The organism is Enterobacter cloacae complex sp. CDL013 (assembly GCF_049238805.1).
Classification (GTDB): Bacteria; Pseudomonadota; Gammaproteobacteria; order Enterobacterales; family Enterobacteriaceae; genus Enterobacter; species Enterobacter hormaechei_C.
The window spans coordinates 225,937-315,436 of sequence record NZ_JBMKGT010000008.1 but is presented as its reverse complement, the minus strand read 5'-3'; the positions used below and the strand labels follow the sequence as shown (position 1 = coordinate 315,436).

Below are 89,500 nucleotides of genomic sequence, written 5' to 3'. Positions count from 1 at the left end.
GACCGGTAACAACGGTACCACGACCGGAGATGGAGAATACGTCTTCGATTGGCAGCAGGAATGGCTTGTCAATCGCACGCTCTGGTTCTGGGATGTAAGAATCCAGGAAGCCAGCCAGTTCGATGATTTTCGCTTCCCACTCTGCATCGCCTTCCAGCGCTTTCAGCGCGGAACCACGAACGATTGGAGTGTCGTCGCCTGGGAAATCGTACTGAGACAGCAGTTCACGAACTTCCATCTCTACCAGTTCCAGCAGCTCTTCGTCATCAACCATGTCGCACTTGTTCAGGAACACGATGATGTAAGGAACGCCTACCTGACGACCCAGCAGGATGTGCTCACGAGTCTGAGGCATAGGGCCATCAGTCGCAGCAACAACCAGGATCGCGCCGTCCATCTGCGCAGCACCGGTGATCATGTTTTTAACATAGTCGGCGTGGCCTGGGCAGTCTACGTGTGCGTAGTGGCGAGTCGGGGTGTCATACTCAACGTGAGAAGTGTTGATGGTGATACCACGAGCTTTTTCTTCTGGTGCGTTATCGATCTGGTCGAAAGCACGAGCAGCACCGCCGTAGGTTTTAGCCAGTACGGTAGTGATTGCAGCGGTCAGCGTTGTTTTACCATGGTCAACGTGGCCGATAGTACCGACGTTAACGTGCGGTTTTGTACGTTCAAACTTTTCTTTAGACATCGATTGTCCCTCTAAGACACGGATAAATCGGTGATATCACCACATCAACCAGGCGAAAATGCCTGAACTGTTGAATACATTTACATTGAAACAGAGAGAAAGGGAGGGAGAAGTGAAGTGGTGCTGATACCCAGAGTCGAACTGGGGACCTCACCCTTACCAAGGGTGCGCTCTACCAACTGAGCCATATCAGCACGTATTGGAGCGGGCAGCGGGAATCGAACCCGCATCATCAGCTTGGAAGGCTGAGGTAATAGCCATTATACGATGCCCGCATCCTGAAACTCGGCTACCCAGTTCTTTCTGTAACAAAAAAAGAGATTTCTCTCTTTTCTGTTCGAGCTGGTCAATTTTTCCAACCAGCTCCGGCGGCGTTGACGCTGCCAGAAAGTGGTGGTGGGGGAAGGATTCGAACCTTCGAAGTCTGTGACGGCAGATTTACAGTCTGCTCCCTTTGGCCGCTCGGGAACCCCACCGGACTTGATGGTGCCGACTACCGGAATCGAACTGGTGACCTACTGATTACAAGTCAGTTGCTCTACCTACTGAGCTAAGTCGGCATCAAGTAGCGCGCATTCTATGGAGACCTGCGCAGTCATGCAACTAAAAAATTGCATAAAACGTTCTTTCGCTCACATTTTATTCGAAACCAGGGCTAACCGCTGTAAATTCATCCGCTCACGGTTAAAAATTCAACATGAACGCCTGATTTCGGCACGCTATAGCCCCACGTGATACCTGCCCGGTTAAGCATCGCTTTCCCATATTTTTTCTTATTATTCCTCTCATCTGGTGTTAACCTCCTGCCCATTGTCCAAAATTAACTATGTGATGAGCCCGCACCCGCCGTTTCGTGATGGTTCACAGAAGCATGCTTATGAGCAAAAAAGAGCAAACGTTAATGACGCCCTATCTTCAGTTTAACCGTAGCCAGTGGGCAGCCCTGCGTGACTCCGTCCCTATGACACTGACGGAAGGTGAAATCGCACGGCTAAAAGGGATAAACGAAGATCTCTCCCTGGAAGAGGTGGCAGAAATCTATCTCCCCCTCTCTCGCTTGCTTAACTTCTATATCAGCTCCAATTTGCGTCGTCAGGCCGTCCTGGAACAGTTCCTCGGCACGAACGGTCAACGTATTCCTTATATCATCAGTATTGCGGGCAGCGTGGCAGTGGGTAAAAGTACCACCGCGCGCGTGCTTCAGGCGCTGCTGAGCCGCTGGCCGGAACACCGCAGCGTGGAGCTGATCACCACAGACGGCTTCCTGCATCCCAACGAGGTGTTGAAAGAACGCGGCCTGATGAAAAAGAAGGGCTTCCCGCTCTCTTATGATATGCACCGCCTGGTAAAGTTTGTTTCAGATCTAAAATCGGGCGTACCTCACGTTACCGCGCCGGTTTACTCGCATCTGATCTACGACCGCATCCCGGATGGCGACAAAACGGTTGTGCAGCCCGACATCCTGATTCTGGAAGGCTTAAACGTCCTGCAAAGCGGGATGGATTACCCTCACGATCCGCATCATGTGTTTGTCTCTGACTTTGTCGATTTCTCAATTTATGTCGATGCGCCGGAAGATTTGCTGCAACGCTGGTATATCAACCGCTTCCTGAAGTTCCGCGAAGGGGCGTTCACCGACCCGGATTCCTACTTCCACAACTACGCCCAGCTCTCTGAAGAAGAGGCTATCAGCGTGGCGACCGGGCTGTGGAATGAGATCAACTACGTCAACCTCAAAGAGAACATCCTGCCGACGCGCGAACGCGCAAGCCTGATCCTCACCAAGAGTGAGAAACACGCCGTCGACCAGATTCGTTTACGGAAGTAGACCTCAGACGTAAAAAAACCGGCTTATCGCCGGTTTTTTTATTTATGCATGCGGCTTTTCGCCGTTTTCATCCTGATCGACCGCGAAGCAGGCCACCAGCTGTCCACCATAATCCTTTAGCTGTGGCTGCAACTGCGTACACGGACCGAAGCGGCGACGGCAGCGGGCGTTAAACGCACATCCCGGCGGCGGGTTAAGCGGGCTTGGCAACTCACCGGTCAGCTTAATGCGCTCACGGCGGTCATCCGGGTTCAGCCGCGGCGTCGCAGACAGCAGTGCCTGGGTATACGGATGACGCGGGTTAGTAAAGATCTGATCTTTCGTCCCCTTCTCCACGCAGCGTCCCAGATACATCACCATCACCTCATCGGCAATGTGCTCGACCACGGACAGGTCATGGGAGATGAAGACATACGACAGTCCCAGATCCTGCTGTAAATCCATCATCAGGTTAAGCACCTGCGCGCGAACGGACACGTCAAGCGCTGAGACCGGCTCATCGGCAATCACCACATCCGGGTCAAGCATCAGCCCACGAGCGATGGCAATACGCTGACGCTGACCACCAGAGAACATATGCGGGTAGCGATCGTAATGCTCGGTTTTAAGCCCCACCTTCGCCATCATCGCCAGCGCTTTTTCACGACGCTGCTCTTTGCTCAGATTGCTGTTAATCAGCAGCGGTTCTTCCAGAATCTGCCCCACTTTTTTACGCGGGTTTAAAGAACCGTACGGGTTCTGGAACACAATCTGGATTTTCTGGCGACGCAGCTTCTGCGCCTGCGGATCGTGCTTGAGCAGATCCTGGCCCTGATAGTAAAGCTCGCCGCCGGTTGGCGTTTCAATCATCGTCAGCAGACGGCCCAGCGTGGATTTCCCACAGCCCGACTCCCCGACGACCGCCAGCGTTTTACCGCGTTCAAGGCTGAAGGAGACGCCGTCCAGCGCTTTTACCAGGCGCTCGGGGGCAAAAATCCCCTTCTTCACCGGGTAATGTTTTTTCAGGTCGATAGCCTGCAACAGCGGCCGTTGCGTGGTGGCCTGGTGCGTACTCATAGTGTTGGCCTCCCGGCATCATCGAGTGGGTAGTGGCATTTTGACTGCCGACCATCGGCCAGCAGATTCAGCTCTGGCTCCTCGGCGCGGCATTTATCTGTCGCATACGGGCAGCGCGGATTCAGCAGGCAGCCCTGCGGACGGTCATATTTACCCGGAACCACACCCGGCAGTGACGCCAGACGCGCTTTGTCCTGGGCAAACTCCGGCAGCGCACGCAGCAACGCCTGCGTATACGGATGACGCGGCGCGCGGAAGATATCGTGCGAACTTCCGGTCTCCACCACCTGACCCGCGTACATCACGATGATTTTGTGCGCCGCTTCCGCCACCAGCGCCAGATCGTGCGTAATCAGCACCAGCGCCATGTTCTCTTTCTGCTGCAGCTCCAGCAGCAGCTCGATGATCTGTGCCTGGATGGTCACGTCAAGCGCCGTCGTCGGTTCATCCGCAATCAGCAGCTTTGGCCGACAGGCAATCGCCATGGCGATCATCACGCGCTGGCTCATCCCGCCTGAAAGCTGGTGCGGGTAAACGTCCAGACGCGATGCTGGGTCAGGTATCCCCACCTGGTTCAGCAGATCGATAGCACGCTGGCGACGGGTTTTCTTATTCCCACCCTGATGCACCTTAATCGCTTCCATAATCTGGAAACCCACGGTGTAGCATGGGTTCAGGCTGGTCATGGGGTCCTGGAAGATCATCGCCACTTCCGCGCCCACCAGCTGGCGGCGCTGTTTTTCGGAAATACGCTTCAGATCCTGACCGTTGAACTCCAGATTTTCCGCCATCACGCGGCCGGGGTAGTCAATCAGCCCCATAATCGCCAGCGAACTCACTGACTTACCGGAGCCCGACTCTCCTACAATCCCGACCACTTCGCCCTGATTAACGCTGTAGCTGATACGGTCCACGGCGCGAAACGGTGTGCCTTCGTCGCCAAAGTGCACGGATAATTTATTTACATTTAATAACGCCATCTCGTGCCTCTTACTGCTTCAGTTTGGGATCAAGTGCATCACGCAGACCATCACCCATCAGGTTAAATGCCAGCACCGTCAGCAGAATCGCCAGACCCGGGAAGGTGACGACCCACCAGGCGCTTTGCGCGAACTGCAACACGTCGGAGAGCATGGTGCCCCACTCCGGTGTTGGCGGCTGCGCACCCATGCCAAGGAAGCCAAGAGCGGCCATATCAAGAATGGCGTTAGAGAAACCGAGCGACGCCTGAACAATCAGCGGCGCAAGGCAGTTTGGGAAGATATTGATAAACATCTGACGCATCGCACCGGCACCCGCCACGCGAGAGGCGGTAACGTAGTCGCGGTTCACTTCCACCAGCACCGCCGCACGGGTCAGACGCACATAGTGCGGTAGCGCAACAAACGTCAGCGCAAGCGCGGCGTTACCAATCGACGGACCGAAGATCGCCACCAGCACCAGCGCCAGCAGCAGGCTTGGCAATGCCAGCATAATGTCGACGACGCGCATGATGATGTTATCAACAATGCCGCCGAAGTAGCCTGCCACCAGGCCGAGTACGATCCCCATGATCAGCGACAGTACGACAACGAGGCAGCCAACCAGCAGCGACAGGCGTGCGCCGTACATCAGGCGCGAAAGCACATCGCGACCCACGTCGTCGGTGCCCAGCAGGTGCGCCAGGCTTCCGCCGTCCTGCCATGCAGGAGGTGCCAGCAGCGCATCGCGGAACTGATCAGCCGGGTTATACGGCGCAAGGACGTTCGCAAACACCGCAATCAGGATCATGATGGAAACATACACCAGCCCGACGACCGCGCCTTTGTTGCGCTTGAAGTAGTGCCAGAATTCCTGCATCGGCGTCATTGGCACCGGTGCGGTGACCACTTTATTTTGAGTAACTTGTGACATGATGGCCCCTTACTTCTTATGACGAATACGCGGGTTCACCACGCCGTACAGCAAATCGACCAGCAGGTTGACGAGAATAATCATCGTCGCGACCAGCAGTACACCGCCCTGCACAACCGGATAGTCACGGCGTTGCAGCGCATCAATCAGCCAGCGTCCAAGACCCGGCCAGGAGAAGATGGTTTCGGTCAGGATCGCCCCCGCCAGCAGCGTACCGACCTGCAAACCGATAACGGTTACCACCGGCAGCATAGCGTTTCGCAGGGCATGAATGATGATGACGCGCATACGGGTCAGGCCTTTAGCGCGGGCAGTACGAATATAATCCTCGCCCAACACTTCCAGCATGGAGGAACGGGTCATACGCACGATCACCGCCAGAGGGATGGTGCCCAACACCATTGCAGGCAGGATCATGTGCGCAACCGCATCAATGAAGTTGCCCTCTTCGCCCCAGATCGCCGTATCAATCAGCATAAAGCCGGTTAACGGATTGGTGTCGTCAAGGAAAACCATATCGCTGACGCGTCCGGAGACCGGCGTCAGGTTCCACTGCACCGAGACCAGCATGATCAGCATCATGCCCCACCAGAAGATAGGCATGGAGTAGCCGGTCAGTGCCAGGCCAACAGCGGTGTGGTCAAAAATAGAGCCACGTTTAACGGCAGCCAGTACGCCAACGGGGATCCCTACCGCGGTCGCGAAGATCATGGCGCAGATACCGAGTTCCAGCGTCGCTTTAAAGCGAGGTACGAACTCGTCCCACACCGGAAGACGGCTTTTCAGTGAAATCCCTAAATCGCCGTGCAACACGCCCCAGATATAGTGGAGATACTGCTGCCACATCGGCTTATCGAGGCCGAGTTCAGCCAGCAGTTGCGCATGACGTTCAGGGGAGATACCACGCTCGCCCGCCATAATCATCACCGGATCACCCGGGATCATATGGACGAAGGCAAAAGTGAGAAGGGTGATACCGATAAACGTCGGGATAACCAGTCCCAGACGTCGGAGGATGAACTGCAACATAACCCGGATTCTCTCTGATGACGCACACTCAGTGGCGTGACGTCTGTATTGCTCACAAATGTAAATTCCCTCTCCCTGTGGGAGAGGGTTAGGGTGAGGGGGTGCATGCACGCCCCTCACCCCTGCCCTCTCCAGGAGGGAGAGGGAGAACACCCTACTTATTATTCAACAGACACGTTTTCGAAGTGGTGTTTGCCCAGTGGATCGACCACGTAGCCCTTCACTTCTTTACGCACTGGCTCGTACACGGTGGAGTGAGCAACAATCAGCGCCGGAGCCTGATCGTGCATGACAACCTGCGCTTGCTTATACAGTTCGATACGTTTGTTGTGATCGTCGGTCGCACGCGCCGGCTGGATCAGATCTTCAAACGGCTTGTAGCACCAGCGAGAATAGTTAGAACCGTCTTTCGCTGCCGCACAGCTGAACAGGGTCGCGAAGAAGTTGTCCGGATCCCCGTTGTCACCGGTCCAGCCCATCATGACCGCCTGGTGTTCACCCGCTTTGGCGCGCTTCAGGTACTCGCCCCACTCGTAGGTCACAATCTTGGCCTGTACGCCAATCTTCGCCCAGTCAGCCTGAACCATTTCCGCCATACGGCGTGCGTTCGGGTTGTAAGGACGCTGTACCGGCATCGCCCACAGCTCAACGGTAAAGCCTTTGTCCTGGCCCGCTTCTTTCAGCAGCGCTTTCGCTTTCTCAGGATCGTAGGTGTAGTCCTTAATGTCGTCGTTATAGCCCCACATGGTTGGTGGGATCAGGTTCTTGGCCGCAACGCCTGCGCCCTGGTAAACGGCTTTGATGATCGCTTCTTTGTTCACCGCGTAGGTCAGCGCCTGACGCACTTTCACGTCATCGAACGGTTTCTTCTCGGTGTTGAAGGAGAGATAACCCACGTTCAGGCCCGCCTGCTCCAGCAGGTTGATATTTTTGTCCTGCTTCATGCGCGCGATGTCAGCCGGGTTTGGATACGGCATCACCTGACATTCGTTTTTCTGCAATTTTGCGTAACGCACGGATGCGTCAGGCGTGATGGAGAAGACCAGACGGTCGATCTGCGGCTTGGTGCCCCAGTAGCCCGGGAAGGCTTTATACAGAATACGGGAATCTTTCTGGTACTGAAGCAGCTGGAACGGGCCGGTACCGATTGGGTTCAGGTCCACTTTTTCCGGAGTGCCGGCTTTCAGCATGTTGTCCGCATACTCTTTAGAGAGAATCGAGGCGAAGTCCATCGCCAGGTCAGCCAGGAATGGCGCTTCCGGACGCGTCAGCACAAACTGGACGGTTTTATCGTCCACTTTTTTCACTTCAGCGATCAGGTCTGGCAGACCCATCCCTTCGAAGTATTCATAGCTGCCGCCAGACACTTTATGGTACGGGTTCTGGGCATTTTTCTGACGGTCGAAGGAGAACACAACGTCGTCGGCGTTAAAGTCGCGCGTAGGTTTAAATTCTTTGCTGTCCTGCCACTTCACGCCCTGACGCAGGTGGAAGGTATAGGTTTTACCGTCTTCGCTGATATCCCACTTTTCAGCCAGGCCAGGAATCACTTCCGTGGTGCCGGTTTTAAATTCAACCAGACGGTTATAGATCGGTACAGAGCTTGCGTCGTAAGTCGTACCAGAGGTAAAGAGCTGTGGGTTAAAGCCTTCCGGAGAGCCTTCAGAACAGTAAACCAGGGTTTTTGCCTGTACGCTTGCTGCAACGGTCATGGCCACCAGGCTCAGACCAAGCTTCAGCATCCCTGACTTCTTCAAGGAAATACTCATTATTGTGCTCCAATGTGATGTTTTGCTTTGTTGTGTTACGCCGCCTGACCTTTATTTATTTTTTACCCGGTCCGGTCGGTGATGCCCGAAGGCGTTAAAAGGGATAGAGAATCCTTTCAGAAGAGCGTTTGAGTTGCAGCGCAGATCCTCCCTGAAATGCCCCTCGTGCCCTACAATCTGTCAACAGAATGTGAAAACGTCAATACAGGTGGCGGGGATTTACGTGGAGTGTGAGAAACCGCAAACAAAGATTAAAAAAACCCTGACCGTGAGTTTTCAGCAGAGAAATTTATGCTACTCGCCATGATGCAGCACAATTATCTTCATATTTCGCAACACTCAGTGATTAAGTTTTATTCAGAATGGGTAAATTTTCTTACAGGATGGTGATTATCTGAGCACTAAATACCGCGAACGTTAAAACGCACAGCGAAAAATGCTGAGGTTATCCATAAGCAACGCGAAAAAAGATCAAACTATATATAAAAAAATACAATGGATTATGTCACAAAACCGCAAGCAGGCAGGGGGAAGCAGGGCTAAGGGGTATTTTGAGGACTCGTGCGGGGTAACGCGTTAATGCAAAAAGGGCTAACCTTGCGGTTAGCCCTTTTTAGAATGTGGTCGGCGAGAGAGGATTCGAACCTCCGACCCACTGGTCCCAAACCAGTTGCGCTACCAAGCTGCGCTACTCGCCGAATGCGGAGCGCATCTTACTGCTGAGGTGCGCCCCCGTCAATCCCTTATTTTCAAAAAGCCATTCAACTGGCGATATTCTCGCCAGACCAGCTACTGCGCGGCTTTTGTGGTGTTATCAGGGAGTTTACACCAGTTGTTGTTTTCGTTAATCCCACCGTTCGGTGAGGTATAGCCGAGACAGCCCATAATGGTGTCGTACAGCTCAACGTGACGGCGCGGTACCTTGATCTCTGCCTGCTGTTTCAGATGGGCAAACATTTTGGCTTTGTCCGGATTTTCCAGGTACTTATCCGACATCCACATGATCATCGGCACGCGGAACTGCTCAGGCGGAGCCAGCTTACGCGGCGTACCGTGTAAATGCTCTTTCTCGTTGATGGACTCGCCGTGGTCGGCCGCGTAGATCACAATCGCTTTCTTATCGCGAAGCTGGTCGATCACCCGACTGAGGAAGGTATCCACATACAGAATCGAGTTATCATAGGCATTGATCAGCTCCTGCTTGCTACAGTTCTTGTTAATGCCGACGCACTCAGGCGTCCATTTGGCGAAATCGCGCGTGTAACGCTGATAGTAGCTGTAGTGTGACCCTTTGGTATGCAGAACAATAAGATGCTTACCCTGCGGATGGTTTTTCAGTGACTGTTCCATCTCAGAGAGCAGCAACATGTCATCAACGTTCTTTCCGCGGTTACGCGGCTCGGCGCCAATCTGCTCGCGGTAGGCGATGTTATCCGCCATGGTGTTGGTGTAGAACCACATCTCACTTTGCATGGCGAACAGATCGGAGCTAAATCCAAGCTGCTTCAGAACAGCAAACACGTTTTGCTCTTTGAGAGTGCGCTGAGGATTATCACTCGCACCGCCCTCACGAACAAACATACAGCGCAACGAGAGCTTCGTGGCGGTATCGCAGGAGTAGCCGCGGTAAGCTACAAGATTCTTTTCCTGCGCCAGTTTCGGGGTGGTATCGCGGTCATAACCGAGGATACCCATATGATCCCAGCGCGTCGTTTCGCCGATAACGAAGACCACGTAAGTATCATCCAGCCCGTCAGCCGGGGCCTGGTAGGTGAACTTTTTGGTTGGGTTAATCAGCGATTTCACATCGCTGGATTCGTCCGCCTGAGCCCAGGCATAAAGACCTAACGCCGACAGCCAGTTAGACGGCAGATACGAGTTAGCCACCACGCCGCCGTAGCTTGGCATATCCACGCCTGTCGCTTTTTCGATCCGCTTTTGCTGTTTTTCCATCAGGCGAATAGGCGCCCATACCAGCAGACCCGCCAGAAGAACGACGGCGACGTTGCGGATGCGCTGTCCCCGGGTACGCAGCTGGCGTAACAGGGTGTAGCGGCAGGTGTTACTCCAGATAAAGAAGAGCGGGATCAGGCAGGTCAGAATCGTCCACAGGATGAACCCTTGACCCACCACCTCTTTCGAGAGGTCGATGTCCGTGGTCATCACCGAGGCCACAATACCGTAGCCAATGACCACATTCATGAATGTCATGTAATAGCTTGCGGCGGCGGAGATAATCACCACCAGCGAGGCCAGAACCTGCCATGTACGTCTGCCAAAAAGCGAGAGCAGACGTAGCAGGAAGAAGGTCGCCAGAATTGAGCCAAACACTTCAATCGCGGCAAAAATTCCATTTCTTACAGTGAGGTGTTCGAAATAACCTTCCACTCGTCTGAACAGCACCGCGCCATTCAGAAACAAACCGATATAGACAGCCAGCATCAGACACAATCTTTGCTGGGTAAGAGACCTAATATATTTCATGCAAACAACCCTGGGGGAAGGGGTATAAAGACCCGCCGAATCTCAGTGAGAAAGCTGACAGAGTAAGTAGATGCGAGAGAAACCGTTATCAGAAACGTCTACAAGCGCGATAAGTAGACCACAGCAGGAAAGAAAAGTGGCAGCAGAGAATGTGAATCGATGAAGATTTTTACAAAATAGCAAGTCCGGAAGCGATTTAGAAATAAATAAAAGAGGCCCTGCGGCCCCTTTTTATCGAATCATGCATGCGCTTCTTTATATACCTCGCGCTGCGGCTGACGAATCGTGGTGGACAGCGCCAGCGAAATAATCAGCAAGGCAAATATCACGCAGAATGTCACGTAGAAGCCACCAAACAGCGAGGCAATCAGTGAACCGCAAATACTGCCGATACCGAAGCCGAGATAAATCACGCCGTAGTTTTTCGCCAGGTTGTTCAGGCCGAAGAACTCGCTCACCAGCGACGGGAAGACGGTAATAGTGCCGCCAAAGTTAAAGGCTACGCAGGCTATCGCCGCAAAGAATGTCGCCTCGTTCAGCGGAGCGAACAGCAGTGCTGCCATACCCACCAGGGAGATCACCTGCCCCAGCGTAATCACGCGGATCCGGGCGATTTTGTCAGACAAGATACCCAGTACCAGACGACCCGAGAGGTTAGCGATGGAGATGACCGTTACGGCGTTCGCCGCCGTCGCCGCGTCCAGTTTTACCATTCCCTGCGCGATATCTTTCGCCACACCGATGACATACAGACCGCTCATGCAGGCCGTCAGGAACATCACCGCCAGCATCCAGTACTGCGGCTTACGCATGGACTGAGCGAGGGTGAAATCGTTCTCCACCACGCCGTTAACGGTTTTCACTTCCTGCTGCGGCGCATCTTTCATCAGCGTGGCGCCGAAGAGGATCATTACCAGCACAATCACGCCCCAGATCATAAAGGTTTTCTCAAGCCCAACCGAGGCCAGCAGATGCGCATCGATGAATTTGAAGCCGAGGCTGCCCAGGCCATATGAACCAATGGCAAATGCGGAGATAAGCCCTTTACGCTCCGGGAACCACTTCACGCAGTTAGACAGCGTCAGCAGATAACCTGCGCCGTCCGCCAGCCCCACCAGCACCCCGGCGCTCAGCCACAGCATCATCAGGTTGTTAGAATATGCCGTCAGGAAGAATCCCAAGCCCAGCAAGATCCCGGATGCCATGGTTACACGCTTCACGCCGAAACGTTCCTGAAGTTTGCCCGCCACGGAAGAGGAAATTGCTAACCCAAGACTCAGCAAGCCGAAGGAGAATGCCACCTGGCTTATCGGCGCGCCGAGCTTATCGGACAGGGCGCTGTTAAACAGGCTCCAGGTATAGACCGATCCCAGTGCGAACTGGGTAACGATGGTGCCGAATAGCGTCAGCCAACGCGTGCGGTTATAAGTTGATGTGTTCATGGCAGTGTCCTGCAAGATAAATTATGGAAATTCGCTGAGGACAACGATAAACAAAACCTCTATAGCGTTGGGGAAAAACGGAATGAAATGCAGGAGAGAAGGAATGAAATGCCTGGGATCTGGAATGAATGACCTTGCCGGGGAATGAAGCGCTGTTCTGTTAGTGGGCACTATCGCTCCAGACCCCGTCATAATTGTATTAAATATGTTATCGTATCGTTTAAAAAAATAACAACCCTTAAAATTTGGCGCTCAATCCCAGCGTATATAAATATTCTTCTTCAGTTTGCTGGTTATAGCTGATCTTCGCCCAGGGGTGTAAATCACCATACTGCGTATCAACACGCCAACCCAATGAGTTCACGCTGGCATGCCAGAGGGGATCGGTAAGCGACTGCGTGGTGGTTGTATCCTCAAACGCATTCACCGTTACAGGGGGGGCGCCATCAGTGCGCCACGCCATGACGGGCCCGGTGGTGAAATGTCCCGCCACGGGAAAATTCCAGCCAACGCTCAGAACGGTTTCCGCATCCGAACCGGAGGGATCGTTCAGGGTAAACCCCGTAGCATTCTGCGTGCGGTTAATACGCTCCGCGAGAATATCTTCATAACGAGGTTGGTGATCGGCGTCCCATGTATAACGTTCCGTCGTATTACTTTGTGCATCTGAAACGATATATTCCTGTTGCCACGCAAAAGCGGTGTGACAAAAAAGCAGGCAGACTGAAACACCCACCAGGCCAGAAGCAGCATGGCGACCACTGATTTTTTTTATCATCATCAAAGCGACTCCAGAAAGAGCCGAGTTCGGCGATATATGTCATTGTTCGAAGAGGTATTAGGGCGTATAGCCCTGTATTAACTATTGTCTCTTTAGCAGACACGTCAAGCCGGGCAGATTGAAATTTTTGCGTTTACCGTATCAGGAAGGGAGATGACCTATGCAACGTTGCGGCTGGGTAAGCCAGGATCAGCTTTATATCGATTATCACGACAAGGAATGGGGCGTACCGGAAACCGACGGTAAAAAACTATTTGAAATGATTTGCCTTGAAGGCCAGCAGGCCGGGCTGTCGTGGATCACCGTTCTGAAAAAGCGTGAGAACTATCGCAAAGCCTTCCACCAGTTCGATCCGGCTGCGGTTGCCGCCATGACCGACGACGACGTACAAAAGCTGGTTCTGGATACCGGTATCATCCGCCATCGCGGTAAAATTCAGGCCATTATTGGTAACGCGCGTGCTTATCTGGCGATGGAGCAAAATGGCGAACCCTTTTCAGCATTTGTCTGGTCGTTTGTGGATAACGAGCCGAAGGTGACGCAGGCCGCCACGCTTGCAGAGATCCCAACGTCGACCCCCGCCTCAGATGCCCTGTCGAAAGCGCTGAAAAAACGCGGCTTTAAGTTTGTGGGCACCACCATCTGTTACTCCTTTATGCAGGCCTGCGGGCTGGTCAATGACCACATTACGGGCTGCTTCTGCCATCCGGAGGGCCACCATGATCCGCAAATGGCAAAGTGAGAACACCGCGCCGCTTTTGAGTCTGTGGCTGGAGAGCACCACCGAGGCGCATCCGTTTATCGACGCAAGTTACTGGCAAGCGAATGAAGCGGTAGTGCGGGATGAATACCTTCCCGCCGCCGAGACCTGGGTCTGGGAAGAAAACGGTACCCTGTGCGGTTTTATCAGCGTCATGCAGTTCCAGTTCGTGGGGGCGCTGTTTGTCGCCCCGGCGTTCATCGGAAAGGGGATTGGGCGTGCGCTGCTGAACCACGTTCAGCAGCACTACCCGTATTTAACCCTGGAGGTGTACCAGAAAAACGTGCGGGCGGTGAATTTCTATCATGCTCAGGGTTTTCGCATCGAAGACAGCGCCTGGCAGGATGATACCCAACACCCGACGTGGATCATGAGCTGGCAGGCGGATCAAACGCCGTAAGGGTAAGCGCCGGCCCCTCATATTTCTCCACCCATGCCAGCGCCGTATTCCCCGCGCAGCCATTCCCCAGCTTCGAGCTGGGGAGATCTTTGGTCAGCACGTTTACGGCGCCGTTCTTACAAATACCGCCCTCGTCCAGCGCCAGATCCGGCCATGCGCCCTGATGAATGCAGAAAACGCCAGGGCGGATCCCGTCACTCACCACGGCGCCTGCCAGCACCTGCCCGCGCGCGTTCCAGACCCGAACGAGATCGCCGTCGTTAATCCCCCGCGCCTTTGCATCGTCGCTATTCAGCGCGATCGGCTCACGACCCGCCACCGCATACTGCTCGCGCAGAGCCGAATAGTTGAGCTGGCTGTGCAGACGATGGGCAGGATGGGCAGACAGCAGCTGAAGCTGCCCCGGCTGCGCATTGCCATGCCATTCGTCCGGCTCCAGCCACGCCGGATGCGGCGGACAGTCCGCGTAGCCAAAGCTGGCGATGCGTTCGCTGTAGATCACAATCTTCCCGCTTTCGGTTTTTAACGGGTGATTCTCCGGATCGCGACGGAAGTCAGCAAAGCGCACAAACCGCGCGTTCTGCTCGCTTTCTGGCATTTCGAAGAGTTGATTCGCCTCCCAGAACTCAGCAAATGGCGGCAGGGACACGCCCTGCGCAGCCCCGCGCTGGCTGGCAATCTGGTAAAATGTTTCCAGCCATTGCAGATCCGTTTTGCCCTCGGTGAAACGCTCCCGCCCGCCCGCTTCCCACATTTCACTCAGGTCGGCAAAGACGTCGAAATCATCCCGCGCTTCATCCCGGGGAGCCACGACGCGCTTCATCGGCACCATATGCTGGTTGCTGTAATCCCCCGTCATGGTGAGATCGTTACGCTCGAACGAGGTCGTGGCAGGCAAAACGATATCGGCATGTTTCGCTGACGCAGTCCAGAAGCACTCCGAGATCACCACCAGCTCCGGTTTCTGCCAGGCGCGGATTAGGCGGTTGGTATCCTGGTGATGGGTGAAGTTGGCCCCACCCGCCCACCAGATAAACTTAATATCCGGGAAATGGCGATCCTGACCGTTGTGCTGATAAAACCCGCCGGGGTTCTCCAGGGCTTCAACAATGCGTGCCACCGGAATTTTTTCCACAGCGTCCACGCCACCCTGCACCGAGCCCTGCATGGACGCCAGCACCGCGGCTTTACGCGTAGGGTTGCCGCCGTTGGCAAAGTGATAGGAAAGACCAAAACCGCCGCCGGGTGTGCCAATCTGCCCAAGCATCGCGGCGAGCGTCACCAGCATCCAGTGCTTTTGCTCGCCAAACTGCTGGCGCTGCATCCCCCAGCCGGACATGAGCATCGTGACATGGCTATGGAATAATGCCGCCAGTTCGCGGATTTTAACGGCATTAACGCCGCAAATCGCCGCGGCCCACTCTGCGGTTTTGGCAATACCGTCGCTTTGTCCCGTCAGATAGTCGGCAAATTTATCGAACCCCGTGGTACAACGCGCCAGAAATTCCGTGTCGTGCCAGCCGTTCTCCACCAGGGTGTGGGCGATGCCCAGCATCATCGCCACGTCGGTGCCCATATGCGGCGCGATCCATTCCGCGCTGTTGCCGAAGAAATCCAGGGTTTCAGAGCGCATCGGATCGATACAGATGATGCGCTTGCCGCTTTTGCGCAGCGCATCGAAGTAGGAAACGCCCTGCTCGTCGGACGCATTCCAGGCAATTTTCAGGGTATTGAGCGGGTTGGCGCTCCACAGCACCACCACCTCTGTATGCTCCAGCACCAGCGGCCAGCTGGTCTGCTGTTGATAAACCTCATTCCCGCCCACGACATACGGCATGATCGCCTGCGCCGCGCCGGTCGAGTAATCACCCAGATGGCCGGTATATCCTCCGGCCAGGCTCATATAGCGTTGCAGCAGGGTTGCAGCCTTATGCAGCACGCCGTTTGAGCGCCAGCCATAGGAGCCGGCAAAAATGGACGACGGGCCATAGCTGTCGCGGATGCGTTTATGCTGCGTATGGATCAGCGCCAGCGCATCGTCCCAGCTCACGCGCACGAACTCATCCTGCCCGCGAATACCCTGCGGTTTATCCGGTGACGCCAGAAAGCCTTTACGCACCATCGGCCAGCGGACGCGGGTCTTGCTGTGTACCTGATCGCGAACGACGGTCTGTAAAGAGTTGAGATGGCGCGAAGGCAAAGCCCCGCGAGACGACAGCACAGTGTCGCCATCGGTTTCGACCAGCATCGGCCCCCAGTGGGCGGCGGTCAGAATGGTTTTTGTTGAGGTGCTCAAAGCGTGCGCTCCTGGTTGCGTGCAGGTGTTTCGGCCTTTCATTGAGGCAATTTATCGTTTGTGACAAATTTCAGAGTTATACACTGAATTTTCTCCGTATCCGGACGTCATAATCCACTGCCACGTCCGTCGTGGCAAAGAATAAAAAGGATTAAGGAAATAAGATGAAAAAACGCGTACTCGTTATTGCCGCTCTGGTGAGCGGCGCACTGGCTGTTTCAGGCTGCACAACCAACCCTTACACCGGTGAACGCGAAGCGGGCAAATCCGGCATTGGCGCGGGTATTGGTTCCCTGGTAGGCGCTGGCGTTGGCGTACTCTCCTCCTCCAAGAAAGATCGCGGCAAAGGTGCGCTGATTGGCGCAGCGGCAGGCGCAGCCCTGGGCGGCGGCGTGGGTTATTACATGGACGTGCAGGAAGCAAAACTGCGTGACAAAATGAAAGGTACGGGCGTAAGCGTGACGCGCAGCGGTGACAACATCATCCTGAACATGCCAAACAACGTGACCTTTGACAGCAGCAGCGCGACGCTGAAACCCGCAGGCGCGAACACCCTGACCGGCGTGGCCGCAGTGCTGAAAGAGTACAATAAAACTGCCGTGAACGTGATTGGTTACACCGACAGCACCGGCAGCCAGGATCTGAACATGCGTCTGTCGCAGCAGCGCGCCGATTCCGTGGCCAGCTCGCTGATCACCCAGGGCGTAGAAGCGAACCGCATCCGCACCAGCGGCATGGGTCCGGCTAACCCGATCGCCAGCAACAGCACGGCGGAAGGCAAAGCGCAGAACCGCCGCGTTGAAATTACGTTGAGTCCTGTGCAGTAGGTAAAAGCAAAACGGCAACCCCGTTGCCGTTTTAGTATTTGCGCCCTCTCCTGTAGGAGAGGGTTGGGGTGAGGGCATCAGACCGCCACCCGGCAAATTGCTTGATTCGCCAGATTTTCCCGCTAAGGTATTCTCACTAAATTCAGGGAAATCAGCGATGATCAAACCAACCCGGGCCACCATCAGCGACGTGGCGAAAGCCGCCAAAACCGGTAAAACCAGCATTTCACGCTACCTCAACGGCGAGAAACACCTGCTGTCCGATGCGCTGCTGGCGCGGATCGAACAAGCCATTGCCGATCTCGACTACCGTCCCAGCCTGATGGCGCGCGGCCTCAAGCGGGGTCGCACCCGCCTGATTGGGCTTATCATCGCCGATATCACTAACCCCTACTCCGTTAACGTACTCAGCGGCATCGAAGCGGCGTGCCGGGAAAAAGGCTTTACCCCGCTGGTCTGTAACACCAATAACGAAGTTGATCAGGAGTTGCATTACCTCGATCTGCTGCGCAGCTATCAGGTGGAAGGGATCGTGGTCAATGCCGTCGGGATGCGCGAAGAGGGGCTAAATCGTCTGCAACAATCGTCTCTCCCGATGGTGCTTATTGACCGCAAAATCCCGGAATTTGCCTGCGATGTGGTCGGGCTGGATAACACCCAGGCGGCCACCACTGCCACCGAGCACCTGATTGAACAGGGTTTCGAAGCCATTCTGTTCCTGAGCGAACCGCTTGGCATGGTTAACACCCGTCGGGACCGCCTGTCTGCATTTCGCGCCACGCTGGCGCGTTATCCCGGTGTGATCGCCGAAAATGCCGAAATCCCCCTCCATGAAGCCGGACAGCTGGATAATACCCTGCGCCAGTTCCATACCCGCCATCGGGGAATGCGTAAGGCGGTGATCTCCGCTAACGGGGCGCTGACGCTTCAGGTTGCCCGCTCGCTTAAACGCATTGGCCTGCACTGGGGCAGCGACATCGGCTTGCTCGGCTTTGATGAACTGGAGTGGGCTGAACTTGCTGGCGTAGGCATTACCACCCTCAAACAACCCACCTGGCAGATCGGCTATGCCGCGGTTGAACAAGTGGTTCGCCGCATTGAAGGCACCCGCGACGCCGTACGCGAGCAGGTTTTTTCTGGCGAGCTGATCGTTCGCGGCTCTACTGCCCGTTAATTTCCCCTTCGTGACAGCGATCATAAATTCAGCATCCCGATCTTTTCTTTGGAACCGGTTCCATCTAGCGTAATACTATCGATTACGCTCTGGAGTCAGGAAATGAGCAGGAAAATTATGGTGGTCACCGCCGCGTATGGTGCGGATCAGGTGCGACAGGCAGGCGGTCAACGGGCAATGCTTCCCGTTATTGCCGGCGCAGGGGCTGATGGCGTTGAAATCCGCCGAGAGCTCTTCAGCCACGACGAGTTAATGGCCCTGCCTGCGCTGGGCGAGTCCATTGAACTGCTGGGTTTACTGGCGTGCTACTCCGCCCCGGCCCCCCTGTTTATGCCCGATGGAACCCTCAACCCGGATCTTCCGCGCTACCTTAGCGAAGCCAGCGCACTGAACGCGCTGTGGCTTAAAGTTTCGCTGGGTCATTTCAGCGACAAACAACCGCTTGAAGCCCTGCGCGCACTGCTGGATGAAAGCGGCATGACGCTGGTGGTGGAAAACGACCAGACCGACTGCGGGCAGCTCGCGCCGATGCAGCGCTTCAAAGCCGCCTGCCGGGTAATGGCGCTGCCGGTCACACTGACGTTCGATATGGGCAACTGGCTGTGGGTTGGCGACTCCCCGGAAGAGGCTGCACGACAGCTGGCTCCCGCCGTGAGCTATATTCATGTGAAGGCCGCAGTCCCGCATAAGGCGCAGTTCCGCGCCGTCGCGCCGGATCAGACCGATTCTCGCTGGCGGGATCTGCTTAATCAACTGCCTGCCGACGCGCCGCGCGGTATCGAATTTCCGCTCGAAGGGACGGATCTCACCGCCGTCACCCGCCATTACGTCAACCTGCTGCGCGAGGAGTAAACCATGCACAAGACGCTGGACGTTATCACTATCGGCGAGGCCATGGCGATGTTTGTCGCCACCGAAACGGGCGAGCTGAGCGCAGTGGAGCACTTTATCAAACGCGTGGCAGGCGCCGAATTGAATGTCGCTACCGGCCTTGCGCGGCTGGGGCTGAATGTCGGCTGGGTGAGCCGCGTGGGCAATGACAGCTTTGGCCATTTCGTTCTCGACTCGCTGAAAAAAGAGGGCATTGATGCCGCAGGCGTCACGCTCGACGGACGCTTCCCGACGGGCTTTCAGCTGAAATCTAAAGTTGAAAATGGAACCGATCCCATCGTGGAGTATTTCCGCAAAGGCTCAGCGGCAAGCCATCTCTCCGTGGATGATTACCACGCCGCGTATTTCTCCTCCGCGCGCCACCTGCACCTGAGCGGCGTGGCGGCGGCGCTCTCGGCCAGCTCGTACGATTTACTCGATCACGCGGCTTCGGCAATGAAAGCGCAGGGCAAAACGATCTCCTTTGATCCGAACCTGCGCCCGGTACTGTGGAAAAGCGAAGCGGAGATGGCTGAGAAACTCAACCGACTGGCGTTTCAGGCGGACTGGGTTCTGCCGGGCATAAAAGAGGGAATGATCCTCACTGGCGAAAGCACGCCCGAAGGCATTGCTGATTTTTACCTCAACAGAGGGGTAAAAGCCGTGGTGCTGAAAACCGGTGCCGACGGCGCATGGTTTAAAACTGCCGACGGTGAGCAAGGCGCTGTCGCTGCGGTAAAAGTCGACAACGTGGTCGATACCGTGGGCGCGGGCGATGGGTTTGCCGTCGGGGTCATCAGCGCCCTGCTGGAGGGCAAACCGCTGTCGCAGGCCGTGGCGCGAGGCAACAAAATTGGTTCGCTGGCGATTCAGGTGCAGGGCGACAGCGAAGGATTACCAACACGAGCAGAGCTCGGCGTCTAAATTCCCTCTCCCCGTGGGAGAGGACCAGGGTGGGGCAGCAATCCGCACCAGATAATTAAGCCACCGTGTACCCTACAGACAACGGCGGCAACAACCTCAACAACAGAGGCAAGCCTATGAACAGTTCGACCAATGCAGTAAAACGCTGGTGGTACATCATGCCAATCGTGTTTATCACGTACAGCCTGGCGTACCTGGATCGTGCCAACTTCAGTTTCGCATCCGCCGCCGGGATCAACGAAGACCTCGGGATCACCAAAGGGGTCTCGTCCCTGCTGGGCGCCCTCTTCTTCCTGGGGTATTTCTTCTTCCAGATCCCCGGCGCGATTTACGCTGAACGCCGCAGCGTGCGAAAGCTCATTTTCATCTGCCTGATCTTATGGGGTGCCTGTGCGTCGCTTACTGGCGTGGTGAATAACATTCCTGCTCTGGCGGCTATTCGCTTTATTCTCGGCGTGGTTGAGGCGGCCGTCATGCCAGCAATGCTGATTTACATCAGCAACTGGTTCACAAAATCGGAGCGTTCACGTGCTAATACGTTCCTGATACTCGGTAACCCGGTCACCGTGCTGTGGATGTCGGTGGTTTCCGGCTATCTGATCCAGTCCTTCGGCTGGCGCGAGATGTTCATCATCGAAGGGGTTCCCGCGATTATCTGGGCCTTCTGCTGGTGGGTGTTGGTGAAAGATAAGCCAGCCCAGGCGAAATGGCTTTCTGAAGACGAAAAAGCCGCACTCCAGGCGCAGCTGGATAAAGAGCAGCAGGGGCTTAAAGCGGTGCGTAACTACGGCGAAGCCTTCCGCTCCCGGAACGTTATTCTGCTGTGTGCACAGTATTTTACCTGGAGTATTGGCGTGTACGGTTTTGTGCTGTGGCTGCCGTCGATTATCCGCAGCGGCGGTGAAAACCTTGGCATGGTGGAAGTGGGCTGGCTGTCATCGGTGCCTTACCTGGCTGCGACCATCGCGATGATTATCGTCTCCTGGGCATCGGACAAGCTGCAAAACCGTAAGCTGTTCGTCTGGCCACTGCTGCTGATCGCTGCTTTTGCCTTCATTGGCTCCTGGGCCGTAGGCGCGAACCACTTCTGGGTCTCGTACACTCTGCTGGTGATTGCGGGTGCGGCCATGTATGCCCCGTATGGTCCGTTCTTTGCCATCATCCCGGAAATGCTGCCGCGTAACGTCGCAGGGGGCGCGATGGCGTTGATCAACAGTATGGGTGCGCTGGGTTCGTTCTTTGGCTCGTGGTTTGTGGGCTATCTTAACGGTGCCACCGGCAGCCCGTCGGCCTCTTACATCTTTATGGGGGTGGCGCTTTTTGCCTCGGTATGGCTTACTCTGATTGTTAAGCCTGCTAATAATCAACAGCTACCCGTCGGCGCACGCCACGCCTGAATCCTTTTAAAATCAACGGAGATTAGCATGAAGCCGTCCGTCATTTTGTACAAAGCACTGCCTGAAGATCTGCAAAAACGCCTGGAGGAACACTTTACCGTTACCCGGATAAAGAACCTCAGCCCGGAAACCGTGGCACAGCACGCCGACGCGTTTGCCAGCGCCGAGGGCCTGCTGGGTTCGAGCGAAAAGGTGGATGCAGCGCTGCTGGAGAAAATGCCGAAGCTTCGTGCTACCTCAACCGTTTCGGTGGGATACGACAATTTCGACGTGGATGCGCTAAACGCGCGCAACATCCTGCTGATGCACACGCCCCATGCCCTGACGGAGACCGTCGCCGACACGCTGATGGCGCTGGTGCTTAGCACCGCCCGTCGTGTAGTGGAAGTGGCCGAGCGCGTGAAAGCGGGCGAATGGACCAAAAGCATTGGCCCGGACTGGTTCGGCGTGGACGTTCATGGCAAAACGCTGGGGATTGTTGGGATGGGCCGTATCGGTCTGGCGCTGGCACAGCGCGCGCATTTTGGCTTCAACATGCCCATTCTATATAACGCGCGCCGTCACCACAGTGAAGCTGAAGAACGTTTCAACGCCCTTTATTGCGAGCTTGATACGCTGTTGCGGGAAGCCGACTTTGTCTGCCTGATACTGCCGCTGACGGATGAAACGCGTCATCTCATCGGCAAAGCGGCGTTTGAAAAGATGAAGAAATCGGCCATTTTCATCAACGCGGGTCGTGGTCCGGTGGTCGATGAGAAGGCGCTGATTGAGGCACTGCAAAACGGTGAGATCCACGCCGCTGGTCTGGACGTGTTTGAACAAGAGCCGCTGCCGGTGGATTCTCCGCTACTGACCATGCCGAACGTCGTCGCCCTGCCTCACATCGGCTCTGCAACTCATGAAACACGCTACAACATGGCGGCGACCGCCGTGGATAACCTGATTGCCGCGCTCGGCGGTAAAGTGGATAAGAACTGCGTTAACCCGCAGATACAACAGTAGAAACGAAAAAACCCGCCAGAAGGCGGGTTTTTGAATTTAGTGCTACTGGGCTGGAAGCTTACAGGCTTACAACGTTACCAGCTGCTGGGCCTTTAGCGCCGCTTTCGATGGTGAAGGAAACTTTCTGACCTTCATCCAGAGATTTGTAACCATCGTTCTGGATAGCAGAGAAGTGTACGAACACGTCTTTAGAGCCATCGTCAGGAGTGATGAAGCCGAAACCTTTATCAGCGTTGAACCATTTTACCAGACCAGTCATTTTAGCAGACATAGAAATTACCTTATTAACAAATATATTGTGCCTTCCGGCTTGATGGATTGCGTTACAGATTTTTAAGCGATGAAGGAAGGGTCACTACGAAGGGTATCTATGGATAACAATCTGGACTGCTTTACTAAACTGCTTTAGGTCTGTGTAACAAACCGACGAACATAGTTATACCGATGTGGTAGATGAATGACAAGCGTTATTTTCATCAAGCATAAAAAAACCCCGCCGAAGCGGGGGTTTTTCTTATTCCGTAGCAGCGACTGCTGCGCTCCAGGCCTGGCTAAAGGCCTGATGCTGGGACGCGAGCGGCCCGATCAGCGCGTTATACTGGCTCGCCTGCTGGGAGGTCGGGAACTGGATACCGTTAGAGACAAAGCTCACCTGCGTACCTTGTTCACTAATAAAGTCACCCACCTGGACCAACTGCTGAGTAAAGACCTGCGCCGCCGGGATCAGCGGTTGCAAAGCGTTTGACGGCTTGGTCACGACTTTCTCATACACCTGGTCATAGACCGGTTTAAGATCCTCGCCCTGCTTCAACGCGGAACGCGACGCATCAGCCTGCATTTTGGCATTTTGCAGCTGCTGGCTCAGTACCCCAAGCGCGCCATTTGACTGGCGTAGCGGTTCGCGCTGGGTCATATAATCCTGTGGAACACGGATGGCATTCACGCTATCCACTACCGGGCGAATACCGGAATCCATCGCCTGGCTTACCTGCTGAGAATAGCCATACAGAATGGCGTAATCCGACACGAATGGACCAAACTGTTTTTTCTGATCCGCAGTCAGCGTTGGTAAACGCTCGCCGCTACGCATCACTGTATTCTGTAGAAAATCGATAAACGCTTTGCGCTGATCGCCTTCTTTATCGAAACACCCACTCAGGCTAACAACCATCAATAACGCCGCAATAGGCGCAAACCAGCGAGAGCAGGACTTTCCTGTCGCCATTTTATTACTCCTTTCACCCAAAAAGCGCACACCGGCACACGCGTGCCCAACGCTGACAAGGATAGTCCAGGTCAGCCTTGCAAGATAGAGTTTTCATGCAAAACGGGTATTCCCGTTTTTGTACTGACTATTTACAAAAAAATACCTGTGAATCCCTACATATGACTAATCAGGTAATTAGCATAACTATCCATATAGCTGAAACGTGTAAAGCGATCGTTATCGCACAATTAATCACAGCCGTGACGATCCTGTGTCTGGTTTAGGGACTATTCTTAACAGGCTCTCTGATGTTCATGATCCCGATGTGTGATTTATGAGGAGTTCTCAATGGAATTAAAAGATCCTGAGTTTGAGCTGCTGAGCAGCCTGGAACAGATTATTTTTAAAGATGTACCGCCGACGGTTACCCTGAATCAAAAGTCCAATCCTTTTAGTGAATTTGAGCGTTTACGCAAAGGATCGGGCCTGAAAACAGATGAATTCGCAAGAGCGATGGGTGTCAGCGTAGCAATGGTGCTGGAGTGGGAGTCAAAACGTGAAAAACCTACCCCAGCCGAGCTAAAGCTTATGCGCCTGATCCAGGCAAACCCTGACCTTCGCAAGCAGTTAGCCTGATAAAGTTTGTTTGCCCCCGCCCTTGCGGGGGCTTGTGTTTACAGGCTTTCACATCGCCATCCCGTCTCTTCCCACACCAGTTCATGCGTCAGCTTCAGCCCTGCCAGAAAAGCTTCATCGTGCGACACCACCAGCAGCGCGCCGGGGTAATCGGCTAAGGCCGCTTCAATGGCCTGAACAGAGGCCAGATCGAGGTGGTTGGTCGGCTCATCCAGAAGCAACAGCTGCGTTGCCGCTTCACGCCACAATACGCAGGCCAGCGCGGCCTTCAGGCGCTCGCCGCCACTCAGTTCGGCCAGTGGTAGTGTCACTTTCTCTGCGCCCAGCTGAAGCTGCGCTAAACGGGTACGCAGCGCCCCCTCTTCGAGCGGCGTATTGCCCAGGCTAAGGTGAGTCATCACCGACTGCGACAGATCCAGCCGGGAAAGATGCTGATCGAGATAAGCACACCTGACAGAGACCTTACAGATTCCCGTAACAGGGGCGGTTTCGCCCAACATCACTTTCAACAGCGTGGATTTTCCACAGCCGTTCGGCCCGCGTAGCGCCACGCGCATCGGGCCATCCATTCGCCAGTTTATCGGTGGGACAGGCACGTGCGGAAGCACCAGTTCTTCCAGCACCAGCACCTGTTTCCCTTCCGGGATTTCACTGCCCGGCAGGGTAAACATCACCGCATTATCCTCTTCAACCCGCTCGCGTGCCTGGTTGACCGCAGCGTTCAGAGCATGGTTTTGAACGCTATGCTGTTTTTTCCAGGAACCAATACGCTCTTTCGCCGCCCCTTTGTATTTGACCCGTTCAAACGAGGCGATGTTAAGGCTGTCGACCGTGCGAAGCGTTTTGGCTGAACGCCGCAGGCTGTCGTCATGCTCTTTATGCATACGGGCGCGGGTACGCTTGCGCTCGGTGGCAGCATGCTCCAGCGCGGCGCGGGCAGCCAGCTGTTCAGCATCACGCTGGGTTCGATAGTCAGCATAATTCCCACCGTAGCTGCGCAAGCCCAACGCGCTCAGTTCAAGGATTCGCGGTACCTGGGCCAGCAACTCACGGTCGTGAGAGGCCACCAGCACCCCGCCCTGATACCTGGAAAGCTGCTCGTAGAACCACTTGCGGCCTTGCCTGTCGAGGTGGTTGGTCGGTTCGTCCAGCAGCAGGTAGTCAGCATCCGCGGTGAATGCGCTGCACAGCAAGGCACGAATGCGCTCGCCGCCGCTCAACTCTGCCGCGCGTTTACTCGGGTCAAAAGGGGGAAGTTTTGCAGCGATAAAAGCCTGGCTCAGCCGTTCAGCCAGATCCCAGTAACCGTCGAGCGTGTCGAGATCGTCGGGTTCATAATGACCGCTGTCGATGCGCGTGCGCGCCGCAAAGATCGCGTCGTAACCAAGCAGTTCGGCAAGCGTGGTATCCGCAGAAATATTCTGCTGCTGCGCCATGTAGACGTGTGTACCAAAGCGCTCAATATGACCGCTGGCGGGTTCATCAACCCCTGCCAGCATACGCAGCAGCCGTGTTTTACCGCTGCCGTTGCGGCCAACCAGCGCGCACACTGACGCATCCAGAGAAAGATTCAGTGGACCAAAAAGGATATCGCCCGTCGCAAACTGACAGGTGACCTGATGCAAAATAAAAGAGGGGGACTGCGCAAAATGAGCCATAAGCACTCCTGAATGAAATCAAAACATCCCCTGCCGACGCGATGCGTTGAGCAAGGATCGAAATTCATCAGTCGTGTTTGTTCATTTTTGGGGGGCGCTCCTGAGGGCGAAATTTAACGGGAACAAGAATAACGGCAATGCGCCGCCCATTTCAAGGTTAAATTTTCACCAGGCTATTGCCCGAGCATAAAAAACCCGCCGAAGCGGGTCTCTCAATCAGATAAACGCAAACGCATCGCCAAACAGACGATCTTCCCGCGCGTCACGCTCGTTGCAGAACAGGTCGCGGGCAATTTTTGCCATTTCAAAGCGACCGGCAATGTAGATATCGTGCCCGGCCAGCGTCCCGTGATCCTGCAATACCGCAGTCAGCACCGTACCGCTGCGCCCGCGCCAGCCCTCTTCCGGCTGCTCGACAACCGGCTCAATCCGCAGGTTTGGATGATTTACGCTCAGCGCCTCCAGCTCAGACAGATCGTAAAGGTGCTTCTCTTCACGGCCGCCCCAGTAGATGGTGATATCGCGATTTGGATTACGCGCCAGCGCCGTCAGCAGAATAGAGCGGACATAGGAGAAGCCCGTGCCACCGGCAATCAGGATCAGCGGACGGTCTTCGTCTTCACGCAGCCAGGCCTCGCCATGAGGAATATCGACCACGATTTCACGCTCTTTCAGGATGCGGTCCATCACGGCCATCGCGTACAGGTTAAGCTCAGACGCACCAATATGCAGCTCAATAAATTCCTTCTCTGCTGGCGTTGAGGCCATAGAGAAAGGACGCTTATCACGCTCGTCCATCACGACCATCAGGTACTGACCGGCACGGAATGAGAATGCCGCTTCAGGAACCAAACGGACGCGATATACGGTGTCGGTAATAGCATCTACCGACGTCACTTTACAGCTTAAGGTTGTCATTCGCTCTCTCTGTCGGGAAGTCTATAGGGCTAAACGGTCTTATTCTGCCTTACCGTTATTCATTATGGCCAGCTCGTCCCAGATCGCGTCAATTCGCGCGGTCACGGCAGGATCTTTTTCGATCGGGCGACCCCATTCACGGTCGGTTTCGCCAGGCCATTTGTTCGTGGCATCCAGTCCCATTTTTGAGCCAAGTCCGGAAACCGGCGAGGCAAAATCCAGGTAATCAATCGGCGTGTTTTCCACTAACACCGTATCACGCGCTGGATCCATACGCGTGGTGATGGCCCAGATAACGTCATTCCAGTCGCGGGCATTGACGTCATCATCGCAGACAATCACAAACTTGGTATACATAAACTGGCGCAGGAAAGACCATACGCCCATCATCACGCGCTTAGCGTGACCGGCATACTGCTTCTTCATCGTCACCACCGCCAGGCGATACGAACACCCTTCCGGCGGCAGATAAAAATCAACGATTTCCGGGAACTGCTTTTGCAGGATCGGCACGAACACTTCGTTCAGCGCCACGCCCAGTACCGCCGGTTCGTCGGGTGGACGGCCGGTATAGGTGGAGTGATAGATGGCATCTTCACGCTGGGTAATGTGGGTGACGGTGAACACCGGAAAGTTATCCACTTCGTTGTAATAGCCGGTGTGGTCGCCGTACGGCCCTTCGGGTGCCAGCTCGCCCTGTTCAATGTAACCTTCCAGCACAATCTCTGCGCTGGCCGGTACTTCCAGGTCATTGGAGATGCACTTCACCACTTCGGTTTTGGTGCCGCGCAGCAGTCCTGCAAAGGCATATTCAGACAGCGTATCAGGAACAGGCGTCACCGCGCCCAGGATGGTTGCCGGATCGGCACCCAGCGCGACGGAAACCGGGAAGCGTTCGCCCGGATGGGCCGCGCACCACTCCTGGAAATCCAGCGCCCCGCCGCGATGGGACAACCAGCGCATGATGAGCTTATTTTTGCCAATCAGCTGCTGGCGGTAAATGCCGAGGTTTTGACGCTCTTTATGCGGCCCACGCGTCACGGTGAGGCCCCAGGTGATCAGCGGTGCGGCATCTTCAGGCCAGCACTGCATGATGGGAATTTTGGTCAGATCCACCGCATCGCCTTCCAGCACTTTTTGCTGGCACGGCGCACCGCGCAGGCGTTTGGTGGGCATATTCAACACCTGCTTAAACTGCGGCAGTTTGTCGAACAGGTCGCGGAACCCTTTTGGCGGCTCCGGCTCTTTCAGAAAGGCCAGCAGTTTGCCCACTTCACGTAACGCTGTGACATCTTCCTGCCCCATCCCCAGCGCCACGCGGCGAGGTGTGCCAAACAGGTTGCACAGCACCGGCATGGTGTAGCCTTTTGGGTTTTCAAACAGCAACGCCGGGCCGCCCGCGCGCAGGGTGCGGTCAGCGATTTCTGTCATTTCCAGATACGGATCAACAGGAAGCGTAATGCGTTTGAGTTCGCCCTGCTTTTCCAGCAGCGCCAGGAAGTCGCGTAGATCGTGGTATTTCATGCAGTTAATCATGGCCTCTCTGTAAGCGCTTCATTATACGGCGTAAGACCGCGTGATGCTGTAATTTTGTTAAATTAGCGTGAACTTCCACGACTTACTCTCTTTTTCGCCATTATAATCACCTTAGCGATCCCGCCAGGGTTTTGGTATGCTTGCGCCCCGAACAATGGGAAGAGTGATTATGCAGGCCTGGTATTTACTGTATTGCAAACGCGGGCAACTTCAGCGCGCGCAGGAACATCTTGAACGTCAGTCTGTTAACTGCCTGACACCCGTGATCACGCTTGAAAAAATGCAGCGTGGAAGACGCACGACCGTCAGTGAGCCTCTGTTCCCGAATTACCTGTTCGTCGAATTCGACCCCGAAGTGATCCACACCACGACGATCAGTGCCACGCGCGGCGTCAGCCATTTTGTGCGTTTTGGCGCCCATCCGGCAAGAGTACCGTCATCGGTTATTCATCAGCTTTCTGTCTACCAGCAGCCTGAAGATATTACCGATCCGGAAACCCCTTATGCTGGCGACAGCGTGGTGATCACCGAAGGCGCCTTTGAAGGCTTACAGGCCATCTTCGCTGAGCCGGACGGTGAAGCGCGCTCCATGCTGCTGCTCAACCTGCTGAACAAAGAGGTGTTGCAGAGCGTGAAAAACACCGATTTCCGCAAAGTTTAGAACTGCACGCCAAACAGACGACGCACGTTATCATCGGTTTGTGCTGCCAGCCACTGCACATCTTCTCCCCGCCAGTGCGCCACTCGCTCAGCAATATGCCCCAGGTAGGCCGGTTCATTACGTCGTGATGGCGGTTTGGGCTGCATATCCCGGGGCAACAGATACGGCGCATCCGTTTCCAGCAGCAAACGATCGGCCGGGATAACGGGTAACAGCTCACGCAGTTCCAGCCCACGACGCTCATCGCAGACCCAGCCCGTGATACCCAAATAAAACCCGCGGTTCAGGCAATCCAGCGCTTCCTGACGGGAGCCCGTAAAGCAGTGCAACACCGCGCCCGGCAGTTTCTCCAGCCAGGGTTCCAGTAGCGCCATAAAACGTTCATGCGCATCGCGACAGTGCATAAACACCGGCATCTCCAGCTCTGCTGCCAGCGCGAGCTGGGCGGTAAATGCCTTCTCCTGCTCTTCAGGCGTCGAGAAGTTACGGTTGAAATCAAGCCCGCATTCGCCAATGGCAACCACTTCTGGCGTTTGTGCCAGACGATGAAGCGCCTCAGCGCTTTCATGCGTCCACTGGCTGCTGTCATGAGGATGCACGCCTGCGGTGGACCAGCAGTGTTGATAGCGTTGCGCCATCTGCCGTGCCTGCTCACTCTCATGCAGATTCGTTCCCGTCAGTAGCAGCCCACCCACGCCGGCGGCAAAGGCGCGCGCCACCACCTCATCGTGGTCTTTCGCAAACTGGGAGCTAGTGAGGTTAAGCCCGATATCAAACATACGTATCCCCATATGACAACCGCCCTGACGGGCGGTTGGTTTTATTCTTTCGTGGTCTCTTCAGACGGCTCGTCTTCTTCGTCCCGGGTACGCCCCTTTCCGACGTAGAAACGAGCGAAGAATACGCCGACTTCAAACAGGCAGTACATCGGTATCGCCAGTAAGGTTTGCGAGAAGACGTCCGGTGGCGTTAACAGCATACCTACAACAAATGCCCCCACAAGGATGTACGGGCGCTTCTTACGCAGATCGTCAGGCGTGGTCACCCCTACCCAGCAGAGCAGGACAATCGCTACGGGCACCTCGAAGGCGACACCAAAGGCCATAAACAGCGCCATGACGAAGCTGAGGTAGCTGGCGATGTCCGTCGACACCTGCACCCCTTCCGGCGCGGTATGCGTCAGGAAGCCGAAGGCCAGCGGGAAGACAACGAAGTAGGCGAACGCCATGCCGATGTAAAACAGCAGCGAACTGGACACCAGCAGCGGAATAACCAGCTTGCGTTCATGCCTGTACAGCGCGGGCGCCACAAATGCCCAGACCTGATACAAAATGACCGGTGCAGATGCAATCAACGATACCCAGAAGGTCAGCTTGATGGGGGTAAAGAACGGTGAAGCAACGTCCGTTGCAATCATCGTCGCGCCCAGCGGCATCTGTTTAATCAGCGGCGCGGAAACCACCTGATAGATATCGTTGGCGAAATAGACCAGACATAAAAAAATGAGGAAAACCGCAATAATGCAGTTTAACAGGCGCTTACGCAGCTCAATGAGGTGCGCAATCAGCGGTTGAGTATCATCTACTGCCATGTTTACGCTTTATCACTCGACGAGGGGGATGATTCGGAAACAGGCGCGGCGGGTTTTACCTCAGCCGTTTTGACCACGGGCTCTTCCGGCGGCACCTGCTTTTTCACTTCGGGCTCCTGCGGCGATTGCTCTGGCGAAGCGGCCTGATGCTCCGCGCTGGAAGGCGTCACACCCTCGCGCTGCTCTTCGCTGCCCTTCACCACCGGATTATGGATGGTGTTTGCTTCATCGCTCGCCTTCTCAGGATCGTTAATGCTGTATGAGCGCTTCATGGATTCAGCCGCTTCGCGTAACTCATCCATTGATGCTTTCAGCTCCGGCGTCAGGTTATCCATGCTCGCCTTTTCAACCTTTTTCAGGCTGTCCTGAAATTCCTGAAGCTTCAGCTCCTGTGCCAGCTCGTTCTGCACGGTAGTTGCCAGCGAGCGAAGTGCCCGCACCCAGCCCACGACGGTTTTCACCGCAACGGGTAAACGCTGCGGCCCCAACACAATCAGACCAATCACAAAGACCAGCAGTAACTCACCAAAACCAATGTCGAACACGAATTACACCTGCTCTTTATCGTGACGTTTAGCCTCTTCCTTTTTGGCTTCGTCCTGCTTATCGGCGATGGATTTAGCGGTAAAATCAGCATCCTGACTGGTTTTTTCCTGCTTATTCTCATCATCGCTCATGGCTTTCTTGAAGCCTTTGATTGACGCGCCCAGGTCGGAACCAATCGATCCGAGTTTTTTCGTGCCAAACAGCAGCACAACGATGACGGCAATGATCACTAACTGCCAGATACTGATACCACCCATGCGTGTTCCCCAGTGATAGATGATTAATTAGTCAGATCGCATTATACGTATGCAATCTCTCGATAGCGACGCTAATTCAGCGCGTTTTTCGCCAGCCAGCAAGCCAGACAACCACACCGGCAGCCATAATCCAGGCTGGCATCATTTCCCAGTCCGGACGATTGATCAACAGCAACGTGCCGCTTATCAGCAGCGTCGCGCCAATTCCGAAGAGATAGCGGGACTGCCCCTGACGCACGCGACTGGATTGAAGCTCGTGCGCGATTTTATCCATGCTGTGCTGAAGGTTCTTGCTCTGACGCAAACTGTCGTAAACCAGTTCAGGAATTTCAGGCATTTTTTCAATCCAGAACGGGCCTTTCTCTTTAAGCGAGCGAACCAGGGCTGGAATACCGACCTGATCCTTAATCCAGGATTCGAGGAACGGTTTCGCGGTTTTCCACAAGTCTAACTGAGGATAGAGCTGGCGGCCTACGCCCTCAACGTAAAGTAATGTTTTCTGAAGTAAAACTAATTGTGGCTGCACTTCCATATTGAAACGGCGTGCGGTGTTGAACAGGTTGAGCAGGACGTGTCCGAAAGAGATCTCCGAGAGCGGCTTTTCAAAAATCGGCTCACAGACGGTGCGGATCGCAAATTCAAACTCTTCCACGTTGGTATCTGGCGGAACCCAGCCTGAATCCACGTGCAGCTCGGCCACCTTACGGTAGTCGCGATTGAAGAAAGCGATAAAGTTCTCGGCGAGATAACGCTTATCCTCTTTATTCAGCGAGCCGACAATACCGCAGTCGATGCCGATGTATTTAGGATCTTCCGGGTGCTCATAGCTGACAAAAATGTTGCCCGGATGCATGTCAGCATGGAAGAAGCTGTCGCGGAAAACCTGAGTAAAGAAGACCTGCACGCCACGTTCGGCCAGCAACTTCATGTTGGTGCCCTGTTTTTCCAGCGCCGTCACGTCCGAGACCGGAATACCGTAGATACGTTCCATCACCATCATGTTCTGACTGCAATAGTCAGAATAGACTTCAGGAACATACAGCATCGGGCTGTCTTCAAAGTTTCGACGCAGCTGAATGGCGTTCGCCGATTCACGCAGCAGGTTAAGCTCATCAATCAGCGTTTTTTCGTATTCCCGTACCACTTCCAGCGGACGCAGACGGCGGCCATCCGGCAACAGACGCGGCACCCAGCGAGCCAGGCGATAAATCAGCTTCATGTCTGCTTTGATAACCGGCAGGATATCCGGACGAATCACTTTAATGACCACCTCTTTGCCATTTTCCTTCAGGCGCGCAGTATGAACCTGCGCAATAGAGGCAGAGGCCAGAGGCTGAATATCGAAATCATCAAACCAGGTCTCGATGGGGATATTGCCCATCGCTTCTTCGATTTGTTTCTTCGCTCTCTCTCCGTCAAACGGAGCGACGCGATCCTGCAATAGTGCGAGCTGATCGGCAATCTGCGGTGGAAAAAGGTCGCGACGTGTTGAGAGCATCTGCCCAAACTTGATCCAGACCGGTCCCAGCTCCTGCAACGCAAGACGCAGGCGTGCGCCCAGCTCCTGATCCTTATGGCGATTCGGCATCCAGAACAGCGTGCGACGCCAAAGCCGAAGCGGCAGAGTGATACGCATTCTGGGGATAAGCTCGTCGAGCCCGTAGCTCAAAAAGGTGCGAACGATAAAATAGAGGCGCCGAATTTCACCAGGCGTCATTTGCCCTCCAGTTTTTCCAGCCGTTTGGTTAACGCATCAACTGCGCGCTCAACTGCCGCGGTCTCTTCTGCAAACCAGGCGACTTCTAAAGGCCCCGGCGCCATACGCCACTCTTCGGTCAGCACCTCGGCAGCATAGCGCTGTTGACGGAGCAGACCTTTACGCAGGAAAGCGGAACCCGTGCGCAGCGTTTTGCTTATCCCTTCAGCCGCGATGTCGCCGATATAGGGCGCCAGCAGTTCCGCCGGGTCGAATTCAGCCTGATCGCTGAGTGCAACGAAGTTCTGTACCACCTGAATATCGCCTTCGACCTCCAGCTCACCGCTGCGAATAAGCGCCGTCATCTGCTGACGGTCACGCAGTTTTGGTAAGACGCTCATGTGCGTAATTACCGAGCAATCAGCTTCGCCTTCCCACTCCCCCAGAACGTCAAGCTGGCGTTCGCTGAAGACCAGCACAAGCGGCGTCGAAAACTCCTTTAACACGATGCGCAGCACCTTTCCGTTAAGCCGCTGACGTGCGGTTTTCAGCGCCGGAGCGCGATACAGAAAGGCATTCAGTACATTCTCGATGCCTGCGGTGACTAAGGGTTTAATGGGCACAGGAAACCTCCACTCAGAACTTGTAACCACGATGCAGCGCGACGACACCCGCCGTCATATTGAAGTATTCCACGTTTTCAAACTCGGCATCCTGCATCATCGCTTTCAGCGTGTCCTGATCCGGGTGCATTCGGATGGATTCGGCCAGATAACGGTAACTTTCTGCATCGTTTGCCACCAGCTCGCCGATGCGCGGCAGAACGTGGAAGGAATAGGCATCGTAAGCTTTGCTCAGCGGGTCGATAATCGGTTTAGAAAACTCGAGAACCAGCAGTCGGCCGCCCGGCTTCAGCACGCGGTACATGGAGCGCAGCGCTTTATCTTTATCGGTCACGTTACGCAGACCGAAAGAGATGGTGATGCAGTCGAACGTATTATCCGGGAACGGCAGCGCTTCGGCGTTGGCCTGAACATATTCAACGTTGCCTACCACGCCGATGTTACGCAGCTTTTCGCGTCCCATTTTCAGCATGGAGTCGTTGATATCCGCCAGCACCACGCGGCCGGTTTCGCCAACCAGACGGGAGAATTTAGCGGTCAGATCCCCTGTGCCTCCGGCTAAATCCAGCACCGTTTGTCCACGGCGCACGCCGCTGCAATCAATAGTGAAGCGCTTCCACAAGCGATGAATGCCGAATGACATCAAATCATTCATCACATCGTACTTCGCCGCCACGGAATGAAATACGTGGGCCACCATGTCAGCTTTCTGCGCTTTGGCGACAGTCTGAAAGCCAAAGTGCGTTGTGTCTTGTGAATCGTCAACCATCTCAGAGCCTGCTAATCAGTCAAATGTTCGTGAAGTGTAACAGATTGGGCGCATTTGCCCTACGTTTCAACCACCGTGAAAGAAACGTGCCGGCTGCGCTTCGGGGGATAAACTCGCCGCTAAACCGTTGTCTTCATTGCGGCTATTTTGCTCACCGTCGCCTTCACGCAGACGAAACTCTTCGTCCTGAGCGGTAGCCTGCTCCACCAGTTCCGGATTAATCTCGCGTTTAACTTCCACCCCCAGGCTGCGAAACGCCTCCGCCTGCGCCAGCAAATTGCCACGCCCGGAGGAGAGTTTTTTCATCGCCTGGCGGTAGTTATCCTGCGCGCGATCCAGGCTTTGCCCCACCGAGGACATATCGTCCACAAACAGCCGCATTTTGTCGTACAGCTTGCTGGCGCGATCGGCAATCTGCTGCGCGTTACGGCTTTGGTGCTCATAGCGCCACAGGTTGGCAATGGTACGTAACGCCACCAGTAGCGTGGTGGGGCTGACCAGCATAATGTTATTTTTCAGCGCTTCGGTGATCAGTTCGGGCTGTCTGTCGAGCGCCAGCAGGAAGGCTGGCTCAACCGGAATGAACATCAGCACATAATCCAGCGATCGCAGCCCCGGCAACTGCTGATAATCTTTTCTGCCCAGCAGACGGATATGGTTACGCACGGAGGCGATGTGCTCCTGCAACGCTGTTTCGCGGGTGTAGTCATCTTCCGCGTTGAAGTAGCGCTCATAGGCCACCAGCGTCATTTTGGCGTCGATAACCACATCTTTGCCCTGTGGCAGACGAACAATGACATCCGGCTGCATCCGCGAGCGCGCATCGTTTTCAATGCTGACCTGCGTTTCGTATTCGTATCCTTCACGCAGGCCAGAGGCCTCCAGCACGCGCGTCATGACCACTTCGCCCCAGTTTCCCTGCGCTTTGTTATCACCTTTCAGTGCGCGCGTCAGGTTAACCGCCTCCTGAGCCATCTGCGCATTCAGCTGCTGGAGATTACGAATTTCATGCGCCAGCGTGTGGCGCTCGCGGGCCTCCTGACCAAAGCTGTCCTGTACCTGACGTCGAAAGCCGTCCAACTGCTCACGCAGGGGCGTCAGCAGGCTGTTCAGGCTCTGACGGTTCTGCTCATCCACGCGACGATTGCTGTGCTCAAAAATGCGGTTCGCGAGGTTCTCAAACTGCTCGCTAAGACGCTGCTCGCTGTTGATCATCTGACGGATTTTGTCTTCGGCGTGCAGTTGGGTGGACTCAAGGCGGGTGGTCACTTCCCGGAGATCGGCCTCCAGCGAGGTGTTAATGTCGCGCAGATTGCGCAGTTCGTTATTGAGCAGTTCGCACTCGTCGCGCCAGTGGTCACTCAGCGCAAGCTGTTGTTTCGTCGCGCTGAGTTCGGCGACGATCTCTTCGCGCTCTGCCAGCTGATCGGCTTTCTGCTGCGCATGCTGGTAGCCGCAAATGAGCCAGCCAATCCCCACGCTCACCAGCGCAACTACCGCATAAACCAGGATTGAGATATCCACAATGCCCCCTGCATCCACGTCTAACCCGCACAAAATAGAATTGTGCTGTATGAACGTCCAGTTTGAAAGGGTTTTCCTGCGAGGCGTTACGCAAAAAGAAAAGGCCGAGCATGTCGGCCTTTTAGCACTGAAGAGAGAATTAGATCAGGCGGCGCGCCGCTTCAACCACGATTTTCACCGCATGGCTTTCAGTCTGCTTCATGGTTTCAGCGTTCGGGATCTCCTGTTGGGTACGGTTGACGATAACGCCCGCCACCATACCGGCACGCAGACCCTGGCTCGCGCACATGGTCAGCAGCGTCGCAGATTCCATTTCGTAGTTCATGACGCCCATCGACTGCCACTCTTCCATGGAGCCTTTGAAACGGCTCACCACGCGACCAGAGAAGGTGTCGTAACGCTCCTGGCCCGGGTAGAAGGTATCGGAAGAGGCAGTTACGCCCACGTGGGTGGTGGCGCCCACGGATTTCGCGGCTTCAACCAGCGCGGTGGTGCATTCGAAATCGGCCACTGCCGGGAATTCCATCGGAGCAAAGTGCAGGCTTGCCCCGTCCAGCCGCACGGATGCGGTGGTAACCAGCACGTCGCCCACGTTGATGTGCGGCTGAATGGCGCCTGTGGTGCCGATGCGCAGGAAAGTACGAATGCCCAGCTGCGCCAGCTCTTCAACGGCGATAGAGGTAGACGGGCCACCAATACCGGTAGAGCACACGATCACCGCTTTACCGTCCAGCTCTGCGCGCCAGGTGGTGAATTCGCGATGCGCTGCCAGCTTAACCGGCTTATCCATCAGCGCGGCGATCTTTTCCACACGCTCTGGATCGCCAGGGACGATAGCAAGCGTAGCCCCTTGTAAATCGTTTTTAGTGAGGCCGAGATGAAAAACATCAGACTTAGACATAGGTGACTCCTCTGTGGGTCGGTTTGTCAGAAGAAGTAAAACGGTACTTTACAGAAGCAATACGCATTATTTCGTGACACACCTCACCATGAATGAAAATGATTGCAGCTAATTTCCATAAAATAGTGATTCATATCACATTAACAAGTTATATCGCCGGGTGCTGCACAAAAGATAGACGCTATAAGGCACTGTGGGTTGTTAACCTGGTGTCTATATTTATCTTTGCGCTAATCCATTCATTGGTACGGAGAATGCCATGACTGAAAAAACCGGTTTTGCACCTGCTGCGGCCCCGCACGCTTCAACCATCGTCTCAACCCCTGAAGAAGCCATTACCGCAGGCGAGACCTCCATTCCCTCCCAGGGAGAGAACATGCCAGCGTACCACGCGCGGCCAAAATCTGCCGATGGCCCGCTGCCCATCGTGATCGTGGTGCAGGAAATATTTGGCGTTCATGAACATATTCGCGACCTCTGCCGCCGTCTGGCGCTGGAAGGTTACCTGGCCGTTGCGCCGGAACTCTATTTCCGTCAGGGCGATCCGAATGATTACAGCGACATCCCGACGCTGTTCAGCAACCTGGTCAGCAAAGTGCCGGACGCGCAGGTGCTGGCCGATCTCGACCACGTTGCCAGCTGGGCGGCGCGCAACGGTGGCGACCCGCACCGTCTGATGGTGACCGGCTTCTGCTGGGGTGGACGCATTAGCTGGCTGTATGCCGCGCACAACCCGCAGCTGAAAGCCGCTGTGGCCTGGTACGGCAAACTGGTGGGTGAAAAGACCCTGAACTCGCCGAAACATCCGGTTGATATCGCCACCGATTTAAATGCCCCGGTGCTAGGGCTGTATGGCGGTCAGGATACCGGCATTCCGCTTGATACCGTCGAGACCATGCGCCACGCGCTGCGGGCGGCAAACGCGAAGGCCGAAATCGTGGTGTACCCGGATGCGGGACACGCGTTTAATGCCGATTATCGTCCGAGCTATCACGCGGAATCCGCGAAAGATGGCTGGCAGAGAATGCTGGCGTGGTTCAGCCAGTACGGCGGGAAGAAAGCGTAATACCAAAAGCCCGGTGGCGGCTACGCCAACCGGGCAATCCAGCCCCACTACGCCTGACGCAAATTCTGCGCCGCCTGCACCATGTTCGCCAGCGCCGCGCGGGTTTCAGGCCAGCCGCGAGTTTTCAGGCCGCAGTCCGGGTTTACCCACAGACGTTCCGCCGGGATGCGCTGGGCCGCTTTTTGCAGCAGCGATTCAATCCACTCCACGCTCGGCACGTTAGGGGAGTGAATGTCATACACGCCCGGCCCGATTTCGTTCGGGTAGTCGAACTCTTCGAACGACTCCAGCAGCTCCATGTCTGAACGCGAGGTCTCGATGGTGATCACATCGGCATCGAGCGCGGCAATGGAGTCCATTATGTCGTTAAATTCGCAGTAACACATGTGGGTGTGGATCTGCGTGTCGTCCTTCGCGACGGCCGCGTTGAGGCGGAACGCCTCCACGCCCCACTGTAAGTAAGCATCCCAGTCGCTGCGACGCAGCGGCAACCCTTCACGCAGCGCCGGTTCGTCGATCTGAATGATGCCAATCCCCGCCGCTTCCAGATCCGCCACTTCATCACGCAGCGCCAGGGCGATCTGTTTGGCGATGGTTTCCCGGGATACATCTTCACGCGGGAACGACCAGCAGAGAATGGTCACCGGCCCCGTCAGCATGCCTTTTACCGGTTTGTCGGTCAGAGACTGGGCATACTTCGCCCACTCCACGGTGATCGCTTCCGGGCGGCTGACGTCGCCGATCACCACCGGCGGCTTCACGCAGCGGGAGCCGTAGCTTTGCACCCAGCCGTTCTGGGTAAAGACAAAGCCGTCCAGGTGTTCACCGAAGTATTCCACCATATCGTTACGCTCGGCCTCGCCGTGCACCAGCACGTCCAGACCCAGACGTTCCTGCTCGACGATCGCCTGTTTGATGTGTTCCGCAATGCCGGTGCGGTAGTGATTCGCATCCAGATTGCCCTTTTTGAAGTCCAGGCGCAGGCCGCGGATCTCGGTAGTCTGCGGGAAGGAGCCGATGGTTGTGGTCGGCCACGCGGGCAGGTTAAAGCGCGCACGCTGGGCTTCGGCGCGCACTTCATACGGGCTCTGGCGCTGGCTGTCCCGGGCAGTGATGGCCGCCAGACGTTTTTCCACCGCCGGGTTATGCACGCGCGTCGAGTGACGGCGCGCCTGGATCGGAGCGCTCCAGTGGGTAATCGCAGCCGTGTCGCCGCTGTTCAACGCGTCGCGCAGTAGAGCCAGCTCCTCACACTTTTGCAGGGCAAAGGCAAACCAGCTTTTCACCTCAGCGTCGAGTCGGGTCTCTACGCTCAGGTCGATCGGGCTGTGCAGCAAGGAACAGGAAGAGGCTACCCACAATTCACGTTTACCGACAATGTCCTTAATTTGTGCATATTTCTCGGTGAGATCGGCACGCCAGACGTTACGACCATTCACCAGACCGGCAGAGAGCAGCCACTCCGCAGGCAGACGCTTGTGCAACTCTGCCACATCGTCTTTGCCGTGAACGAGATCAACGTGCAGACCCTGAACCGGCAGCGCAGTAATGGTGTCGAGGTTAGGCGTTACGCCCTCGAAATAGGTGGTCAGCAGCAGCTTCACCTGGCCCGTGAGCGCGTCATACGCCGGTTTGAAGGCATCCAGCCACGCCTGCGGCAGCTCAAGCACCAGCGCCGGTTCATCGATTTGCACCCACTGAATACCGCGCTTACCCAGCTCAATCAGCACCTGCTTATAAACCGGCAGAATATCGTTCAGCAGGCTGAGGCGGTCGAACTGCTCACCTTTCACTTTGCCCAGCCACAGGTAGGTGACCGGCCCCAGCAGCACGGGTTTCACCTGGTGACCCAGCGCCAGCGCTTCGTCCACTTCATCCAGAAGCTGGGTCCAGGTCAGTTTGAACTGCTGGCCCTTAACGAACTCCGGCACCATATAGTGATAGTTGGTGTTAAACCACTTGGTCATTTCCGCCGCTGCCGCTGGCTCACCCGTTGGCGCGCGGCCACGGCCGATGCGGAACAGGGTATCGATATCCACCGATCCATCGTTGTTCTGATGACGAGCCGGCACGTTGCCAAGCAGCAGGCTGGTGGTCAGAACATGGTCGTACCAGGCGAAATCGCCCACCGGCAGCAGGTCTACGCCCGCCTGTTTTTGCTGATCCCAGTGACGCGCGCGCAGCTCGCGTCCCACCGCCAGCAGTTCTTCGCGGGTGGCGTTACCCGCCCAGTAGCTTTCTTGCGCTTTTTTCAGCTCGCGACGCAGACCAACGCGAGGGAAACCGAGAGTGTGAGTGCGGATTGTCATGGCATACCCCTTGTAGAAATTCGTTATTTAGACGTCCAGATGTTTACACTTCTATAATTGGCAGGTACTGTATATTCCTCAAGCGCAAAATGTTCATGCCGAAGTGAAGGACTTTCATGATCGAGATTAAACACCTGAAAACGCTACAAGCGTTGCGGAACTGCGGTTCTCTTGCGGCGGCAGCGGCCACGCTGCACCAGACTCAGTCTGCCCTTTCTCACCAGTTCAGCGATCTGGAACAACGCCTCGGCTTTCGTCTTTTTGTGCGTAAGAGCCAGCCTTTGCGCTTTACGCCGCAGGGCGAAATTTTGCTTCAGCTGGCGAACCAGGTGCTGCCGCAGATTGCCAGCGCGTTGCAGTCCTGCAACGAGCCGCAGCAGACCACCCTGCGCATCGCCATTGAGTGTCACAGCTGTATTCAGTGGCTGACCCCCGCGCTTGAGAACTTCCGCCAGAAGTGGCCGCAGGTGGAGATGGACTTCAAATCCGGCGTCACGTTTGATCCGCAGCCGTCGCTTCAGCAGGGTGAGCTGGATCTGGTGATGACCTCAGATATTCTGCCACGCAGCGGTCTGCACTATTCGCCAATGTTTGATTTTGAGGTGCGTCTGGTGCTAGCCCCGGACCATCCGCTGGCCGCCAAAACGCGTATCACGCCGGAAGATCTGGCAACGGAGACGCTGCTGATTTACCCGGTACAGCGCAGTCGTCTGGATATCTGGCGCCATTTCCTGCAACCCGCAGGCATCAGCCCACAGCTGAAAAGCGTGGATAACACGCTGCTGTTAATTCAGATGGTGGCGGCCAGAATGGGAATTGCGGCGCTGCCGCACTGGGTGGTCGAGACGGTTGAACGCCAGGGTCTGGTGGTCACCAAAACCCTGGGTGAAGGACTGTGGAGCCGGCTGTACGCCGCCGTGCGCGATGGCGAGCAACGTCAGCCAATTACGGAAGCGTTTATTCGCTCAGCGCGGAACCACGCGTGCGACCATCTTCCGTTTGTGCGGAGCGCGGAGCGACCCAGCGGCGATGTACCCACAGCGAAGCCAGGATCACCGTTCCCCCAATAAGGAAACTCGGCCAGTGCGGCTGCTCCTGCCAGATGGCGAGGTTCACCAGTAGCCCTGCCGGCACGTGCACGTTGTTCATGATCCCCAGCGTTCCGGCGTCTACCTGCGTCGCGCCGTAGTTCCACATAAAATAGCCCAGCCCCGAGGCCACCACGCCCAGCCAGACCAGAACGCTCCACTGCACGGGGGTGGTCGGCAGCTTTTGCGGGTTGCCGAGCATAAACCATGCCGCAATCGCGACAATCGCCGCGCCCATATAGAACCACGCAAACGCGTTATGCTGCGGCATCGGGCGGGTCTCCATCAGGCGTTTGTAACCCACCATCCCGATGGCAAAGCTGATATTAGCGAGCTGGACGAACATCAGCCCGGTCCAGAAGTGATCGCTTACCTTGTCATAGCGAATAATCGCCGCGCCAATGACTGCCAGCGCAGCGCTCAGCAGATATCCCCAGCGCAGGCGGCGCCTGCTGAGCAAGTCATAAATCAGCGTGATGTAGAGCGGCGTCAGCACGGTGAAGAGCAGAAATTCCGAGACGGACAGGTAAACGTAGGCCCGGAAGCTGAACAGGTACATGATGCCGAGCTGCATCGCGCCTACCAGCATGTACAGCAGAATAGTTTTTAGCGACTGCCCGCGGGTACGCAGGAACGGCAGGAACACCAGCGCCGCCAGCCCCACGCGCATCAGCACCGAAAAGTAGCTGTCGACCGATCCGGCAAGGTATTCGCCAATCAGACTAAAGGAGAAGGCCCACAGGATAGTCGTGATAATGAGTAGCGCCACAATGCTTGTCTCTCAGAAAGAAGGAGAGGCATTGTAGCGAACTCTTTAGTTGACATCTGAACAATAAACAATCAAATGAAGATTATTCAAGGAACAGTTTGCGCAGATACTTAGGTACCGCGTTGTCTGCGTTCGTGCCAATCACTTCCAGCTCCGGGTGCAGATCTTTCAGGCGCTGGTGCGCGTTCTGCATGATGCAGCCTTTACCCGCCATGGAGAGCATCTCGGCATCGTTCATGCCATCGCCAAAGGCGATACAGTCTTTCAGATCAAAACCCAGCCGTTTCGCTACCGCTTCCAGCGCGTGACCTTTGGACACCCCGCCCGCCATCACTTCCAGACAGGTCAGCGTGGAGAAGCTCACGTTCACGCGGTCGCCCCAGCGGGCGTTGATCGCCTGCTCCAGCGGCAGTAACTCCTCATGATTTACACAGGTGAAGAACACCTTACTGATCCCTTCCGGCTCCAGCAGACCCGGCTCGTACAGTGAGTACTGGAATACGGCTTCCTTGAAGAAGCGCATCTCTTCCGGGCGATGGCGGTTCATAAACCACTCGTCGTCGCGGTAAACGTTAGTCACGATATCCGGGTTGTTATGCACAATGCCGAACAAATCAGTGGCGATGTCACGATCGAGATTATGGGTAAAAATCAGGTTGCCGTCCGTGTCATGTACGCGCGCACCGTTAGAGGTGATCATGTACGACTTGATCTCCAGGTTATCGCGGATCTGCCCCACGTCCACGTGGTGGCGACCGGTGGCGAACACGAAGTTCACGCCACGGGCAGTCAGGAGTTTTAGGGTCTCTTTCGCATAAGGCGACAGGGTGTGGTCGGGGGAAAGCAGCGTGCCATCTAAATCAGATGCAACAACCTGGTACATAGGGATTTCAACCTCTGGTGGAAAACAATAATCAGTTATGCCTGTTGAAAAATTCAACAATGGCGTTGAGCGCGACTGAGCGCATAGCGTCCTTTTCAAAAAGGATCTCATGGTACGCACCGTTGATGACCAGCGGTTTACCCCCTTCACAGGGATGGCCCGCAGCGGCGCGAAGTTCACAATAGCGGTCATGCATGCGGTTATCCACCACACGCTCTTCTTCCGCCTGGATCAGGAGCGTCGGCGTGTCATCATCGCCTACGCCTGCCAGCACCTGTTCACCGGCATGAATACCTTCCCGCACCCAGTGCCAGGTGGGGCCGCCGACCCGCAGACGCGGTTCATCGGCATAAAAACGCAGGTTGCGCCGATAACGCTGCCGACTGTGGGTTAACACGTTGATGGCAAACGGTAACGCCCGCCAGCGTCCTGTTCCGATGGCATAGCCTTCTCGAATGCGCTGATGGCCCTCAGCCCAGTCGAGAAGATGGCGCACCATCCAGTCAGGAAAACGTATCACAATGCCGTACATCGGCGCGGTCAGCGCAATGGCGTCGCACTGGTGCTTATGGCGCTGCAAAAACAACGTCGAGATCGCGCCCCCCATGGAGTGGGCAAGAATATAACGCTTGCGCCACGGTCCGGGCTGCACTTCCTGCTGCCAGAACGCGGCCAGATCGTCGACGTAATCGCTGAAGTTATCCACGTGGCCGCGATGGGTATCCGGTAACATCCGGCCGGAAAGCCCCTGCCCGCGATGGTCGATAATTAACACATCAAAGCCCAGATGGAACAGGTCATACGCCAGCTCGGCATATTTGATATAGCTTTCGATGCGCCCGGGGCAGACCACAATCACCCGGTCATTTTTTTCATCACGGAAACGAACGAAGCGTACCGGGATTTCCCCGACGCCCATAAACTCATCTTCCTCACGCTGGCGCCAGAAATCGGTCAGCGGCCCCATGGAGAAAGCAGCAAATGCGTTTTCTCGTGTTTCCCAGTCCTTTTTCTGCTGAAACATTGGGTTTCCACCCCCCGTAATTCAGGGAATATCGTTTTTTTCGTCACCGGTCACAAAATGACTCAACAATAGCGTATTGTGGCATAAAAACAGACGATCCGGGAGTTTCAAATGACCTTCGAGTGGTGGTTCGCCTACCTGCTGACATCCATCATCCTCAGCCTTTCACCTGGCTCGGGCGCAATCAACACCATGACCACCTCCATTAATCACGGCTATCGCGGCGCGGTGGCGTCAATCGCCGGTTTACAGACCGGGCTTGGCATTCATATTGTGCTGGTGGGGATTGGTCTGGGCACGCTGTTCTCCCGTTCGGTGCTGGCCTTCGAGGTGCTGAAATGGGCTGGCGCAGCGTATCTTATCTGGCTGGGCATTCAGCAGTGGCGCGCCGCTGGCTCGATTGATCTGCATACGCTCTCCCGGACGCAAACACGCGGCCACCTGTTTAAGCGCGCGGTGTTCGTTAACCTGACCAACCCGAAAAGCATCGTGTTCCTCGCCGCCCTGTTCCCGCAGTTTATCGTGCCGCATCAGCCACAGGTGATGCAGTACGTGGTGCTGGGCGCAACCACCATTATTGTCGATATCATTGTGATGATTGGTTACGCGACGCTGGCGCAGCGAATTGCGGCGTGGATCAAAGGGCCTAAGCAGATGAAGGCCCTGAACAAAGTCTTTGGTTCGCTGTTTATGCTGGTTGGCGCGCTGCTTGCGTCAGCGCGTCATGCTTAGCGAGAAATGATGAGATGAATGCCGAAGCCGGCGAACAACGCGCCGGCGAAGCCGTCGATCCACTTCGCGATGCGCTGGTAGCCGCGACGCATCGCCGGTAAGGCAAACAGGCTTGCCACAACGGTAAACCAGGCGAACGTTTCCACAACGATCAGCAGGAAGATCCCCCAGCGCGCGCCCGCGCCGACGTTATCCCCCACAAACAGCGAGAATACCGAGCCGAAGTAAATAATTGCTTTCGGGTTCGCCAGGTTGGTCAGCAGCCCTTTCACAAAGCTACGGCCGCCCGTTGCCAGCTCAACCTTTGGCTCTTCCGGCTTGCTCTCTTCTTTCTTCAGCGCTCCGCGCAGCATCTGGTAGCCCATCCAGCACAGGTACAGACCGCCGCCAACCATAATGATGTTATGCAGCCACGCCATTTTCGCCAGGATCAGGTTCAGACCGAGCAGCGCAACCGCCGCCCAGACCATGACGCCCATGGTAATACCGAGCACACCCATCATCGCCTCTTTGCGGGAGCGGCTGACGGCCGTTTGCGACACGAAGAAAAAATCAGGGCCTGGGCTCATCAGCGCAACGATGTGCACTAACGCCACGGTGAGAAATAGCATTAACATAATTAGCTCGCGGGGAAATAATACAGTGAGTCACCATCCTGGCACTTTTTCGCCCGGCTGACTACTCCTCATCATCACCATCAGCGTGGGAACGGATGAGCGCCATAAACTCTTTACCGAAGCGCTCCAGCTTGCGCGTGCCGACGCCGTTGACGCTGAGCATCTCGCTGGCGCTGAGCGGCATTTGCTCGGCCATCTCGATCAGCGTCGCGTCGTTGAACACCACGTATGGCGGGATGTTCTCTTCATCGGCAATAGCTTTACGCAGCTTACGCAGCTTGGCGAACAGCTTGCGGTCGTAGTTACCGCCGTAGGATTTTTGCATCACGCGCGGCTTCAGGGCGACGACGCGCGGAACGGCGAGCTTCAGTTCAACCTCGCCACGCAGGACCGGTCGCGCCGCTTCGGTCAGCTGAAGCGCAGAGTGCTGGGCAATATTTTGCGTGGCAAAGCCGAGGTGGATCAGCTGGCGGATAATACTCACCCAGTGCTCATGGCTCTGGTCTTTCCCGATGCCATAAACCGGCAGCTTGTCGTGACCCATATCGCGGATACGCTGGTTGTTAGCCCCGCGCAGCACTTCAACGACGTAGCCCATCCCAAAGCGCTGGTTCACGCGTCCGATAGTCGAGAGCGCTTTGCGCGCGTCCATCAGGCCATCGTACTGCTTCGGCGGGTCGAGGCAGATATCGCAGTTGCCGCACGGCGCCTGACGCCCTTCACCAAAGTAGTTGAGCAACACCAGACGGCGGCAGGTTTGCGCTTCGGCGAAGGCCCCCATCGCGTTAAGCTTGTGGCGTTCGATATCCTGCAACTGCCCCTGCGGTTTCTCTTCCAGACAGCGGCGCAGCCACGCCATATCCGCCGGGTCGTAAAACAGCATCGCTTCCGCAGGCAGGCCGTCACGCCCGGCGCGGCCGGTCTCCTGATAGTAGGATTCGATATTGCGCGGAATGTCGAAATGCACCACAAAGCGCACGTTGGGCTTGTTGATCCCCATCCCGAACGCCACCGTTGCGACCACGATTTGCAGGTCGTCGCGCTGGAATTTTTCCTGCACGTCGGCGCGGATGTGGTTCTCTAACCCGGCATGGTATGCCGCCGCGCTAAAGCCGCGATTTTGCAGACGCGCAGCGGTGTCTTCCACCTTTGCGCGGCTGTTGCAGTAGATGATGCCGGACTTGCCGCGCTGCTCCTGCACGTAGCGCAGGAGCTGATCCAGCGGCTTGAACTTTTCCATCAGCATATAGCGGATGTTCGGGCGGTCGAAGCTGCTGACCTGAATATACGGGTCGTTCAGTCCCAGCAGGCGAACGATGTCCTGACGCGTGGTGTCGTCCGCCGTGGCGGTAAGCGCCATAAACGGCAGCTCGGGGAAGCGCTGACGAAGCTGGCCGAGGGCGGCGTATTCCGGGCGGAAATCGTGCCCCCACTGGGAGATACAGTGCGCTTCATCCACCGCCAGCAGCACCGGGTTCCAGTGCGCCAGGTGGTCGAGGAAGTTGTCCAGCATCAGGCGCTCTGGCGCGATATACAGCAGGCGAACCTGTCCGGTGCGGCACCCGGCCATCACCTCTTGCTGCTGCTCGCGAGTTTGCGTTGAGTTAAGACAGGCCGCCGCCACGCCGTTGGCGAGCAGCTGGTCGACCTGGTCTTTCATCAGGGAAATAAGGGGTGATACCACAACCGTCAGGCCATTAAGCACCAGCGCGGGTACCTGATAGCAGAGCGATTTACCGCCGCCGGTCGGCATGACCACCAGGCAATCGCGGCCTTCCAGCACGGTTTCAATGATGGTTTCCTGGCCAGGACGGAACTGCTGGTAGCCAAAGGTTTCATGCAAAACCTGTTTAGCCAGCGATTCCTGATTCAATACTTCCGCCTGCGCCACGTTAACCCCATATGCCAGAAATGAAACAGGCGCTATTTTCAGCGCCTGAGAGAGAAACTTCAACGTTTAACGCAAAAACATTCGAGCAGCTTAGAAAATATCGTTCAGCATGACGCCCACACCGACACGGGTCTGGTTGAAGTTGTAGTCGATCAGCGATTCGCCATACCCGCTATACACCTGAGTATAGAGACGAACGTGTTTCGTTACCGGGTAGCTCAGGCCCAGCTCTGCACCGCCGTAGCCGGTATTCCAGTTGTACTGGCCTTTGGCACTTAGCACCGCGTCACCCAGCTGATAGCCCACTTTAAGCTGATAGTAGCCCATATATTTGGTGATATCCGGGTTGTCATCGGTGCTGCCTACTACGTACCACGGCTTCACTTCCACCATGAAATTGCCGTTCTGCGCCATCAGACGCGTATAGATGCGGTTCCAGCTGCGTGAGGTTGGGTCGGAACGACCGTTGGAATCGTGGTTATAGCCCACCTCCACGTCTCGCAGCGTCCAGCCTGCAAACTCATAATCGGTGGCGAAACCGAGGAACAGCTGCGGTTCATAGTTGGTTTCGCGGAACGGTGATGATTCCCCGCTGTTGGAGAGCTGCCACCATGACTTCTGCGTGTAGGACGCGCCAAGTACCGAGTTCGGCCCCAGGATGCCGCGCCAGAACGGGAAGGCGAGGCTGAGCTGGAACTTCACCTCATCTTTACGCGCATTATCAGACCAGTTATAGGAGCTTATCGCCTCTTTGTTGAGATCGCTGGTCTGGGTGTAGATCACGTAGTTTGTGTCATACGGGTACAGCGTGAACGGATTGTCATGCTCCTGAAGCATATTGGCGATGATGCTACCCTTAACGGCAGGTTTATCATGCACCTCTTTGATCGTCGCTTCCTGCGCATATGCTGTGAGGGGCAGCGCAACCGCCGCCAGTAACCAACCCAGATACGTCCGCATCGGTGGTGTTCTCCTGAAATGGTGACATTTAATGAATAGTTTTGTCCGGGCATTCTACAGACTTCTGCGATAACTTCCGCTTCCTCGTTTCTTAAAGTGGCATTCCTTTATCCTGAAGCATAAAATCAACATTTTGTTAACAACAAGGATGCCACGTCAGATGTCAGCCACACTCACCGCCGAAGAAACCTTAAAGCTCGTGGGCGAGATTTTTGTGTACCACATGCCGTTCAACCGTGCACTGGGTCTTGAGCTGGAGCGATACGAAAAAGACTTCGCTCAGCTGAGTTTCAATAATCAGCCAATGATGGTCGGTAACTGGGCGCAAAGCATTTTGCACGGCGGGGTAATTGCCTCCGCGCTGGACGTGGCGGCCGGTCTGGTGTGCGTGGGCAGCACGCTGACGCGCCACGACACCATCAACGAAGATGAATTACGCCAGCGCCTGTCGCGCATGGGCACCATCGATTTACGCGTCGATTATCTGCGACCGGGACGCGGAAACCGCTTCACCTGTACCAGCAGCCTGCTGCGCGCCGGGAATAAAGTTGCCGTCGCCCGCGTTGAGCTGCATAACGAGGAGCAGGTTTATATCGCCAGCGCAACCGCCACTTATATGGTGGGTTGAGACGGCAAATTCGGGTAAAATTACTTCACTTTTTTGTAACGGATTTTCCCGATGGATGCTAAACAGACGCGGCAGGGCGTTTTACTCGCCCTTGCCGCTTATTTTATTTGGGGTATAGCACCGGCGTACTTCAAACTTATTGCCTATGTTCCGGCGGACGAGATCCTCACTCACCGCGTCATCTGGTCGTTTTTCTTCATGATTGCGCTGATGAGTATCAGCCGTCAGTGGTCAGGCGTCAAAACGCTGCTGAAAACCCCGAAGAAGGTCTTCCTGCTCGCCCTCTCTGCGGTGCTGATTGGCGGAAACTGGCTGCTGTTTATCTGGGCGGTGAATAACCATCACATGCTCGAAGCCAGCCTGGGCTACTTTATTAACCCGCTGGTCAATATTTTGCTGGGGATGATTTTCCTCGGCGAGCGCTTTCGCCGGATGCAGTGGGTGGCAGTGATTCTGGCCTTCTGCGGCGTGCTGGTACAGCTGTGGACCTTCGGCTCACTGCCGGTTATCGCCCTGGGGCTGGCGTTCAGCTTTGCCTTCTACGGCCTGGTGCGTAAAAAAATCGCCGTGGAAGCGCAGACGGGAATGCTGTTTGAAACCCTGTGGCTGCTGCCTGTCGCCGCGATCTACCTGTTCGGTATTGCCGACAGCGCCACCAGCCACATGGGCAGCAACCCATGGTCGCTGAACCTGATGCTGATGGCCGCGGGCGTGGTCACGACGATACCCCTGCTGTGCTTCACCGGCGCGGCAACGCGTCTGCGCCTCTCCACGTTGGGCTTCTTCCAGTACATTGGCCCGACGCTGATGTTCCTGCTGGCGGTGGTGTTTTACGGCGAGGTGCCGGGTGCGGATAAGATGGTGACGTTCGCCTTTATCTGGGTGGCGCTGGCCATCTTTGTTGCGGATGCGATTTATACCCAGCGCAGGGTGCGCAAAGGGCTGTGATGTTGCCCTCACCCTAACCCTCTCCCACAGGGAGAGGGAATTCGATCGTAGGGCGGGTAAGCGCAGCGCCACCCGCCAGATTTTTACAGCCAGTTCCGGCGTTTAAAATAGAGATACGGCGCCAGCCCGGCGAGGATCATAAAGATAATCGCCCCCGGGTAGCCAAAGCTCCACTTCAGTTCCGGCATAAACTCGAAGTTCATCCCGTAGCTGGAGGCCACCAGCGTCGGCGGCAGGAACACCACAGACACCACCGAGAAGATCTTGATGATGCGGTTCTGCTCGATGTTGATGAAGCCCATCGCCGCCTGCATCAGGAAGTTGACCTTCTGGAACAGGGATTCGTTGTGCGGCAGCAGGGATTCGATATCGCGTAAGATCTCACGCGCCTGCTCCAGCTGACCGCCCGGCAGACGCGCCTTGCGCACCAGGAAGTTCAGCGCGCGCTGGGTATCCATCAGACACAAACGCACCTTCCAGCCGATATCTTCCAGCTCTGCCAGCGTGGACAACGCTTCGTCGTACTCATCACCCTGATGGCCTTCCATGATCACGCGGCTCAGCTTTTCCAGGTCGCTGTAGATGTTTTCGATTTCATCCGCCAGCTGTTCGATTTTGGTTTCGAACAGATCCAGCAGCAGCTCATAGGCGTTACCGTCCATCATCGCCTGGCTGCGGGCGCGCATACGGTAGAGACGAAACGCAGGCAGTTCGCGCTCGCGCAGGGTGAACAGGCGGCCATCGCGAATGGTGAACGCCACAGTGGAGTTCCCCGCGTGGTCTTCGGCATCTTCGAAGAAGAAGAAGGAGTGAATGTGCAGGCCGTCTTCGTCTTCAAAAAAACGGGCGGATGCTTCGATGTCCTCCAGTTCCGGGCGCGTTGCCAGGCTTTGCCCCAGCTCAGATTGTACGCGAAGGCGCTCATCGTCGTCCGGCTCGACCAGATCCACCCATACGGCATCAATGAGGGGCTGTGACTCTTCGGCTTCAAGCCGAGTCAGTCGGTTATTTTCGAGTTGAAATGCGCTCAACATGACCGGGACTCCCAATGCAAAAAATATCGGACAGTTCGGTGGGCACACAGAAACAAATTGGGTTTCAGACCATTAAACAGCCTGACTCAGCGCGACGGGAATGATGCAGTCGCTGACAACCACTAAGGCCATCAGCAAGAGGAGATAGCCTTAGGAGTTGTTCCTGGATGACAGGGAATTGAGCCAGTATCTACTGGGTGTGTCCAAGGCGAATGTCCTCTTAGCGTAATCGTGCGCGCATGTTACGCCAGCAATAACTGTGGCGTCAACACGCAACGGAACGCTGAAGGGCATTAATTGACCTTCAACGTATAAGGCTAGCAGATTATTACAAAATAGTGATATTTTTCTGAAAGTTACACACTTTCCAGCTTGGCATAGGCTGCCACCAGCCATTTGATCCCCTGCCCCTGGAACGCTACCTGCAAACGGCTGTGCTCGCCGCTGCCTTCCAGGTTGACGATGGTGCCTTCGCCAAACTTCGAGTGGCGCACGCGCTGGCCCAGCTTGTAACCGGTGTCGGTTTCAGAGATCGGCGAGCCCATACGCTGATGGCTGACCGGACGGCTGATGCTGGCGCGCAGGCGCACCTCTTCCACACACTCTTCCGGCAGTTCGCCGATAAAGCGCGACGGACGGTGATACACCTCTTTCCCGTACAGGCGGCGGGTTTCCGCGTAGGTCAGAGTCAGTTTCTGCATCGCACGGGTCACACCCACGTAGGCCAGACGACGCTCCTCTTCCAGACGCCCGCCTTCATCCAGCGACATCTGGCTCGGGAACATCCCCTCTTCCATCCCGACGATGAACACCTGCGGGAACTCCAGACCTTTCGCGGAGTGCAGGGTCATCAGCTGAACCGCATCCTGCCAGGTATCGGCCTGCCCTTCACCCGCCTCCAGCGCGGCGTGAGAGAGGAATGCCTGCAACGGCATCAGGTCTTCGTCTTCTTCGTTGTAGCTGAACTGGCGCGTTGCCGTCACCAGTTCCTCTAAGTTCTCAATACGGGTCTGGCCCTTCTCGCCTTTTTCCTGCTCGTACATGGTGCGCAGGCCGGAATCTTTGATCACCCGGTCGGTCTGGACGTGCAGCGGCATGTCGGCCGTTTCCTGCGCCAGTGCGTCGATTAACTCCAGAAAGCGTTGCAATGCGCTGGCGGCGCGCCCGGCGAGGGCTTTTTCCTGTAACAGCTCGCGGCATGCCTGCCACAACGTGAGCTGACGATCGCGCGAGGCCTGACGCACCACGTCCAGCGTACGATCGCCGATGCCGCGCGTCGGCGTGTTCACCACGCGCTCAAATGCCGCATCGTCGTTACGGTTGGCAATCAGACGCAAGTACGAGAGCGCATCTTTGATCTCCTGACGTTCGAAGAAGCGCATACCGCCATAAATGCGGTACGGCATGCTCACCTGCAATAGCGCCTCTTCCAGCACGCGCGACTGGGCGTTGCTGCGATAGAGAATGGCACACTGCTCCAGCGCGCCGCCGTTCTCCTGCCAGGTTTTAATGCGGTTCACCACGAAGCGGGCTTCGTCGAGCTCGTTGAAGGCGCAGTAAATCGAAATCGGTTCGCCGTCGACGCCATCGGTCCACAGCTTTTTACCCAGGCGCCCGTTGTTGTTCTCAATCAGGGCGTTGGCCGCGCTCAGAATGTTGCTGGTAGAACGGTAGTTCTGTTCCAGACGGATGGTTTGCGCGCCGGGGAAATCGTTGAGGAAGCGCTGGATGTTCTCCACCTGCGCGCCGCGCCAGCCGTAGATAGACTGGTCGTCATCGCCTACGATCATCACCTTGCCGGTATCCCCGGCCAGCAGGCGGATCCAGGCGTACTGGATGTTGTTGGTATCCTGGAATTCGTCCACCAGGATGTTGGTAAAGCGTTCACGGTAGTGTTGCAGGATATGCGGTTTGTTCAGCCACAGCTCGTGGGCACGCAGCAGCAGTTCGGCGAAATCCACCAGACCGGCGCGATCGCACGCTTCCTGATAGGCCTTGTAGACGTTCTGCCAGGTCTGCTCGACCGGGTTACCGAAGCTCTGAATATGATGCGGACGCAGCCCTTCGTCTTTCTGACCGTTGATGTACCACATCGCCTGACGCGGCGGCCACTGCTTCTCGTCGAGGTTCATCGCCTTGATCAGGCGTTTCAGCAGGCGCAGCTGATCTTCGCTGTCGAGGATCTGGAAATCCTGCGGCAGGTTAGCGTCCATATGGTGCGCGCGCAGCAGACGGTGCGCCAGGCCGTGGAAGGTGCCAACCCACATGCCGCCCTGGCTGGTGCCCATCAGCTGTGCGATACGGTGGCGCATCTCCGCCGCCGCCTTGTTGGTGAACGTCACGGCCATAATCGAGTACGGCGAGCAGTTCTCCACGCTCTGTAGCCAGGCGATACGGTGAACCAGCACGCGCGTCTTACCACTGCCCGCTCCAGCCAGTACCAGCAGGTTTGTACGCGAGGCGGCAACCGCGTCACGCTGTTTATCATTAAGGCTGTCGAGCAGGTAAGAAACGTCCATTGGCACCGTCACGTCATGGCGGGCAGGCAAATGTTTCCACTCGCCAAAACCCTGTTAATTTATACAGAACAATTGATGATTATATCAGCGTCGTGAGGGATGCCAACCGTGAAATTTCCACGTGCGGCAGAAGACGGCTATCCGGCGTAGTCATCAGATCGGCATTTTCCGGCTTGATCCAGCAGGCCTGCATGCCGCAGCGGATCGCCCCGGCGACGTCCGTGGTCAGGTCGTCGCCCACGTGCAGGATCTCACCGAGCGGCAAATCCAGTTTTTCCGCTGCCAGATGATACATATCGTTGAACGGCTTCGAGCGTCCGTGCGGGCCCGCGCGCAGAACGAACTGAAAATAGTTCCCCAGACCAAACAGTTCAGGCTGAGCGTTGCCGTTGGTGATGGCCACCAGCGGCCACTTTTCGGCGAGCTTCGCCAGCGTGTCGTGGGTCTCCTGCGGCACGTCGATCCGACTGCGCCATTTGGCAAAGTTTTCCATGGCCGCTTCGGCACCCGTGGCCGCGTCCTGCGCGCTCAGGCCGGCATTGAGCATCGCCTGCTCAACCGCACGGCGGCGCCATTCGGTCACGTCGTGGTAAATGTCCGGCTCGGTTTCCCGCAGGGACTGACGCAGCTTCTGGAAGTCTTTGTTCTGCATCGTTTTCAGCGCAGGATGGTAGTTCTGCACAAACGCCAGCGACTCCTGCTCGGTACGCAGGATCACCGGACGATTGTCGTAAAGGGTGTCATCAAGATCAAACGTCAGGGCTGAGATCTGACCGAGTGGGCGGTAAAAACGCATTATTTCCCCCGTTTGGCGCGTGGATGCGCCGCGTCATACACCGAGGCAAGGTGTTGGAAGTCTAAGTGGGTATAGATTTGGGTGGTCGACAGATTCGCGTGACCAAGCAGCTCCTGTACCCCACGCAGGTCGCCGCTTGATTCCAGCATGTGCGTCGCAAAGGAGTGGCGCAGCTTGTGGGGGTGAACGTGGCTGTTCAGCCCCTGCTTAATGCCCCACTCCGCAAAGCGCTTCTGCACGTTACGCGCCGAGATCCGCTTGCCGAGTTTCGACAGGAACAGCGCATCTTCGTCGGCGCCAAACAGCCCGCGAAGGTCCAGCCAGTGCTCAATCCAGGAGACCGCATTGCGGCCGATCGGCAGGCGGCGCTCTTTGCTGCCCTTGCCCATCACCCACACCTCGCCGGATTCCAGATCGAGGTGCTTCAAGTCGAGGTTCACCAGCTCAGAGAGACGCAGGCCCGCGCCGTACATCACCTCCAGCATTGCGCGGTCGCGAACGGCCAGCGGATCGTTAAGATCGATATCTAGCAGGCGGTTTACGTCGTCGACGTCGATATTTTTCGGCAGATGACGCGGGGCTTTCGGCGTGGCGATCCCTTTCGCCGGGTTGGCTTTCAGACCGCCCTGACTGACCAGCCAGTCGAAGAAACTGCGCAGGGCAGAGAGCCGGAGCGCCAGGCTCGCCGGGCTTAAGTTTTTTTTACGGCTACGCACGACGAACCCGCGTACCGTGGCGGCGTCACATTGTTGCCAGCTTTTCAGGCCGATTTCATCGGCAATCTGCATGATGGCATCAAGCTGACGCTGATAGTTGAGCAGCGTAATAGGGCTGAGCTGACGTTCTACGCCCAGATAGCGCAGAAAGCGGGTGACGTCAGTGGCGAGCAGTCCGTCCGTCATACGCGCTCAATCCAGCGCTCCAGCAACTCAGGCAACATCAGGGCGATCTCCTGCAACAGTTGCGTACCCTGCCCCTGTTCATAGTGATGCGCGTCGCGGCTGGTAAATAACATCACGCCCAGGTCACCATCGCGCCCCATCAGCGACATCGCCACCGAGCCGATAGCTTTGGCTTCCGGCAGCACCACCAGCAGTTCTGGCCCGTTGAGCGGCCCCAGATAATGGTGCTCATGGCCCAGACGCTGAATGCGCAGCGGCTCAAACGCCTGACGGCTCAGCGCCAGATGGGTAAACCCGGACGGCGCGCCAATGCGCCAGCGGTCAGGGAAGAGACGGATCGTCGCGCCTGCCAGCCCCAGCTCGCGCGCCCAGCGGTGGAAGCGGTTGAGGAACTCTTCGAGACTGTGTGCGGAAGCCAGACGCGCCTGAAGGTGCAGAAGACGGTAGAACAGGCTTTCGTTATTGCTGGCCTGCTCCATCAGCAGCGTCATGTTCTCTTCGAGCTGATTGATGTGGTTGCGCGAGCGCGCCATGTGCCATTCAACCAGCGACACGGTCTCGCGAACCGGATGCGGCACGCGCATCCGTTCGACGACGCGTGCATTGCGGATAAAAAACTCAGGATTGTGCAGCAGATAATCCACAACAGTGCTGTCGTCCAGCTCTGTTACAGGTTCCCGCAGTTCTTCCCCTGGTTGCTTCATAGATGGATAAACCCGTCATAAACATGTGTCGCCGGGCCAGTCATGTACAGTGGATGACCCGCTCCTTTCCAGGCGATATCAAGCCGACCGCCTGGTAATTCCACGCGAACCTCTTCTGCCAGTAACCCCTGTGAGATACCGACGGCCACCGCCGCACAGGCACCGCTTCCGCAGGCCTGGGTTTCGCCCGCGCCGCGCTCGTAAACCCGCAGGCGAATATGTTCACGCTTCACCACTTGCATGAAACCGATGTTCGCCCGCTCCGGGAAGCGCTCGTGGCTTTCCAGCACCGGGCCGAGCGTTTCAACCGCCGCGGTTTGCACATCATCCACCTGAATCACGCAGTGCGGGTTACCCATTGAGACGACGCCGCACAATACTGTCTGCTCGGCGGCACGCATGATATAGGTCTTTTCCGCTTTGTTGGCGCGAAACGGCACGGCAGAGGGTTCGAAGTTCGGCTCTCCCATGTTCACGCGCACCAGTTCGTCGTCGGTGACGCTGAGCACCATCCGGCCATTGGCGGTGCTGACGCGGATATCGCGCTTGTTGGTCAGCCCTTTCAGCCGAACAAAGCGGGCAAAACAGCGCGCGCCGTTGCCGCACTGGGAAACTTCGCTGCCGTCGGCGTTAAAAATGCGATAGTGAAAGTCCAGGTCAGGATCGTAAGGCGGCTCCACCACCAGCAGCTGGTCAAACCCCACGCCCACGTGTCGATCCGCCAGACGACGGATCAGTTCCGGGGAGAAAAAGACATTCTGCGTTACCGCGTCGACGACCATAAAGTCGTTGCCAAGGCCATGCATTTTAGAGAACTGCATCATTTGCTCCATTGCGCGGGTACAGAACGTAATTGTCAGAGATTGACCTGAGTCGGGCCGCCGTTATTGCCGCGATCGTTGGTATCCGGCGTAGATGACTCGATACCACTTTGCACCGGTTTTGTCGGCGGTGGTGCGTTTTTATCCTCTGGCGGGAAGTACAGTGGTCCCTTCAGTCCACAGCCGGTCAGGCTAAACAGAGTGACAAGAACGACAAGCGTTCGGAAGACGTTTTTCATGTAGAGGTTGCCCGTAAGTTCAAATCTGTTTCTATCATCGCAGGAGAAGACACAAAAGCAAGAGTTTGCCGCTTTCCTGCAACGGGAATTATTTAGCGTTATACTGCCGCCATCACGAAAAACAGGAATAAAACCATGAACGACAGTGAATTTCATCGCCTTGCCGATACCCTGTGGATGACCATCGAAGAGCGTATCGACGACTGGGACGGCGACAGCGATATCGATTGTGAAATCAACGGCGGGATCCTGACCTTAAGCTTCGAAAACGGCAGCAAGATTATTATTAACCGTCAGGAGCCGCTTCACCAGGTGTGGCTGGCGGCGAAACAGGGCGGATATCACTTTGATCTGAAAGGTGACGAGTGGGTCTGCGACCGCAGCGGCGAAACGTTCTGGGATCTGCTGGAGCAGGCGGCGACCGCGCAGGCGGGTGAGGACGTGAGTTTCAGGTAGTTTTGTTGCCCGGTGGCGGCTACGCCTTACCGGGCCTACAACGGCTCGGACCGTAGGCCGGGTAAGCGATAGCGCCACCCGGCGAAAAGCCTCAGGAAAAATACTGCTGCAACAGCGGCGCAGTTTCCTGGTTAGCGGGCGCCGCAGGGGTAATCGCCTGCGTACGGAACGGGATCACCTGCGCTCGCCCATCCACATTCACAATCTGGTAGAACTGCGGCAGGTTGAAGTTGATAAAGCTTGAGCCGTAGGTAAAGCGATCGTGCGAAGACGAATAGAAGCGGCTGACGTCGCGCACCAGCTCCTCTTTGCTGCCTTCACAGTGGTGATACACCTCGGCACGGTTGGTTTCATCCAGAATGTAGATGTTAAACCCGGCATTATCGCCCGACTCTTCGAAGAAGAACTGAATAATCCCTTCACTCGCAAAGCCATCTACCACCTGCGGCAGCTTAACGTGATTGGTTTCCACCTGAACCGACAGGCCATGCAGTTTGTTGTGTGAAATCGCGCCGTAGAATTCAATGGCGTTCTCCAGCTTCTGCACCGACACGTTCAGGCGCTCAAAGAACAGGCCCCAGGTCTGGCCGGAGACGCGCAGCGCTTTAAAGCGCCCGGTTTCCTGACGGGTGCTGGAGAGACGCAGTTCGATGCACTCAGACACCAGCTGCTGCACGCGGGTACGAATCAGGCCGCGCAGGTGCTGGCTGTAGCAGAACACCTCCACGCTGTCCGGGGGTGCGGCATCCTGGTGCATCTTGCCGAGGATCGTTTTCAGCGCCTCGATCATCGCCTGCTCGCCGTTAAAGTGTAAGGTACGCACTTCGTTCCACGAGTTGCGGTACAGCAGATCCACGCTACCCACCAGGCAGTTTTGCTGCTCGCCGAAGCTAAAGACGTCCAGCTTGCGGAAGTCAAAGTGAACCACCTGATTGCGGAAGGCCGCCGTCGGGTCGTATTCCAGGTTGACGATGATCGCCAGATGGCGGATCTCACACGGGCTGTAGAGCGCCTTTGGCGTCGGCGCAGGCAGACGCAGTGGGAAGTGGTGCGAGACATCCGCCACCATCTCCTGCAACTTGGCTAAATCGACCACCTCGTTACCCTTGATAAACAACCGGGTGCGTGAGGTGAGAAGGCCGTTAAACCAGGCCCAGGCCACCAGCTTGTTCAGATAGCGGTTATATTCCAGCGGCTGATGGCTGATGATCGAATCCATGCTTGGCGCACGGTTGTACAGATACCACCCGGTGCGGTTTGCGCGGCCCGGCGGCACGTAGATAAAGGTCAGATTCGGCTCAGACAGGTCAGGCGAAATCTGTGGGTTAACCAGCGTAACCTTGCCCGGCAACGCTTCAAACGCGGCGTACAGTTTACGGGTCAGCACCCCGATATCCTGTGGGCTGGCAGAAACGCTAAGGTTGTTACGGCGGGCAAAGCGGATCAGGTTGCGGTAGCTCTGCATCATCGCATCAAGCAGTTCGTTGTGCGCCTCGCGCACCTGATCGATTTTCCAGTTGGCGCGGTTGTCCAGCATGGCGAGACGCGCTTCGTCCCATCCCCACTCTTTGACTAACTGGCTGACGACTTCACGACGCCAGCCCACGCAGGCGCGTTCGCGGCTCAGTTTTTCACAAACTTTGAGATAGAAACATCGACGCACCAGGTCAAGACGCGTGGCGTCCTCAATGGCTGTCAGGTATTCGGTGACGCGTTCCAGCATCATGCAGTAGGCATCAAGCCCGTAGGAGACGATCTCCCCGTCGTGCAGACGCTGTTTAATATCTTTCGCCAGCAGGCGCGGCGTGGGGTATTCCCAGGAGTAAGCTTCCAGCAGCAGGGTTTTCAGCACCGCTTTGTACGGTGAATCAATGCTCTTATAAAGCTGCCAGAGGCTTGCGCCAAAGTACTCTTCGGCGGACAGGGAGCTCAGGCCGCCCAGATCCAGCCACTCGTTTGGCGTCAGAACGCCCTGCGAGTAAAGCGACATGACGTAGTCGTCATAATTCTCTTCTTCATCGCACGGCACCATATTCCACAGAATACGTTTACCGGCCAGGCGAACGGCAGTACGGTAAAACTCATCCAGCAACAGGATGTGCTGAGTCGAGCCGCAGTCTTCACCACCCAGACTGCCGCTTTCGTTATGGCGGAAACGGTTTTCATCAATCAGGAAGAAGCTCACTTCCACGCCGAGCGACGCCGCCCAGCTCTCCAGCAGGCTGCATTTACGCTGCAACAGCTGGCGCTCTTCATTGTCGAGCCAGGACTGATGGCAGACCCAGATATCCAGGTCAGAAGAGCAGCTTTGCCCAACCGATGATGTGCTGCCCATGGAGTAAACCCCAGTAATCGGTAGCTCGCCTTTCGGCGAATCCTGCGGCGGCATACCACGGTAGAGTTCAAGTTCAGTCAGGTAATGCTGTTGGGTTTCATCAGGCGTGAAGAGGCAAATGCCTTGGGGAACGTTACCATCGAGGTAACCCGGCATTAGCGGATGGTGATAGTGCAACAATGTCGGCAGAAGACTGTATACCTGCTGGAAAGCAGGGCCCATGGCAGCAAGCGCGCGATCCACGCGCAATTGATTGATGGCATCCAGTCTCTGTTTCAGAGTCTCAATATAGAGGTACAAGACGTATCGCCTGATGTTTCCGGGTGTCGCATGCCAGTCAGAACAGAAAAAGCAGCGGACCCGCAGTATTTCAAAAAATAACCGTTACCCTTTTTTCGCCTTTTGCTTTTCTGGTGGTACAGACGAAAAAATGGTCTAAAACGTGATCAATTTAACACCTTGCCGGTTGACCGTAAAGAAAGATGCGCTACATACAAGTGTAGCACCGTTCTGTACGTGTAAATTCCTGAATACGGCGATGGCTGACGAATACGCCGCCCTGTCCCTCTCACTCTTCATCAACCGTAAAACTGCCATCCGAGTGTCAACAATGTTAGGATGGTTAGCGATTGATAATGACGGTAACAAGCATGTTAGACAATGTTTTGAGAATTGCCACACGCCAAAGTCCTCTTGCACTCTGGCAGGCACATTATGTTAAGCAGCGCCTGGAAGCCTGCCACACCGGATTACGCGTTGAGCTGGTGCCAATGGTTACGCGTGGCGATGTCATTCTGGATACGCCGCTGGCCAAAGTGGGCGGAAAAGGTCTGTTTGTCAAAGAGCTGGAGCTGGCATTGCTTGAGAACCGCGCCGATATCGCCGTGCATTCGATGAAGGATGTGCCCGTTGAGTTCCCGGAAGGGCTGGGGCTGGTGACCATCTGCGAGCGCGAGGATCCGCGCGATGCGTTTGTCTCTAATCGATATGACTCGCTCGATGCGTTGCCGGCAGGCAGCGTGGTCGGCACGTCAAGTTTACGCCGCCAGTGTCAGCTGGCTGAACGTCGCCCGGATCTGGTGATCCGTTCGCTGCGCGGGAACGTCGGCACACGCCTTGGCAAGCTGGATAACGGCGACTACGATGCCATTATTCTTGCGGTTGCGGGCCTGAAACGCCTGGAGCTGGAAGAACGCATTCGCGTGGCGTTGCCGCCGGAGCTGTCGCTGCCCGCCGTCGGCCAGGGCGCCGTCGGCATTGAGTGTCGTCTGGATGATGTGCGCACTCAGGCACTGCTGGCGCCGCTGAATCATGACGATACCGCCGTTCGCGTAAAAGCCGAGCGCGCGATGAATACACGCCTCGAAGGAGGCTGTCAGGTGCCAATTGGCAGCTATGCTGAATTAACTGACGGTGAACTGTGGCTGCGTGCGCTGGTTGGCGCGCCGGACGGCTCGCATATGGTTCGCGGTGAACGTCGCGGCAAACCGCAAGATGCCGAGGCGCTTGGCGTATCGCTGGCGGAAGAGCTGCTAAATAACGGCGCACGTGAAATTCTGGCCGAGGTCTATAACGGAGAGCCCCCTGCATGAGCATACTTGTCACCCGCCCTTCTCCCGCAGGAGAGCAGTTAGTGAGCCGTCTGCGCGCACTGGGGCAGGTGGCCTGGAGTTTTCCGCTGATTGAATTCTCCCCCGGTCGCGAGCTGCCTGAGCTCGCTGACCAGATGCGTCTCTTGCAGGAAGGCGATCTGCTCTTTGCGCTGTCGCAGCATGCCGTGGAGTTTGCCCATGCGCAGCTGCAACAACAGGGCGTTCGCTGGCCTCACGCCCCCCGCTATTTCGCCATCGGGCGCACTACGGCGCTGGCCTTACATACCGCGAGCGGAATCGATGTTCGTTACCCGTTAGATCGGGAAATCAGCGAAGTCTTGCTACAATTACCTGAATTACAAAACATTGCCGGAAAGCGCGCGCTTATTTTGCGCGGCAACGGTGGCCGCGAACTGCTGGGCGAGACGCTGCGCGAACGCGGCGCAGACGTGACGTTTGTGGAGTGCTATCAGCGCTGTGCAAAACACTATGATGGCGCGGAAGAAGCAATGCGCTGGCACGCCCGCGGTATTAATACGCTGGTGGTCACCAGCGGTGAAATGTTACAACAGCTTTGGTCGCTGATTCCGCTTTGGTATCGCGAAAACTGGTTACTCCGCTGTCGGCTTCTGGTCGTCAGTGAGCGTCTGGCGAACCACGCCCGGGAACTGGGCTGGCAGGATATTCGGATCGCTGAAAACGCCGACAACGATGCGCTGCTGCGCGCATTACAATAACTCTCAAATGGGAAGCCATAATGACGGAACACGAAAAATCCTCCGCCGTGGTTGAAGAGACCAGGGAGACTGTGGACACCACGTCACAGCCAGAGACGACAGACACAACCGTTGAGAAGAAAAACGGCAGCAATAAAACCAGCCTCACGCTGAGCGTGATTGCCATCGCGATTGCGCTGGCCGCAGGCGTGGGTCTCTACGGACTGGTGAAGAAACAAGGCACCAACCAGACGGCCACCAGCGACGCGCTGGTTAACCAAATCACTGCCCTACAGAAAGCGCAGGAGACGCAAAAAGCTGAGCTGGAAGGTGTGATCAAACAGCAGGCTGCCGCCCTCGCCGACGCGAACAGCAAACGTGAAGAGTTGACCAAACAGCTGAGCGAAGTGCAGGAAAAAGTCGCCACAATTTCGGGAACCGATGCCAAAACATGGCTACTTTCACAGGCCGATTTTCTGGTGAAACTGGCCGGGCGCAAGCTCTGGAGCGATCAGGATGTCACCACCGCCGCCGCGCTGCTGAAAAGCGCCGACGCAAGCCTGGCTGATATGAACGATCCGAGCCTCATCAACGCACGCCGCGCTATTACGGAAGATATCGCCAGCCTGTCCGCGGTTTCTCAGGTCGACTACGACGGTATCATCCTTAAGGTGAATCAGCTCTCGAACCAGATTGATAACCTTCAGCTGGCCGATAACAACGACGATGACTCTCCGATGGATTCCGACGGTACCGAGCTGTCCAGTTCCCTGAGCGAATGGCGTATCAACCTGCAAAAGAGCTGGCAGAACTTTATGGACAGCTTTATAACCATTCGCCGCCGCGATGAAACTGCCGTGCCGCTGCTGGCACCGAACCAGGACGTCTATCTACGCGAAAACATTCGTTCCCGCCTGTTGGTCGCGGCGCAGGCCGTGCCGCGTCACCAGGAAGAGACCTACAAACAGGCGCTGGATAACGTTTCAACCTGGGTACGTGCTTACTACGATACCAATGATGCAACCACGACCGCGTTCCTTGAGGATATCGACAAGCTGACCCAGCAAAACATCACCATGAACGTACCGGACAAGCTGGAAAGCCAGCCGATTCTGGAGAAGATCATGCAGACGCGCGTGCGTAACTTGCTGGCCCAGCCGGGCGTTCCGGCAGAGCGTCCGGCTGAAGCACCTGCCGCCGCGCCAGCGCCTGAAAGCGCGCCGCAAGGAGAGTAATGATGCTAAAAGTCTTCTTACTCTTCATCCTGCTGATCGCCGGGATTGTACTGGGGCCGATGCTTGCGGGTCACCAGGGTTACGTATTGATCCAGACCGATAACTACAACATCGAAACCAGCGTAACAGGGCTGGTGATTATCCTGATCCTGGGTGTGGTCGTTCTGCTGGCAGTGGAGTGGCTCCTGCGTCGTATTTTCCGTACCGGCGTACATACGCGCGGCTGGTTCGTTGGCCGTAAGCGCCGTCGCGCCCGTAAGCAGACCGAGCAGGCATTGCTGAAGCTGGCCGAAGGTGACTATCAGCAGGTTGAAAAGCTAATGTCGAAAAATGCCGACCATGCAGAACAGCCGATTGTTAACTATCTGCTGGCCGCTGAGGCGGCGCAACAGCGAGGCGATGAGGCCCGCGCCAATCAGCATCTTGAACGCGCGTCTGAGCTCTCTACTAAGGATCCGATTCCGGTTGAGATCACCCGCGTTCGTCTGCAACTGGCGCGCAATGAAAACCATGCCGCACGTCACGGCGTTGACCGTCTGCTGGAAATTACCCCTCGTCATCCGGAAGTGCTGCGTCTTGCTGAGCAGGCATATATTCGGACCGGTGCATGGGGCTCGCTGCTGGACATTATCCCTTCCATGGCGAAAGCCGACGTGGGCGATGATGAACATCGTGATGAACTTCAGCGTCTGGCCTGGATTGGCCTGATGGATCAGGCGCGCGCCGATCTCGGCAGCGACGGCCTGAAAACCTGGTGGAAAAACCAGAGCCGCAAAACGCGCCAGCAGGTTCCTCTTCAGGTTGCGATGGCAGAACATCTGATTGAGTGTGACGACCATGACACCGCGCAGGAGATCCTCCTCGACGGTCTCAAGCGACAGTATGATGACCGCCTGGTGATGGTCATCCCGCGTCTGAAAACCAACAATCCGGAACAAATTGAAAAAGCACTGCGCCAGCAGATCAAAACCGTGGGCGATCGTCCGCTGCTGTGGAGTACGCTGGGCCAGTCTCTGATGAAACACGGCGAGTGGCAGGAGGCGAGTCTCGCCTTCCGCGCCGCGCTGAAGCAACGCCCGGACGCATTTGATTACGCCTGGCTTGCTGATTCGCTGGACAAGCAGCACAAGCCGGAAGAGGCCGCAGCTATGCGCCGTGATGGGCTGTTATTGACGTTGCAAAATAACGGAACGCAGCAGTAATTAAAAGGAGGCCAGATGGCCTCCTTTTTTTATCTCATTTCTCCTGCTACATTCTTTTAACACTCACCTGCAAACGAACCCGCCAATGTAACGATGTCTTTTCCTTAACCTTTTTTGCACACGCGCTTACCCGCGTGGAATAAACCGTTTCTGAAAGGATATCGTCATGAACTCGCTTTTATATGCGCTTTTCGAAGCGCTGCGGTGCCATCGCTGGCTCCGCCTGCTGGCCTGCGCCTTTATCTTTAGCTCCCTGGGTAATGGCTTAACTCAGGTTGTTGTTTTCGGATTATTGTTACAGTGGTCAGCCCCGTCAGCGCTGTTAACCCTCGCCTTCCTTTTTGCTACGGTGCCCGGTTTTATCGGCAGCCTGATGGGTGAAAAGCTGTGCCAGCGGTTTTCACCTCTCTACCTGTTGATGCTGACCGAATGGCTGGGCTTGCTCGCCCTGCTCTTTCCCCTTTCAGGCGCACATTACCACAGCATACCGGCGCTGCTTGCGGTGCAATCCACAGAAGCGTTGCTGAGCGGGATGAGCTGGCCTGCGTTAACGCTGCTGTTTAAACGCGGACTGCATGAGGCAGAACTGCCTGCGGCAACGTGTCTGGAAAATGTGATTTTTGCCTCCCAGGTTTTGTTAGGAACCGGGCTGGGTGTGGTGTTGTTCCAGCGCATCCCGGTCTTCGCCTTACTGGTCATCGACGCCGCCAGTTTTATGGGATCGCTGGTCATGCTGCTTCTCGCAGAACGCCAGTATGTAGCGCGTCCAGCACCGTTGCCTGTCGGGGACCCTCAACCTGTGGCATTGCGCTGGCAAACTCTGACCCTTCGACAAAAACGCAGTTTGCTGATTTTGCCTGCCCTTGCTGCCGTAGGCTCGCCAGCAATGGCGTTGCTGCCAGCACTGGCGCAGCAGATCAACCCCGAGAATGCCGCTGGGCTTGCGCTGCCCTTGCTTTTTGCCAGAAGCCTGGGACAGCTTTGTGGCCCCTTGCTGCTCAGAAAAGAGAGTCTGACGCGCTTTGCAGCAAGAACGCCTTTGCTACTTAGCTGTCTTGCTCTTTTTCTGGCAGCCTATGGGTTGCTTCCGTTTTTATCCGCATGGGTCGTGCTTGCGCTGGGGATGATCTTTATCGCGCATCTGGCGTCGAATATCGTTTTTGCGGCGGGTACGTTTGGGGTACTGAGTAATTTTCAGGCTATACAGATATCCGCTGCCAGCGGTAAGGCCTGGCGCTGGCAAACGTTGAGCGCTTCCCTTTTTACGGGCCTCGCCGCAATGACAGCGACGATATTGGGAGCGGCTCAGACGCTATATGCTGTCTCTGCTATCGCTCTGCTGTTGGTGGCGCTGGTCCTGGCCCATTATCGTGAATAAGGCATAAAAAAACGCCTGCTATAAAAGCAGGCGTTAAAACAGGTCTGTAAGACAACATATTTGGTGCTTCACTCAACGTTGTGTCCATGGTGTCTGATGAGGCCGAAGCGACATCTGTCAGTGGACGATAAGCACCGTAAACGGCTCTGCGTCATTCCTGAGTTTATGAGGCCTAAAGGCGAACATAAGAGATGGAATGAGCATCTACACGCATATTATTGCATGTAATGTGCCAGGTTTACACGCAGAACTTTTACATCGCGCAACATTTTAAGATAAAAGGAAATTATGTTGTTAAGAACCGCCTGAAGCCATACAACATCGCGCTAAAGTCGGTGATCTGTCGCCACAAGGAGACAGGTTAAGAGGTGAAATAATAAATACTTAAATATTAATGGTTTATATGTCGCTGAATCGCGACAAGGATATGGGGTGTTGTCGGGAAATGACTACAGGATAAAAAAACGCAGAAAACAAAAAACCCCGCCGAAGCGGGGTTCAAAATTGGTCGGCGAGAGAGGATTCGAACCTCCGACCCACTGGTCCCAAACCAGTTGCGCTACCAAGCTGCGCTACTCGCCGATGTACTGCTTTTTTGAATTTTTAGTTCAACTCATTAAAAGTCGTGGTGCGAGGGGGGGGACTTGAACCCCCACGTCCGTAAGAACACTAACACCTGAAGCTAGCGCGTCTACCAATTCCGCCACCTTCGCAATTCACAACTCTTTCAATAATGGGGTGGCTAATGGGATTCGAACCCACGACAACTGGAATCACAATCCAGGGCTCTACCAACTGAGCTATAGCCACCACTGTATTCTTTCACGCGGTTCTGACTACTTCTCAGACCACCGCAGCTCTAGCGCCGGGACTAAAATGGCGCGCCCGACAGGATTCGAACCTGAGACCTCTGCCTCCGGAGGGCAGCGCTCTATCCAGCTGAGCTACGGGCGCTTAGCGCCGTTGCGGGGCTGGATATTACGTACCTCCGTCCCCGCTGTCTAGTGCTTTTTTGAAAAAAATGCGCATTTGGTTATGGTTTGCACATTTTGCCGCTTATTCCTCCACTTTATGGGCGGAGCCACGGCGACCCAGGCCAAAAAGTTTATATGCAGCTGTGACGGCAGCCAGGAAGATCATCCCGACAAACAGCGACATGCGGGTATCTTCATTAAAGTACATTCCAATTAATACGCAAATCAGGAACGCCATCGTCAAATAGTTCGCATACGGGAACAGAATGGAGCGGAACGGATGGCTGGCGATCGCTTTTTTGTGCGCCTGCCGGAAACGCAACTGGCTAATCAAAATGACAAACCACGGTACCATCCCCGGCAGCACGCTGGCGCTATAGACGTAAACAAACACGCGCTGCGGATTTGGGATGATATAGTTCAGGCAAGAGCCAATCAGCAAAATCACAATCGACACCGCTACGCCCGCCACCGGTACACCTACGCGGGAGACTTTGCCCATCACAGCCGGCAGCTGTTTGTTTTGCGAGAGCGCGTAAAGCATACGCCCACAGCTGTACATTCCGCTGTTACAGCCGGAAAGCGCCGCCGTCAGTACCACAAAGTTGATAATGGCGGCTGCCGCCGTGATGCCAATCTTAGCGAAAGTTAAGACAAACGGGCTGCCGGTGGTGCCGATCTCGTTCCATGGGAAAATGGTCACGATAACGAAGATCGCGCCCACATAGAAAATCAGGATACGCCACAGCACCTTGCCTACCGCGCTACGCAGTGTGACCTGCGGGTTTTTCGCCTCACCGGCGGTAATGCCGATCAGCTCAACGCCCTGATAGGAGGCGACAACGATACAGAGCGCCGTCAGAAAGCCCTTCCAGCCACCCGCAAAGAAGCCGCCGTGCCCGGTCAGGTTACCGAAACCGACAGCGTGCCCGCCGTTACCGAAGCCAAAGAAGATGACACCCAGACCCACAACAATCATCACGATGATGGTGGTAACTTTGATCATCGCAAACCAGAATTCGATTTCACCGTAAAGACGAACGGCGGCAAGGTTCGCCAGCGCCACCAGCCCTACGGCAATAAGCGCAGGTATCCACTGGGCCATCTCCGGGAACCAGAACTGCACGTAGACCCCGATGGCGGTGATCTCCGAAATCCCGACGGCCATCCACATAAACCAGTACGACCAGGCCGTGAGATAACCAAAGAACGGGCTCATATACCGGTGGGCGTAAACGGCGAAAGAGCCCGTTACCGGCTCCAGGAACAGCATTTCGCCCATTGAGCGCATGATGAAGAAGACGAACAGTCCGGCAATAATATACGCCAGCAGGACGGAAGGCCCCGCCCATTTCAGCGTGCTTGCCGAGCCCATAAACAGGCCAACGCCGATAGTCCCGCCCAGCGCGATCAATTCAATATGTCGAGCTTCCAGCCCACGCTGAAGCTCCGGTTTTTTCTCTGCCATAATTCCTCGGTTGTGTTTGCTGTTTCCCGACTTATTGCCGGGTATTGTTTTTGAGGGGTACTGAAATACGGAGCGAATGGTTTCTTAAATTCTGGCAAATGGCAAACAATGCATTAAAAAAATGAATGCATTGCACAGAAATTCAGCAGCTTTGCAGGGGGCGTTGCAGCGCGAACAGCAGATCGCGCTGCATATTGATTACATTTTCCCGGTGTAGTGCCAGGCGAGGTAGCGCAGAAGACGGATCTGTCGTTTGATTCGTGTCGGTTGAGAAAGCAGGCGGTAGAGCCACTCCAGCCCCAGGTTTTGCCAGACTTTGGGCGCACGCTTAACGTGGCCGGTAAAGACGTCGTAGGTGCCGCCGACGCCCATATAGAGCGCATCCGGGCTGACCAGACGGCAATCGCGCATCAGAATTTCCTGGCGCGGCGACCCCATGGCGACAGTGACAATTTTCGCCCCACTGTCGCGTACGCGCTCATATAACGTCTGGCGATCTTCCGGCCTGAAATAGCCATCCTGACTGCCCACGATGTTAACATTCCACTGGTTACGCAGCTTTTGTTCGGTCTGCGCCAGCACCTCTGGCTTGCCGCCGATCAAAAATACCGGTGTGCCTTCAGCGCCTGCGCGTTCCATAAGCCGCTCCCAAAGGTCAGCTCCCGCCACGCGAGACACATTAGCGTCTGGAAACTTTTTACGAATTGAACGCACCACGCTAATACCGTCTGCGTATTTAAACTCCGCGGCTTCAATCAGGCTTTTCACTTCCGCATTATCTTCAACCGCCAGCATTTTTTCTGCGTTGATGGCCACAAGCGTGCCCGATTTCATCTGCCCGTCCGCGAACAGGAAATCCAGCGCGTGCTGCATGTCTCGCCAGCCAATCAGCTGTAGCCCGCGCAGCGCATAACGCGGGGCTGAAGTTGTATCCGTCATGATAATCCCTACTCAGACTTGCGACAGCGTTGTGCTGCCCTGTGGCTCACGTCTGTGCACAAGCCCTGCACTGTCAAACAACCAGTACAGCAGTTTTGCCAGCAGCAGACAGAGTCCGAAAACGACCATAAAGAACACCACGCGTGAGACGAATGAATCCAGCCCCTCGCGCGCCAGAACGATCATATTGAAAATGGCACCGAAACAGAAACTGTGCAAAACAGCGGCTTTGTAGCGGTTGGTCTCTTCGTTACCCAGCGTATATAGCCAGTCGAACCATTTTATTATCAACCCGACCGCGATCGCGCCCGGCAGGATAAACCACGTTCCGCCCATCACTACCAGCGAGCCAATCAGGGTTGGGGAAATCGCCAGGCCCGAATGGTTGTTCAGCACTTCCCAGGTAAAGTAGTTCGCCGTGTTCAGGACAATACCGGGACGGTCAGGCCACAGCCACGTCGGTATAAAGACATAGAAATCGCGAACAATCGGCGCCAGCCCCTGGAATTCGATTTTGTCGTAGTTTTGCAGCAGCAATGCCAGGTTTTCCCACGGCGAGAAGGTGTCGCGCGTCAGATACAGGAAGGTATAAAACGCTTCGTCGCCCGCCACGTTCAGTCCGTAGCGCTTCAGCGCCAGCCAGAACATCCCCACAATGCCAAAGACGCCTGCCGCCGCCAGCATCCACAGCGAGATCCAGCCGCGAATAATGCCGATAAACAGGAAAATCGCGAAGGCGATAATGATGTTGGCGCGGGTGCCGCCGACGATCATGTAGGTCAGAATGCCAAATGCGACGGTGCTGACCAGGAAGAACAGCCAGGCTTTGCTGTCCTGACGCAGGAAAAAGACCACCAGCATCGCCGGAATGAAGAAATAGAAGAAACGCTTGAGCGCGACACCAGAGACTTCGGCGGAGAAAATCTGGCTATAGGACTGTAACTTAAACAGTAAAAAGCCGTTATGCATGAAGAAGATCGCCACGCTGACGAGGGCGATGGTCATCAGCATAACCCACGTCAGATGGGTTTCTACCCGGTTCATGGTAAACAGCGGACGACGGGGTGCGGTGTCTTTCGCCGCGCGCAGGCGCGTTTTATAGGTGACGTAATACACCGCGTAGAAGCAGGTCGCAGAGAGCAGTGCCTGCAACAAGATTTCCGGCGGAGCGACGCCAACATCAAAGCGGAACACGAGGATGCTGGTCAGCGGGAAGCCAAAGAAAAAGGTCAGCAAAAACAGCAGCGAGAAGAAAACGTTGAAGTTAAAACGTACGCGCCGGAACTCAAACCAGGTGAGCGTGGCGATAAACAGCGTGCTCAGCAGCCAGACCACCAGCAAGCCGCTAAATTGCAACTGGCTCATGCGTTGTCTCCTGAAGCAATACGCAGCGCGTGGTGCCACGGCGTGAGGTAGTTCGGGCTGAAAAAGTCGATGCTATTTTTATCCACCAGCGTGAGCTGACGCTGCGCTTCCCGTACGACCTCGACATTAAGCGTGTCAGAGGTAAACAGCACCGGAATATGCTGTTCGGCCATGTCCTGCCAGAACGGGTTTTCGCGGTTGAGCACGCACGGTACGCCCGCCTGAATCAGCAGACACAGCGTACCAATCCCCTGCTGACGGGCAAAGATGAAATAGCCCAGATCGCATTTTCGCAGGAGCGCGAGATAGTCATCAAATTCCAGCTTATCGTTGAGAATGTGCAGATTTTCCGCGCTAAACAGCGCAAGCCCCTGCTGGCGAACGTCATTGATGTAGGCGTCGTTATTGGCGGGATAGCCCATCGGCACCACTACGTTCACCGTATCGCCAAACTGCTGATGCACCGCCCGCAGCGCCGCGACATGCTCGTTACTGCGATCGCCGGAATTTCCCACCAGGATGGTCAGTTTGCCCTCACGAACCGCGTCATTCGCCAGGGTGTTCAGCGCAGGATCCATACGGGTCGGAAAATAGAGCAGCTCCCCGCGAACCTTCGGGTGCTGTTTAGCAAAATAGTTGAGATCGCCACGGGTAGCAAAAACGCAGCCCACGCGCGCCTGGGCCAGACGACGCAGCGGATAGAAAAGACGGAATTTCCAGCCACGGGAGACTTCGTAGAGATCCGCTCCCCAGATATGCCAGCTGAACTGGGAAGGTTTTATCCCGCCGCTTAACAGCGCCAGCCACAGGCCAGTATTGAACTGTCCGTGGAAGAAGAAACGCTGGCTTCGGTCCGCTTTAGCTTTCGCGACAACGGCTTTGGTCAGCGCCGCTTTGTCTGGCCAGAAGGTGATGTGCAATGCCGGACACGCCGCGCTCAGACCGTTATCGCGTCCAACGACCATAAACTCGCGCGCATCGGGCGTGCCGGATGCCAGTTCATCATTGAAGAAACGTAGAACGGTCTGGTTGTGATGCGGGATATCCGATCCCAGTATGTGTATCAGTGCAGTCATGCGCGTTTACGCCAAAGTAAAAATACGCCGCAACAGGCAGCGAAATAAACGATATAAGTTGCCATATAGGCCTGAGCCGCCCCCAGCGCACCGTGGGTGGGGATCAGCCAGTGAGAAAATGCCGTCAGCAGCGCAAACTGGCCGATCTCTGCCAGGATATACAACCGCAGCGAAGCCTTCGCAATCACCAGATAGCCGAAAACGTATGCCCCCACTTTCAGCACATCGCCGACCAGTTGCCAGGCAAACAGATCGCGCATGGCGGTAAACTTCGCCGAAAACAGCAGCCAGATGGCGAAATCACGCATTAACCAGACGGTAAAGCTGGCGATCGCAACCGCCGGCAACACAAAACGCAGGGAGCGAAAAATCTCGCGGGTAATATCCTGCCTGGAAGTCAGGCGCGATAAGGTTGGCAGCAAATAGACGCTAAAGGAAGCCGTAATAAATTGGAGGTAAGCATCTGAAATACTGCTCACGCCCTGCCAGATCCCCACTTCATCCCAGCTGTAATGCGCTGCCAGCAGGTTTCGCATCATCACGTAGGCAACGGGAAGCGTTACCGAAGTGATGAGCGCCATCAGGGTAAACTTACCGAGCTGCCCCGCCAGCATCTTGTCCCACTGCGGTTTCAGGTAACTCAGCGGGACATTGCCTCTGCGCATCAGCATAAACGCAGCCGGAATGACAACGAGCGCAGGCACCAGCGCCAGCCCCAGCAGCGCGCCTTCATAGCCGCCCAGCCGATAGCAAAAGTAGTAGGCGATAACGCCGATGATGCTGCCGAGGATCAGCGCCAGCGCATTCCCGGCGGCATCACGGAAGCCTTTCATCAGCGCCAGCAGCAGGTTCGCCCAGGCGATCCCCATCTGAACCAGCGCCACCAGGCGCACCAGCCCCTGATAATGCGTGTGTCCGAACAGCCCCTGGCTGATGGGTGCCGCCGCCAGCAAAAAGACGACGGCCAGCAACGTAGAGAAGCCCAGCACCATAGCCGAGGAGGTGCCCACCACCGTGCGGAGCTTTTCGGCATCGTCATGATGCTGCGCGACGTATTTGGTGACGCCATTGAATATCCCGGCTCCCGCCAGCACGCCAAGCACCGTGACCAGCTGGCGGAAGTTCCCTGCCAGCCCAACGCCTGACGGACCAAATGAGACGGCCAGCAGCTTGACGACCAGTAACCCGGCGCCAATTTTTACTAGCGTGGACGCTGCCGTCCACACCGACGCTTTTGCCAGAGACATATCAGGCGAAATAACTCAGAAGCGAATTGATCACCGTACGCTGGTTCACCGGCGCGAGGTTGTAGAACAGGGGCAGGCGGAGCAGACGTTCGCTCTCTTTGGTGGTGTAGCGGTCTTCACCGGCAAACATCCCGAAGGCTTCGCCAGCCGGGCTGGAGTGCAGCGGAATATAGTGGAATACCGCCATAATTTCCGCCTCTTTCAGCCAGGCAATCAGCTTGCTGCGATCGTCGTTATCGCGCAGCTTGATGTAGAACATGTGAGCGTTGTGGATACAGTCTGCCGGAATAGTCGGCAGTTCAATACGTCCGGCTTTTGCCAGCGGCTCCAGCGCGTCGTAGTAGGTTTGCCACAGGGAGAGGCGTTGCAGATTGATTCGCTCTGCCGCTTCCAGCTGCGCCCAGAGATACGCGGCCTGCAAATCCGCCATCAGGTAGCTTGAGCCGATATCGCGCCAGGTGTACTTATCCACCTGACCGCGGAAGAACTGGCTGCGGTTGGTCCCTTTTTCACGGATCACTTCCGCACGCTCCACCAGGGCACGATCGTTAATCAGCGTCGCGCCGCCTTCGCCGCCTGCGGTGTAGTTTTTGGTTTCGTGGAAGCTAAAGCAGCCGATATGACCGATGGTGCCCAGCGCGCGACCTTTGTAGGTGGACATCACGCCCTGCGCGGCGTCTTCCACCACAAACAGGTTGTGCTTTTTGGCGATGGCCATGATGGTGTCCATCTCACAGGCCACGCCCGCGTAATGCACCGGCACAATCGCCCGCGTTTTGTCAGTGATCGCCGCTTCAATCAGCGTTTCGTCGATGTTCATGGTATCCGGACGGATATCCACAAACACGATTTTCGCCCCGCGCAGGACAAACGCGTTCGCCGTGGAGACGAAGGTGTAGCTCGGCATGATCACTTCATCGCCAGGCTGGATATCCAGCAGCAGCGCCGCCATCTCGAGCGATGCGGTACAGGACGGCGTCAGCAGCACCTTGGCACTGTGAAAACGTTGCTCCATCCACTGCTGGCAGCGGCGGGTAAAACCGCCGTCGCCACAGAGCTTGCCGCTGCCCATAGCCGACTGCATGTAATCAAGTTCAGTGCCCACAACGGGAGGCGCGTTAAATGGAATCATCTTGTCACCTGTATAACCAGTAGGCGGTGGCGTCGATGCTGGCACCACTCGCAATATAACGTTTAAGCGCAGCGGTGTTGCCCATCTGGGTTGCGACCCGCAGCGTCGATACCTGTTGTTGCTCCGCCCAGTGCAGCGCCGCCTGCATGAGTTTCTCGCCCATGCCGCGCCCGGCTAACAATCCGATGCGCGCCTCGTGCTCGGTGAGCCTGCGAAGCGAAACAAAACCCTGAATCTGTCCCCCGTCAGTACGGAACACCAGACAGACGTGGTCAAACGTGCCTTTGACCGCATTCTCTATCCACTGAGCATAAAAGCGACCGCTGTCATCGGGCGCATACCAGGGCGCCCGGAAACGGCTCTGAGCGAAGGCCAGCGCCGCCATCTTGCGCAGCGTGGGGATATCCTGCTCCGTTGCAATTTCCGCGCCCGGTGAGGCGTAGCGCGCCACGGTAACAGAGAGATCAACCTCGCCCTCGACCAGCCGGAATCCGTGCTGCTGGAGGGCGTCCAGCAGATCGGCGCGGTCCGCCGGGATCTTAGCCTGTACGCGCTGCCAGGCGCTGAAGTCTGCATCCTGCAACGCAGGGGCATTGTCGTGCAGACGCACTATCGCTGAGGGACGCGCAAAAAATGCGCTTTCCCACTCAAGAGACTCCAGCACGCCGTTGAGGATACTCAACGCCACACGCCTTTGGTATCAACAACATACTGCTGACGTACGGCATCACCGGAGACCGCTTTAAACGCATTGTGATCCACCAGCAGCACCAGCACATCCGCCGTCGCCAGCGCGTCATCCAGGGCGGTAAGGGTGCAGTGACCGGCAAGTTTTGCCGGCAACGCATGAATATTCGGCTCAACCACCAGCGTTTCACCGCTGTGCCAGGCAGCGATCATTTCGGCAATTTCCATCGCCGGGCTTTCGCGCAGATCGTCAATATTCGGTTTGAATGCCAGACCAAAGCAGGCAATTTTCAGCTCACTGGCGCGTTTGCCGCTGTCGGCCAGGCAATCCGCGACCGTGGCTTTGACCTGGTTGATAACCCAGTGCGGTTTATGGTCGTTTACTTCGCGCGCGGTGCGAATCAGGCGTGCCTGTTCCGGATTTTGCGCCACGATAAACCACGGATCGACCGCGATGCAGTGCCCACCCACGCCCGGCCCCGGCTGAAGGATGTTCACGCGGGGGTGACGGTTGGCAAGGCGAATAAGTTCCCAGACGTTAATCCCCTGATCGGCGCAAATCAACGACAGTTCATTCGCAAACGCGATGTTAACGTCGCGGAAACTGTTTTCGGTCAGTTTGCACATCTCGGCGGTGCGGGAGTTGGTCACCACACATTCGCCTTCAAGGAAAATTTTATACAGCTCGCTGGCGCGCGCGGAGCAGACTGGCGTCATGCCGCCAATCACGCGGTCATTTTTAATCAGTTCCACCATCACCTGGCCTGGCAGTACGCGCTCAGGGCAGTAGGCGATATTGATATCGGCCTGGTCGCCCACCTGCTGGGGGAAGCTAAGATCGGGACGCGCCTCGGCCAGCCACTGTGCCATCTGCTCGGTTGCCCCAACAGGTGAAGTGGACTCAAGGATAACCAGCGCCCCTTTCTTCAGCACAGGCGCAATGGATTTTGCCGCCGCCTCGACGTAAACCATGTCAGGCTCATGATCGCCTTTAAAGGGCGTTGGAACCGCAATCAGGTACGCATCGGCTTCTACCGGCGTGGTGCTGGCGCGCAGGAAGCCACCGTCCACCGCCTTTTTCACCACGCGATCGAGATCGGGCTCCACGATATGAATTTCGCCACGGTTGATGGTTTCCACCGCGCGCGCGTTGATATCTACGCCAACGACCTGCTTTTGACGAGAGGCAAAGGCCGCCGCAGTAGGCAGCCCGATATAGCCAAGACCAACAACAGAGATGGTAGTAAAACTCATAGCGTTACCCGATTGTGTTTAAGTGCGTGCAAAATACGACCACAAGCCTGCCCGTCACCGTACGGATTGTGGGCCCGGCTCATCGCCTGATACTCTTCATCGTCATGCAGTAAGCGCGTGACCTCTTCGACAATACGACGCGGATCCGTTCCCACCAGACGTACGGTACCAGCAGTGACCGCTTCCGGGCGTTCGGTGGTTTCACGCATCACCAGTACCGGCTTACCGAGTGAAGGCGCCTCTTCCTGAATGCCGCCAGAATCGGTCAGGATCAGCCAGGCGTGGTTCATCAGCCAGACAAATGGCAGATAGTCCTGCGGCTCGATCAGGAGCACGTTTTCCACGTGACCCAGGATACGGTTGACCGGTTCGCTGACGTTCGGGTTGAGGTGCACCGGATAGACAATCTGCACATCCTCGTTCTGCGCGGCGATTTCAGCCAGCGCGTGGCAGATTTGCTCAAAGCCACGGCCAAAGCTTTCGCGGCGGTGGCCCGTCACCAGAATCGTTTTCTTGCCGTTGTTCAGGAACGGATAGCGCGCAGCAAGTTCTGCCTGAAGCTCGCTGTTAGCCAGCACGCGGTCACGCACCCAAATCAGCGCATCAATGACCGTATTGCCGGTGACGAAGATCTTGCTGTCGCTGATATTTTCGCGCAGCAGGTTTTGGCGTGAGTTCTCGGTTGGCGCAAAATGGTACATCGCCAGGTGACCGGTGAGCGTACGGTTGGCCTCTTCCGGCCACGGGGAATAGAGATTACCGGTACGCAGACCCGCTTCAATATGACCAACGGGGATACGCTGATAGAACGCGGCCAGGCTGGTTGCCACGGTAGTGGTGGTGTCGCCGTGCACCAGCACTACATCCGGCCTGAACGACTCCAGAATAGGCTTTAATTCTTGCAGAATACGGCAGGTTATTTCCGTCAGTCCCTGTCCCGGTTTCATTATATTGAGATCGTAATCCGGGACGATAGAAAAGAGGGTTAAGACCTGATCGAGCATCTCACGGTGCTGGGCAGTCACGCACACTTTCGCTTCAATATCAGGATCTCTGGCCAGCGCATGAACCAGAGGCGCCATCTTGATGGCCTCCGGCCTGGTGCCAAATACGGTTAGTACTTTCACATCGATTCTCTTCGATTAGACGATGAAGGTCACAGCCTTCATCGTAGACGGCGTTCTTAGTTTGTGCGGCGACGCAATAACGCTACGCCAGCGCCAGTCAGTGCGCCCACAATCCCCCACATGATCATCAGGAATGCGCGACGCGGACTATCGCGTTTTACAGGCTCTTCAGGCGTTCTTAAATAACGATAGGTCTGAAAACGCGGGTCCAGCGTTGGACCGACGTTGAGCGTATTGAGCATGGCGCGATTTTGGTCGTAATCAAGGTCAAAGTCAGGGCCAACGGCCTGGATATTTTCCAGACGAGCCTGAAGCATTGGGCGACCAAGAAGGAACATTTCTGAATCCGGGAGTTCGTCCGCCGGAACATCCGTTTCGCTACGGGAAATATTGTGCTGTTCCGCAATCTTCAGCGCCTGCTCAAGATTATGCACGCGACGGGCGAAGATGGCCTTAGCGACCTCTTCCTGACGTTTGACCTGCGCTTTCATCTGGATAGTGCGCGCAGCCCAGGCGCCTTTTAGCTCGTCATTCAAATGACTGGCCGCGCGCTGGCTGGCAAAAGCAACGTACTGACGCAACAGGTTATTGGCGTCCGGCGCCGTTTCCGCAATCAGCTTCACGCTGTCGCTAACGTTACGAAGCACATCGCCAGGCATAAACTGAATGTTATTAATCAGATCATCCAGCAGCGCGGCATCCGCTTTGCTGTTACCGACCATGCGCTGCTTGTAGTAGTCCGTCTGGGACCAGAAATCGCGACGTGTATCCCACGACGCCAGCTGCATCACAAACTCTTTGTAGGATTCATCCATCACCGAGGCCTGATCCGGGGTCGCCAGATTGGCCTTGATATCAAGATTACGCAGGAATTGCTGCTGGGAGTAGTAGCCTCCAAGCATATTCACCGTTGGTCGGTCTGTGATCGCCGTGGCGCTCCACTCTTGTTTTGCAAAGAAGGTGTAAGCAAGCGCTAACAGCGCGAACCCCAGGGCAATCCCTACAATCCACAGTTTGCCCTGCCATAACACGCGAAACAAACCACGAATATCCAGCTCGTTCTCAGTGCCCACTGATTTCGCTCCCGCCAACGGTTGAGTCATCATAGTCCCGGTTTTACTTAGTTAATGTTGTGTTTTTTGCCACTGTTCCGACGCATCCTGCGTTTTAAACGTTTAATAAAACGCGCGACTTTCCATGCTCGCTTGATGCAGTAACCGTACATGAAAAATGCTAGCAAGAATAATACCAACATTACCCATTCAGGAATAAAATGTGCGTATTCCGCGGCAACGCCAATCGCAGCCAGAATAGCAGCCGCAAGCGTAATCAACACAAATGCCTGACGAGACGTGAAGCCGGCGCGCATAATCAGGTGGTGAATATGCTGCCGATCGGGAGAAAACGGGCTCATCCCTTTACGCAGACGGCGGTACATAATAGCGACCATGTCCATCAGCGGGATGGCGATAATCCAGAGGGCCGTTACCGGGCTGATAGGGTGCGTTTTACCCTGCGTGGTTTCCAGCAGGACCCAGATAACCGTAAAGCCAATCAGGGTACTGCCCGCATCGCCCATAAAGACTTTATAGCGACGCCCTAACACACCCAGGTTCAGGCAGATGTATGGCAGGATGGCGGCAATCATAGCAAAGCACCACATTGACAGGCTGTACTGGCCGTCAAACCATAAGATGATGCCGATCGCGCCAAACGAAACAGAGGACAGCCCACCAAGCAGACCGTCGATACCGTCAACCATGTTAAAGGCGTTGATAGCCGCCCACACGGCAAACAGCGTCAGGAAGAAGCCGAATGGCCCAAGCACCAGCTCCCAGGGACCAAACACGTAGCCCAGGCTTCTGAGATAAAGGCCGCCTACCACCATCATAATGATGCCAATGGCCGCCTGTACCGTCGCGCGGAACTTCACGCTGATATCAAAACGATCATCAAGGGCGCCGACCAGTACCAGCACACCGGCACATGCCAGATAGAGTGCGGCATGGGGGATATAATAATCCGCGATCCCGAATGTGAAACAGATGCCTGCGTATACCGAAATGCCGCCCACCAGCGGAATAAGCCCCTGATGACGTTTACGGAAGTTCGGTTTGTCCACTAACCCAATTCTTTTTGCTACCTTGCGCGCAATGAACAAAAAACAGGTTGTGAATAAAAAAATACTGATCAGCTCAGTTACTGCAGTGAGTAGATTCACAATGGATTGCTCTCAACAAATGTTAGTCCCGGAAGTATAACCATGAAGCCTCTGCCTCAGAAGGATTAAAGATGGCTTCTCACAACTCCCTTTGTATGTTTTTCAATCAATTATTTCTTTGACTGTGCAAACATTCTTATTGTCGCACCGACAGGTCAAAATTGGGAGTGTGTGGTAATAGCGTATAGTCCATAAATAAAAAACGCCACGTAAAAACGTGGCGTTTACTGGGATTATTTGCGTTACGAGCGTTTCATCATGTCGAAGAAATCGTCGTTCGTTTTGGTCATCGCCAGTTTGTTGATGAGGAATTCCATTGCGTCGATTTCGCCCATTGGATGGATGATTTTGCGCAGGATCCACATTTTCTGAAGCTCTTCCTGAGTGGTAAGCAGCTCTTCTTTACGGGTACCGGAACGGTTGTAGTCGATCGCCGGGAAGACGCGTTTTTCTGCGATTTTACGAGAAAGGTGCAGTTCCATGTTGCCTGTACCTTTGAACTCTTCGTAGATAACTTCGTCCATTTTGGAGCCGGTATCGATCAGCGCCGTCGCGATAATGGTCAGGCTACCGCCCTCTTCCACGTTACGCGCCGCACCGAAGAAACGCTTCGGACGATGCAGGGCGTTGGCATCCACACCACCGGTCAGTACTTTACCGGAAGCCGGCACCACGGTGTTGTAGGCACGCGCCAGACGGGTGATGGAGTCGAGCAGGATGATCACATCTTTCTTGTGCTCAACCAGGCGTTTCGCCTTCTCGATAACCATTTCCGCAACCTGAACGTGGCGGGAAGCAGGCTCGTCGAAGGTAGACGCAACCACTTCCCCTTTCACCAGACGCTGCATCTCGGTCACTTCTTCCGGACGTTCGTCAATCAGCAGCACCATCAGCACACAGTCTGGGTGGTTGTAAGCAATGCTCTGCGCGATGTTTTGCAGCAGCATGGTTTTACCGGCTTTTGGCGGCGCTACAATCAGACCACGCTGGCCACGACCAATTGGCGATGCCAGATCCAGCACACGCGCGGTTAAGTCTTCAGTAGACCCGTTACCACGCTCCATGCGCAGGCGAGAGTTCGCGTGCAGCGGCGTTAAGTTCTCGAACAGGATCTTATTGCGGGAGTTTTCCGGTTTGTCGTAGTTAACTTCGTTAACCTTCAACAGCGCAAAGTAGCGTTCACCCTCTTTTGGAGGACGAATCTTACCTGAAATGGTGTCACCAGTGCGGAGGTTGAAACGGCGGATTTGGCTAGGGGATACGTAGATGTCGTCAGGGCCGGCGAGGTAGGAGCTGTCTGCGGAGCGGAGGAAACCAAATCCGTCTTGCAGTATCTCCAGCACACCGTCGCCAAAGATATCTTCGCCACTCTTAGCGTGCTGCTTCAGGATGGCGAAAATGATGTCCTGCTTGCGCATACGAGCCTGGTTTTCCAGTCCCATATTTTCGCCGAGAGTGATCAGCTCAGAAACCGGCGTATTCTTTAATTCGGTAAGATTCATAATGGTGTGGGTTCTTAAACTCGGGGTGATTCTCGAACTTAATGTTGTGAATGGTATGGCAGGGTCATCCATGCCTGTTTAGCGGCCATCACCTCATGTCTGTTCGCTGTCTGGTCACAGGGAAAGAACGCAGAACTGAAACGACAAGACGGATTGAGTGACAAGCCCGGAATCTAGCAACTTCACGCACTGTTTATGTTAACAACGGGAAGTATCGGGTAAAACAAGATTCAAACAACAAGATATGTTTAAAACGTAGTCATAGCTAACTTAGCACGCCTAAAGCCGGGCGTCCAGATCTCGCCGTTAATTAGGCGCTCTGGACGCTCAGCTGAGAAACCTTACGCCAGGTTAGCGTCCAGGAACTCTTTCAGTTGACCTTTGGACAGTGCGCCCACTTTGGTCGCTGCCACGTCACCGTTCTTGAACAGCAGCAGGGTCGGGATGCCACGGATACCGTATTTTGGCGCGGTGCCCGGGTTCTGGTCGATGTTCAGCTTGGCAACGGTCAGTTTGCCCTGATATTCGTCAGCGATTTCATCCAGAATCGGAGCGATCATTTTGCAAGGACCACACCATTCAGCCCAGAAATCAACGAGGATCAGCCCGTCAGCTTTAAGTACGTCCGTGTCAAAACTGTCGTCAGTCAGGTGAATAATTTTATCGCTCATATATAACTCCACAGGAATAAGCCTGGTACGTTGGTTTTGTCTCCACCAACGACGTGTTGATGTCGCATTAACCAACTAAAGGTTGACTTTATTTCACCGGATACGCTTTCGTAAAGCAATAGTAAGCTGATATTCTACCACACTATGAGCAAAACACATTTAACAGAACAGAAGTTTTCCGACTTCGCCCTGCACCCAAAGGTGATCGAAGCCCTTGAAGCTAAAGGGTTTCATAACTGCACGCCCATTCAGGCTCTCGCCCTGCCGCTGACGCTGGCCGGTCGCGATGTTGCAGGGCAGGCGCAAACCGGTACTGGCAAAACGATGGCGTTTTTAACGTCAACGTTTCATTATTTACTTTCTCACCCAGCGATTGCAGACCGCAAAGTTAACCAGCCGCGCGCGCTAATTATGGCCCCGACGCGAGAACTGGCGGTACAGATCCACGCAGACGCTGAGCCCCTGGCGCAAGCCACCGGCCTGAAACTTGGCCTGGCCTACGGCGGCGACGGCTACGATAAACAGCTGAAAGTGCTGGAAAGCGGCGTCGATATCCTGATTGGGACCACCGGCCGTCTTATCGACTACGCCAAACAGAACCATATCAACCTCGGCGCAATCCAGGTCGTGGTGCTGGATGAAGCAGACCGCATGTACGATCTGGGCTTCATTAAAGACATCCGCTGGCTGTTCCGCCGTATGCCTGCGGCAAACCAGCGTCTGAACATGCTGTTCTCCGCAACCCTGTCGTACCGCGTACGTGAACTCGCATTCGAGCAGATGAACAATGCGGAATATGTGGAAGTAGAACCGGAGCAGAAAACCGGGCACCGCATTAAAGAAGAGCTTTTTTATCCTTCTAATGAAGAGAAAATGCGCCTGTTGCAAACCCTGATCGAAGAAGAGTGGCCGGATCGCGCGATTATCTTCGCGAACACCAAACACCGCTGTGAAGATATCTGGGGACACCTGGCGGCAGATGGTCACCGTGTGGGTCTGCTGACCGGCGACGTGGCGCAGAAAAAACGCCTGCGCATTCTCGACGAATTTACTCGTGGCGACCTTGATATTCTGGTCGCGACCGACGTGGCGGCCCGTGGCCTGCACATTCCAGCCGTGACGCACGTCTTTAACTATGACCTGCCAGATGACTGTGAAGACTATGTACACCGTATCGGTCGTACTGGTCGTGCAGGCGCAAGCGGTCACTCCATCAGCCTTGCGTGTGAAGAGTATGCGCTGAACCTTCCGGCCATTGAGACCTACATCGGTCACTCTATTCCACAGAGCAAATACAATCCGGAAGCGCTGTTAAGCGAGTTGCCGCCACCTAAGCGCCTTACACGTCCACGCTCCGGCAATGGCCCGCGTCGTTCCGGCGGTGCACCGCGTAATCGTCGTCGTTCAGGTTAAGAAAATATGCTCAGCTCCACCTCGCTTTATGCGGCAATTGATCTCGGTTCGAATAGTTTTCATATGCTGGTTGTGCGCGAGGTGGCGGGAAGCATACAAACGCTGACGCGCATTAAGCGCAAGGTCCGCCTCGCGGCGGGCCTGAGCAGCGATAATCATCTCTCCCCGGAAGCCATGGAACGTGGCTGGCAGTGTCTGCGTCTGTTTGCAGAACGTTTACAGGATATCCCGCTCAGTCAAATTCGCGTTGTTGCCACGGCGACCCTTCGTCTGGCGGTTAACGCTGGCGATTTCATTGCCAGAGCACAGGAAATTCTGGGCTGTCCGGTGCAGGTCATCAGCGGTGAAGAAGAAGCGCGTCTGATTTATCAGGGTGTGGCGCATACGACCGGCGGCGACGATCGTCGTCTGGTGGTCGATATCGGTGGCGCCAGTACCGAACTGGTCACGGGCACAGGCGCGCAGGCGACGTCGCTCTTCAGCCTGTCAATGGGCTGTGTGACCTGGCTGGAACGCTACTTTACCGATCGAAACCTTGCCAAAGAGAATTTTGACGAGGCGGAAAACGCGGCGCGTGCGGTCCTGCGCCCGGTCATGGACGAACTGCGCTATCACGGCTGGAAAGTGTGTGTCGGCGCGTCCGGAACCGTGCAGGCGTTGCAGGAAATCATGATGGCACAGGGGATGGACGAGCGGATCACGCTTGCCAAACTCCAGCAGCTTAAACAGCGCGCCATCCAGTGTGGTCGTCTGGAAGAGCTTGAAATAGAAGGGCTGACGCTTGAACGCGCGCTGGTTTTCCCCAGTGGGCTCGCCATACTGATTGCCATTTTCACCGAGCTTAATATCCAGTGTATGACCCTGGCAGGCGGTGCGCTGCGTGAAGGTCTGGTCTACGGAATGCTGCACCAGTCGGTCGATCAGGACATCCGTAGCCGTACGCTGCGTAACGTTCAACGCCGCTTTATTGTGGATACCGACCAGGCGCAGAGAGTGAGTCAACTGGCGTCACAGTTTGCCGATCAGGTGAAAAAAAGCTGGGATATTGAACCGTTAAGCCGCGATCTGTTGCTAAGCGCCTGTGCACTACATGAAATTGGTCTCAGCGTGGAGTACAAGCAGGCACCGCTGCACGCGGCCTGGCTGGTGCGTAATCTCGATTTGCCGGGTTATACGCCCGCCCAGAAGAAGCTGCTGGCCACCCTGCTGCTGAATCAGACTAACGCCGTCGATCTCTCTTCCCTTCACCAGCAGAACGCCGCGCCGCCGCGCGTGGCGGAGCATCTGTGTCGTCTGCTTCGGCTGGCGATCCTGTTTGCCAGTCGGCGTCGAGATGATTTGCTGCCAGCCATTACGCTGGCGGCAGACGAGGAGAAACTGACGCTAACGCTACCGGAAAACTGGCTTGAGGATCATCCGCTTGGGGCGGAACTGATTGAGCAGGAGTACCAGTGGCAGAGCTATGTGCACTGGGCGCTTGATGTGAAGTGACCCTTGAAGCGTGCCGGGTGGCGGCTTCGCCTTACCCGGCCTACAAATAGTTATCCCTTCTCTTTGGCTTTTGCCAGCATCGCGCGAATGTTTGCCACATTTGCCTGCCCTTTATGCATACGCTCTTCAGCGGTAATGACTTTACGCTCCTGCTCCCAGATAAGATCGTCCTGAGGCAACTCCAGCAGAAAACGGCTCGGCTCCGGGCGCACCAGCTCACCATACTGACGGCGCTCTTTGCACAGCGTAAACGTCAGCTCTTTCTGCGCACGGGTGATCCCAACGTAGGCCAGACGGCGCTCTTCGTCGACGTTATCTTCATCAATGCTGCTCTGGTGCGGCAATAGGCCCTCTTCCATCCCCACCAGATAGACATAAGGGAACTCCAGCCCTTTCGAGGCATGTAACGTCATCAGCTGAACCTGATCGGCTTCTTCTTCGCTTTCCCCGCGCTCCATCATATCGCGCAGCGTGAAGCGGGTGACCACCTGCGTCAGGGTCATGGGCTCGTCAATCTCAGATCCTTCAAGCATTTCGGTCATCCAGCTGAAGAGCTGGTTAACGTTTTTCATGCGCATCTCTGCCGCTTTCGGGCTGGCGGAGGTTTCATACAACCAGGATTCGTAATCAATGCCGTGGATCAGATCGCGTACTGCCGCCACAGGCTCGCGCTCAGCCAGACGCTGCACCTCACCCAGCCAGTGGGTAAAGCGGGTTAAGGCCTCATAGCCGCGCCCGGTCAGGGTCTGGCTCAGCCCCATATCGAAGCTGGCGGTGAACAGGCTTTTGTTGCGGGTCATCGCCCATTCACCCAGCTTTTGCAGCGTCGCAGAGCCAATCTCGCGTTTCGGCGTGTTCACTATGCGCAGGAAAGCGCTGTCGTCATCCGGGTTGGTCAGCACGCGCAGATAGGCCAGCAGATCCTTGATTTCCGGACGCGAAAAGAACGACGTACCGCCGGAGATTTTGTAGGGGATGCGGTTCTGCATCAGCATCTTTTCAAAGACGCGCGACTGGTGGTTACCGCGATAGAGGATCGCGTAATCCTTGTATTCAGTTTTGTTGACGAAGTGATGGGCAATCAGCTCGCCGGTTACGCGCTCCGCTTCGTGCTCTTCGTTATTGGCGCTGAGCACTTTCAGCTCGGTCCCGTAACCCAGTTCAGAGAACAGGCGCTTCTCAAAGACGTGCGGGTTGTTGGCAATCAGGATGTTCGCCGCCTTCAGGATACGCCCGGAAGAACGGTAGTTCTGCTCCAGTTTAATCACCTGCAACGCCGGGAAGTCTTTGCTCAGCAGCACCAGGTTTTGCGGACGTGCGCCACGCCAGGAGTAAATCGACTGATCGTCATCGCCTACAACGGTAAAACGCGCGCGCTGTCCTACCAGCAGCTTTACCAGCTCGTACTGGCTGGTGTTGGTATCCTGGTATTCATCCACCAGCAGGTAACGAATTTTGTTCTGCCAGCGCTCGCGCACCTCTTCATTCCGCTGAAGCAGCAGCGTCGGCAGCAGGATCAGATCGTCGAAATCCAGGACGTTACAGGCTTTCATATGCGCGTCGTACAGACCGTAGCAGTGGGCAAAGATGCGGTCGCGCTCGCCTTTGGCACTTGCCGCTGCCTGGGCCGGCGTCATCAGATCGTTTTTCCAGTTCGAGATCGTCGAGATCAGCTGTTGCAACAGCACTTTGTCATCTTCGATCAGCCCTTCCGTTAGCTCTTTAAGCAGCGCCACCTGGTCGGTGTCATCAAAGAGAGAAAAGTTGGACTTCATGCCCAGCGCCGCGTATTCGCGCTTGATAATATCCAGACCCAGCGTGTGGAAGGTGGAGATCATCAGCCCGCGCGCCTCTTTACGGCCCAGCGTCTGGCCGACGCGCTCTTTCATCTCACGCGCCGCTTTGTTGGTAAAGGTGACCGCCGCGATATGGCGCGCCTGGTATCCACAACCCCGAATTAAATGGGCGATTTTGTTGGTGATCACGCGTGTTTTACCGGATCCCGCTCCCGCCAGCACCAGGCAGGGTCCGGTGACGAATTCGACAGCTTGTTGTTGTCCGGGGTTTAAACGCATAAATGATCACTCAATGAAAGTCGGGAGAGGAGGAAAAACGCGTGGTAGTATACCGACCGTAAACTCGTTGACTCAAGGCACGATCATGGCAAAAACAGCAGCAGCACTGCATATCCTTGTTAAAGAAGAGAAACTGGCACAGGATCTGCTCGAACAGATTAAAAACGGCGCCGACTTCGGCAAACTGGCGAAGAAACACTCGATTTGCCCGTCAGGCAAACGCGGTGGTGACTTAGGCGAGTTCCGCCAGGGCCAGATGGTCCCGGCGTTTGATAAAGTGGTTTTCTCCTGCCCGGTGCTGGAGCCAACCGGCCCACTGCATACGCAGTTCGGCTATCACATTATCAAAGTGTTATACCGCAACTAATCAAAAGCCCGGTGCATTGACTCACCGGGCTTTTTTATTTGGCTGTTCCGGCGTTCAGATGCCGTCGCCGTATTCGAAGGTGTGGTGAATACCGTTGAAGTGCTGATCCATATCCATCGACGGCTTATCGCTGTCTGGCTTACCGACGATGCGCGCCGGGACGCCAGCGGCGGTGGTGTGCGGCGGTACAGGCTGGAGCACAACCGACCCCGCGCCAATCTTCGCGCCGCGTCCGACTTCAATATTGCCGAGGATTTTAGCACCCGCGCCAATCATCACCCCTTCACGAATTTTCGGATGGCGATCGCCGCTGGTTTTACCGGTACCGCCCAGCGTAACGGATTGCAGGATCGACACGTCATCTTCGATCACCGCCGTTTCACCGACAACAATGCCGGTGGCGTGGTCGAGCATGATCCCACGGCCAATTTTCGCCGCCGGATGAATATCGACCTGGAAGGTCACGGAAACCTGGTTTTGAAGAAAGATGGCCAGCGCGCGGCGTCCCTCATTCCATAACCAGTGGCCGATGCGGTACGCCTGTAAGGCGTGGAATCCTTTGAGATACAGTAGCGGCGTGGAGTATTTATCCACCGCCGGGTCACGCGTACGCACGGCCTGAATGTCGCAGGCGGCAGAAGCAATCATCTCCGGATCTGCGGCGTAGGCCTCTTCAACCACCTCGCGAATGGCAATAGCAGGCATGATAGGGGAAGCCAGTTTATTGGCGAGCATATAGCTCAGGGCGCTGCCGAGATTTTCGTGCTTAAGTAGCGTCGCGTGATAGAAACTGGCCAGCATGGGCTCACAGTCGGCCAAAGCTCGGGCTTCGGCTTTAATATTATTCCAGACGATATCCAGTTCTTCACACGGCATTGCTTGCTCCAGACGATAGTTAATGACCAGCCAGTTCTGCGCTGGCTGGGTCATTCAGGTGACGATACTTCCCGGCTAATTGCTGCTGCGCTCGTCCTTGCGCGCACGACCTAATAAGGTCAATGCTGCCTCGCGCGCATTTTTTCCGCAATACAATACCTGATAAATTTCCTCGGTTATTGGCATTTCGACACCGAAACGGTGCGCCAATTCGCGAACTTCTTTGGTATTGCGATAGCCTTCAACCACCTGACCAATCTTCTCCTGCGCGCTTTTTACATCGCTGCCCTGTCCGAGCATCATGCCAAAGCGGCGGTTACGCGACTGGTTATCGGTGCAGGTCAGCACCAGGTCGCCCAGCCCAGCCATTCCCATAAAAGTGGCCGGATCGGCACCCAGCGCTTCGCCCAGGCGGGACATTTCGGTCAGACCACGGGTGATCAACGCCGTACGCGCATTCGCGCCGAAACCGATGCCGTCAGACATCCCGGCCCCGATGGCAATGACGTTCTTCACCGCGCCGCCCAGCTGCACGCCGATAAAATCGGGGTTGCTGTACACGCGGAAGCTTTTGCCGCAGTGCAGCAGTTGCTGAAGATCGTCTGAAAATGCCTGGTCGGTGGACGCCAGCGAGATCGCCGTCGGCAAGCCCGCAGCCAGCTCTTTGGCAAAGGTCGGCCCCGAGATCACCGCCAGCGGGATCGCTGTTCCCAGCGCTTCGCGGGCAACGTCCTGCAACAGACGTCCGGTTTCCGCTTCCAGCCCCTTCGTCGCCCACACAATACGCGCATCCGCACGCATCAGCGGCTTAATCTGACGCAGGACTTCGCCAAACACGTGGCTTGGCACCACAATCAGAATATTGCGGCTGGCCGCCAGCGCGGTCGCGAGGTCGCTTTCCAGATAGAGAGAGTCAGGGAACGGAACGTCCGGGAGAAACGCCACGTTGCAGCGGTCGTGTTGCAACGTCGCGATATGTTTTGGATCGTGGCCCCACAGGACCACGTCGTGACCATTTCTTGCCAGCGTGATGGCAAGAGCGGTGCCGTAAGAGCCGGCACCGATCACAGTCATTGACGCATTAACAGTGCTCATCAGGCATCCTGATGTTGTTCGGCACCTTCGCCAGCCTGCTGCTGTAGATAGTTCATGAACAGCGCATCAAAGTTTACTGGCGCGAGGTTCAGTTGCGGGAATGTACCGCGAGAAACCAGGCTGGTGATGCATTCACGCGCATACGGGAACAGGATGTTCGGGCAGTATGCACCCAGGCAATGCGCCATCTGGTTGCCTTCGATGCCGCCGATGGAGAAGATACCGCCCTGCTGAACTTCGCACAGGAACGCAGTTTCTTCGCCCAGAGAGGCGGTCACGGTGACACGCAGTACGACTTCATACACATCATCCGCCAGCTGGGTGGATGCGGTATCCAGATCAAGTTTAACCTCTGGCTGCCAGTCTTTCTGGAAAACGTGCGGCGCATTTGGCGCTTCGAAAGAGACATCCTTGGTGTAGATGCGCTGGATCTGGAAAGTCATCTCGGTGTTATTTTGTTCTGACATGGAAAAACCCTTTTTAATTGTCCTAAAGTCTCTAGCTCAGCAGCGGATCGAGTCCACCACGGG

Annotated in this window: 83 protein-coding genes and 9 tRNA genes (1 of these 92 cut by a window edge); 25 read left to right on the top strand and 67 right to left on the bottom strand. The window is 55.8% G+C overall.

Translation table 11 applies throughout. The annotated features are described in order from the left end of the window. The 5 genes from ACOTXD_RS18540 to ACOTXD_RS18520 all read right to left on the bottom strand — a co-directional run. The coding region (locus ACOTXD_RS18540; protein WP_079831122.1) for an elongation factor Tu at positions 1–691 on the bottom strand (691 nt) is incomplete at its 3' end. A gap of 118 nt (positions 692–809) precedes the next feature. Beyond that, positions 810–885, bottom strand: a tRNA-Thr gene (locus tag ACOTXD_RS18535). A 6-nt stretch (positions 886–891) separates the two neighbouring features. Further along, positions 892–966 (bottom strand) — tRNA-Gly (locus ACOTXD_RS18530). Positions 967–1,082: 116 nt separating this feature from the next. Continuing rightward, positions 1,083–1,167 (bottom strand) — tRNA-Tyr (locus tag ACOTXD_RS18525). Positions 1,168–1,175: 8 nt separating this feature from the next. Next, a tRNA-Thr gene (locus tag ACOTXD_RS18520) sits at positions 1,176–1,251 on the bottom strand. A 317-nt stretch (positions 1,252–1,568) separates the two neighbouring features. On the opposite strand from ACOTXD_RS18520, the gene coaA reads away from it, so the two are divergent. Beyond that, positions 1,569–2,519: a type I pantothenate kinase gene (gene coaA, locus ACOTXD_RS18515; RefSeq protein WP_015569977.1), complete on the top strand. Its 951-nt coding sequence runs from the start codon at positions 1,569–1,571 to the stop codon at positions 2,517–2,519. Positions 2,520–2,561: 42 nt separating this feature from the next. On the opposite strand, the gene dppF is transcribed toward coaA, so the two are convergent. From dppF to ACOTXD_RS18470, 9 genes are all read right to left on the bottom strand, one after another. Then, complete coding sequence (gene dppF, locus ACOTXD_RS18510; RefSeq protein WP_061856850.1) at positions 2,562–3,575, bottom strand: dipeptide ABC transporter ATP-binding subunit DppF; 1,014 nt, start codon at positions 3,573–3,575, stop codon at positions 2,562–2,564. Continuing rightward, complete coding sequence (gene dppD / locus ACOTXD_RS18505) at positions 3,572–4,555, bottom strand: dipeptide ABC transporter ATP-binding protein (protein ID WP_022650197.1); 984 nt, start codon at positions 4,553–4,555, stop codon at positions 3,572–3,574. Before dppD ends, dppF begins: the two co-directional genes overlap by 4 nt. Before the next feature lie 10 nt (positions 4,556–4,565). Then, complete coding sequence (dppC, locus tag ACOTXD_RS18500; protein ID WP_003862349.1) at positions 4,566–5,468, bottom strand: dipeptide ABC transporter permease DppC; 903 nt, start codon at positions 5,466–5,468, stop codon at positions 4,566–4,568. Between the two features lie 9 nt (positions 5,469–5,477). Further along, the gene (dppB, locus tag ACOTXD_RS18495) at positions 5,478–6,497 is read right to left on the bottom strand and encodes a dipeptide ABC transporter permease DppB (protein ID WP_006810536.1); all 1,020 of its coding nucleotides are present in this window, start codon (positions 6,495–6,497) and stop codon (positions 5,478–5,480) included. 161 nt (positions 6,498–6,658) lie between these two features. After that, positions 6,659–8,266, bottom strand: a complete 1,608-nt coding sequence (gene dppA, locus ACOTXD_RS18490; protein WP_003860756.1) for a dipeptide ABC transporter periplasmic-binding protein DppA — start codon at positions 8,264–8,266, stop codon at positions 6,659–6,661. Between the two features lie 621 nt (positions 8,267–8,887). Beyond that, positions 8,888–8,964, bottom strand: a tRNA-Pro gene (locus ACOTXD_RS18485). A 91-nt stretch (positions 8,965–9,055) separates the two neighbouring features. Continuing rightward, on the bottom strand, positions 9,056–10,750 hold the full coding sequence (gene eptB, locus ACOTXD_RS18480; RefSeq protein WP_023323998.1) for a kdo(2)-lipid A phosphoethanolamine 7''-transferase: 1,695 nt from the start codon (positions 10,748–10,750) through the stop codon (positions 9,056–9,058). A 239-nt stretch (positions 10,751–10,989) separates the two neighbouring features. Beyond that, on the bottom strand, positions 10,990–12,192 hold the full coding sequence (locus ACOTXD_RS18475) for an L-lactate MFS transporter (protein ID WP_022650195.1): 1,203 nt from the start codon (positions 12,190–12,192) through the stop codon (positions 10,990–10,992). Positions 12,193–12,430: 238 nt separating this feature from the next. Then, positions 12,431–12,973, bottom strand: a complete 543-nt coding sequence (locus tag ACOTXD_RS18470) for a lipase (protein ID WP_022650194.1) — start codon at positions 12,971–12,973, stop codon at positions 12,431–12,433. Positions 12,974–13,133: 160 nt separating this feature from the next. Between ACOTXD_RS18470 and tag the strand changes: the two genes are divergently transcribed. Further along, the gene (gene tag / locus ACOTXD_RS18465) at positions 13,134–13,715 is read left to right on the top strand and encodes a DNA-3-methyladenine glycosylase I (protein WP_022650193.1); all 582 of its coding nucleotides are present in this window, start codon (positions 13,134–13,136) and stop codon (positions 13,713–13,715) included. Further along, a complete protein-coding gene (locus ACOTXD_RS18460) occupies positions 13,693–14,133 on the top strand; it encodes an N-acetyltransferase (protein WP_022650192.1) in 441 nt (146 codons plus the stop codon). The genes tag and ACOTXD_RS18460 overlap by 23 nt, the downstream gene beginning before the upstream one ends. On the opposite strand, the gene ACOTXD_RS18455 is transcribed toward ACOTXD_RS18460, so the two are convergent. Further along, positions 14,102–16,471, bottom strand: a complete 2,370-nt coding sequence (locus ACOTXD_RS18455) for a molybdopterin guanine dinucleotide-containing S/N-oxide reductase (protein ID WP_045324760.1) — start codon at positions 16,469–16,471, stop codon at positions 14,102–14,104. The genes ACOTXD_RS18460 and ACOTXD_RS18455 overlap by 32 nt on opposite strands. Before the next feature lie 122 nt (positions 16,472–16,593). Between ACOTXD_RS18455 and ACOTXD_RS18450 the strand changes: the two genes are divergently transcribed. From ACOTXD_RS18450 to ghrB, 6 genes are all read left to right on the top strand, one after another. Next, positions 16,594–17,256, top strand: coding sequence for an OmpA family lipoprotein (locus tag ACOTXD_RS18450; protein ID WP_022650190.1), 663 nt, complete (start codon positions 16,594–16,596; stop codon positions 17,254–17,256). A gap of 157 nt (positions 17,257–17,413) precedes the next feature. Beyond that, a complete protein-coding gene (locus tag ACOTXD_RS18445; protein ID WP_045335944.1) occupies positions 17,414–18,430 on the top strand; it encodes a LacI family DNA-binding transcriptional regulator in 1,017 nt (338 codons plus the stop codon). Between the two features lie 102 nt (positions 18,431–18,532). Beyond that, positions 18,533–19,282, top strand: coding sequence for a sugar phosphate isomerase/epimerase family protein (locus tag ACOTXD_RS18440; RefSeq protein WP_032608229.1), 750 nt, complete (start codon positions 18,533–18,535; stop codon positions 19,280–19,282). 3 nt (positions 19,283–19,285) lie between these two features. Next, a complete protein-coding gene (locus tag ACOTXD_RS18435; RefSeq protein WP_023315195.1) occupies positions 19,286–20,224 on the top strand; it encodes a sugar kinase in 939 nt (312 codons plus the stop codon). Positions 20,225–20,340: 116 nt separating this feature from the next. Next, positions 20,341–21,621 carry an MFS transporter gene (locus ACOTXD_RS18430; RefSeq protein WP_017694735.1) on the top strand — a complete coding sequence of 427 codons (1,281 nt, stop codon included), beginning with the start codon at positions 20,341–20,343 and terminating at the stop codon, positions 21,619–21,621. A gap of 27 nt (positions 21,622–21,648) precedes the next feature. Then, positions 21,649–22,623 carry a glyoxylate/hydroxypyruvate reductase GhrB gene (ghrB, locus tag ACOTXD_RS18425; RefSeq protein ID WP_061856851.1) on the top strand — a complete coding sequence of 325 codons (975 nt, stop codon included), beginning with the start codon at positions 21,649–21,651 and terminating at the stop codon, positions 22,621–22,623. Between the two features lie 58 nt (positions 22,624–22,681). Here the strand turns inward: ghrB and cspE are convergent, their stop codons facing one another. Both cspE and ACOTXD_RS18415 read right to left on the bottom strand, forming a co-directional pair. Then, on the bottom strand, positions 22,682–22,894 hold the full coding sequence (cspE, locus tag ACOTXD_RS18420) for a transcription antiterminator/RNA stability regulator CspE (protein WP_003860775.1): 213 nt from the start codon (positions 22,892–22,894) through the stop codon (positions 22,682–22,684). 243 nt (positions 22,895–23,137) lie between these two features. Continuing rightward, positions 23,138–23,848 carry a DUF3053 domain-containing protein gene (locus ACOTXD_RS18415; protein WP_017383576.1) on the bottom strand — a complete coding sequence of 237 codons (711 nt, stop codon included), beginning with the start codon at positions 23,846–23,848 and terminating at the stop codon, positions 23,138–23,140. A gap of 330 nt (positions 23,849–24,178) precedes the next feature. Between ACOTXD_RS18415 and ACOTXD_RS18410 the strand changes: the two genes are divergently transcribed. Beyond that, positions 24,179–24,466: an HTH-type transcriptional regulator gene (locus ACOTXD_RS18410; protein WP_003860776.1), complete on the top strand. Its 288-nt coding sequence runs from the start codon at positions 24,179–24,181 to the stop codon at positions 24,464–24,466. 38 nt (positions 24,467–24,504) lie between these two features. Here the strand turns inward: ACOTXD_RS18410 and ACOTXD_RS18405 are convergent, their stop codons facing one another. The 3 genes from ACOTXD_RS18405 to ubiD all read right to left on the bottom strand — a co-directional run bounded on the left by ACOTXD_RS18405 (position 24,505) and on the right by ubiD (position 28,578). Next, positions 24,505–26,124, bottom strand: coding sequence for an ABC-F family ATP-binding cassette domain-containing protein (locus ACOTXD_RS18405; RefSeq protein ID WP_061856852.1), 1,620 nt, complete (start codon positions 26,122–26,124; stop codon positions 24,505–24,507). A 216-nt stretch (positions 26,125–26,340) separates the two neighbouring features. Beyond that, positions 26,341–27,042 carry an NAD(P)H-flavin reductase gene (gene fre, locus ACOTXD_RS18400; protein WP_003860778.1) on the bottom strand — a complete coding sequence of 234 codons (702 nt, stop codon included), beginning with the start codon at positions 27,040–27,042 and terminating at the stop codon, positions 26,341–26,343. Positions 27,043–27,081: 39 nt separating this feature from the next. After that, on the bottom strand, positions 27,082–28,578 hold the full coding sequence (gene ubiD / locus ACOTXD_RS18395; RefSeq protein ID WP_022650184.1) for a 4-hydroxy-3-polyprenylbenzoate decarboxylase: 1,497 nt from the start codon (positions 28,576–28,578) through the stop codon (positions 27,082–27,084). Positions 28,579–28,747: 169 nt separating this feature from the next. Here ubiD and rfaH point away from each other — a divergent pair, with 169 nt between their 5' ends. Then, the gene (gene rfaH, locus ACOTXD_RS18390) at positions 28,748–29,239 is read left to right on the top strand and encodes a transcription/translation regulatory transformer protein RfaH (RefSeq protein ID WP_003860779.1); all 492 of its coding nucleotides are present in this window, start codon (positions 28,748–28,750) and stop codon (positions 29,237–29,239) included. Here the strand turns inward: rfaH and tatD are convergent. The 9 genes from tatD to udp all read right to left on the bottom strand — a co-directional run bounded on the left by tatD (position 29,236) and on the right by udp (position 37,146). Further along, positions 29,236–30,018 (bottom strand): 3'-5' ssDNA/RNA exonuclease TatD, encoded by a 783-nt coding sequence (gene tatD, locus ACOTXD_RS18385; RefSeq protein WP_061856853.1) that lies wholly within the window; start codon positions 30,016–30,018, stop codon positions 29,236–29,238. The genes rfaH and tatD overlap by 4 nt on opposite strands. Before the next feature lie 41 nt (positions 30,019–30,059). Next, positions 30,060–30,830: a Sec-independent protein translocase subunit TatC gene (gene tatC / locus ACOTXD_RS18380; protein WP_023315191.1), complete on the bottom strand. Its 771-nt coding sequence runs from the start codon at positions 30,828–30,830 to the stop codon at positions 30,060–30,062. Positions 30,831–30,832: 2 nt separating this feature from the next. After that, positions 30,833–31,375 carry a Sec-independent protein translocase protein TatB gene (tatB, locus tag ACOTXD_RS18375; protein WP_003860783.1) on the bottom strand — a complete coding sequence of 181 codons (543 nt, stop codon included), beginning with the start codon at positions 31,373–31,375 and terminating at the stop codon, positions 30,833–30,835. A gap of 3 nt (positions 31,376–31,378) precedes the next feature. Further along, positions 31,379–31,633, bottom strand: coding sequence for a Sec-independent protein translocase subunit TatA (tatA, locus tag ACOTXD_RS18370; RefSeq protein ID WP_003860787.1), 255 nt, complete (start codon positions 31,631–31,633; stop codon positions 31,379–31,381). Between the two features lie 76 nt (positions 31,634–31,709). Then, positions 31,710–33,350: a ubiquinone biosynthesis regulatory protein kinase UbiB gene (gene ubiB, locus ACOTXD_RS18365; protein ID WP_022650180.1), complete on the bottom strand. Its 1,641-nt coding sequence runs from the start codon at positions 33,348–33,350 to the stop codon at positions 31,710–31,712. Then, positions 33,347–33,952: a ubiquinone biosynthesis protein UbiJ gene (ubiJ, locus tag ACOTXD_RS18360; protein ID WP_003860788.1), complete on the bottom strand. Its 606-nt coding sequence runs from the start codon at positions 33,950–33,952 to the stop codon at positions 33,347–33,349. Before ubiJ ends, ubiB begins: the two co-directional genes overlap by 4 nt. A gap of 13 nt (positions 33,953–33,965) precedes the next feature. Beyond that, positions 33,966–34,721 (bottom strand): bifunctional demethylmenaquinone methyltransferase/2-methoxy-6-polyprenyl-1,4-benzoquinol methylase UbiE, encoded by a 756-nt coding sequence (gene ubiE / locus ACOTXD_RS18355; RefSeq protein ID WP_003860790.1) that lies wholly within the window; start codon positions 34,719–34,721, stop codon positions 33,966–33,968. 66 nt (positions 34,722–34,787) lie between these two features. Continuing rightward, positions 34,788–36,245, bottom strand: coding sequence for a DNA recombination protein RmuC (gene rmuC / locus ACOTXD_RS18350; RefSeq protein ID WP_058659941.1), 1,458 nt, complete (start codon positions 36,243–36,245; stop codon positions 34,788–34,790). A 139-nt stretch (positions 36,246–36,384) separates the two neighbouring features. Further along, positions 36,385–37,146, bottom strand: coding sequence for a uridine phosphorylase (gene udp / locus ACOTXD_RS18345; RefSeq protein ID WP_003860792.1), 762 nt, complete (start codon positions 37,144–37,146; stop codon positions 36,385–36,387). Between the two features lie 259 nt (positions 37,147–37,405). Between udp and ACOTXD_RS18340 the strand changes: the two genes are divergently transcribed. Beyond that, a complete protein-coding gene (locus ACOTXD_RS18340) occupies positions 37,406–38,212 on the top strand; it encodes a dienelactone hydrolase family protein (RefSeq protein ID WP_003860793.1) in 807 nt (268 codons plus the stop codon). A 47-nt stretch (positions 38,213–38,259) separates the two neighbouring features. On the opposite strand, the gene metE is transcribed toward ACOTXD_RS18340, so the two are convergent. Beyond that, positions 38,260–40,521 carry a 5-methyltetrahydropteroyltriglutamate--homocysteine S-methyltransferase gene (gene metE, locus ACOTXD_RS18335; RefSeq protein WP_061856854.1) on the bottom strand — a complete coding sequence of 754 codons (2,262 nt, stop codon included), beginning with the start codon at positions 40,519–40,521 and terminating at the stop codon, positions 38,260–38,262. A gap of 116 nt (positions 40,522–40,637) precedes the next feature. On the opposite strand from metE, the gene metR reads away from it, so the two are divergent. After that, positions 40,638–41,591, top strand: coding sequence for an HTH-type transcriptional regulator MetR (metR, locus tag ACOTXD_RS18330; protein ID WP_015570000.1), 954 nt, complete (start codon positions 40,638–40,640; stop codon positions 41,589–41,591). Here metR and ACOTXD_RS18325 read toward each other — a convergent pair. From ACOTXD_RS18325 to pldB, 3 genes are all read right to left on the bottom strand, one after another. Further along, the gene (locus ACOTXD_RS18325) at positions 41,479–42,378 is read right to left on the bottom strand and encodes a carboxylate/amino acid/amine transporter (RefSeq protein WP_003860795.1); all 900 of its coding nucleotides are present in this window, start codon (positions 42,376–42,378) and stop codon (positions 41,479–41,481) included. The genes metR and ACOTXD_RS18325 overlap by 113 nt on opposite strands. Before the next feature lie 82 nt (positions 42,379–42,460). Further along, positions 42,461–43,261 (bottom strand): sugar/pyridoxal phosphate phosphatase YigL, encoded by an 801-nt coding sequence (yigL, locus tag ACOTXD_RS18320; protein ID WP_003860797.1) that lies wholly within the window; start codon positions 43,259–43,261, stop codon positions 42,461–42,463. 31 nt (positions 43,262–43,292) lie between these two features. Then, entirely contained in the window at positions 43,293–44,285 is a 993-nt protein-coding gene (pldB, locus tag ACOTXD_RS18315) for a lysophospholipase L2 (protein ID WP_015570002.1), read from the bottom strand. Between the two features lie 111 nt (positions 44,286–44,396). On the opposite strand from pldB, the gene rhtB reads away from it, so the two are divergent. Beyond that, positions 44,397–45,017, top strand: a complete 621-nt coding sequence (gene rhtB, locus ACOTXD_RS18310; protein WP_003860798.1) for a homoserine/homoserine lactone efflux protein — start codon at positions 44,397–44,399, stop codon at positions 45,015–45,017. Here the strand turns inward: rhtB and rhtC are convergent. The 3 genes from rhtC to pldA form a co-directional block, all read right to left on the bottom strand. Beyond that, complete coding sequence (rhtC, locus tag ACOTXD_RS18305) at positions 45,014–45,634, bottom strand: threonine export protein RhtC (protein WP_022650176.1); 621 nt, start codon at positions 45,632–45,634, stop codon at positions 45,014–45,016. The two genes, rhtB and rhtC, sit on opposite strands and share 4 nt — an antisense overlap. A 61-nt stretch (positions 45,635–45,695) precedes the next feature. After that, the gene (gene recQ, locus ACOTXD_RS18300) at positions 45,696–47,525 is read right to left on the bottom strand and encodes an ATP-dependent DNA helicase RecQ (protein ID WP_003860800.1); all 1,830 of its coding nucleotides are present in this window, start codon (positions 47,523–47,525) and stop codon (positions 45,696–45,698) included. A gap of 90 nt (positions 47,526–47,615) precedes the next feature. Next, the gene (pldA, locus tag ACOTXD_RS18295; RefSeq protein WP_003860803.1) at positions 47,616–48,485 is read right to left on the bottom strand and encodes a phospholipase A; all 870 of its coding nucleotides are present in this window, start codon (positions 48,483–48,485) and stop codon (positions 47,616–47,618) included. Between the two features lie 160 nt (positions 48,486–48,645). On the opposite strand from pldA, the gene yigI reads away from it, so the two are divergent. Both yigI and rarD read left to right on the top strand, forming a co-directional pair. After that, entirely contained in the window at positions 48,646–49,113 is a 468-nt protein-coding gene (yigI, locus tag ACOTXD_RS18290) for an acyl-CoA thioesterase YigI (RefSeq protein ID WP_006812366.1), read from the top strand. 51 nt (positions 49,114–49,164) lie between these two features. Next, entirely contained in the window at positions 49,165–50,061 is an 897-nt protein-coding gene (gene rarD / locus ACOTXD_RS18285) for an EamA family transporter RarD (protein ID WP_017694744.1), read from the top strand. Between the two features lie 83 nt (positions 50,062–50,144). On the opposite strand, the gene corA is transcribed toward rarD, so the two are convergent. The 8 genes from corA to lptM form a co-directional block, all read right to left on the bottom strand. Beyond that, complete coding sequence (corA, locus tag ACOTXD_RS18280) at positions 50,145–51,095, bottom strand: magnesium/cobalt transporter CorA (protein ID WP_032608220.1); 951 nt, start codon at positions 51,093–51,095, stop codon at positions 50,145–50,147. A 150-nt stretch (positions 51,096–51,245) separates the two neighbouring features. Then, positions 51,246–51,302 carry a YsgD/CorL family protein gene (gene ysgD / locus ACOTXD_RS18275; RefSeq protein WP_212743980.1) on the bottom strand — a complete coding sequence of 19 codons (57 nt, stop codon included), beginning with the start codon at positions 51,300–51,302 and terminating at the stop codon, positions 51,246–51,248. Positions 51,303–51,451: 149 nt separating this feature from the next. Then, positions 51,452–53,614 (bottom strand): DNA helicase II, encoded by a 2,163-nt coding sequence (gene uvrD, locus ACOTXD_RS18270; protein ID WP_017383586.1) that lies wholly within the window; start codon positions 53,612–53,614, stop codon positions 51,452–51,454. Between the two features lie 79 nt (positions 53,615–53,693). Continuing rightward, on the bottom strand, positions 53,694–54,410 hold the full coding sequence (gene yigB, locus ACOTXD_RS18265; protein WP_061856855.1) for a 5-amino-6-(5-phospho-D-ribitylamino)uracil phosphatase YigB: 717 nt from the start codon (positions 54,408–54,410) through the stop codon (positions 53,694–53,696). Beyond that, the gene (gene xerC, locus ACOTXD_RS18260; RefSeq protein ID WP_022650173.1) at positions 54,410–55,312 is read right to left on the bottom strand and encodes a tyrosine recombinase XerC; all 903 of its coding nucleotides are present in this window, start codon (positions 55,310–55,312) and stop codon (positions 54,410–54,412) included. Before xerC ends, yigB begins: the two co-directional genes overlap by 1 nt. After that, on the bottom strand, positions 55,309–56,016 hold the full coding sequence (locus ACOTXD_RS18255; protein WP_003860814.1) for a DUF484 domain-containing protein: 708 nt from the start codon (positions 56,014–56,016) through the stop codon (positions 55,309–55,311). The genes xerC and ACOTXD_RS18255 overlap by 4 nt, the downstream gene beginning before the upstream one ends. After that, complete coding sequence (gene dapF, locus ACOTXD_RS18250; protein WP_022646661.1) at positions 56,013–56,837, bottom strand: diaminopimelate epimerase; 825 nt, start codon at positions 56,835–56,837, stop codon at positions 56,013–56,015. Before dapF ends, ACOTXD_RS18255 begins: the two co-directional genes overlap by 4 nt. Before the next feature lie 35 nt (positions 56,838–56,872). Beyond that, complete coding sequence (lptM, locus tag ACOTXD_RS18245; protein WP_003860815.1) at positions 56,873–57,076, bottom strand: LPS translocon maturation chaperone LptM; 204 nt, start codon at positions 57,074–57,076, stop codon at positions 56,873–56,875. 135 nt (positions 57,077–57,211) lie between these two features. Here lptM and cyaY point away from each other — a divergent pair, with 135 nt between their 5' ends. Then, positions 57,212–57,532 carry an iron donor protein CyaY gene (gene cyaY / locus ACOTXD_RS18240; protein WP_003860816.1) on the top strand — a complete coding sequence of 107 codons (321 nt, stop codon included), beginning with the start codon at positions 57,212–57,214 and terminating at the stop codon, positions 57,530–57,532. Positions 57,533–57,623: 91 nt separating this feature from the next. Here cyaY and cyaA read toward each other — a convergent pair whose 3' ends face one another. Next, positions 57,624–60,167, bottom strand: coding sequence for a class I adenylate cyclase (gene cyaA / locus ACOTXD_RS18235; RefSeq protein ID WP_022650172.1), 2,544 nt, complete (start codon positions 60,165–60,167; stop codon positions 57,624–57,626). Positions 60,168–60,517: 350 nt separating this feature from the next. Between cyaA and hemC the strand changes: the two genes are divergently transcribed. From hemC to ACOTXD_RS18210, 5 genes are all read left to right on the top strand, one after another. Then, complete coding sequence (gene hemC, locus ACOTXD_RS18230; protein WP_003860817.1) at positions 60,518–61,459, top strand: hydroxymethylbilane synthase; 942 nt, start codon at positions 60,518–60,520, stop codon at positions 61,457–61,459. Continuing rightward, positions 61,456–62,196 (top strand): uroporphyrinogen-III synthase, encoded by a 741-nt coding sequence (hemD, locus tag ACOTXD_RS18225; RefSeq protein WP_003860818.1) that lies wholly within the window; start codon positions 61,456–61,458, stop codon positions 62,194–62,196. The genes hemC and hemD overlap by 4 nt, the downstream gene beginning before the upstream one ends. Before the next feature lie 20 nt (positions 62,197–62,216). Beyond that, positions 62,217–63,410 carry a uroporphyrinogen-III C-methyltransferase gene (hemX, locus tag ACOTXD_RS18220; protein ID WP_061856856.1) on the top strand — a complete coding sequence of 398 codons (1,194 nt, stop codon included), beginning with the start codon at positions 62,217–62,219 and terminating at the stop codon, positions 63,408–63,410. Between the two features lie 2 nt (positions 63,411–63,412). Beyond that, positions 63,413–64,612 carry a protoheme IX biogenesis protein HemY gene (gene hemY / locus ACOTXD_RS18215; RefSeq protein ID WP_061856857.1) on the top strand — a complete coding sequence of 400 codons (1,200 nt, stop codon included), beginning with the start codon at positions 63,413–63,415 and terminating at the stop codon, positions 64,610–64,612. A 166-nt stretch (positions 64,613–64,778) separates the two neighbouring features. After that, complete coding sequence (locus tag ACOTXD_RS18210) at positions 64,779–65,990, top strand: MFS transporter (protein WP_126501152.1); 1,212 nt, start codon at positions 64,779–64,781, stop codon at positions 65,988–65,990. Between the two features lie 505 nt (positions 65,991–66,495). Here ACOTXD_RS18210 and ACOTXD_RS18205 read toward each other — a convergent pair. The 17 genes from ACOTXD_RS18205 to trxA all read right to left on the bottom strand — a co-directional run bounded on the left by ACOTXD_RS18205 (position 66,496) and on the right by trxA (position 81,653). Beyond that, positions 66,496–66,572, bottom strand: a tRNA-Pro gene (locus ACOTXD_RS18205). A gap of 44 nt (positions 66,573–66,616) precedes the next feature. Further along, positions 66,617–66,703: transfer RNA gene (locus tag ACOTXD_RS18200), tRNA-Leu, on the bottom strand. Positions 66,704–66,724: 21 nt separating this feature from the next. Further along, a tRNA-His gene (locus ACOTXD_RS18195) sits at positions 66,725–66,800 on the bottom strand. Between the two features lie 67 nt (positions 66,801–66,867). Next, positions 66,868–66,944: transfer RNA gene (locus tag ACOTXD_RS18190), tRNA-Arg, on the bottom strand. A 102-nt stretch (positions 66,945–67,046) separates the two neighbouring features. After that, positions 67,047–68,432, bottom strand: coding sequence for a bifunctional threonine/serine APC transporter ThrP (thrP, locus tag ACOTXD_RS18185; RefSeq protein ID WP_023315180.1), 1,386 nt, complete (start codon positions 68,430–68,432; stop codon positions 67,047–67,049). A 198-nt stretch (positions 68,433–68,630) separates the two neighbouring features. Further along, a complete protein-coding gene (gene wecG / locus ACOTXD_RS18180) occupies positions 68,631–69,371 on the bottom strand; it encodes a lipopolysaccharide N-acetylmannosaminouronosyltransferase (protein WP_045332951.1) in 741 nt (246 codons plus the stop codon). 12 nt (positions 69,372–69,383) lie between these two features. Further along, complete coding sequence (wzyE, locus tag ACOTXD_RS18175; RefSeq protein ID WP_023323983.1) at positions 69,384–70,736, bottom strand: ECA oligosaccharide polymerase; 1,353 nt, start codon at positions 70,734–70,736, stop codon at positions 69,384–69,386. Then, positions 70,733–71,812 carry a TDP-N-acetylfucosamine:lipid II N-acetylfucosaminyltransferase gene (locus ACOTXD_RS18170; RefSeq protein ID WP_032608216.1) on the bottom strand — a complete coding sequence of 360 codons (1,080 nt, stop codon included), beginning with the start codon at positions 71,810–71,812 and terminating at the stop codon, positions 70,733–70,735. Before ACOTXD_RS18170 ends, wzyE begins: the two co-directional genes overlap by 4 nt. Beyond that, on the bottom strand, positions 71,809–73,059 hold the full coding sequence (gene wzxE, locus ACOTXD_RS18165; protein ID WP_061856859.1) for a lipid III flippase WzxE: 1,251 nt from the start codon (positions 73,057–73,059) through the stop codon (positions 71,809–71,811). The genes ACOTXD_RS18170 and wzxE overlap by 4 nt, the downstream gene beginning before the upstream one ends. A gap of 1 nt (position 73,060) precedes the next feature. Continuing rightward, positions 73,061–74,191, bottom strand: coding sequence for a dTDP-4-amino-4,6-dideoxygalactose transaminase (rffA, locus tag ACOTXD_RS18160; RefSeq protein ID WP_032608214.1), 1,131 nt, complete (start codon positions 74,189–74,191; stop codon positions 73,061–73,063). A gap of 4 nt (positions 74,192–74,195) precedes the next feature. Then, complete coding sequence (gene rffC, locus ACOTXD_RS18155) at positions 74,196–74,873, bottom strand: dTDP-4-amino-4,6-dideoxy-D-galactose acyltransferase (protein WP_032608212.1); 678 nt, start codon at positions 74,871–74,873, stop codon at positions 74,196–74,198. Beyond that, entirely contained in the window at positions 74,870–76,132 is a 1,263-nt protein-coding gene (gene wecC / locus ACOTXD_RS18150; protein ID WP_045342691.1) for a UDP-N-acetyl-D-mannosamine dehydrogenase, read from the bottom strand. The genes rffC and wecC overlap by 4 nt, the downstream gene beginning before the upstream one ends. Beyond that, positions 76,129–77,259 carry a non-hydrolyzing UDP-N-acetylglucosamine 2-epimerase gene (gene wecB, locus ACOTXD_RS18145; RefSeq protein ID WP_032608211.1) on the bottom strand — a complete coding sequence of 377 codons (1,131 nt, stop codon included), beginning with the start codon at positions 77,257–77,259 and terminating at the stop codon, positions 76,129–76,131. Before wecB ends, wecC begins: the two co-directional genes overlap by 4 nt. A 56-nt stretch (positions 77,260–77,315) precedes the next feature. Then, positions 77,316–78,362 carry an ECA polysaccharide chain length modulation protein gene (gene wzzE, locus ACOTXD_RS18140; RefSeq protein ID WP_017383601.1) on the bottom strand — a complete coding sequence of 349 codons (1,047 nt, stop codon included), beginning with the start codon at positions 78,360–78,362 and terminating at the stop codon, positions 77,316–77,318. A 17-nt stretch (positions 78,363–78,379) separates the two neighbouring features. Further along, complete coding sequence (gene wecA / locus ACOTXD_RS18135; RefSeq protein ID WP_022650161.1) at positions 78,380–79,480, bottom strand: UDP-N-acetylglucosamine--undecaprenyl-phosphate N-acetylglucosaminephosphotransferase; 1,101 nt, start codon at positions 79,478–79,480, stop codon at positions 78,380–78,382. Positions 79,481–79,722: 242 nt separating this feature from the next. Further along, complete coding sequence (rho, locus tag ACOTXD_RS18130; RefSeq protein ID WP_001054528.1) at positions 79,723–80,982, bottom strand: transcription termination factor Rho; 1,260 nt, start codon at positions 80,980–80,982, stop codon at positions 79,723–79,725. 341 nt (positions 80,983–81,323) lie between these two features. Then, positions 81,324–81,653 carry a thioredoxin TrxA gene (gene trxA / locus ACOTXD_RS18125; RefSeq protein WP_006812392.1) on the bottom strand — a complete coding sequence of 110 codons (330 nt, stop codon included), beginning with the start codon at positions 81,651–81,653 and terminating at the stop codon, positions 81,324–81,326. 144 nt (positions 81,654–81,797) lie between these two features. Between trxA and rhlB the strand changes: the two genes are divergently transcribed. Together rhlB and gppA are read left to right on the top strand one after the other, a co-directional pair. Continuing rightward, positions 81,798–83,066, top strand: a complete 1,269-nt coding sequence (gene rhlB, locus ACOTXD_RS18120) for an ATP-dependent RNA helicase RhlB (RefSeq protein WP_045894620.1) — start codon at positions 81,798–81,800, stop codon at positions 83,064–83,066. Positions 83,067–83,072: 6 nt separating this feature from the next. After that, complete coding sequence (gene gppA / locus ACOTXD_RS18115; RefSeq protein WP_061856861.1) at positions 83,073–84,557, top strand: guanosine-5'-triphosphate,3'-diphosphate diphosphatase; 1,485 nt, start codon at positions 83,073–83,075, stop codon at positions 84,555–84,557. Positions 84,558–84,607: 50 nt separating this feature from the next. On the opposite strand, the gene rep is transcribed toward gppA, so the two are convergent. Beyond that, positions 84,608–86,632 (bottom strand): DNA helicase Rep, encoded by a 2,025-nt coding sequence (gene rep / locus ACOTXD_RS18110; RefSeq protein WP_003860830.1) that lies wholly within the window; start codon positions 86,630–86,632, stop codon positions 84,608–84,610. Positions 86,633–86,717: 85 nt separating this feature from the next. Between rep and ppiC the strand changes: the two genes are divergently transcribed. After that, on the top strand, positions 86,718–86,999 hold the full coding sequence (gene ppiC / locus ACOTXD_RS18105) for a peptidylprolyl isomerase PpiC (protein ID WP_006812396.1): 282 nt from the start codon (positions 86,718–86,720) through the stop codon (positions 86,997–86,999). A 54-nt stretch (positions 87,000–87,053) separates the two neighbouring features. Here ppiC and cysE read toward each other — a convergent pair whose 3' ends face one another. The 4 genes from cysE to grxC form a co-directional block, all read right to left on the bottom strand. After that, positions 87,054–87,875, bottom strand: a complete 822-nt coding sequence (gene cysE / locus ACOTXD_RS18100) for a serine O-acetyltransferase (RefSeq protein WP_022646641.1) — start codon at positions 87,873–87,875, stop codon at positions 87,054–87,056. A 75-nt stretch (positions 87,876–87,950) separates the two neighbouring features. Beyond that, complete coding sequence (gene gpsA / locus ACOTXD_RS18095) at positions 87,951–88,970, bottom strand: NAD(P)H-dependent glycerol-3-phosphate dehydrogenase (protein ID WP_006812398.1); 1,020 nt, start codon at positions 88,968–88,970, stop codon at positions 87,951–87,953. Continuing rightward, positions 88,970–89,437: a protein-export chaperone SecB gene (gene secB / locus ACOTXD_RS18090; protein ID WP_003860835.1), complete on the bottom strand. Its 468-nt coding sequence runs from the start codon at positions 89,435–89,437 to the stop codon at positions 88,970–88,972. The genes gpsA and secB overlap by 1 nt, the downstream gene beginning before the upstream one ends. 31 nt (positions 89,438–89,468) lie before the next feature. After that, positions 89,469–89,500 carry the 3' portion of a glutaredoxin 3 gene (gene grxC, locus ACOTXD_RS18085; protein ID WP_045332955.1) on the bottom strand. Its footprint extends 220 nt past the window's final position, so only the last 32 of its 252 coding nucleotides appear in the window; the start codon falls outside the window, past its right edge; it ends in the stop codon at positions 89,469–89,471.

Bases quoted from the DNA above. Each gene is read 5' to 3' on its own strand.
- coaA (WP_015569977.1), top strand. From the start codon at position 1,569: ATGAGCAAAAAAGAGCAAACGTTAATGACGCCCTATCTTCAGTTTAAC.
- dppF (WP_061856850.1), bottom strand. From the start codon at position 3,575: ATGAGTACGCACCAGGCCACCACGCAACGGCCGCTGTTGCAGGCTATC.
- dppD (WP_022650197.1), bottom strand. From the start codon at position 4,555: ATGGCGTTATTAAATGTAAATAAATTATCCGTGCACTTTGGCGACGAA.
- dppC (WP_003862349.1), bottom strand. From the start codon at position 5,468: ATGTCACAAGTTACTCAAAATAAAGTGGTCACCGCACCGGTGCCAATG.
- dppB (WP_006810536.1), bottom strand. From the start codon at position 6,497: ATGTTGCAGTTCATCCTCCGACGTCTGGGACTGGTTATCCCGACGTTT.
- dppA (WP_003860756.1), bottom strand. From the start codon at position 8,266: ATGAGTATTTCCTTGAAGAAGTCAGGGATGCTGAAGCTTGGTCTGAGC.
- eptB (WP_023323998.1), bottom strand. From the start codon at position 10,750: ATGAAATATATTAGGTCTCTTACCCAGCAAAGATTGTGTCTGATGCTG.
- ACOTXD_RS18475 (WP_022650195.1), bottom strand. From the start codon at position 12,192: ATGAACACATCAACTTATAACCGCACGCGTTGGCTGACGCTATTCGGC.
- ACOTXD_RS18470 (WP_022650194.1), bottom strand. From the start codon at position 12,973: ATGATGATAAAAAAAATCAGTGGTCGCCATGCTGCTTCTGGCCTGGTG.
- tag (WP_022650193.1), top strand. From the start codon at position 13,134: ATGCAACGTTGCGGCTGGGTAAGCCAGGATCAGCTTTATATCGATTAT.
- ACOTXD_RS18460 (WP_022650192.1), top strand. From the start codon at position 13,693: ATGATCCGCAAATGGCAAAGTGAGAACACCGCGCCGCTTTTGAGTCTG.
- ACOTXD_RS18455 (WP_045324760.1), bottom strand. From the start codon at position 16,471: ATGAAAGGCCGAAACACCTGCACGCAACCAGGAGCGCACGCTTTGAGC.
- ACOTXD_RS18450 (WP_022650190.1), top strand. From the start codon at position 16,594: ATGAAAAAACGCGTACTCGTTATTGCCGCTCTGGTGAGCGGCGCACTG.
- ACOTXD_RS18445 (WP_045335944.1), top strand. From the start codon at position 17,414: ATGATCAAACCAACCCGGGCCACCATCAGCGACGTGGCGAAAGCCGCC.
- ACOTXD_RS18440 (WP_032608229.1), top strand. From the start codon at position 18,533: ATGAGCAGGAAAATTATGGTGGTCACCGCCGCGTATGGTGCGGATCAG.
- ACOTXD_RS18435 (WP_023315195.1), top strand. From the start codon at position 19,286: ATGCACAAGACGCTGGACGTTATCACTATCGGCGAGGCCATGGCGATG.
- ACOTXD_RS18430 (WP_017694735.1), top strand. From the start codon at position 20,341: ATGAACAGTTCGACCAATGCAGTAAAACGCTGGTGGTACATCATGCCA.
- ghrB (WP_061856851.1), top strand. From the start codon at position 21,649: ATGAAGCCGTCCGTCATTTTGTACAAAGCACTGCCTGAAGATCTGCAA.
- cspE (WP_003860775.1), bottom strand. From the start codon at position 22,894: ATGTCTGCTAAAATGACTGGTCTGGTAAAATGGTTCAACGCTGATAAA.
- ACOTXD_RS18415 (WP_017383576.1), bottom strand. From the start codon at position 23,848: ATGGCGACAGGAAAGTCCTGCTCTCGCTGGTTTGCGCCTATTGCGGCG.
- ACOTXD_RS18410 (WP_003860776.1), top strand. From the start codon at position 24,179: ATGGAATTAAAAGATCCTGAGTTTGAGCTGCTGAGCAGCCTGGAACAG.
- ACOTXD_RS18405 (WP_061856852.1), bottom strand. From the start codon at position 26,124: ATGGCTCATTTTGCGCAGTCCCCCTCTTTTATTTTGCATCAGGTCACC.
- fre (WP_003860778.1), bottom strand. From the start codon at position 27,042: ATGACAACCTTAAGCTGTAAAGTGACGTCGGTAGATGCTATTACCGAC.
- ubiD (WP_022650184.1), bottom strand. From the start codon at position 28,578: ATGATTAACTGCATGAAATACCACGATCTACGCGACTTCCTGGCGCTG.
- rfaH (WP_003860779.1), top strand. From the start codon at position 28,748: ATGCAGGCCTGGTATTTACTGTATTGCAAACGCGGGCAACTTCAGCGC.
- tatD (WP_061856853.1), bottom strand. From the start codon at position 30,018: ATGTTTGATATCGGGCTTAACCTCACTAGCTCCCAGTTTGCGAAAGAC.
- tatC (WP_023315191.1), bottom strand. From the start codon at position 30,830: ATGGCAGTAGATGATACTCAACCGCTGATTGCGCACCTCATTGAGCTG.
- tatA (WP_003860787.1), bottom strand. From the start codon at position 31,633: ATGGGTGGTATCAGTATCTGGCAGTTAGTGATCATTGCCGTCATCGTT.
- ubiB (WP_022650180.1), bottom strand. From the start codon at position 33,350: ATGACGCCTGGTGAAATTCGGCGCCTCTATTTTATCGTTCGCACCTTT.
- ubiE (WP_003860790.1), bottom strand. From the start codon at position 34,721: ATGGTTGACGATTCACAAGACACAACGCACTTTGGCTTTCAGACTGTC.
- udp (WP_003860792.1), bottom strand. From the start codon at position 37,146: ATGTCTAAGTCTGATGTTTTTCATCTCGGCCTCACTAAAAACGATTTA.
- ACOTXD_RS18340 (WP_003860793.1), top strand. From the start codon at position 37,406: ATGACTGAAAAAACCGGTTTTGCACCTGCTGCGGCCCCGCACGCTTCA.
- metE (WP_061856854.1), bottom strand. From the start codon at position 40,521: ATGACAATCCGCACTCACACTCTCGGTTTCCCTCGCGTTGGTCTGCGT.
- metR (WP_015570000.1), top strand. From the start codon at position 40,638: ATGATCGAGATTAAACACCTGAAAACGCTACAAGCGTTGCGGAACTGC.
- yigL (WP_003860797.1), bottom strand. From the start codon at position 43,261: ATGTACCAGGTTGTTGCATCTGATTTAGATGGCACGCTGCTTTCCCCC.
- pldB (WP_015570002.1), bottom strand. From the start codon at position 44,285: ATGTTTCAGCAGAAAAAGGACTGGGAAACACGAGAAAACGCATTTGCT.
- rhtB (WP_003860798.1), top strand. From the start codon at position 44,397: ATGACCTTCGAGTGGTGGTTCGCCTACCTGCTGACATCCATCATCCTC.
- rhtC (WP_022650176.1), bottom strand. From the start codon at position 45,634: ATGTTAATGCTATTTCTCACCGTGGCGTTAGTGCACATCGTTGCGCTG.
- pldA (WP_003860803.1), bottom strand. From the start codon at position 48,485: ATGCGGACGTATCTGGGTTGGTTACTGGCGGCGGTTGCGCTGCCCCTC.
- yigI (WP_006812366.1), top strand. From the start codon at position 48,646: ATGTCAGCCACACTCACCGCCGAAGAAACCTTAAAGCTCGTGGGCGAG.
- rarD (WP_017694744.1), top strand. From the start codon at position 49,165: ATGGATGCTAAACAGACGCGGCAGGGCGTTTTACTCGCCCTTGCCGCT.
- corA (WP_032608220.1), bottom strand. From the start codon at position 51,095: ATGTTGAGCGCATTTCAACTCGAAAATAACCGACTGACTCGGCTTGAA.
- uvrD (WP_017383586.1), bottom strand. From the start codon at position 53,614: ATGGACGTTTCTTACCTGCTCGACAGCCTTAATGATAAACAGCGTGAC.
- yigB (WP_061856855.1), bottom strand. From the start codon at position 54,410: ATGCGTTTTTACCGCCCACTCGGTCAGATCTCAGCCCTGACGTTTGAT.
- xerC (WP_022650173.1), bottom strand. From the start codon at position 55,312: ATGACGGACGGACTGCTCGCCACTGACGTCACCCGCTTTCTGCGCTAT.
- ACOTXD_RS18255 (WP_003860814.1), bottom strand. From the start codon at position 56,016: ATGAAGCAACCAGGGGAAGAACTGCGGGAACCTGTAACAGAGCTGGAC.
- dapF (WP_022646661.1), bottom strand. From the start codon at position 56,837: ATGCAGTTCTCTAAAATGCATGGCCTTGGCAACGACTTTATGGTCGTC.
- lptM (WP_003860815.1), bottom strand. From the start codon at position 57,076: ATGAAAAACGTCTTCCGAACGCTTGTCGTTCTTGTCACTCTGTTTAGC.
- cyaY (WP_003860816.1), top strand. From the start codon at position 57,212: ATGAACGACAGTGAATTTCATCGCCTTGCCGATACCCTGTGGATGACC.
- hemC (WP_003860817.1), top strand. From the start codon at position 60,518: ATGTTAGACAATGTTTTGAGAATTGCCACACGCCAAAGTCCTCTTGCA.
- hemD (WP_003860818.1), top strand. From the start codon at position 61,456: ATGAGCATACTTGTCACCCGCCCTTCTCCCGCAGGAGAGCAGTTAGTG.
- hemX (WP_061856856.1), top strand. From the start codon at position 62,217: ATGACGGAACACGAAAAATCCTCCGCCGTGGTTGAAGAGACCAGGGAG.
- hemY (WP_061856857.1), top strand. From the start codon at position 63,413: ATGCTAAAAGTCTTCTTACTCTTCATCCTGCTGATCGCCGGGATTGTA.
- ACOTXD_RS18210 (WP_126501152.1), top strand. From the start codon at position 64,779: ATGAACTCGCTTTTATATGCGCTTTTCGAAGCGCTGCGGTGCCATCGC.
- thrP (WP_023315180.1), bottom strand. From the start codon at position 68,432: ATGGCAGAGAAAAAACCGGAGCTTCAGCGTGGGCTGGAAGCTCGACAT.
- wecG (WP_045332951.1), bottom strand. From the start codon at position 69,371: ATGACGGATACAACTTCAGCCCCGCGTTATGCGCTGCGCGGGCTACAG.
- wzyE (WP_023323983.1), bottom strand. From the start codon at position 70,736: ATGAGCCAGTTGCAATTTAGCGGCTTGCTGGTGGTCTGGCTGCTGAGC.
- ACOTXD_RS18170 (WP_032608216.1), bottom strand. From the start codon at position 71,812: ATGACTGCACTGATACACATACTGGGATCGGATATCCCGCATCACAAC.
- wzxE (WP_061856859.1), bottom strand. From the start codon at position 73,059: ATGTCTCTGGCAAAAGCGTCGGTGTGGACGGCAGCGTCCACGCTAGTA.
- rffA (WP_032608214.1), bottom strand. From the start codon at position 74,191: ATGATTCCATTTAACGCGCCTCCCGTTGTGGGCACTGAACTTGATTAC.
- wecC (WP_045342691.1), bottom strand. From the start codon at position 76,132: ATGAGTTTTACTACCATCTCTGTTGTTGGTCTTGGCTATATCGGGCTG.
- wzzE (WP_017383601.1), bottom strand. From the start codon at position 78,362: ATGACTCAACCGTTGGCGGGAGCGAAATCAGTGGGCACTGAGAACGAG.
- rho (WP_001054528.1), bottom strand. From the start codon at position 80,982: ATGAATCTTACCGAATTAAAGAATACGCCGGTTTCTGAGCTGATCACT.
- trxA (WP_006812392.1), bottom strand. From the start codon at position 81,653: ATGAGCGATAAAATTATTCACCTGACTGACGACAGTTTTGACACGGAC.
- rhlB (WP_045894620.1), top strand. From the start codon at position 81,798: ATGAGCAAAACACATTTAACAGAACAGAAGTTTTCCGACTTCGCCCTG.
- gppA (WP_061856861.1), top strand. From the start codon at position 83,073: ATGCTCAGCTCCACCTCGCTTTATGCGGCAATTGATCTCGGTTCGAAT.
- rep (WP_003860830.1), bottom strand. From the start codon at position 86,632: ATGCGTTTAAACCCCGGACAACAACAAGCTGTCGAATTCGTCACCGGA.
- ppiC (WP_006812396.1), top strand. From the start codon at position 86,718: ATGGCAAAAACAGCAGCAGCACTGCATATCCTTGTTAAAGAAGAGAAA.
- cysE (WP_022646641.1), bottom strand. From the start codon at position 87,875: ATGCCGTGTGAAGAACTGGATATCGTCTGGAATAATATTAAAGCCGAA.
- gpsA (WP_006812398.1), bottom strand. From the start codon at position 88,970: ATGAGCACTGTTAATGCGTCAATGACTGTGATCGGTGCCGGCTCTTAC.
- secB (WP_003860835.1), bottom strand. From the start codon at position 89,437: ATGTCAGAACAAAATAACACCGAGATGACTTTCCAGATCCAGCGCATC.